Source organism: Bacillus sp. GZB, from assembly GCF_001975995.1.
In the GTDB taxonomy this organism is placed as follows: domain Bacteria; phylum Bacillota; class Bacilli; order Bacillales; family Bacillaceae; genus Bacillus; species Bacillus velezensis.
In genome coordinates this window covers 172,074-285,089 of record NZ_MTQG01000016.1, presented here as the reverse complement: position 1 = coordinate 285,089, position 113,016 = coordinate 172,074, and the positions used below count along the sequence as shown (strand labels likewise).

Genomic DNA, 113,016 nt, shown 5'->3' with positions numbered 1-113,016 from the left:
ACACGGAGGATAAAAGCAGACATTCGGCGGGGCATCACGGCATGGGGCTTACATTCGCCCATCACGTCGTACATCTTCATCACGGCGAATTAATACTTGAAAATCAGGAGTCTGGAGGAGCCCGGGCGGAGATTCGAATTCCGCTGGAAGGCGTCAGACAAAAACAAGCCCTGCACGCCTGAGGGCTTGTTTTTCTGTTTAAGAAAAAGCAAAAATAAAAACGGCTGTCCGTTTGAGAGATCAGCCGCTTATGCGGAAAAGAGTTTATCAGGAAGGATCAATCCATGTTGAAGACCACTTGGAAATTTCCTCTAAAATAGGGGCTAATGCGCAGCCTTTTTCCGTTAAAGAATACTCAATGCGGACAGGCGTTTCGGGGATAACATCCCGTTTGATGACACCTTCTGTTTCAAGTTCTTTCAGACGTTCTGACAAGACTCTTCCGCTTAAATTCGGAAGCGCCGCTTCAATTTCGCTAAATCGCTGCTGTCCGTTCAATAACTGAAAGACGATTAGAGCCACCCAGCGTTTACTTAGGATGTCGACCGCTTTTTCGAATCTGGGGCACATTTCTGATTGGTTCATGCTTTTTCACCTCGTCTTCTGCTATTATACCGCAAAATCGGAGGGAACGTACGTCTGGCGCTTGTTAAGTTGAGGAGAGGATCAAAAAGAGGATGAGGAATCCGGGGAGCGTTTTTTCGCTTCAGCCGCGATAAAATCAAAGTATTTGCTGACGCTTTCAATATCTTCTTTTGTGAAATGCTGCCACTTTTTGCTGTCAAACAGCGGCAGATGCTCCGCGCCTCTGTCAACGGCGGTCTGATAGATGGCGCAGATGGATTGATAGCTTTCGGAGGTTTCGCGGATTTCCTCCTGAAATGCCTTGATGTGTCCGGCCCGCGCCATTAACTCCTCATACGGAATTTTTAATGTGTCCGCCAATTTTCTGATGGTCGCGGGTTTAGGAATGCCGCGGTGCCCGTTTTCAATTCTGGAAATCGTCGCCGAGCTGACGCCGGAATAGACGGCAAGCTGATTGACGGTAAGCTTCCGGGCGCGGCGCAGCTCTCTTAATTGCTTTCCGAATGTGTTCAATAAGATCGCCTCACATGTGCAAAGTCATGAGTCTTCGTTTGTTCTTTTTTTGGCTTCCGCCGATAAGAACGCAAAGTATTTATCAAGCAGAACCAAGTCTTCTTTCGACAGGTGCCGCCAGTTCTCCCGCTTCAATAGGGATAAATCATGCAGCTCATACGTTTCGGCTTTTTCCAGCAAGGTGCAGCCCGTGTCGTACGGGGCTCTCGTTTCCTGGACGGTCTCTATGTATCCCGCCGTCTGCATCAGTTCCTCATACGGGATTTTTAACGCATCTGCGAGCTTTTTAATGGTTGCAGGTTTCGGCACCCCGCGTTTGCCGTTTTCAATCCGCGAGATTCCCGCGGCGCTGACGCCTGAATACGTTGCCAGCTGGTTCACTGTCAGATGCCTTTTTTCCCGCAATGTCCGCAATTGTTTCCCGAAGCTTTCCACAGTCTCTCCCCCTCCCGCGGTCTATTTATATTCTAGTATGTTTATTGACTAAAGGGAATAGCCGGGCTGGAAAAGTATTGACAAAAGTTAACAAAAGCCGTATCTTATGTATAAGAAAGAAAGTATTTGACAGAACGGAAGGTGAAGAAAGTGGTCGAAAAGATACAGATCAGAAGAGATTATGTGCTGCAGTATATGGTCAATAATGACTACTCGTTAAACCAGCTCGCCCTGGAGATCGGAATATCTCCCGCCACACTGAGCCGTGTACTGAATGGAGAGCGGAGGCCGGGCCAGCTGGTCATCGGAAAAATGCTCTATTACTTTGACATGAAATTTGAAGATCTTTTTTACTACGACTTTGTTGACAAAAGTCAATGATGATGGAAGATTCAAACGCATTTCCGTTTTTCTGACATGATGTGCACCGATACGGCGTGACATGCCTTTGTTTTTCATGTAAAATAGAAGCAATGTAGGCCAGTCAGTCTGGAGGTGTATGGGATGCACACATTATTGATTACCTTATTGGTTATCGTCAGTATTGCACTTATTATTGTCGTATTGCTTCAAACCAGCAAAAGCGCCGGTTTATCGGGTGCAATTTCAGGCGGGGCGGAGCAGCTTTTCGGAAAACAGAAAGCAAGGGGCCTTGATCTGATTCTTCACCGCACAACCGTTGTGCTGGCAGTCTTGTTTTTCGTGTTGACGATTTCGCTAGCGTATATCGTATAAGGCAATGTTTGTATAAGGTCTGATTTAATATCAGGCCTTTTTCTTGTTGAGAGACGGCGTTTGTTTCTCGCAAAACTGTGGAAAACTAAATTGAATGTGCAAAAAAGGGGTTATGAGCATGAAAATTGTGACACCAAAACCATTTACATTTAAAGGCGGAGACAAAGCGGTGCTTCTGCTGCACGGATTTACGGGAAATACGGCAGACGTCAGAATGCTCGGCCGCTACTTGAATGAGCGCGGCTACACTTGTCACGCGCCTCAATATAAAGGGCACGGCGTTCCGCCGGAAGAGCTGGTACATACGGGGCCTGAAGATTGGTGGAAAGACGTCATGGACGGTTATGAATATTTACGGTCTGAAGGCTATGAAAACATTGCGGCCTGCGGACTGTCGCTTGGCGGGGTTTTTTCATTGAAATTGGGTTACACTGTACCCATAAAGGGAATTGTTCCTATGTGTGCGCCGATGCACATTAAAAGTGAAGAGGTTATGTACGAAGGAGTTCTCTCCTACGCGCGCAATTATAAAAAATTCGAAGGAAAACAGCCGGAGCAGATTGAAAAGGAAATGAAGGAGTTTGAAAAAACACCGATGAATACGCTCAAATCGCTTCAGGAGCTGATTGCCGATGTGCGCAAAAACGTCGACATGATCTATTCCCCGACATTTGTGGTTCAGGCACGGCATGACCATATGATCAATACAGAAAGTGCGAACATCATTTACAACGAGGTGGAAACGGACGACAAACAGCTGAAATGGTATGAAGAATCAGGCCATGTCATTACGCTCGATAAAGAACGGGACCTCGTTCATCAGGATGTGTACGAATTTTTAGAGAAACTCGATTGGTAACAAACAGGAGGTCGAATAATGGAAAAAGAAGCGTTTATGGACCGTCTTCTCGCGTTTATGAAGGAAGAGGCGTACAAGCCCCTTACCGTTCAGGAACTCGAGGAGATGCTGAACATCACGGAAGCAGATGAATTTAAAGAGCTGGTAAAAGCGCTGGTGGCGCTCGAGGAGACGGGACAGATCGTCCGCACCAGAAGCAACCGCTACGGACTTCCGGAAAAAATGAATTTAGTAAAAGGAAAAATTTCCGCGCATGCGAAAGGATTCGCGTTTCTATTGCCGGAGGATACCTCTTTAAGCGATGTGTTTATTCCGCCGAATGAGCTGAATACGGCCATGAACGGCGATATCGTCATGGTGCGGCTCAATTCCCAGTCAAGCGGATCGAGACAGGAAGGCACGGTCATCCGCATCTTGGAAAGAAGCATCGACCGCGTCGTGGGCACATACACAGAAACGAAAAGCTTCGGCTTTGTCATCCCGGATGATAAGAAAATCACGAGTGATATTTTTATTCCGAAACATGCCAATAACGGCGCTGCGGAAGGCCATAAAGTCGTCGTCAAACTGACAAGCTACCCTGAAGGCAGAATGAACGCCGAAGGAGAAATCGTTGAAATACTCGGCCATAAAAATGATCCGGGCATCGATATTTTATCCATCATCCATAAGCACGGCCTGCCGGGAGATTTTCCGGCTGAAGTGATGGAGCAGGCAACAAGCACGCCCGATACCATCGATGAAAAAGACATCAAAGACCGCCGTGATCTCCGCGATCAGGTCATTGTCACCATTGACGGCGCCGATGCGAAGGATCTGGATGACGCCGTCACTGTAACAAAGCTTGATAACGGCAGCTACAAGCTCGGCGTTCATATTGCCGACGTCAGCCATTACGTCACGGAGAATTCCCCGATTGACAAAGAAGCGCTGGAAAGAGGGACAAGCGTGTACTTGGTTGACCGGGTCATTCCGATGATTCCGCACAGACTGTCTAACGGAATCTGTTCTTTAAATCCGAAGGTCGACCGGCTGACGCTTTCCTGCGAAATGACAATCAACCAGCAGGGACAGGTGACAGAGCACGAGATCTTCCAAAGCGTCATCAAAACGACGGAAAGAATGACCTATTCAGATGTCAACCGGATCCTCACAGAAGACGACGCCGAGCTGAAAGAAAGATATGAGCCGCTCGTCCCGATGTTTAAAGACATGGAACGTCTGGCGGAAATTCTCCGGGCGAAACGGATGGACCGCGGCGCCGTGGATTTTGATTTCAAAGAGGCGAAGGTGCTCGTCGATGAGGAAGGCGCCGTTAAAGACGTCGTCATCAGAGAGCGCTCAGTAGCGGAAAAGCTGATTGAAGAATTCATGCTTGTGGCAAACGAAACGGTGGCCGAGCACTTCCATTGGATGAACGTGCCGTTTATTTACCGGATTCACGAAGAGCCGAACGCCGAAAAACTGCAAAAGTTCTTGGAGTTCGTCACGACATTCGGTTATATCGTCAAAGGAAAAGCCGGAGACATTCATCCGCGCGCGCTGCAAAGCATTCTTGACGAAGTGCGGGACCGTCCGGAAGAAACGGTGATTTCAACCGTCATGCTCCGTTCCATGAAGCAGGCGAAATACGACCCGCAAAGCCTGGGCCATTTCGGGCTGGCGACTGAATTTTATACGCACTTCACATCGCCGATCCGCCGCTATCCTGACTTAATCGTTCACAGGCTGATCAGAACGTATTTGATCAACGGACAATCGGACGAAGCGACTCAAGAAAAGTGGGCCGAACGCCTTCCGGAAATCGCTGATCATACGTCAACGATGGAACGTCGCGCCGTTGATGCAGAGCGGGAAACGGACGATCTGAAAAAAGCCGAATATATGCTTGATAAAATCGGCGAGGAATTTGACGGCATGATCAGTTCCGTCACGAATTTCGGAATGTTTGTCGAGCTGCCGAATACGATTGAAGGGCTTGTGCACGTCAGCTTTATGACGGATGATTATTACCGTTTTGACGAGCAGCATTTCGCCATGATCGGTGAACGCACGGGCAACGTTTACCGCATCGGAGACGAAATCACGGTCAAAGTCGTCGACGTCAATAAAGATGAGAGAAACATCGACTTTGAAATTGTCGGCATGAAAGGCACCCGCCGTCCGAGAGAAACGACAGGCGACCGCAGAAAACGAGGCAGACCGGCGCGGAAACGCGTGTTAAACAGCAATACCCCGGCTTCACCGCCGAAATCGGAGGAAAAAGGGGAATGGTTTACAAAACCGAAGAAGAAAAAGAAAAAACGCGGTTTCCAAAACGCGCCGAAACAAAAACGCAAAAAGAAGAAGTAAATGCGAAAAGCAAATGGGGCAAAATGCTCTGTTTGCTTTCTTTCGCAAGCCGCATTTTCATTGTCGCGGAACGCTCCTTTTGCTAAAATAAAGCGTATCGCACACATGAACGGTTTTTGCGGAGAGAGGAGGATAAGGCATGCCAAAAGGATCAGGCAAAGTATTATCGCAAAACAAAAAAGCAAACCATGATTACTTTATAGAAGAAACCTATGAAACAGGCATCGTGCTGCAGGGAACAGAGATTAAGTCCATCCGCGCCGGCCGCGTAAACATGAAGGATTCCTTTGCGAAAATCGAGCGCGGCGAAGTGTTCCTCCACAACATGCACATCAGCCCGTACGAGCAGGGAAACCGCTATAACCACGACCCGCTCCGGACGAGAAAGCTTTTGATGCACCGGAAAGAAATCAATAAGCTGATCGGCCTGACGAAAGAGAAAGGCTATTCCCTCGTGCCGCTGAAGCTGTATTTGAAAAACGGCTTCGCCAAAGTGTTAATCGGCCTCGGAAAAGGGAAGAAAACATACGATAAACGCGAAGATTTAAAACGAAAAGACGCCAAAAGAGAAATCGAAAGAGCGTTCAGAGACAGACAAAAAGGCTTCTGATGCATGAGCCTTGATGTGATGACTGCCCTATGCTATACTATTCACACATCAGATTCACAGGCTGTTTATTGAAGACATTCCCAATTGAATTTGTCTGTGATCATGATATAATAACAGTACAGCCAGTTGAGCAAGAGCTTGATAGATCTCCCGTATACCCTTAACAAGGGGACGTTACGGATTCGACAGGGATGGATCGAGCTTGAGCTGCGAGCCGAGAGGCGATCTCGTTAACACGCACCTAAATATAACTGGCAAAACTAAAAGTTTTAACCAAAACTTAGCACTAGCTGCCTAATAAACGCAGCGAGCTCTTCCTGACATTGCCTATGTGTCCGTGAAGAGCACATCCAAGTAGGCTACGCTTGCGTTCCCGTCTGAGAACGTAAGAAGAGACTGACAGACTAGCTCTCGGAAGGCCCGCCCGCAGGCACGAAGACGAGTGAAACACGAAATATGCAGGCTACGCTCGTAGACGCTTAAGTAATCGATGTTTCTGGACGTGGGTTCGACTCCCACCGTCTCCATACATAACAGAGGAACCGCAGTGCCGTCACATGACGCACTGCGGTTTTTTCATGCCGAAAAAAAGGAGTGAATGTAAATGGAAATCGCCATCATAGACGGAAAAGATGTTACCAGCACAGAAGCTTTACACCGAATCTTAAAAGATCAATTAGATTTCCCGGACTTTTATGGCGAAAATCTGAATGCCTTATGGGATTGTCTGACAGGCTGGATCGAATTTCCGCTGACTTTGGTGTGGAAGAATTTTGAGGCCAGTCAAAAGGCATTGGGTTCGGATGCTGATGATGTCTTGGAGCTGTTTCAAGAGGCTCAAGAAGAGTTAGGGAATCGGTTTGTCATTCAAATCGATCAGCCGTCAGCCGGGACAACGGACAGGCACTAAAAAGTGCGTATTTTTCCTCATCCATTTTTCTATCCGATAATAGGGACGGAAGGTTTCAGGCTTTCGATTTCTGTCCATATATAAGAAGAGACTTGCGATAGGGAGGAATGGATGATGGATTTGCAGTTGAAAGGGAAGACGGCGCTTGTGACGGGATCTACGTCAGGCATCGGGAAGGTTCAACAATGGACGATAACAGAGTGGCAACACTTTTTAAAAATTTCTTTGTTCATAAGCTCAACCTTTTCCTTTGTGGCAGAGGGATAGAGGTGACTACATGATTAACGCTTTCACCACATTTTTATGTCCTAGCCTCTGAGCAATGACAAGAGGATTGCATCTTTTATGAATCAAATATGATGCGTGAGAGCGTCTAAATTCATGAATAAGGATTCTTTTGACACCAGACAGCTTTAAATATTTCTCGTATCGTCTATCTATTGTACTTGTTGCGATACTTTATAAAAAAATATTAAACTTTATATTTATGTTTTTTAACTTGTGCTATCTTTTTAGCGTTTTTTTATACCTTTTTAATAACTAAAATAAATTTCACCGCCTCAATAATAACTCAGAACCGCAGTGCCTGCATATGACAGCGCTGCGGTTTTTTTCGTGTACCTTCCCTTCTAATTAGATAAATAATCCTCATACTTCTTACCTTATAATTAGTAAATTAATTAAATGAAAGTAAAAACTTTATAATTACAAGTTTTTATAGGTTGAAAAAACTATATTTTGGTGATATAACTGTTAAGTTAAATTGTTGAAAAAAATATATATAAAGGAAAGGTGGAGTGTACTTTACTCAACTTATAAATTTAACTTTTATTTTTGATAATAGAAACTGGAGGACATTTTTGTGAAAAAAATCTTAATTGCTATTCTAATTATTTTCATGTTTTCAATGATTAATTTACCGAATTACATAAAGCCTGAAAAAGCAATTGCTGCTTCAAATGAAATGAACAAGAAGGATCTTACTGATTTAGACAAAGCATTAAATACGCTTTTAAAGCTTCAGGAAGAGTATCACAAATTAGATAAGTCTAAACAAACAAAATGGGTAGAAACAAAAAAGAAAGCAGTCAAAAAAATTATTGATAATGAAATTAAAAATGCAAAAAAATTAATAAGAACTAAGGTTATCCCTGTAGTACAAAGAGCAGTAGATGATTATAAAATTCTTGTGCGGACTTTGAAGGAAATTGGTAACGATATTGATGAAATAGTTGCTGCATTAGATCAATGTAATAAAGCTATGGATGAAATTAATGTTATTCTTGATGGCGAAGTAAAAAATGTTAACGAAATGAATAAAGCCATGGACGGATGGGTTAAAAACCTTGATGACATGAATAAAATAGTAGATGAAATGAATAGGGACTTAGATGATATGCAAGGAGCCATGGATCAGTGTAATCGTGGTTATGATCAAATGAATCATGCACTTGTCGGCCTTAATAAAGCAACAGACGAGACGAATGCTAATCTTAAAGCTATTGAATCTAATATAAGGCAAATGACCAAATCAGTTGATCAGATTAATTCTGGAGTTTCGCAAGTATCCAAAAATATGAAACATGTGAATAATTCACTTGATAAGCTGGATAAAAACTTGGATGCTGTAGGTAAGACTAAAGTGAATTATAATTATCATTATTATTCTTCAGATGGTTTAACGACTACGAAATTAAATAAACTAAATAAAAAAACAAAGGAATTGGAGAATTCTCAAAAAAATATAAAGAAAATAGAAGTTAATATAGACAATATCTCTCATTATGATGCAGGTAACCTAAAAAATGCAAAAAGTATGTTCTCTGTTACTGCTGACCTCATTCCAATTTTATCGAATATTAAAGGTGGGAGTGAAGCCATATCAGGTAAAGACCTGATTACCCAAAATGACCTATCCGCTTTTGATAGAACAGTAGCCGCATTAAGTATAGTAGGGGGAGATTTAACTAAGCTTCCAGGAAAATTGGCGGGGACCGTATCAAAGGCTAACAAAACATCAAAATATGTTGAGAATAGTGTTAAAGCTAATAAAGTACTGAATAGCTTCAGTGAAGTTGCTGATTATGTTTCCAAACATGGTAAGTTGCCGAATAACTACATTACAAAAGCAGAAGCGAAAAAATTGGGGTGGAAAAATAAAAAGGGAAATTTAGCAGAGGTAGCACCAGGGAAAAGTATTGGTGGAGATATATTTGAGAACGAGGGCAACCGTTTGCCTGCAGCAAAAAATAGAGTATGGCATGAAGCAGATATCAATTATACTAAAGGGTATAGGGGAAGTGACAGGCTGCTTTATTCGAATGATGGTTTGATTTACAAAACAACAAATCATTATAAAACATTTCATAAAATAAAATAATAATGGAGGACTTTATTGATGTTAAAAGTAGTTATTGATGGTAACGATTTTAAAAATATAGAAGCATTACACCGAATCTTAAAAGATCAATTAGATTTCCCGGACTTTTATGGTGAAAATCTGAATGCCTTATGGGATTGTCTGACAGGCTGGATAGAATATCCGCTGACTTTGGTGTGGAAGAATTTTGAGGCCAGTCAAAAGGCATTGGGTTCGGATGCTGATGATGTATTAAGGATATTAAAAAAGGCTCAGGCAGAATTAGATGGTGAATTTTTCATTCAAATCGATCAGCCGTCAGCCGGGACAACGGACAGGCACTAAAAAGTGCGTACTTCCCCTCATCCATTTTTCTATCCGATAATAGGGACGGAAGGTTTCAGGCTTTCGATTTCTGTCCATATATAAGAAGAGACTTGCGATAGGGAGGAATGGATGATGGATTTGCAGTTGAAAGGGAAGACGGCGCTTGTGACGGGATCTACGTCAGGCATCGGGAAGGCGATTGCGGCTTCGCTGATTGCAGAAGGTGCTGCCGTGATCATTAACGGACGCCGTGAAGAAAAGGTGAACGAAACGATCCGGGAACTAGAGAAACAGACGCCGGATGCCCGTCTCTATCCGGCCGCATTTGATTTAGGCACGGCGGAAGGATGCGGCGCGATTTTTCAGCAGTACCCTGATGTGGATATTCTCGTCAACAATTTAGGAATCTTTGAACCTGCGGAATACTTTGATATTCCTGACGAAGAGTGGCTCCGGTTTTTCGAGGTGAATATCATGAGCGGCGTGCGGCTGACACGCCGGTATGCAAAGCGGATGATTGAACGGAAGGAAGGGCGGGTGATTTTTATCGCGAGTGAAGCGGCCGTCATGCCTTCTCAGGAAATGGCCCATTACAGCGCCACGAAAACAACGCAGCTGTCGCTGTCACGCAGTCTGGCCGAGCTCACGGAAGGGACGAATGTGACGGTGAATACGGTCATGCCCGGCTCCACGAAAACAGAGGGCGTCGAAACAATGCTCGAGTCGCTTTACCCCGGTGAAAACTTGAGTGCGGCGGAGGCGGAGAAACGATTTATGAAGGAGAATCGTCCGACGTCCATCATTCAGCGGTTGATCCGTCCGGAAGAAATCGCTCACTTTGTCGCCTTTTTAAGCAGCCCGCTGTCGTCTGCCATTAACGGATCTGCATTGCGGATCGACGGCGGCCTGGTGCGGAGCATTATATAAGATGAACGTACAAAAACCCCCGTAAAGCGGGGTTTTTTTAATGCGGATCACGCTGAAACCGGCTGATGATCCTGCTGATTAAATCTTTTGTGGCGGAGTCAAAATGCTCTTCTTTTTGGTTTGTCAAAAGCCCGACCGGCGGAGAAATTGTTAAGTTATGGATCGGAATGACCTTCGTGCCCTCGATCGGTTCTGAGTGCGCCGTCGCCGTAAAGATTGAGACGCCGATATTTTCCCTGACATAGTATTGGTGAGCCATGCTGCTGGTCAGCTCCATTTTTCGATAGCGGCTGCCGATGGCCCGCTGCAGGTGCTGTTCAATTTGAATCCGGATCGGGCAATTGGCGGGCGTAAAAATCAGACATTCATTTTCTAAATCCTCGAGATTAATGCTTGCTTTGGCGGCAAGGGGATGTCTGTCTGACACGATGACATTGAGCGAGTCATGGAAAAACGGATCGAAATAATTTTCCAGAATCAGCTCCGGCTCGCCGCATACGGCAAAATCAATGGCACCCTCCAACAGTTTGCGGCTGCATGTATTGGCATCGTCCACGCTGACATTGACCGACATGTCAGGATAATCATGTAAGAAACCCCGCAGTACGGCAGGGAAGATCAGGCTTGCCGTCGGTTCGGATATGCCGATCTGAATAAGGCCGGCCTGGCCCTGTCTGATATCGGCCAGAGTATGGTCAAGCACCTCGTATTGCGCGAGAAGCTGCCCGGCCCGCTCATGAAACAGCCGCCCCGCCCTTGTCAGCTTCAGCTTCTTTCCCCGTTCAAACAGCTGCGCGCCTACATCCTGTTCCAGCTGTTTAATCCGCATTGAAATCGTCGGCTGTGAGTAGTTCAGAATTTCGGCGGCCTTATAAAAGCTGCCTGACTGTACGATCGTATGAAACGTTTTAATGGTGCGTAATTCCAACGAAATCCCCTCCCGGCTGTTCATTAATTTTCTTGAATCTTTCCTTTACTTTTTTTGATTAGTCAAATAAATCAGTTTGCTTTATAGTATAAACAATCAAAGCTTAGTAAACAAATTGGAATTATATATTTTGCGGGGAGAGTGACCGGAATGAGTGAAGACATATTTCGATTGGCTGAGAAAAAGGATGCGCCGGAGTTTTTAGAGCTGCTGTACAGCGCGTTTCAGCCGATCCGCAATTTGGAGATTGACTGGCCGTCGGCGCGGGCCGACATCGATATGGTAACAGAAAATATTGAAAATCATTCAGCCGTCGTGCTTGAACGGGACGGACGGCTTCTTTCAACCATTACGATCCGTTTTCCGTGGGAGAGTGACACGCCTCCGTCAAAATATCCGTTTGTCTGGTGGTTTGCGACGCTTCCTGAGCTGAAGGGGCAGGGCATCGGCAGCAAACTTTTGACTTATGTGGAGGAACACGTGCTGCGGGATACGCTGAAGGCCCCGGCCATCACGCTCGGCACTTCGGCGCGCAAGCATCCCTGGCTTGTGGATATGTACAGACGGAGGGGGTATGAAGTGTATTTTGAGCAGGAGAAAGACGGAGACATCGGAGTCATGATGAGAAAGGTGCTCATACCGGAGCGGTTTGACGCGTCGCTATTAGGCACACCGAGCTGGGCGCAATGATAAAAAAACGGATCAGAGCCGGCTGTCTGCTTCTGCTGCTCGGCGTGCTGGCCGGGTGCGGGCAAGGAGAAAGCACAAAAGCGGGGAGCGGCGTGCAGACCGTCATTGTCGGCACGGGAACTGATTTTCCGAACATTGCTTTTATGGATGAAAAAGGCGAGCTGACCGGCTATGACATTGAAGTGATGAAAGCCATTGATAAACAGCTGCCGCAATACAAATTTGTCTTTAAGACGATGGATTTTTCGAATCTGCTTACAAGTCTTGCAAACCGGAAAATTGACATGATCGCGCACAATATGGCGAAAAATAAGGAAAGGGAGAAACGCTTTTTGTATCACAAAATCCCGTATAACTACTCGCCGATGTACATCACGGTGAAGGCGGATAATGACGCGATACACACGCTCCGGGATTTAAAAGGGAAAACCGTCATCGTCGGCGCGACGTCAAACGCGGCGGATTATATGACGGCATACAACAAAACCCACGGCAGCCCAATACATTTGAAATACGCCGGGCAGGGCAGCAATGATACAGCAAACCAAATGGAGACAGGACGCGCTGACGCCACCGTATCCACGCCGTTTGCCGTCGAATTTCAAAATAAGACGCACGCGTTCAAACAAAAGACGGTCGGTGATGTGCTGCTGGATACCGAGGTGTATTTTATGTTCAATAAAAACAGCCAAACCCTGGCGGACGATACAGATCGGGCGATTCAAAAGCTGGAGAAGGACGGCACATTGAAAAGGCTGAGTGAAAAATGGCTCGGCGCGGATTATTCAAAATCAAGTTTCACGAAATAACTGAAGCAGAAAACGGGGCGATCACATGAAAATAAGACTGGCGGTCATGTCATTAACAATTGCCGCAACGGCGGCGTTATCAGCCTGCGGCGCGGGCGGAGAGGCGGCAGCAGGCAATCAGAAAAACGTGAAGAACATCACGGTCGGCACCGGCACTCAATTTCCCAATATTTGCTTTATTGATGATAAAGGCAAATTGACGGGCTACGACGTTGAGCTGGTGAAAGAGCTTGACAGGCGCCTGCCGGACTATCGTTTCACCTTTAAAACGATGGATTTCTCCAACCTGCTTGTCAGCCTCAGCCAGCATAAAGTCGATATCGTAGCCCATCAAATGGAGAAAAGCGCTGAACGGGAGAAAAAATTTCTGTTCAATCAAGTCGCGTATAACAACTTCCCGCTGAAAATCACGGTGCTTCAAGAAAACGGGAACATTCACGGCATTGAGGACTTGAAAGGAAAGCGGGTCATTACAAGCCCGACGTCAAACGGTGCGCTTGTGCTGAAGAAATGGAATGAAAAACACGGCAGTTCGTTTGAAATCGCTTATGCCGGCCAAGGCTCCAACGATGCGGCCAATCAGCTGAAATCCGGCCGCGCCGATGCGACGATTTCAACACCGTTTGCCGTCGATTTCCAAAACAAAACGAGCGCGATCAAAGAAAAAACGGTCGGCGGGGTGCTGTCAAATGCCAAAGTGTTCTTTATGTTTAACAAAAATGAACAAACGCTGAGCGATGACATTGATAAAGCCCTGCAGGAAATCATTGATGACGGCACGCTTAAAAAGCTGAGTGAAAAGTGGCTCGGCGCGGATTATTCAAAGGAGCAATATTAAGTGAAAAAGAGAGGGATCGGCAATGGAAAAAGCGTTTGATATCAGTATGATCTCATCCTTTGTGCCGACATTGCTCGGGTATTTGCCCGTCACGCTGTATATATTGGCGGTGTCTTTGCTGTTCGGCTTTCTATTGGGGCTGCTTTTGGCGCTGCCCCGGATCTATCGCATTCCCGTTTTGAATCAGTTTGCGAAGCTGTATATCTCTTTTTTCAGAGGAACGCCCATCATGGTGCAGCTGTTCATTGTATTTTACGGTATTCCGGCGCTCACGGCGCTCGCCGGAATTGATACCTCCAAAATGGACCCTTTGTATGCGGCAATCGCCACGTACGCGCTGAGCAGCGCGGCAAGAGCGGCGGAAATCATCAGGGGAGGTGTGAACAGCGTCGACCGCGGGCAGGCGGAGGCGGCGTTCAGCATCGGGCTGAACGGGGGGCAGACATTCCGGCGCATCATTCTGCCGCAGGCGCTTGTGCAGGCCTTTCCCAACATCGGGAATATGGTGATCGGTTTCTTAAAAGATACATCACTCGCTTTTTCGATCGGGGTGATGGATATGTCGGGCAGAGGACAGACCTTGATTACATCGAGCAATCATTCTTTAGAAGTGTATATCTCGCTTTCTGTTCTGTATTATGCGGCCGCCCTTTTATTTGAATGTGTCTTCAGATGGGCCGAAAAACGAATCAAGAAAGATGAGACGCGCCTTGTGACGGTTTTTGACATGAGCGCGCACGGCTGAAAAGGAGGGAGAACAGTGGAGCTGGACATTCCATTTATCGGCACTGCGATAAAACAAATGGTGAAAACCGTTCCGCTTACATTGGCGATGACGGTCATTCCGCTTATTGCCGGATTTTTCATAGCTCTCGGCAATATCACGGTGCGTATATTCCGCATCAAATGGCTGCTGGCCTGCTCAGCGTTTTATGTGTCTTTTTTCCGCAGCACCCCGGCGATTCTCCATATCATGCTGATTTATTTAGGGGTTCCGCTGATTGCCGATCAATTCAGCCGCGCGTTTCATCTCGGCTGGTCGGCCAATCAGATTCCGGTCGCCGTGTTTGTCATCATGGCACTGTCATTAACGGCAGGCGCTTATATGACGGAAATTCTCCGATCCGGGATCATGGCCGTCGATACGGGGCAGGCGGAGGCGGCATATTCAATCGGCCTGACGCGGGGACAGATGATTCGGCGCGTGGTTCTGCCGCAGGCGTTCATGATATCTCTCCCGAACTTCACCAATATAGGCATCGGCTTTTTGCATACCACTTCCATCGCGGCCATTGTTGCGGTGCCTGAAATTACAGGAACGGCGACGATTGCGGCATCCGATAACTATGCGTTTCTGGAAGCATTTATCGGGGCGGCCGTGATTTATTGGGGATTAACGCTGATTCTCGAAGCTGTAAACAGTCTGGCGGAAAAAAGGGCAGCCAGATATCAAGGAGGCGCATTATGATCGAAATCCGAAACATTCAAAAACATTTTGGCAGTCATCACGTGTTAAAGGGGATCAATTTAAGTGTCCGGAAAGGAGAAGTCGTGACCATCATCGGCCCGAGCGGTTCCGGGAAAACCACTTTTCTGCGCTGCCTTAATTTACTTGAGCGGCCGGATGAGGGCGCCATTTCGCTGCACGGTGAAGTCATTAACTGCAAAAAGCCTGCCAAAAAAGACATTCTCAGACTGAGGAAACAGACGGCGATGGTTTTTCAGCAATATCATTTGTTTTCGCATAAAACGGCGATTCAAAATGTCATGGAAGGCCTGACGGTCGCAAGGAAAATGAAAAAACCAGATGCGTACGCCATTGCCGAGCGGGAACTGGCCAAGGTGGGGCTTCAAGATAAATTGCACGCCTATCCGAATCAACTGTCGGGAGGCCAAAAGCAGCGGGTCGGGATTGCCCGGGCGCTTGCTATTCATCCTGATGTCATGCTGTTTGACGAACCGACCGCAGCCCTCGATCCGGAGCTTGTCGGCGAGGTGCTCGAGGTGATGCTTAACATTGTGCGGACCGGCGCCACCATGATCATTATCACACATGAGATGGAATTCGCCAGAAGAGTGTCCGACCGAATTGTGTTTATGGATGAAGGAGCAATCGTGGAACAAGGAACGCCTGAGGAAGTCTTTTACAAGACGAAAAAAGATAGAACGAAGAAGTTCCTCCGCCGCGTGCTGCCTGATTACGGTTATGACATAAAAGAGCGCATAAAGGAGCCTGTCGTATGATTCGTTTAAGCATTTTAGACCAAAGTGTCACCGCGGAAAACCAAACCGCAGAAGAAGCCTTGCGGCAAACGGTGAAATTGGCTCAGGAGGCCGAACAATACGGATATGACCGTTTCTGGGCGGCGGAGCATCATAACAATGAAGAGATAGCGGGATCAGCGCCGGAAATTGTCCTGGGGTATCTTGCCGCAAGTACGAAAAAAATCCGTCTCGCATCCGGCGGGGTGATGCTGCAGCATTACAGTCCCTATAAAGTGGCGGAGCAGTTCCGGGTTCTGTCCGCCCTTGCTCCCGGCCGTGTGGCGCTTGGTGTCGGCAAAGCGCCCGGCGGATTTCAGCTGTCAACCGATGCGCTGCAGCGGGAGCTTATCCAGCCCGCCCGTTTATTTGAAGAAAAGCTTGAGGAGCTGACTCATTTCATCCGAAATGATTTTCCGGACTCGCATCGCTACGCGTCATTGCGGCCGGCGCCGCATACTGAGTATGCGCCTGACCTCTTTTTGCTCGGCGGCAGCGCGGAAAGCGCGATATCCGCGGCCAAACTCGGCATTTCCTTCGTTTTCGCCTATTTCATAAACGGTGAAGAGGCTGCGTTAGAAAAAGCGCGCCATGCCTTTGACGAGCATCTGCCGAAAGGGGCGAAGGCGGAATTTCACCTTGCGCCGATGGTCTTTACCGCGCATACAAAAGCAGAAGCGGAAAAACACGTGGTATCGCGTGAATCGGTCAAAATCATTCTCGAAGACGGCAAAAAGGTGAATGTCGGTTCCCGGGAACAAGCGGAAGCGTTTCTTGAACAAGTCACGCAGCCATATACGCTGATTACACAAAAGACGGGTGTGATTGCCGGGACAAAAGAAGAGACTGCCGCCGAGCTGCGACGATTATCCGTTCAATACAGCATTACTGATTTTGTGATTCTGTCGCCTATCAAAAACGCTGAGGAAAAACGATTGTCTTACCGGCTGTTAAGCGAAGCGGTGCAGCCGGCTCCACAATTATAGGAGGGATGAACATGAGTCATGAAGTAAACGTAGTGGTCTGGAGCAAACAGGGCTGCTCCTATTGCGATGAAGTGAAAGGATATTTGCGGGAAAACGCCGTGGCATACGAAACAATTGATGTGACAGAACGGGATGAATTGCGTGACGTGCTGCAGACGAAGTACGGCATCCGTCATGTCCCCGTCGTTGAAATCGGCAGCGGTGACAGCCGTGCGTATCAGGCCGTTACTCAAGTCGGCATTGAACATGTAGAACGGGCGCTTGCCGATTACGAGGGGAAAAAGGGGGAGAGAAAATGAGCCGGACGGATCTTATTCAATTCGGAGCCATGATTCACGGTGTCGGCGGCACAACAGACGGCTGGCGTCATCCCGACGCCGATCCGACAGCAAGCACGAATGCGGCGTTTTACAGGCAAAAAGCGCAGACTGCTGAAAGAGGGCTGTTCAGCTTTGCTTTTATTGCGGACGGCTTGTTCATTTCTGAAAAGTCCATCCCGCATTTCTTAAATCGGTTTGAGCCGATCACCATTTTATCGGCGCTTGCCGCCTCTACAACCCATCTTGGTTTAATCGGCACATTTTCCACATCGTTCACTGAGCCGTTCACCATCGCAAGACAGCTGATGTCTCTTGACCATATCAGCGGCGGCCGGGCGGGCTGGAATCTCGTCACCTCTCCGCAGGCGGGAGCCGCGCGCAATCACAGCAAAGAAAGCCTTCCCGACCACAGCCGGCGCTACGCCATCGCCCAGGAACATGTGGACGTGGTGCGCGGTCTGTGGAATTCCTGGGAAGAAGATGCCTTCGTCCGCAACAAAGAAACCGGGCAGTTTTTTGACCCTGACAAACTGCATCGCCTGTATCACAAAGGCGAGTATTTTCAAGTGGAGGGCCCGCTGAATATCGGCCGGTCCAAACAGGGAGAGCCGGTCGTTTTCCAAGCGGGGTCTTCAGAAACCGGCCGGTCGTTTGCCGCGAGGAATGCAGATGCAGTCTTTACGCACTCCAATTCACTTGAGGAAACGAAGGCTTTTTATGATGATGTGAAGAAGCGGGCGGCGGATTACGGCCGGGACGCTTCCAAGCTGCGGATTTTTCCGGGAATCAGTCCGATTATAGCCGGCTCACAGGAAGAAGCGGAAGCGAAATACCAAGAATTCGCCGAGCTGATTCCCATAGAGAACGCTGTTAAATATGTGGCCAGATTTTTTGACGATTATGATCTGAGCCGTTTTCCGCTGGATGAGCCGTTTCCTGATTTGGGCGACGTCGGGAAAAACGCGTTTCAAAGCACGACAGACCGTATCAAAAGAGAGGCGAAAACCCGGAATCTTACGCTGCGTCAAGTGGCGCGCGAAGCCGCGTTTCCGCGAACCAACTTTATCGGGACACCGGAACGTGTGGCGTCATTAATTGAAACATGGTTTCAGCGGGAAGCGGCGGACGGGTTTATCATTCACTCTGACATCCCCGGCATGCTTGAAGCCTTTGTGGATCAAGTTATACCGATCCTTCAGGAAAAGGGGCTGTACCGAAAAAGCTATCCGGCCGATACACTGCGGGGGAATCTCGGATTGGATATTCCGGCCTGCAGACCCAATCCGATTTTGAGCAGAAACTAAATGTTTCTGCTTTTTCTGCTGCTTGCCATTCCCGTCATTACAACCTTTTTTAAAAAAATATACTGATTTCAAGATATTATTGTTGCTAAATGATTTTTTTGTAACTATAATTATTACAGAACTGATCAGTATAAAAAAACATTCATATTTCATAATAAATGTGTGTGTAATCTGAAAACGAAAGGGCTGTTTACAATGGCAAAAGTACTTTATATCACTGCTCATCCTCATGATGAAAAGACATCTTACAGTATGGCGACAGGAAAAGCGTTTATCGATTCTTATAAAGAATCAAACCCGAATGATGAGGTTGTACATATCGACCTTTACAAAGAGAACATTCCTCATATCGACGCGGATGTATTCAGCGGCTGGGGAAAACTTCAATCCGGCACAGGTTTTGAAGAGCTTTCTGAAAACGAAAAAGCGAAAGTCGGCCGTCTGAACGAGCTGAGCGATCAATTCGCGTCAGCTGACAAATACGTATTCGTCACACCGCTTTGGAACTTCTCATTCCCGCCTGTTATGAAAGCGTACCTTGATTCTGTGGCTGTAGCCGGAAAATCATTCAAATATACAGAGCAAGGCCCGATCGGTCTGTTGACTGACAAAAAAGCGCTCCACATTCAGGCGCGCGGAGGCTATTACTCTGAAGGGCCGGCGGCTGATATGGAAATGGGCCACCGTTACATCGGCATCATGATGAACTTCTTCGGCGTTCCTTCTTTTGACGGATTAATCGTTGAAGGCCATAATGCTGAACCGAATAAAGCACAGCAAATTAAAGAAGATGCGATTGCCCGCGCGAAAGAAGCCGGAAAATCATTCTGATCTTAAAAAAACCTCCCCGCCGTACGGCTGGGAGGTTTTTTATATTAAAGGGCAATCGTCCGTTTTTGTTCGCTGCTTCTCATCGCCGCTTCAATGACACGGATGACATCGATGCCTTCTTTTGCCGTAACGGGAAGCGATTTTCCGTTTAAGATGCTGTCTGCCAGCAGTTTGTAGTACGTAAGGTAAGAGCCGTTCTCAGAGGGGATTGTTTCTGTATGCCTTTTCTCATCCGCTGCGGTTGTCAGCTCTCCGAAGTTGTCAGGATCATCGGCGCCCCAGCTGTCGTCAACCGGCTTTTTGCCCGCTGAAAGCGCGTCTTCCTGTCCGTCCATTCCGTATTTGATAAAGCTTGCATTCCGTCCGTGAATCTGATAGCGCGGGCCGCTTGCCGCATTCATGGAGCCGGATTGAAGAATGACCTGAAGCTTGCCGTAATGGAGCGCGGCCAGAAAACAATCAACAGTTTCACTATTGTCCCGCTGCTTCATCACATGTGCGGTGACGGATTCCGGCATTCCGAAAAGCAGAAGCGTCTGGTCAATAATATGTGAACCGAGATCATACAGCGTTCCCGTGGCGGGTCCGTTTTTTTCGCGCCATCTTTCTTGTACAACCGGATTGTACAGATCGTAGTTGACTTGATATGTATGAATGTCTTGAAGCGCCCCGTCCCGAATCAGCTTTTGTATTGTTAAAAAGTCATTGTCCCACCGCCGGTTGTGATACACGCTCAGTAAGACGCCTTTATCTTCAGCCGTTCTTCTCAGTTCCTCCGCTTCTGCTGAAGTCGCCGTCATCGGTTTTTCCACGACGGTGTGTTTTCCCGCAAGGAGGCATTTCATCGCTGATTCATAATGCATTCCGCTCGGTGTCGTGACAATGACGAGATCAATGTCAGGATCACCGGTAATGTCTTCAATCGCGCGCACGGCTTCAGCCCCCGGCAGATCACGTTTGACCTCCTCCGTTCTGGAGGTCATGACTTTTTTGATCTGATAATCATCAAGGACGTCCAAAAGCGGCGCATGAAAAACTTTACCCGACAAACCATATCCCAATATGCCAACCTGTATCGTTTTCAATGAACTTCCCCCTCATGATATGTGATAACATTATATACCCCGCGGGAGTACTGGTAAAACTTGTGTGTTGAAAATTTTTTACACCGGATTTTCAAGTCTGTATAATGAAGATAACGAAGAAAAAAACCGAGGTGGAAAATGGACAAACATACCGAGCATCAATCGTTAAATCATAAAAGTGCCAAAGAAAAAGACCAGATTCTGAACCGGCTGAAACGAATTGAAGGCCAGGTCAGGGGCATTCAGAATATGGTGGAGAACGAACGATACTGTGTGGATATTCTCGTGCAGATTTCAGCCGTACAGGCGGCCATGCAGAAAGTCGCGTTTCATCTGCTGGAAGATCACGCCCATCACTGCGTAGCCGGCGCCATTGAGAGCGGAAACGGGGAGCAGGCGATTGCCGAGCTGCTTGATGTTGTGAAAAAAATCGCAAAATCGTAAAATAAAATGTTTTGAAATACCCTACAGGGGTATGGTAACATGAAGAAGAAAAAACAAGACGTGGAGGGAATCATCATGGAACAAAAAACACTGCAAGTCGAAGGCATGTCCTGTCAGCACTGTGTCAAAGCAGTAGAGACCGGAGTAGGAGAACTGAACGGAGTGACGGCGGTTCAGGTGAAATTGGAAGCCGGACAGGTGGATGTGACGTTTGATGAGAACAAAGTCTCCGTATCAGATATAAAAGACGCGATTGAAGATCAAGGTTATGACGTCGTATAGGATTTATCGCGCTGCGGAAACGGGCGCGGTTTTCTTTTATCATAATTATACCCCCGTGGGGTTTATGAAGAGAGATGAGGACATTGAGTGAACCGAAAGAAATGACCATTCAAGTGGGGGGCATGACATGCGCCGCCTGCGCTTCAAGAATTGAAAAAGGGCTGAAACGGATGGACGGCGTCAATGACGCTTCCGTCAATCTTGCGCTTGAAACCTCAAATATTTCCTATCAGCCTGACAAAATCGAAGCTGGCGCCATAAAAGAAAAAATTGAAAAACTCGGCTACCATGTTGTGACGGAAAAAGCCGATTTTCAGATTAAAGGCATGACGTGCGCCGCTTGCGCCAACCGGATTGAAAAGCGCCTGAACAAAATAGGGGGAGTTGACAGCGCACCGGTGAATTTCGCCCTGGAAACGGTCACCGTTGAATACAATCCGAAAGAGGTGACACCGAAAGAGCTGAAAGAGACCGTGGCAAAACTCGGCTACAGATTAGACGAGAAGAAAGCGGTTGATGGAGCCGGCGGATTTTCCCAAAAGGAGAAAGAGCAGCGAAAACAGCTGATCAGGCTGATATTTTCTGCCGTTCTCTCCTTTCCGCTTCTATGGTCGATGGTCAGCCATTTTTCTTTTACTTCTTTTATCTGGATGCCGGATATCCTGATGAATCCGTGGCTGCAATTCGCGCTTGCCACCCCGGTGCAGCTCGTCATCGGCTGGCCTTTTTATATGGGAGCGTACAAGGCGCTGAGAAACAAAAGCGCCAATATGGATGTTCTCGTTGCGCTCGGAACGACGGCCGCTTACGCATACAGCCTGTACATGACGATTGCGTCTCTCGGACGAGACGGACATGTTGAGGGGCTTTATTATGAAACGAGCGCCATTTTGCTGACTTTGATTTTGCTTGGAAAGCTTTTAGAGATGAAAGCGAAAGGCCGCTCATCAGAAGCGATTAAAAAGTTAATGAAGCTTCAGGCGAAGACGGCGGCGGTTGAGCGGGAAGGGAAGGTACAGGTGATTCCGATTGACGAGGTCCGGACGGGGGATATCGTATATGTGAAACCGGGAGAACGCGTCCCTGTCGATGGCGAAGTGATTGAAGGCTATTCCGCGATTGATGAATCGATGATTACGGGAGAGAGCATGCCTGTCGATAAGTCTCCCGGAAGCACTGTCACCGGGGCGACGATCAATGCAAACGGCTTTCTCAAAATCAAAGCGGTGAATGTCGGGAAAGATACCGCGCTTGCACACATTATTAAAATCGTAGAAGAAGCCCAAGGATCAAAAGCCCCCATTCAGCGGCTCGCGGATCACATTTCAGGCATTTTCGTCCCGATTGTGCTGGGGCTGGCCGTGCTGACTTTTCTCATTTGGTATGTATGGGCCGCGCCGGGACAGTTTTCTGAAGCGATCGGCAAATTCATCGCCGTGCTTGTCATTGCTTGTCCGTGCGCACTCGGGCTCGCCACTCCGACGAGCATTATGGCGGGCTCCGGCCGCGCAGCTGAATTCGGCATTCTTTTTAAAGGCGGAGAGCATTTAGAAAAGACCCAGCGTCTGACGACAATCGTACTGGATAAAACAGGAACGGTGACAAACGGCAGACCGGTTCTGACAGATGCCGTACCGGCAGAGGGAATGAACGAAGAGGAACTCCTGCGGCTGGCGGCGGCCGCCGAAACGGGATCAGAGCACCCGCTTGGAGAAGCCATCGTGTCAGGAGCCGAAAAACGGGGGATTGCCATCCCGAAAATCACCCGGTTCCAAGCCCGGATCGGTTCCGGAATCTATGCAGAGGCTGACGGCAGAACGATTCTTGCCGGATCAAGACGGCTGATGGAATCAGAACACATTGAACATGAGGCGCTGCTTCCGCACATGGACCGCTTGGAGGCGGAAGGAAAAACGGTGATGCTTATTTCGGCAGACGGCAAAGCGGCGGGGCTTATCGCAGTCGCCGATACAATCAAAGAAACATCTCCGGCCGCGGTGAAACGACTGAATGATATGGGGCTTGACGTCATCATGATGACCGGTGACAACAAAAAGACCGCGGAGGCCATTGCAAAAGCCGCGGGCATCGGCAGCGTGATCGCCGAAGTGCTTCCCGAACAAAAGGCGGCGGAAATTTCCCGGCTGCAAAAAGAAGGCAGACGTGTGGCGATGGTCGGTGACGGCATCAATGATGCTCCGGCGCTGGCTGTGGCCGATATCGGAATGGCCATCGGCACCGGCACAGATATCGCAATGGAAGCGGCGGATATTACGCTGATCCGCGGTGACCTGAACGGCATTGCCGACGCCATCGGCATGAGCAGGCTGACCATGAGAAACATCAAGCAGAATTTAGGCTGGGCATTGGGATACAACAGCATCGGCATTCCGATTGCGGCGTCCGGCTTTCTGGCCCCGTGGGTGGCAGGCGCTGCCATGGCGTTCAGCTCAGTATCGGTCGTGCTTAATGCTTTGCGTTTACAGAAGGTGAAAAAAGACAAAATGGGCTGAGGCCTGTTTTGTCTTTTTTATTGACACTTTATTCAAAGCCTGCATATAATAGAGAAAACAAATATATGAGTATATGTTCATATATATAAAATCGTTTAGCTGTATTGATGTTATGGGAATCCTATTACGGAAAGTAGGGTGAGTCGAAAATGAAAGCAGCCAAAGGTGAATTTGTATTAGACGGACTTGATTGCAGCAACTGTGCAAAAAAAATAGAAAACGGCGTAAAAGCCATTGACGGCATCGACGGCTGTGCTGTCAATTTTGCGGCAAGCACCATCACGGTCTCAGCCGGCGGCAAAAACGAGCAATGGATGAAAGACGAAGTCGCTAAAAAAGTAAAGTCCATTGATCCTCATGTGACCGTCCGTGCGAAACATGAAGACAAACCCGGCGAGGATGAGTACCGCAAAAAGCTGCAGCTGATGTTAGTGAGATTGGCAGCGGGAGCCGTTTTGGCCGTCATCGCTTACTTCGCGCACACGGGCGCCGTCCTTGAGTTTCTGCTCTTTTTTGCTTCATATTTGATCATCGGCGGCGATATCGTAGCCAGAGCGGGAAAAAACATTGTCCGCGGCCAGGTATTTGATGAGCATTTTCTGATGGCGCTTGCCACGATCGGCGCATTTGTGATTCATCAGTATCCGGAAGGTGTCGCGGTCATGCTGTTCTACCAAATCGGTGAATTGTTTCAGGGAGCGGCCGTCAGCCGATCCAGAAAATCGATCAGCGCGTTATTGGACATCCGTCCTGAGTACGCCAATGTGAAAACGGAAAACGGCATGGCTGCCGTTCCGCCGCAGGACGTCAAAGTCGGACAGGTCATCGTCGTGAATCCCGGAGAACGGATTCCGCTGGACGGAAAGGTGCTGAGCGGTTCTTCGATGGTTGATACATCCGCTTTAACGGGCGAATCCGTGCCGAGAAAAGCGGAGCCGGGGCAAGATGTGATGGCCGGATTTATGAATCAGAACGGCGTGCTGCATATTGAAACCTCTAAAGGATATGAAGACTCTGCCGTGTCAAAAATATTGGATCTGGTCGAAAATGCGGCCGGACGTAAAGCGAAAACGGAAAACTTTATTACGAAGTTTGCCAAGTACTATACACCGGCCGTTGTCATTGTTGCGGTGCTTCTCGCCTTTTTACCGCCGCTTCTCGTGCCTTCAGCCGCGCTATCCGACTGGGTGTACCGCGCACTGATTTTCCTTGTGATTTCTTGTCCGTGTGCACTCGTCGTCTCCATTCCGCTCGGGTTTTTCGGCGGTATCGGTGCTGCGTCTAAAGCAGGGGTGCTCGTGAAAGGAAGCAACTATTTAGAAGCGCTCAATCAGGTGGCATACGCCGTGTTTGATAAAACGGGAACCTTAACGAAAGGCAATTTCGCCGTTACTGATATCAAGCCGGCGGCAGGGTTTACAAAAGACAGCCTGCTTCATGCGGCTGCGCTTGCAGAAGTCCATTCCAATCATCCGATTGCTTCTTCCATCCGTGAAGCTTACAATCAACCGCTCGCGGCAGACGAGATTGAAGAATATGAAGAAATACCCGGACACGGCATTCGGGTGAAAACCGGCGGATCAACGATTTTGGCCGGAAATCAAAAACTGATGGCAAAAGAACAAATCGCTTTCGGTACAGCTGAAAATAACGGAACCGTCGTCTATGTCGCCGTTGATCAGCAGTATGCGGGGGCGATCGTGATCGCCGACGAAATCAAAGAGGACGCCAAACAGGCCATTGCCAATTTAAAAGCGCTCGGCGTGAAGCGGACAGTGATGCTGACGGGTGATTCCAAGCAGACCGGAGAAGCTGTCGGCCGAGAGCTCGGTATTGATGACGTGTACACAGAGCTTTTGCCGGGTGACAAGGTAGACCGCGTCGAAGAACTTGAAGCGGTGCTTTCACCGAATGAAAAACTGATGTTTGTCGGTGACGGGATTAATGATACGCCTGTGCTTGCCAGAGCTGACATCGGAGCTGCCATGGGGGCTCTCGGCTCTGATGCCGCCGTCGAAGCGGCCGATGTCGTCCTGATGACAGACCAGCCGTCAAAAGCAGCCGAAGCCATCCGGATTGCACGCCGCACACGCCGGATCGTCTGGCAGAACATCGGATTTGCTTTAGGTGTAAAAATCATCTTTCTCCTGCTTGGCGCATTCGGATTCGCCACCATGTGGGAAGCGGTCTTTTCAGATGTAGGCGTCACGCTGATCGCCGTTGCCAACGCGATGCGCGTCATGAGAGTGAAAGCGGAATAATTGTCAAAGATAATTCGTTTTTCAGGGTTTTCTTAAACAAGGTTGTCTTGGTAAAATAGAGAAGCGGGCCATCCGGCATCCGCTTCTTTTTTATTTTAAAAACAATGAGGTGTCTGAGTGAAAAAGAAACAATCGTCTGCGAAATTTGCGGTGATACTGACGTTAATCGTTGTCGTTTTATTTGCGGTCATCGTAATTATTAACAACCAAACGGAAAAAGCGGGCGAAACAGTCGCCGAGCAGCCTTCCATTAAAGGACAGCCCGTGCTCGGCAAAGACAGCGCGCCTGTTACGGTAGTTGAATTCGGAGATTACAAATGTCCGTCATGCAAAGTATTTAACAGCGATATCTTTCCGAAAATCAAAAAAGATTTTATCGATAAAGGCGACGTGAAATTTTCATTTGTGAACGTCATGTACCACGGAAGCGGCTCGCGTCTGGCGGCTCTTGCTTCAGAAGAAGTGTGGAAAGAAGACCCGGCATCATTCTGGGCTTTCCATGAAAAGCTGTTTGAACAGCAGCCGTCAAGCGAACAGGAATGGGTCACGCCTGCATTGCTTGAAAAAACGGTCAAAAGCACCGCGAAAAAGGTTGATCCTGACAAGCTGAAGGAAAACCTTGATAAAGAGACATTTGCAAAAGAGCTGAAAACTGACACTGACCTGAATGATAAATTAAACATTACGGCGACACCGACGATTTATGTAAATGACAAGGTGATTAATGACTTCTCTAAATATGATGAGATTTCAAAAACGATTAAGAAAGAGCTGAAAAATGAAAAATAGAATCGTATTTTTATATGCTTCTTGGGTGATAGCTCTTGCTGCCATGCTCGGCAGCCTATATTTCAGCGAGATCAGAAAATTCATACCGTGCGAGCTGTGCTGGTATCAAAGAATTCTCATGTACCCGCTTGTCCTGATTTTAGGAATCGCCACCTTCCAGGGTGACACGCGCGTGAAAAAATACGTGCTGCCGATGGCCATCATCGGCGCGTTTATATCGATCATGCATTACCTTGAGCAGAAGGTGCCCGGTTTCAGCGGCATCAAGCCGTGTGTCTACGGCGTGCCTTGCTCATCTGAATATATTAACTGGTTCGGTTTCATTACCATTCCTTTCTTGTCATTGACGGCATTTATTCTCATTATTATCTGCATGTGTTTTGTCAAAACGGAACGCACGGCAAAATAAAGAGCCTGCTCCATGGGAGCGGCTCTTTTTCTATTATTTGTACCAAGCTTTGTTTGTCGCAATCTGTCTGTTATGGGAGCTGTCCCAAATATCCACGGAATAGGCATAATCATAATTCATGACGCAGCGGATGCCGCTGCCTTGGGCGTCATGCTGAAGTCCGAAGTTATGGGAAAACTCGTGCTGTGCCGCTTTCGCCGTGTTGGCCGTTCCTTGATCAAGGTTCACGCTGAAAGCCGGGCCGCTCGGTTTGCCGTTATATACATACGCGATACCGCCGGCGTCAAAACTTGATTTTGCGGTAAAACCGACGACAAAATGATAATTTTGATTTCTGAAGCTGCCTTGGAGATTCGATAAAATCTGAGAACTGTTTGAGCCGGAAGAATTCCAAGCCTGCACGGCCTGTACGACGAAATCAATGTTGTGATCACGGTTAAAAGCGACATCCGCCTGCTCCACGATCTGGACGATTCGCGTTTGCCAGTCGCTGTATTTGGCGCGGTATTCAGCGTCCGCCACCGCCAAAACTCTGACCTTCTGAGAGCCCGTGCTGGCTTTAGTTGAGGCTTTATCCTGACTGACATTGGCATTGAATCGTTTCGTGCCGACCTGCTTGCCGTTTTCATCCAGAATTTTTGTGTCAACCGTCTGTTCAACTTGGACCGGGCCCTTCAGATCTTTAAAATGATCGGCTTTCGGAAGCGGGTCCGTATACACCGTTTTCGCCGGCTCCGCATGAGTGTGCGAATGCGTATGGCTTTCGGCTGACGGCAGGCCGGGAATTAATCCGGCGGCCAATAAAACAGGAAAAACAAGTGAACTGATTTTCATCTCATAACCCCCTTTTTGTTAGAGAAAGTATTCAATGAAACTTCCAATAAACCTCCCAAAATAGTATAAAATAGGTAAATATTCTTGCTCCCAGCCGTTGCGGGTGGGGTTGTCCCGGGTTAGGAATCAGAATCTTTCAAAAATAAGGTTGATTTTAAGAGAAAGCGATTATAAAATCTAATGGTCGTCAGAAAATTTAACAAATAAAAAGGAGCATATGGAATGGCCTGGGAGCTGCTTAGTGTAATCGGCATCATTGCGTTTGCGGTCAGCGGAGCAATTGTTGCGATGGAAGAGGAGTATGATATTTTAGGCGTATATATTTTGGGGATTGTAACGGCGTTCGGCGGTGGAGCCATCCGAAACCTGCTGATCGGTGTTCCGGTCTCCGCCTTGTGGGAGCAAGGCGCGTTTTTTCAAATCGCTCTCGCATCAGTTACGATTGTCTTTTTGTTTCCGAAGCTGCTGTTAAGACATTGGAGTAAATGGGGCAACCTATCCGATGCCATCGGGCTTTCGGCGTTTGCCATCCAAGGCGCTTTATATGCCGTGAAAATGGGCCATCCGCTCAGTGCGGTGATTGCGGCAGCGGTGCTGACCGGCAGCGGGGGCGGCATCATACGGGATTTGCTCGCGGGCAGGAAGCCGCTTGTGCTCAAGGCGGAAATTTATGCAGTCTGGGCCGCGCTCGGAGGGTTAATCGTCGGCTTGGGCTGGCTGGGAAATTCGTTTGGGTTGTACGTTCTGTTTTTCGTGCTTGTTGTTTGCCGCGTTTGTTCCTATATGTTTAAGTGGCAGCTGCCAAACCGTTCTTTTCGTTTAGATAACTAACATCAAAAAAACCGATTTCAAAGCGAAATCGGTTTTTTTGCATATAAATAACCCATATCTTGATTGATATTGGGTGAATGTGCTAAGATGAATTGTATTTGCCTATTTTATTATATATTAACTATATGTATCCAATTTTATTTTACAGTATTTCGTATGTGTTTGTCAACTATTTTCTGGAGGTGCCGTTCATGAATCAGCAGGATAAGGAATGGAAGGAAGAGCAGTCAAGAATAGATGAAGTGCTGAAGGAGCTCCGCAAAAAAGAGCGGTCTCTGGAAACATCATCGGGCGGATTAAAGCAGGATATTGTGGGCTTGAGAAAAACGTTTTGGGATGATGTCACCGTGAATATGGATGACGCCCATGAAGCGGCGGAGACATTTTCAAGCATTAAACAGCAGGCGGAAATGCTTTCAGAACGTGAACGGACGCATCGGCTTCAATACCGGCAGCTTCAAAAAATCCAAAAGCTGAAAACTTCTCCTTACTTCGGCCGTGTCGATTTTATGGAAAAAGGGGAGTCCTCTTCCGAGCGGATTTATATCGGGCTGACTTCTTTGATGGATGAAAACAACGAGCAATTTCTCATTTATGATTGGCGCGCGCCCATCTCATCTCTTTACTATCAATATTCCCCGGGAAAAGCCCGTTATGAAGTTCCGGAAGAAACGATAGAGGGAGACATCACACTGAAGCGGCAGTTTATCATTAAAAACGGGACGCTTAAAGCGATGTTTAACACGGATATGACGATTGGTGACGAAATGCTGCAAGAGGTGCTGAGCGGCCATTCCGGACAGCATATGAAAAACATCGTGTCAACCATCCAAAAAGAACAGAACGAAATCATCCGGGATGAAAAAAGCAAATATCTCATCGTTCAGGGAGCCGCCGGAAGCGGGAAAACATCCGCGGCGCTTCAGCGGGCCGCTTACTTGCTGTACCGCGGGCGCGGGGTGCTTGATGCCCGTCAGATTGTATTGTTTTCCCCGAACATTTTGTTCAACAGTTATGTGTCCGCCGTATTGCCGGAATTGGGAGAAGAGAATATGGAGCAGGCCACCTTTCAGGAATATATCATCCGCCGGCTCGGACGAAAGTTTGATTGTGAAAGCCCGTACGAGCAGCTTGAATATTGCCTGACTGAACAAAATCAGGACGCACTTTCCGTAAGGCTCGCAGCCATTGCTTACAAAGCGTCACCAGCTTTTCAGGCCATGATTGACCGCTATGCCGGCTCGCTTTCCGGCTCGGGCCTGATGTGTAAACAGATCAGCTTCCGGGGAGACATCCTGATTTCAAAAGAACGGATTGAAGCCTATTTTTATTCGCTTGATCAGCAGCTGCCGATTCCGAACAGAGCGGAGCTGACGGCGGAATGGCTTCTCGCGGAAATCAGCGCTCTCGAAAAAAAGGAGCGTAAGAAGGAATGGGTCTTACAGGAGAGCGAGCTGCTTGATAAGGAAGACTATGCCGAGGTTTATCAAACACTCAAGAAGCAGGCGGCAGATGATGAACCTGTATTTGACGACCATCAGCGCGAACAGCGGCTGCTTGGCGCCATTATTGTCGGCAAAGCCTTTAAACCGATTAAGCAGGCCGTCAGACGGCTCGGCTTTCTCGATATAAAACGGATGTATCTCCGGCTGTTTTCAGACTGGGGAGCTGATGAAAAGCCCGATTATTGGGAGGGCATCGGCGCTTTGACCAGAAACGCATTTGCAGAACGGTCACTTCCGTATGAAGATGCCGCTCCGTATCTGTATTTGCAGGATCTGTTAGAAGGAAAAAGAAAAAACACACAAATGAAGCACGTCTTCATTGATGAAGCTCAGGATTATTCCCCATTTCAGCTCACGTATATTCAAAGCATCTTCCCGGCGGCAAAGATGACGGTGCTCGGTGATGTCAGCCAGTCGATTTATGCCCACACCATTACGGGCCCTTCTTCCCTCGCCGGCTGCTTTCGCAATGGTGCAGAAAAGTATGTCAGCCTGAAACGGACTTACAGATCGACGCGGCAGATTGTTGAATTTACGAAAGCGCTGCTGGCTGACGGCGATGACATTGAGCCTTTTAACCGGAACGGGGAAAAACCGCGTGTTTTGCGGACGGATACAGAAAAAGCGCGGCAGGAACAATTGGCGGATACAATCCGGGAGCTCAGACAAAAAGGCTGGGAGACGGTCGCCGTCATCTGCAAAACGGCCGCGGAAGCCAAAAAAGTATTTCAGGCGGTCAGCGCCGGGAGCGGTGTCCGTTTGATCAATAAAGAAAACCAGCCTTTTCAAAAAGGGGTATGCGTCATTCCCGTTTATTTGGCAAAAGGCATTGAGTTTGACGCCGTCATTGCCGCTGACGCCTCTGCTGCCCAGTACAAAAGCGAACATGACCGTAAGCTGTTATATACGGCCTGTACGCGCGCGATGCATCATCTGACCGTATTGTCTCCGGGAGAACCCTCTCCTTTTATAAAAGAAGTGCCCGCCGGCTTATTCGTGTAAGCCCTTTGCCAAGTGCAAAGGGCTTTTTATCATTAGTAATCTTAATCATTGTCATCATGATTATATATTTTACTTACATACAAACTTTCGGTAAAGTTTCAATTAGAATATTATTTTGACAATTCCTATAGAAATAACGTACGTTACGTTTAATTCCTTGTGAGGTGGATATCGTTGCAACTTCAGGTCATGAACAGTCCGTTTAATCAGGAGCAGGCAGAGCTCCTTAACCGCCTTCTGCCGACATTGACAGAATCACAGAAAATCTGGCTGAGCGGTTATTTGGCTGCGGCCCGGTCCGAATCCGGTGAAACAGCCGCGCCCGCTGCTCCGGCTCCAGCAGAAAGCCCGGCAGTCTCAAGAGAAGTGACCGTATTATACGGATCGCAAACGGGAAATGCGGAAGGTCTTGCGAAACAGACGGTAAAGACGCTTGAGGAACGGGGATTCCAGGTCACCGTCGCGTCGATGAACGATTTTAAGCCGAATAATCTGAAAAAAGTAAACAATTTACTGATCGTGGTGAGCACGCACGGAGAAGGCGATCCGCCGGATAACGCGCTGGCCTTTCATGAATTTCTTCACGGCAGACGCGCGCCGAAGCTTGAAGCGCTCCGTTACTCCGTTTTGGCGCTCGGGGACAGCTCGTATGAATTTTTCTGCCAGACCGGCAAAGAGTTTGACGAGCGTCTTCAAGAGCTCGGCGGCACCCAGCTTGCGCCGCGGGTTGATTGCGATCTTGATTATGATGAGCCGTTTTCGGAATGGCTTGACGCGGTCATCGGCGGTTTGAACGAAGGAGCGGGAAATCAAACAGCCGAAGCGCCTGCCGAGACGCCGGCTCTCGGTGAATCCGTTTATTCCAGAACGAACCCGTTTCGGGCGGAGGTTCTTGAGAACATCAATCTGAACGGACGCGGTTCGAATAAAGAAACACGCCATCTCGAACTTTCGCTTGAAGGGTCGGGCCTCGCGTATCAGCCCGGGGACAGCCTCGGCATCTATCCGGAAAATGATCCGGCGCTTGTGGATGAGCTGATCAATGAGCTGAAATGGGACCCGAAACAGGAAGTGGCGGTGAATAAACAAGGAGAGCGTCTCCCTTTGAAAGACGCGCTTACTTCTCATTTTGAAATAACCGTCTTAACAAAACCGTTCCTGCAAAAGGCCGCACAGTTTACGGCTGACCAAAAGCTGAGTGAACTTCTGGCCGAAGGAAACGAAGAGCAGTTGAAAGCATACATCAACGGCCGTGATCTGCTTGATCTCGTCCGGGATTTCGGGCCGTGGGAAGCTTCCGCCGAAGACTTTCTTTCCATCCTGCGTAAAATGCCGGCCCGGCTCTATTCGATCGCAAGCAGTTTAGAAGCGAATCCGGAAGAGGTGCATCTGACAATCGGAGCGGTCAGATATGACGCGCACGGCAGAGAACGAAAAGGCGTCTGCAGCATTCTGTGTGCGGAAAGACTCCAGCCGGGAGATACGCTTCCGATTTACATTCAGCACAACCAAAACTTCAAGCTGCCGGAAAATCCGGATACACCGGTCATTATGGTCGGGCCGGGGACAGGCATCGCACCGTTCCGTTCCTTTATGCAGGAGCGTGAAGAAACCGGAGCTGAAGGGAAAACATGGCTGTTTTTCGGGGATCAGCACTTTGTCACTGATTTTCTGTACCAGACGGAATGGCAAAAATGGCTGCAAAACGGTGTTCTCACAAAAATGGACGTCGCTTTTTCCCGGGATTCGGAAGAAAAGGTATATGTGCAGCACCGCATGAAAGAACAAAGCAAAGAGCTGTATGAATGGCTGCAGCAGGGAGCCGCCGTATACATCTGCGGTGATGAACAGCATATGGCGCATGACGTGCACCAGGCGCTTCTCGATATCATTCAGGAAGAAGGCGGCATGAGCCGTGAAAAAGCGGAAAGCTTCCTGGCAGACATGCAGCAGAAAAAACGCTATCAGCGTGACGTATATTGATTTTGGTTTGAAAGGAGCTTATTCAGCATGGTGAACAACATTTTAAAAGCGCCGGAAGGCCCTCCAAGTGATGTTGAGGATATTAAAGAAAAAAGTGATTATTTGCGCGGCACATTGAAAGAAGTCATGCTCGACCGGATTTCAGCCGGCATCCCGGACGATGACAACCGGCTGATGAAGCATCACGGAAGCTACTTGCAGGATGACCGCGATCTCCGCAATGAACGTCAGAAACAAAAGCTTGAACCGGCTTATCAGTTCATGCTGCGCGTCCGGATGCCAGGCGGCGTGTCAACTCCGGAACAATGGCTTGTCATGGATGAACTGGCGCAAAAATACGGAAACAATACATTGAAGCTCACAACGCGTGAAACGTTTCAAATGCACGGAATTTTAAAATGGAACATGAAAAAAACGATTCAGAAAATCAATGAGGCGCTGCTTGATACCATTGCGGCCTGCGGAGATGTCAACCGAAACGTCATGTGCGCTTCAAATCCGCACCAGTCTGAAATTCATGCGGAAGTATACGAATGGTCGAAGAAATTGAGCGACGATCTTCTTCCGCGCACGAGAGCCTATCATGAAATCTGGCTTGATGAGGAACGTGTGGCGGGCACTCCTGACACGGAAACGGAACCGATGTACGGGCCGCTGTACCTGCCGCGGAAATTCAAAATCGGAATCGCCGTGCCTCCGTCCAATGATATCGATGTCTTTTCTCAAGATCTCGGCTTCATTGCCATCGTGGAGGAAGGCCGTTTAATCGGATTCAACGTGGCGATCGGCGGCGGTATGGGAATGACGCACGGCGATACGGCCACTTATCCGCAGATTTCAAAAGTCATCGGCTTCTGCAAACCGGAGCAGCTGTACGATGTAGCGGAAAAAACAATTACGATTCAGCGCGATTACGGAAACCGTTCCGTCAGAAAGAATGCCAGATTCAAGTACACCGTTGACCGTCTCGGGCTGGAAAACGTAAAAGCCGAGCTGGAAAACCGCCTCGGCTGGCAGCTGGATGAAGCAAGACCTTATCATTTTGACCATAACGGCGACCGTTACGGCTGGGTGAAGGGCGTAAAAGGGAAATGGCATTTTACAATGTTTATCGAAGGCGGCCGCGTCACCGACTATGAGGATTACAAGCTGATGACGGGATTGCGTGAAATCGCCAAAGTCCATACGGGAGATTTCCGTCTCACTTCTAATCAAAACCTGATTATCGGCAATGTCTCAAGCCAGAAAAAGAAACAAATCAGCGCATTAATCGAACAATACGGACTGACAGACGGCCGGCAGCATTCCGCGCTGCGCCGCAGTTCAATGGCTTGCGTCGCGCTTCCGACATGCGGGCTCGCCATGGCCGAAGCCGAGCGGTATCTGCCGAAACTGATTGATAAGATTGAAGACATCGTTGACGAAAACGGGCTGCGGGATGAAGAAATCACCATCCGTATGACCGGGTGCCCGAATGGCTGCGCCCGCCATGCGCTCGGCGAAATCGGATTTATCGGGAAGGCGCCCGGAAAATATAATATGTATTTAGGAGCGGCGTTTGACGGCAGCCGTTTGAGCAAAATGTACCGGGAAAATATCGGTGAAGAGGAAATTCTGAGTGAGCTTCGCACCATTCTCCCGCGCTACGCGAAAGAGCGCGAGGAAGGCGAACACTTCGGAGATTTCGTCATCCGCGCGGGCATCATTAAAGCCACGACAGACGGCACGAATTTTCACGAATAAGATGAGCACTTAAAACAAACGCTGCACCGCGTCATGAAACAGATGACGCAGCTTGCGAAAAAGCCTGTTTTCAGAGAAAACAGGCTTTTTCTTTTTCCGGAAAAAATGTAGCTGAAGGCAAAAAAAGTTCGCCGTGAGCACGTTATGAGAAATTTTAAATAAAAACGGGTAAAATAAAAGAAGAATGGTTGCGTGCGGAAAATATATTGAATCTGCCCGATCATCGGCTCCGGCCTTTGGCAAAGGCAGAGAACAGGCAATAATGATATGATGCAGCAGATGAAGGAGGTCATGCTTTGGACATATTTTTAGTCGTACTCGTACTTTTAACCATCATCGCGATCTCAAATATCGTAAATCGGTTTGTCCCCTTTATCCCGGTGCCTCTGATTCAGGTGGCGCTCGGTATCATTGCGGCGTCATTTCCGCAGGGGCTTCATTTTGAACTGAATACCGAATTATTTTTTGTTTTGTTTATCGCTCCGCTTCTTTTTAACGATGGAAAACGGACGCCGCGTGCGGAACTTTGGAATTTAAGAGCGCCGATTTTGCTGCTTGCGCTCGGGCTCGTGTTTGCCACGGTGATTGTCGGCGGTTACACGATTCATTGGATGATTCCGAGCATTCCGCTGGCTGCCGCGTTCGGGCTGGCGGCGATACTGTCACCGACTGACGTTGTCGCAGTCAGCGCGCTTTCAGGGCGAGTGAAGATGCCAAAAGGCATTCTGCGTCTCCTTGAAGGAGAAGGACTGATGAATGACGCATCCGGCCTGGTCGCTTTTAAATTTGCGATTGCGGCTGCCGTGACGGGCGCATTTTCGCTGGCGCAGGCCGCCTTCAGTTTCGTTCTGATTTCAGCCGGCGGTTTACTCAGCGGTGTCGTCATTTCTTTTTTGATTATCCGTTTCCGGCTGTTTTTGCGCCGCCTCGGCATGCAGGATGTCACGATGCATATGCTGATTCAAATTCTGACGCCGTTTGTCATCTATCTCGCGGCTGAAGAAATCGGCGTTTCCGGCATTTTAGCTGTTGTGGCCGGCGGCATCACGCATGCGGTGGAGCAGGACCGTCTTGAATCAACGATGGTCAAACTGCAAATCGTCTCTTCAAGTACGTGGAATATTATTTTGTTCATTCTGAATGGTCTTGTTTTCGTTATTTTAGGTGCGCAAATACCAGATGTGGTTTCTGTCATCTTTAATGATACCGCGTTTAACAATATGATGGTCATCGGGTACATTATCGTCATTACGCTGACGTTAATGATTCTCAGGTTTTTGTGGGTGCTGTTTTTTTGGAACGGCAAGTGGTTTTTTAACAAGGATCAGAGCATTTATAAACCCGGCCTGCGCTCGACCCTGCTGATTTCGGTTTCAGGCGTCAGGGGAGCGGTCACGCTTGCGGGTTCCTTTTCCATTCCTTACGTGCTCTCTGACGGCTCACCGTTTCCTGAACGGAATTTGATTCTCTTTTTAGCCGCGGGTGTTATTATGTGCACATTGGTACTGGCGACAATCGTACTGCCGATTTTGACAGATAAGCCGGAAGACAATGTGAAAGAGAAGAAAGTCAAATTGCTGACAGCGAGACGGAAGCTGATAAAGGCTGCCTTAACGGCCATTAAAGAAAATATGAATGAGACAAACAAAACGGCTTCTTTTGCGGTTATTGCCGAATACAATGAGAAAATGAAAAATCTCAGATTTCAGCAGTCCACCGTCAAAAACCGCACGAAAAAAGATGAGCGGAAAGTCCGCGCCCAAGGGATACAGGCTGAACAGGAAGAACTGCTGCGGCTGATTGAGCGGGGCGAAATACCGGAAGAAACGGCAGACAGCCTTCAGGAACGGTTTGATGAACTGGAAGTGCTGTATACGAATCCGTTTAAAGTCGGCTTATCTAAGAAAAAGCTGAAACGCCTGATGTACTGGATCTTTTTCGGTGAACAAAAAAAGCCGGAAATGTCGATTTTAAATGAAGAAGGCCTCATCCGCACCACAAGGGTTAAAACGGCAAAAGCGGCCATTGAAAGCCTGAAAAAACACATGACTGAAGAAAATAAAGATGTGACGCTTGCCGTCATTTCCTTTTACAATCACTTGATTTTCAGGCTGGGGCACTCGTATCACGAACAGAGTCCGAGCCGCCGTTTTGAAAATCAAAAACTCGAAATCAAACTGCGGGCCGTGCAGGCCATCCGCAACGAAATCCAAACATTATTCGAAGAGCGGGAAATTTCCCGCGATATGTCACATGAGCTTCGCCAATACATCAATGATGTGGAAGCGGCCATGCTTGACGGAGGTGAATAAAAAAAGTCCGGCATCTGTTCGCCGGACTTTTTTTGATTACGGACGATGGAATTCGACGTGATCGCCGTCGCGGTCAAACCAGCCTCTGAAGGCCCAGTTGATCCAGCCGCCATCACCTTTGTTGGTGAAGCTTCCGTCTTCAAACACCCAAATGCCGTACGTGATGCCGTCATAAACGGCGGAACCGTAAAACTGAACACCGTTAAAATGATCTTCATATTCCTGGCTTAAATTAAACACCATGACGTTATATTTTTGTCCGGAAGCGTAGAATGAAGATTCCATTAAGTTTTTGACGAAGCCGTCACGGTTTTGCGCCGACTTAATCGCGTCAGCAATCGAATTGCCGATACCGAGCAGGTCAACGTCAATGTTTAATCCGACATCTTTTGCTGAGACATCTGATGTTTGCTGCGCCATGTTTTGAGGGGCCGGGTTTTCTTTTGCGGATACAAAGGACAGAGGAGTCAGAGACAAAGCGGCGCCAAGGGCAACGGACATCGGGATACGCATACGTTTCATATGATTTCCTCCTTCAATTGTGTGGTGGCTACAGTAGCGATTTACCCGGACAGTTACCTGGTTAACCTGAATTTTTGAAAAATAGGAAAATAATAACGTCAGTGGTGCTTGGGCACTAAAGATGGTTTTTGTGATAACGATGAGCGTATAATTGGTTTCTTACAGCGGAAATGTGAGATAATAATAACCGTTTACATAATGACTAGAAAGGATGGTTCAACGTGGCAAAAAGCTTAAAAGATACTGTAAAGCTTCATAATGGCGTTGAAATGCCGTGGTTCGGCCTTGGCGTCTTCAAGGTGGAAAACGGAAGCGTAGCGGCGGACTCCGTCGAAGCGGCAATCAGAAACGGCTACCGCAGCATTGATACGGCGGCTATTTATAAAAATGAAGAGGGTGTCGGCGAAGGCATCAGAGCTGCGGGCGTTGCCAGAGAAGAGCTGTTCATCACGTCAAAAGTGTGGAATGAAGATCAAGGATACGAAACGACACTTGACGCGTTTGAGAAAAGCCTTGAGCGCCTCGGCCTCGATTACCTCGACCTTTACCTGATTCACTGGCCGGGCAAGGATAAATATAAAGACACATGGCGCGCTCTTGAAAAGCTGTACAAAGACGGCAAAATCCGCGCCATCGGCGTCAGCAACTTCCAAGTGCATCATTTAGAAGAACTGCTGAAAGATGCTGAAATTAAGCCGATGGTCAACCAGATTGAATTCCACCCGCGCCTGACTCAAAAAGAAGTAAGAGATTTCTGCAAAGCGCAGGGCATTCAAGTGGAAGCGTGGTCTCCATTGATGCAGGGACAGCTCCTCGATAACGAAGTGCTGGCACAAATTGCGGAAAAACATAACAAATCGGTTGCTCAAGTGATTTTGCGCTGGGATCTTCAGAACGAAGTCGTTACCATTCCGAAATCAATTAAAGAGCACCGCATCATAGAAAATGCCGATATTTTTGATTTCGAACTGTCACAGGAAGAAATGGAAAAGATCAGCGCATTGAACAAAGACGAGCGTGTCGGCCCGAATCCGGACGAGCTTCTGTTCTAAGAAAAAACAGCCCTTTACGGGGCTGTTTTTCTTTACATAAATGTCTGTGTCTGACGTTTTACGCTGAACCTGTATGCGGCTATTAATAACAGGGCGGCGGCGAAGGCTCCCAAAATGATGATGTTCAGCGTCAGGCTTTGGAGCGTGCGGCCGTGCTGCAATTGATCGACCGTATCAAGCACCCAGCGCTGAGGCAGAAATTCGGCGATTGTCTGCACTGTTTTCGGCATAATATTGCCCGGAAAAAAGCAGCCGGCGAGCAAGCATGTCGGTACAACGATCAAGTTCAAAAGCGCCGATGCCGAAGCGCTGCTGTTGGAAAAACCGACGGCAATAAAGGCGATCCCGATTGCGCTTAATGCAAACAGCATCATCAGGATGAACAGCTGCCACAGCGGGAATGACGGATGAATATGAAAAGCGGCGCCCATAAAGAGAACGGCGAATAGAATTTGGACGGCCATGATAATGATATTCACCGCCGCGTTTGCCAATACATACTGTTTTGATGTGATCGGCGTTGACAGAAGCCTGTAGTACGTCCTGTTTTCCCGCTCTTTAATCATCAGTTCCGTCAGGTTGCCGGCGGAATAGAGCATAATGATAATGAGATACCCGATGACTGAGTAGGTCATTTCTTTATGGTTCGATGTATCTTGTAAAATAGCAGACTCCGTTTGAATCGGAGAATGCTTGAAATCGGCATACATCGCCTGAAAGGCCTTTGCGTCTCCGCCGGAAGATTTGCCGATTGAGGCGGCGCTGTTCATATAATTGTACAAATAAGAGCTGACATATCCGGTGACCTGGGCGCCTTTCAGCGAAGTCATGCCGATGTGAGCCGGTTTCCCGTCTTTTACGCTTTGGGAGAAGCCTTTTTCAAACGTAATGAGCGCCTCCATTTTTCCTGAAGCGATCTTGGATGAGGCGGACGCAGCCGTTTCCTCCGAAATCTTCACATGATCCAGTCCTTTTAAAAACGTGACCGTATCCTGTGCCACTTCTCCGCCATCTTGATTGAGAATGCCGATATTGAGCGTTTCGGCTCCGCCGTTGGCATTGGTCATGAAGGAGAGGAAGACGCCGATCAGCGGAGCCCCGATATAAAGAATGAGCTGTTTTTTGCTTTTTGTAATCCCTTTGAGAGTGTGTGCAAACAGCCACCAGAAGTTTGTCATATTACAGTCCCTCCCGTCTTTGAAACGTAAATGCGGCGATCAGCAAAAAGAGTGCCGCCAATGCTGTATTTAAACCGAGTGCAGGCCATGCCGCTGATACATCATTTGCGTAAATGATGTTGTTAATCGCCTTATTGATCCAGGATAAGGGCGACAGGGCGGAAATTCCTCCGCCTTCATATTTGTAATAGGCGCCGCCGATAATGGACATCACCTGAACGATGATGACGGTGATTAATCTGGCGCTTTCGGGTTTTCTGGTCAAATAGCTCAGGCTGAGCCCGAAGCTGACGGCCAAAAGAATTTCAGAAACGAGAATCAAAAGCACAAGGCCCATGTGGTTGCCCCAATTCGCTTTTAAGATAAATTTGCTGAAGGCGACAACGGCAAGAATCGTCAGAACATTCACAGCCAAAATGCCGAGCATCTTTCCGAGAAAGATATCGCTTTTCCGGAGCGGGGCGGCGATCAGGCGATCTGCGGTGTGCCGTATTCTTTCCCCGCGGAATAAGCTGCTTGCAAAAATCGAGGCGTACAGCCCGATCATCGTCGTCATGGATATTGCGTAAAAATCTTTCGCTTTCGGTTCTTTCGCTTTGTGTAAAGACGTCTGCTTCATATAATCGCTTTTGATTTGTCCGGCGGAAGGCGCCTTATGCGCCTTGTAAGCGGCGGCGCCTGCTTTGTATTGATTGGTAAAAGCGGTCAGCATGCCTTGGACGATCGTGCCGTTTATGCCGCTCCGGTCATTTGTAAAGACTTGAAAACCGGTGTTTTTTACAGTGACGAAAGCATCCGCCTGATTTTCTCGAACCTCGTTTTTGCCTTTTGCCTCCGTGTCCGCTTTTTGAAAATAGACATGCTCTTTTTTGGCGGCTTTCATAAACTCAGTAAAATCATGAGAAAGAGGGCCGTTTGACTGGTCCGTATATACGACCTTGATGTTCCCGACCGTCACCTCTGAATCAAAGGCGTTTGATAATGCCGCAGTAAAAATCAGCATGAAGACGATCGGAAAAGCAAGCATGAAAATAAAAGTCCGTCTGTCGCGGAAACTGATTTTGATTTCTTTCCCGGCGATGTGCAGAATATTCATTTGCAATCCTCCTTTCAGTGGGGTCAGTCGCGCAGGCTTCTGCCTGTCAGCGTGAGAAATACCGTTTCTAAGTCAGGGGCCTGTTCCTGCAAGGAGCGGATTTCAATTCCTTTGTCCATGAAGTACCGGATCAGGCGGTTTAAATTGTTGACTCCTGTGTCAGAGCTGATTTTCACGCTGTTTTCTTCCAGTGCGGCGGCTCTGACGCCGGGCAGCTCCTGAATATCGCCGAGGCTGATGCCGTTTCCGGATGACAGCTCAATCACGACGTCCTTCGTGTCGGTAATGATGGAGGTCAGCTGTTCTTTTGTGCCTTCTGCGATGACTTTCCCGTGGTCAATGATGGCGATGCGCGTGCATATTTCTTCCACTTCCTCCATGTAGTGGCTCGTGTAGATGATCGTGCAGCCCATTTCATTCAGCTTTTTCACTGACTGCAGAATATAATTTCTTGATTGCGGGTCAATACCGACCGTCGGTTCATCCATGATGATCAGTTTCGGCCGGTGGGCAAGGGCGCAGGCGATATTGAGCCGGCGTTTCATTCCGCCGGAGAAATGCTTCGGCAAATATTTGTGTTTATCGCTCAAGCCGACGAATGTCAGGGCTTCCTCGACCCGTTCTTTCAGAGCCGCCCCTCTTAGGCCGTACAGCCCGGCGAAGAACTTCACATTTTCATAGGCGTTTAATTCTTCGTAAATCGCGAGGTCCTGAGGGACGATGCCGATATTCATTTTCGTTGCTTTGCTATATTTGAAAATATCTTTTCCGAGAAACAGAATGTCTCCGCCTGAAGGTTTTAAAAGACCTGAGATCATATTGATCGTCGTGCTTTTTCCGGCTCCGTTTGCGCCGAGAAACCCGAAAATCTCACCTTCTTTTACGGCAAGCGACATTTGGTCCACGGCGGTATAATCACCGAATTTCTTACTCAGCTGTTTGAGCTCCAAAATGTTCATGTTTCCACCTCTATGTCTTGTGATGTTCTTATTATAAAAAAAAGAATGAACGGCCGTTAGTGCAGCTGTTCATTCCTTTGACATGAGAATCTTCATATTTTTCACATGAAAACATTCACTTATTCAACCGGAAGCAATGTCGTGACGGAAAAACCGGCCGTGCCGTCAAAAATAACGGTTCCGTGCAGGACGGCCGCCCGTTCTTCCATACCGAGCATGCCGAGGCCTTTTTTAAAGCGGACGGCGCCGTTTCCGTTATCTTTCACTTCCGCTTTCACGGCTTTATTCAGCACATGGATATCAATGAAAATCTGCGTGGCATCGGCGTATTTCATTGCATTGGTCAAGGCTTCGGTTACGTTTTCCTGAATGACTCTCCAATGCATTTGCGTCAGCCTGTCCAAATCGCCTCGATGCGTAAACGGAACCGGCATCCCGTTTTTGGCCGAAAATTCATCAATAAACGTTCTTAATCTGTGAATGCCCATTTGTTCAGCGGGCGGTTTCATATTTTTCAGCGTAATGCGGATATCCTCTATGCCCTCTTTGGAAATGGTAATGGCGTTTTGGAGCAGTTCAGCCGCTTTGTCCGGATGGGAGCCGAGCATCCGTTTCGCCGCTTCCATCTGAATGAGCGCGCCTGTCATGGAATGGCCGATTTTGTCATGGATGGCTTGGGACAATCTGTTTCTTTCTTCGAGTTTGCCGGTATACTCCGATTGTTTGATATATTCTGTGCTGCTGTGCAGCTGTTTCGTCAGTTTTTCAATGCTTGAGCGCATGCTGTCTGACTGCTCTTCATATTTTTTCAGCCGGTCGCTGGACCGGGCGGCCAAAACGAAAATCGCCAGACAGAACAAGGTTATGACGGTATAGGCGGGAAGGTCGCCGTACGGGATAAATAAAAACGGCAAAAACACGAGCAGGCAGAACACATAGCGGTGAACCGGATATTCGGCAAGAACGGCAAAAATGGCGGGCGGTAAAAGAAACAGAAACGCCGGATGGCCTAAGGCGGAAAGCCAGGCGGTCAATGCCAGCGCCAGCAGGGTGATCCCGCGCCTCCAAGCGGGCGGCCTGATCATACAGACCGCAATGCCCAAAGATAGATAAAGCAGCAGAAACAAGACGGCGTACGGTGTGTAAAGGCGGTCTGCCGATACGAACAAAAAAGCCGTATAAAAAATGGCGATCAGTCTGCTCATCAGCATCCAAAAATCCATACCGTTCAACGCCCGTTATCCACCTTCCCGGTGATATAATAAATCGCGATCTGCGTTCTGTGCTCAAGCCCCGTTTTCCCTAAAATAGAGGAAATATAATTGGCCGTCGTCCCTTCAGAAATGAAAAGCTGTTTTGAAATTTCCCTGTTCGAGAATCCTTTCGCAATAAGCGACATGATGCTGAGCTCTCTTTCAGTAAACTGGCTTTCATCAATCTGATGTGCGGCTTCCGCCGGCCGGGAAAGGCTGTCTTTTATTTTATCCAGTACGGTGTCCTGAAGAATGCTGTGCCCGTTGAAGACGCTTTTGATCGCATCGCGGATCCGTTCCGGTTCGGTATTTTTTAATAAATATCCTTTCGCGCCGTTTTTAATCGCTTCTAAAATATACTCATCGTCGTCAAATGTCGTCAGGATCATCGGCTTCGTATCCGTTTCCTCCGCGATCCGTTTTGCGGCTTCGACGCCGTTCATCACCGGCATGCGGACGTCCAACAAGGCGATATCGACGGGATTGTGTTTACAATACTCTGCCGCCTCGAATCCGTTTTCCAACGTTGCCGATACAGTAAATTCCTCATATGTATGCAAAATGATTTTCATTCCTTCTCTGATGAAAGAATTATCATCCGCGATAATGACATTAATCTTCATGGCCGCACCCTTTGTGTGTTTTTTGTTTCATTATATACCATCCGATTTTAAATCAAAAAGCCTCCCGGCGAAAGGTGCGCGGAAGGCGGAGCGGTCAAGCGGGTTTTTTCAATTGGATGAAAAACAGCATCAGAAAAGAAATGATCACAATACAGATCACCCACACCCAGGCGAGTGTTTCATTGCCGGAGTCCATCGCGACGTAAATCGCTGTCGGCAGCGTTTGGGTGACGCCAGGAATATTTCCCGCAAACATTAAAGTCGCCCCGAATTCACCTAGCGCCCTTGCAATACTGAGAATGCTTCCGGTCAAGAGGGAGGGAAAGGCAAGCGGGACGGAAATGCGGGTGAACACCTGCCACCTGCCGGCTCCGTCTACTTTCGCCGCTCCCTCGATGTCGGCATCAACCGCGGCGAAGCCCGTTTTAGCGGACTGATACATAAGCGGGAAGGCGACAATGGCCGAAGCGATCACCGCGGCCGACCACGTGAAAATGACGGGCTGGTGAAAAATCTGCTCAATCGCCCGGCCGATAAAGCTGTGTTTTCCGAAAATGATAATGAGAATGAACCCGACAACGGTAGGCGGAAGAACGAGCGGGAGCATAAACAGCGTCTCCACAGCCGTTTTTCCGGGAAATCGCGCTTTCGCCATCCAGGCGCCGGCAAGCGTTCCGAGAATGATGACGGCGAAGCCCGACGCCAAAGCCACCTGAAACGACAGTACGACGGGAGTGAAAAACTCCGAAGCCGTAATGTTACTTGGCAGTAAATCCATATTTCTTAAACACTTTCATCGCTTCATCCGACTGCAGATACTGATAAAACGCTTCTGCTTCTTTACGGTGCTTTGTATCCTTGACGATGCCGAGCGGATACACGATCGGATCGTGCGTTTTCGCCGGCGCTTCATCGGTGATTTTCACCTTTTTCGAAATCAGCGCGTCTGTTTTATAGACAAGCCCGGCATCGACATTTCCGGTTTCAACATAAGAAAGCACCTGGCGAACGTCTTTTGCATAGACGACTTTATCTTTTACGTTGTCCCACAGGGATAATGCCGTCAATGACTGTTTGGCGTATTGTCCGGCCGGAACGGATTCAGGCGTGCCGAGCGCAATTTTTTCCGCGCTGTCTTTTTTCAGGTCATTCAGATGTGTCAGGTGTGTGCTGTTTTTCTCAGGCACGATCATGACGAGATCATTTTTCAAAAGATCCGTGCTGTCCTTTTTGTCGATATCTCCGTCATGAACGAGCTTTTCGAATTTATCTTCGGCTGCCGAGAAGAATAAATCAGCTCCCGCGCCTTGTGAAATTTGTTTTTGCAATGTGCCTGATGATCCGAAGTTGTCTTGAATGGTTACGTTTGAATGTGATTTTTCGTAGTTGGTCTGGATTTCTTCAAGTGCATCCTGAGCGCTGGCTGCTGCAGAAACGGTCAGCGTGATTTTTTCGTTTTGTCCGCCTTTGGACGATTGTCCGGAAGAGCAGCCCGCAGTTGCGAGGAAAACGGCCATAGCCGCAGTTGTGAGTAGTGTCGCTTTCTTTTTCAACATTGTGCACCCCTTATAGCTAAATATCATTAGATCAAACTAATTATAACGCAATTGTACGTGATGGTGCGGTTTTTTTTCAATATCTGAACAGTTATAATAAAAACGGAGCGTGATAATATGACAGAAGCCACTTCCTATACAATAGAAGAAGTTGCGGGCCTTTTGAAGGTCTCCAAATTGACAGTATATGATTTGATAAAAAAAGGACTCATTCCGGCGTACAGGGTCGGAAGACAGATGAGGGTCGATGAAGAGGACTTAAAACAATATAAAGCAAACATGAGAATGTCAAAAAAGCCATCCGCAGCAGAAGCGCCTGACCCGTCCCGCGGGCGGGAGCCGGAAAAAAGGCAGTCCGTTATCATCAGCGGGCAGGATGTGTCGATGGACCTCCTCAGCAAACAGCTGGAACAAACAATACAGGCGGCTCCGCTCCGCAAGTACAGCGGCAGTTTGAACAGCCTGATCGAGATGTACCGCGGGGCTTGTGACATCGTCAGTCTGCATTTGTACGATGGGGAGACGGGGCAGTATAACATCCCGTATGTGAAGCGCATCCTTTCAGGGGAGCCGTTTGCGCTTTTTCATGTCGTGCTTCGTCAGGCCGGATTATATGTGAAAAAGGGCAATCCGCTGAACATTCAGGGCTTTCAGGATTTGAGCCGAAAGGATGTCCGTATCGTCAATCGCGAAAAAGGATCAGGCGCGAGGGTCCTGCTGGATGAACAGCTCAGATCATTCGGCATTACGCTGAATGATGTCGCCGGATATCATGACATTGTCACGGATCATCTGTCAGCGGCTTCACAAGTATCAAGCGGAAAGGCGGATATCGGAGTCGGGTCGCAGCATGCGGCGCATATGGCAGGCACGGATTTTATCCCGGTGATCAGTGAACAGTACGATGTGGTCGTCTTAAAACAAAACCGGGAGCTTGTTCAAAGCGTGCAGGACATCCTCAATTCTGAGGAATTCAAGTCTCAGCTTTCTCAATTATCCGGATATGATACGAAAATGACCGGACGGCTCATATATGAAACATGAAAAATCCCTCCTATATGGAGGGATTTTTTTATTGCTTATAAAACCGCAAAAGGTCGCCGTTTAATATTTTATCGGAAAGCATCAGCTCTTGTTCCGCTTTTTCTTTCTCATCGCTGCACGCGCTTATGTCAGAAAGCGGTTCGCCCGTTTTACGGCTGTAACACGTATTTTTCGTATAAATATGATCATCCGTGATAAAGCTGCCGTTTCTCAGCACCGCAAACGGGGTCCGCTCTCCGGAAAACAGATCATTGCCGAACTGAATGCTGCCTTTCGTTTCAATGCCGAGCAGGTGAAGTAGCGTCGGCCTTACATCAACCTGTCCCGCGGCGGAAGCAATCGTTTCCGGCTCACGGTCGGTCACCCCGGGAATATGAATGATAAACGGCACGCGCTGAAGCTGAACCGTATCAAACGGAGTGATTTCCTCTTTCCCTAAGAATTCGGCAAGTCCTTGATTATGGGCTTCGGATATACCGTAATGATCTCCCATCAGGACGATCATCGCGTTGTCATACAGTCCTTCTTTTTTCAGCTTCTTGAAAAAGTGTTTCAGGGCCTCATCTTCATAGCGGACCGTCGTCACATAGCGGTTTAATAACTCGCTGCTTGTGTCCGGTTCCTCAATGAGCTGATCCTGTTTTTCAATTTCAAAAGGAAAATGGTTGGTCAAAGTCAGCAGGCTCGCGTAAAACGGCTGCGGAAGCTTCTTTAATTTTTTCGCTGACTGTTCGAGAAACTCCTTATCCTTCAGGCCCCAGCCTGTTGAATTTTCCTGTGTCACCTTAAATTCATCCGCGTCGAAAAAACGGTCGATTCCGAATGCCCCGTACATCTCATCCCGGTTCCAAAAGGCCTTATGATTGGCATGCAGAACGGCTGAATAGTATTGACGGTCTTTTAACATATGGTACATCGTATTGAACCGGTGGCCGCTTTTTGTAAAAAAAACGGCGCCGCTTGAAGACGGATACAGCGAATTCGCAGTAATGAATTCTGAATCTGAGGTTTTTCCCTGTTCAGTCTGCTGATAAAAATGAGTGAAGTCATAACTTTTTTTTCGCAGTTTATTTAAAAACGGGGTAATCTCCCGTCCGTTGACCCGCTCATCCATTACAAAACGCTGGGTTGATTCGAGCGTAACAAAAATCACATTGCGCCCCTTTGCAAGCCCGAATTTTGAATCGGACGGCCTGCTGTAGTCGGCTTGAGTGTAATTTGCGACCGCCGCAAGGCTGTCTTCATCAGCAAACGCTTTAGCTCCTGCATTCAGCGTCTGCGAAATGGTGTCATACAAATGAAAGTGGAACAGACCGATTCCTTTTACGAGCGCTTCACGATCAAAAGGGTGCTTGAACAGCTTCGGCTGCTCGGCTTCAGACAGCGCGAGGTTGCACAGCATGAGGCCGGCTGATGCCCACGCATACGCTTTAACGGTACGGGCGCCCGCTTTTCCTTTATCGGCTTTATGCCTTTTACCAAGGTAAAACAAAACCGCAATATCCAAAAATAAAGCGATATAAAGCGGGTGAAACAGCTCTTGGACGCTGCTTCCCATATCACCCATATTGCTCGCCTGAAACAAAACCGGTATGGTGATAAAATCAATATAAAACCCGTAAAACACCGTATTCGCGATTAAAATTCCCGTCAGCACCACATTCGCCGAAAGCAGAAAGATACGCTGTTTTTTTTCCGTCAGCAGCAGGGCGATGCCGAACAGCGGCACAATGAAGCTCAGCGGATTAATGAGAAGCAGACATTCCTCAAGAACCGAATTGTTCTGCAGATCAAAACCGAGCTTATAAACGGCATAGGTTTTCATCCACATGAACAGGATGGACAGGCATAAAAACCGATGATTGCTGAAAAAGGTTTTCTTCATATGTATGACTCCTCACCCTAAAAGCGAAAAGACGCTTTTTGTTTAAGAGATGCGGCCGTGAACCAGTTCGTATAAATAATAGCAGGATACAATCGTTAAGCCGGCCAGCACAAGCTGCTCCGAAAAGCTCCCCGTTCTCATATAAAGGGGAAGACGGAAGCGGATGGCGGACGGAAACAGCAGTTTAATGCCGTTGACGGTCCATGCGTCAAGCACAAGATGGCTCGCCATTCCGATCATCAGTCCGGCGGAAATGCTCGGATTCGGAATATAGGTTGCCGTAATGAAGAACATAATAAGCATAAACAGCAGGCTGTGTGTAAACGTTCTGTGTCCGAACACCGTGCTAACGATTTTGGACAGAACGGGCAGCGTCCTGCCGATTTTGCTTTTCGTATGGCATATGTCGGGAATCAGCGCCCCGAGGGCACCCGCTGAGGTCATAAGGACCGGATCATACCCGTAATAATACGCAATTGCGGAACAAGAAGCGATGCCTCCCATGATGTGTGTTTTTCCTGTCATTTTTCGCTTCTCCTTTTTATTTTTGCCAAAATCCCCTGAATTACAAATATATCAAGAGAATGCATGTTTGATCAACAAACTTTACCTGTTCCGCCAAAAGGAAGGAGACGCGGATTCCGCATATTCTGCCGCGGAAAAAGACACATTATAGGTGTACCTATATTTGATAAAGAGGTGATACAGATGGCTTTCTTTAACAAAGAAAAAGGAAAAAACAGCGATAAAAACAAAAATGTCATTCAAGGCGCGCTTGAAGACGCCGGTGCAGCTCTGAAAGACGATCCGCTTCAAGAAGCTGTTCAAAAGAAAAAAAACAACCGCTGACCATATAAGACGGGTAGGGCGAACGCTCTATCCGTTTTCCATCTAATTTTTCCCTTTGACAGATCTTTTTATCTCTGATAACCTCTGAGTAGAATTGAATGATAAAAATCCTCACTCTTTCTCGGTGAGGTAGAGGTTGCGCTTGATGATGAGTCGCACATGCCAGGCTGATAGGGGCCGCAAAACATGTGTTAAAGGCATCAGCGCCGAAGTGTAAAGAAAGCCGATCCTTCTTTATGCTGGGACTGTATCTGAATAAGTGCAGGACTGCCGCGTGCTTTTTCGCGGAGGGCTATCCGGAGATCAAGGGTGTGTGTGTTTCTTTAAGCATGGACTTTTGTTCAGGCTTTTTTTGCGTGTAAATATGATCTCGGGGTCTGGTCCGTACGAATGAACAACCAGGAGGTACAGGAATGGAACAGACGAAAAAATGGGGTTTTTGGTTATTAACGGCGTTTGTCGTAGGAAATATGGTAGGCTCGGGCATCTTTTCGCTTCCGAGTTCGCTCGCAAAAATCGCGAGCCCGTTCGGCGCCACATCGGCATGGCTTTTAACGGGCGCCGGTGTGTTAATGATCGCGCTGGTCTTCGGCCACTTATCCATCCGCAAGCCTGAGCTGACGGCGGGGCCGCAAAGCTATGCGCGTGCGCTGTTCAGCGATCGGAAAAAAGGGAATGCAGCGGGCTTCACAATGGTATGGGGCTACTGGGTGGCGAGCTGGATCAGCAACGTGGCGATCATCACGAGCCTTGCCGGATATTTAACATCATTTTTCCCGATTTTAACGGATAAGCGTGAAATGTTTTCGATCGGCGGTCAGGCGGTTACGCTCGGCCAGCTGCTGACGTTTGCCGTATGTACGGTTTTATTATGGGGCACTCACACGATTCTCGTCACCAGCATTAACGGTGCGAGTAAATTAAATTTCGTCACGACGTTTTCAAAAGTATTAGGATTTATCTTCTTTATCATTGCAGGTTTATTTGTGTTTCAAACGTCGTTTTTCGATCATTTTTATTTTCCGGTTCAAACAGGTCCTCACACAGTTGAGGGAATCGGCGGGCAGATCCACAATGCGGCGATTTCAACATTATGGGCGTTCGTCGGAATTGAATCGGCAGTCATCTTATCCGGGCGCGCCCGTTCGCAGCGCGACGTGAAACGCGCCACTATTACCGGATTATTGATCGCGCTTGGCATCTATATCATCGTAACATTGATTACGATGGGCGTGCTTCCGCATGGTAAGCTTGTCGGCTCGGAAAAACCGTTTGTTGACGTATTGTACGCGATCGTCGGCAATGCGGGAAGCGTCATCATGGCGATTCTGGCGATTTTGTGTCTGTTCGGAACGATGCTCGGCTGGATTCTTCTCGGCTCTGAAGTTCCGTATCAAGCGGCGAAATCAGGAGACTTTCCGGCTGCTTTTGCAAAAACGAATAAACAGGGAAGCCCGGTTGTGTCGTTAATCGTAACGAACGTGATGTCACAGATCTTTATCTTTTCAGTTATTTCCCGGACGATCAGTGACGCGTTTACGTTTTTAACGACGGCGGCGACGCTCGCTTATCTGATTCCGTATCTCGTATCAGCGTTTTACAGCCTGAAGCTCATTTTTACGGGTGAAACGTATGACGAGATAAAGGGTTCAAGAGTAAGAGATGGTATCATCGCCATCCTTGCCTGCATTTATTCTTTTTATGTCATTATTACCGGAACGGCCGATTTAACGACCTTTATTCTCGGTATCGGGCTGTTCTTCGTCGGTTTGCTGTTATATCCTTTCGTCTCAAAGAAATTTGCAAACAACAGACAATCGGTATGACAAAAAGACATCTCACGTCTGTGAGATGTCTTTTTTATTTGCGGCGGCGGGTTACGTTTTGACGGCGTGTATATAATGAATGGTCTCGAATGCGGTTAAATGGTCAGTGCGTCCGCTGAAAAAACGGTCAAGTGTAAAGCGTAATAAAAAGCCGCTGTGACAGCGGCTTCGGGGTTACTTCGTTAAGCTTTTTGTGATGTAGTCGAGCTGGCCTTCAAGTGAGATCGGGTCTGAGAAATAGAAGCCGATCGGATCAATGCGGTAGACATGGTTTTGTTTGACGGCATCGAGGTTCTTCCAGATTGAGCTGTCAAGCACGCCTTTGTCGTCACCGCCGGCCTGCCATGGCCCCATAAAGATGTAGTCTCCCGCGAAGTCAGGCAGTTTCTCGAGTGAAATGCTGGCGTAGCCCGGCCCTTGATTAATGGCTTTTTCCTGCGTCAGTTTTGTGGCCTTCAGCCCGAGTTTGTCATAAATGATGCTTCCGCCGCGGCCGAAGTCTTTACCGAATACATAGATGTCTTTTCCGTTTGTCTGCATGATGGAGATGGTTTTTGAGCCGACCGCTTTTTGAACCTTTGTTTTAGCGGCAGCGGTTTTCTTATCCCATTCAGCCAGCCATTTGTCTGCTTTATCTTCAGTGCCTGTCATTTTCGCAAACTCTTTGAATTGATCAATATTGCTGAGCTTGTCATATTTAATGGCGATTGTCGGCGCGATTTTTTCCAGTTTTTCAATATCGGCGCCTTGTGTCGTCCAGACAACGATTAAATCCGGCTTTAAGTCAATGATTTTTTCAACGGACGTGCCGTCGCCGATGTTTGTGACACCTTTTGTTTTCCCTTTGTAATAAGGGTTTTTAAATACGTTTTGCGGCGCGCCGACAACATTGATGCCGAGCTGTTTGAAGTCGCCGTAGTAGCCGTCAGCCATGACGACGACCCGTTTCGGGTGCTTCGGAATTTTAATATTGCCGTTTTCGGCTTTATACGTGATGGTTTCTTCTTTTTCAGAAGAACCTTTCGTGTCTGAAGAATTGCCGCATGCGGCCAAAGCGGCGATGAGCAGCATGGCAATCAGCGCTGCGCCGATTTTCTTGTATGTACGGAACATCTGACATTCCTTCTTTCATAAAAATTAGTGATAAAGAGAATCATTATCAGTGTGATTATATCACTGCTTTCATAGAGAAGCACGCTCTTTTTTAAGAAAAACTTTCTTTTTTTATATGAAATTAGGTCTATTAAAAGAGAAGATAAAAGTGCTATACTGAAACAAGTCATTGATAATCATTATCATTACCATTCTTGTTTTGAGAAAGGAAGAACGAGTGTTGGGTCTATTGAAAAAGAAACAGACAATGACGGCTCAAGGGGCATCAGGGAGTGAAATCCAGTGGACGGCGCGTTCATTCCGGGCGGCTGTGCTGCTGTGTGCCGGTATTGCGGTTTTATTGATCGGTGCGGCTCTGTCTGTTTCCATCGGAGCTGCCGATATTCATCTGCGGACGGTGTGGGATGCTCTCTTTCACTTTCAGCCGCAAAATACATCTCATCAAATCATACGCGATCTGAGGCTGCCGAGAACTGCCGCCGCCGCGCTCGTCGGGGCTTTTTTAGCTGTGTCCGGGGCGATTATGCAGGGGCTGACGAGGAACCCGCTTGCTGAGCCTTCCATTATGGGCGTGACGTCGGGGTCAGGATTTGCGATCGCATTGGCATTTGCTTTTTTTCCGGGGCTGTCTGCGGCGGGACTTGTTTTGTGGTCCTTTGCGGGAGCGGGAATCGGAGCGCTTATTGTGTTTGGCATCGGCCTGTTTTCAAAAGGCGGTCTGACACCGGTGAAGCTCGCGCTGGCCGGTACGGCAGTTGGCTATTTCTTAACGGGGCTTTCAAGCGCGATTGCGATCCGTTTTGATGTCGCCCAGGATGTGAAGTTCTGGTACGCCGGAGGAGTCGCTTCCGTGAAATGGGAAGGCGTGCAGCTGCTTTTGGCGGTCGGGGTTATCGGACTTTTGCTGGCATTTCTGATTGCGCGCTCAGTGACGGTGCTGAGCTTGGGTGAGGAGCTGGCCAAAGGGCTCGGGCAGTACACATCGCTTGTGAAAGTAATCGGAATGTTTGTCGTTGTCCTCTTGACGGGGGCTTCAGTCTCAGTCGCCGGAGCCATTTCTTTTATCGGCTTGGTGATTCCGCATATCACCCGATTTTTAGTCGGGGTAGATTACAGGTGGATCATTCCCTGTTCGGCGGTATTCGGCGCCGTTCTGTTAGTCTTCAGTGATATTGCCGCAAGACTCGTCAATGCACCGTTTGAAACACCGGTCGGCGCTTTAACCGCTCTTATCGGCGTTCCCTTTTTCTTTTATTTGGCGCGCAGGGAAAGGAGAGGGCTGTAATGAATGTAAAATCGAAAAAACCGCTGGCGGTCATGGCCGTTACGTTTTTGCTCATATGCATCGTCTTTTTTATCAGCTTAAACATGGGTGTGATCCGGATTGCGCCTCTTGATACGCTGCGTGTCTTTTTCGGACAGGGGGATGCCCGGGATCAGCTCGTTTTATTTGAATTCAGACTGCCGCGCATGGTGCTGTCATTGCTGGTCGGCGCCGGAATCGCGGTTTCAGGCGCGATTTTTCAAAGCGTGTCTCAAAATGACTTGGCGGAGCCGGGCATTCTCGGTATTAACGCCGGGGCGTCTTTGGCGGTCGTTTTGTTTATCTTCTTTTTCCAAGGATCAGCTGTTGATTTAAGCATGGCCAGTACATGGCTGCTTCCGGTGAGCGCTTTGGCGGGGGCTTTTCTGGCTGCGCTGCTCATCTATGTGCTGGCTTGGAAAAAAGGCGTTTCACCTGTCCGGCTCGTTTTGGTCGGGATCGGCGTCAATGCGGGGTTTAATGCGCTTCTCTTGATTTTTCAGCTGAAAATGGACCCGCGGGATTTCATGCAGGCGCTTGTATGGATTTCCGGTTCGATTTGGAACGCCAATTGGAAAATGGTGCTGTCCATTTTGCCGTGGCTGCTGGTTCTTTTACCGTTCAGCCTCTATAAAGCCAGGTATTTAAATGTGCTCCAGCTCGGTGATCAGCTGGCGGCGGGGCTTGGCACCCGGGTTGAAAAGGAGCGGCGCGTTCTGCTGATGTGCGCCGTTGCCCTGACCGCGTCATGTGTTGCGGCAGCCGGCGGAATCGCTTTTCTCGGACTCATTGCGCCGCATTTGGCCAGAAGGCTTACCGGCCCGCGCCACCAGACGCTTATCCCGGTTTCGGCTTTAATCGGCGCATTTTTATTTCTGCTTGCCGATACGCTGGCGAGAAATGTGCTTGCACCGTCCGAAGTTCCCGTCGGCCTGGTGATTTCCGTGCTCGGAGCGCCGTATTTTGTATATTTGCTGATGAAAACGAAATAGAGGAAGGAGACTGCCGCGATGAACTCATTATCGGCGGAACAGCTTACTGTCGGTTATGGCGACCGTTTGATAGCGAAAGAATTGGATATCGCCATACCGAAAGGAAAAATTACAACGCTGATCGGTCCGAACGGCTGCGGAAAATCGACGGTTCTCAAAACGATGTCAAGAATCATGAAACCGAAATCCGGCGCCGTCTATTTAAACGGACAGGCGATCATGCAAAAATCCACGAAAGACATCGCCAAGGAAATGGCAATTCTTCCGCAGACGCCTGAAGCGCCGAGCGGGCTGACGGTGTACGAACTTGTTTCTTACGGCAGGTTTCCGCATCAGTCCGGAATGGGCCGTTTGAGTGATAAAGACCGTGACATGATCAAATGGGCACTTGAAGAGACGGGGATGGCCGAATTTTACGACCGGCCGATCGAAGCGCTTTCCGGGGGGCAGCGGCAGCGTGTGTGGATCGCCATGGCGCTCGCTCAAGAAACGGAGCTGCTGCTTCTTGATGAACCGACCACTTATTTAGATCTTGCCCATCAGCTTGAAATTTTGCAGCTGCTGGACAAATTAAACAAGGAGCAGGGCCGCACCATCTTAATGGTCATTCATGATCTGAACCATGCCGCCCGTTTTTCCCATTACATGATCGCCCTGAAAAAAGGGCGCGTCATCAAGGAAGGGACGGCGGAGGAAGTCATGACTCCCGGCATATTGGAAGACGTTTTTCAAATTGACGCACAGATTGTAAAAGATCCGCGCACGAACAAACCGGTCTGCTTAACCTACGATTTAATCCGGCATGAAAACGCAACGGTATGATGAAAAAAAACGCAGAGCCATTCCGGCCTGCGTTTTTTATTGCGCCCGGGTCTGCTTCTGTCCGGAGACGCATTTATCCAAAACGAAAAAAACCCCCGCCACAATCAGCTCCTCCGTCGTTGACAGCCAAATCTTTTCAATCAGTTTATCCGTCGTATACGCGGTCATCCAGAGGAACAGCAGCTGAACGGTGCTGGCTAAAAGGAGAAAAGGCAGCCTGCCCGTCCCAAAAAAGGTAAAGCTATGTATCATCAGCCGCTCAAGCGGTTCAAAACATAAACCGAGAAAAATAAAAAGCACGGAAAAAAGCAGGACGTACGCCATCGATCCGTAGCTCGTCCCGGCTAATGAAAATACAGCCATCATCACGATAAAATACCCGAATAATACGGCAGCGGCTGCCAGGGCATACCGGAGCACCTGAAGAAAAAACATTTTCGGCCCGTTTTGATTGATCATCTGTTCAGCTCCTTTTCACACAGAGGAGACTTGCAGAGACGGAACTCTGCAAGTCGGTGTGTATCCTCAGCATTTCTTTTTGACGACAGGGTGTTTCTCTTTCGAAAGAATATCCGTAAAGTCTTTGCCCAGATCCAGATGCTGCTGGACGAATTTCTCAGGAAGCATGGCAAGCCATTGGTTCAGGGACACATCGGCATAGTGGTCATCCTTGAAGATTTCCAGGAAGACGAGCGGCTCATCTCCCAAATTCTCCACATAGTGGCCCATTGCGAACGGAACGTAACCGACATCCCCGGCCTGATAGTTAAATGTTCTTGCATGGCCGTCCGATGCAAAAACCGTCATCCGCCCTTTACCGGAAATATAATACTGCCATTCATGCGTGTTCGGATGCCAGTGCAGCTCTCTCATTGCGCCCGGTTCGACCACGACAAGCGCTGAAGCGATCGTTTTGGACACTTTGAAGTTTGTGGAATCCGCGATATATACTTTGCCGCCATCCGTCTCAGCAGTCGGGCCTTCATCCAGCAGGCGGTAAGTGAACGGATAAGGCACTTCACCGTTCGGGCCTTCCACAATGTCATCTTTCAGCTTCCCGGGAACCGGCTCTTCAAAGATATATTTTTCTTTCCCGGGCAGGCCGGCGAGGTCTTTTTCTGAAACCCCAAAGTTGTTGGCGATGACATCAAGCGGCGTGTGGGCAAGCCAGTCAGTCACTTGGAATGTGCTGTTTTCTGAGAAGGAACCGTCATCAAAAACCAAGAGGAATTCACAGCCTTCTTTCAGCGCCTGAATGGAGTGCGGCAGGCCTGACGGGAAGTACCACAGATCTCCTTCCTTCACGTCATCGATAAAACTGCGTCCCTGTTCATCAACAATCGTGACCCGCGCTTTGCCCGTCAGCATATATGCCCATTCCGCTTCTTTATGCCAGTGCAGCTCACGGATGGCGCCCGGTTTTAAACGCATGTTGACAGATGCCAGATTCTCAGAAATCGGCAGCTCGCGAACGGTCACCTCACGCGCGTATCCGCCCTTTTCCAGCCGGTTGTGCACATCTGAGAAAGAGAATTTCATATTATCCACTGTGCCGTGATCCGTTTCCGGCGGCGTCAGCATATCCGGATTTTGGCGGTCTCTTTCAAGGTTGCGCGGAATCGTGACGGTCGCCCCTTTGTCTCCTCTGATCGGCTGCGGGATATTGCAGTTGTTTTCTTTTGACATGTAAATCGTCTCCTCTCAAGCTTTGTTTTTTCAGAAAGAGAATGTGAAAGGCCTTTCGTTTTCCCTTCTGCTTTGTTAAGTGATGCGTTCCGATGAAAAGTCAACTTCGTGTGAAAATTAATTTTTCATTTTCTGATCTTTCAGTTCCGTCATCAGTTCGATCAGGGCGTCAAACTTCTTCTCAAACCGTGTGAGAAGATACATGGCAATCAGAGCCGGAAAGCCGAGATTGCCGATCTGTCTGACCGCTTCTTCTATAAAAACCTGATCCATTATCAGCCACCTCCTGACTTGACCTGCAGTCATGTATATAAGTGAAAGAAAGAGCGGCTCCTGTAAACCTGATATCCCGGTTGAGGGTCTTTTTTTTTGTTCCGGCAAATCCGGGACATAAGGAGTGCGGAATCTTAGTCGGAAAGGAGTAGTTTACTTTTTTTTGCTTTCTTTCATTTAATTTAAATAGGGGGCGGTTTTATGGACTATCAAGTTCTTTTACGGTCAAAATGCAAGGAAATTATGAAACATCCGATCGTTAAACATTTTTTAAGTGACCCAAAGCATTACGAGAAATTTAAAAATGTGCTGGAACATTCAGACGAGAAGGATGCAAAATCACTGGACGACCATTTTAAACAGTTTTATAAGGAAATCCGGATCATCAAATATATGAACTCTATGATCCGGATTTTCTCCATCGATTTTGACAAGCGCATCCGTAAAAATCAGAAGCGCTATCCGCTGACGGTGGATCAGCCGGAGGGAGGTGAAGCGCTTCCCTATGAAATGGGAAAAGACGCGTATGAAGAGTTTCTGCGGAAGCAGGGGGATTTGAGCCAGCATGTCCAAAACCGTGATTTATACGAAGCGCTTCAGACGTTAACCGATAAACAAAAAAGCGTGCTGACGAATATTTATCTTCACGGAGCGACGATGAAGGAGATTGCCGAGTCGCTGGGTGAATCACGGCAGAACATTTCCAATATTCATAAAAAAGGGCTCGACAATCTCAGAAAGCAGCTGGACAAGCAAAAAAAGGGGGAAAATAAGCAGTGAACGGGCCATTTGACTTCAACAAAGAGAACACAGATACCGACGAAATGGAACTTTTGATTTCGCGTTTTTCGCCAATGATAAAAAAAAAACTGAGCAATACATCATACCAGGAAAGAGAAGATCTTGAACAAGAATTGAAGATTAAAATAGTTGAAAAAGCGGACATGCTGTTATGCCAGGAAGTGCCGGGTTTTTGGGAATTTATTCTTCATCTTATAAATGAAAGCTCCTGACAAAAGCGGCGGAATGATGGATATTCCGCTCTGACAACGTGAGAAAAACGAGAAGAGATGTCCGGTCTCGTTTTTCTTTTCTGTTTCCCCGCAAGACCTCCGCACTAAAAAGGTACCAAATCTTATCCATATAATGATATGATGAAAAAAACAAAGAGAAAGGAACGTCCAAGGTGGAAAATGCGTCAATTTTAATTGTAGACGATGAGAAGGCGATCGTTGATATGGTCAAACGCGTTCTCGTCAAAGAAGGCTATCACAACATTAAGACAGCCGGAAGCGCTGAGGAAGCGATCGAGTTTGTTAAACATGAAACCGCGGATCTGCTCGTGCTGGATGTGATGATGGAAGGCATGTCCGGTTTTGAAGCATGCACCGAAATCCGGAACTATACCGACGCTCCGATCTTTTTTCTGACCGCCCGTTCTTCTGATGCGGATAAGCTGTCAGGATTTGCATTGGGAGCTGACGATTATATAACAAAGCCGTTTAATCCGCTCGAATTGGCGGCGCGGATCAGAGCGACGTTAAAGAGAACCTATAAGCGCGAAGAGAAAACGGCGGTAAAGACGTATTCATACAGTCATTTTTCCTATTCACCGCAAAACGCCGAGCTGATCGTCGGGGGCGAGCCCGTCAGCTGCTCCGCACAGCTTCTGCAATTGCTTCAATATTTCTGTGAACACCCTGATGTGGTGCTCTCAAAAGATCAGATCTATGAAAAAGTATGGGGATATCCGTCTTACGGCGACAACAACACCGTCATGGTGCATATCCGCAAGCTCAGAGAAAAAATTGAAAAAGACCCCAGCAATCCGTCTTATATTGTAACGGTGCGCGGCCTCGGTTATCGGTTTATTCCCGATCAAGGAGAAAAAGGAACCCGCTCATGAGAATGCGCGGAAAATTTCTGCTCCACTTTTTCGGACAGCTGCTGCTTGTCATCCTGCTGATGTCCGTTTTGGCCGTCGCTTCTTTCTTCTATTTGGATTGGCGTTTCAGCGAAGCGGAAGCCAATGCGGGACTGACCAAAGCGACCGCGGACTCGTTTGAAGCGTGGCTTGATAAAAACGAAGACGGCACATGGGATGTCGATGAGTTTTTAAAGATGTCGGTCCGAAAGCAGAAGGGCTGGCTGCAGATCATTAATGATAATGAAAAAACGGACTACGCGTACAGAGTGCCGAAAGACGTCCCGAGCCATTACAGCAGAAAAGATCTCTTATCCATTTACCAGTACCGGAATTTTGACAACTACAAGCTGAATTACTGGACGGTCACGATAAATGATGAGACCTATTTGATTCTGTTCGGCTGGAAATCCGCCAGTGAGCAGCTTCTCACTTACATCGAATCACAGGAGCCATCCCTCGCTTCCCTTTCTCAATATAAAAAGAGCACGGTTGATTATATTAAACGGGAAAAAGGGGCGGTCTACCTTCTCGAAGACAGCGGCAGACTGCTCGGGGATATCAACAGCACGAAAAAAGAACGGAGCACCGTCAATGAGCTTGAATTGCTGAAATACAGTTCCAAGCCGTGGAATTACAAACGGGAAATTTCTTTTAAAAGACTCGATAAAACGAAATGGATGGTCGCGTCGGTGCCGAACCCCGTGTACATCCCCGATCACGAGTTTAACAAATCATTTTTGAGAAATGTGATGAAAACCCTCTTCCTCTTGATCGGAATCCTGGTATTTATGATCTGCATCCTGACCATCTGGTACTCTTTCCGTTTCGGCTGGCCGCTGTTTCATACCATCAAATGGCTCGTCAATTTATCAAAGGGCCGGCTTGAAGAGCCGAAGAACCGCAAAGGACAGCCGGTCAGCAAAAACAAAAAAGGCAAAACAAAACAGCCGTTCCGCTTTTTCGCCGAGATTTTCGAATCGATGGATCAGCTGACCGACACGCTGAAGCGGGATAAGAAAAACAGAGAAAAAATCCAGGCGACAAGGGAAGAGTGGATCGCCGGGCTGAGCCATGACTTAAAAACCCCGCTGAGCACGATTTACGGCTACAGCATGATGCTTGAATCGAAGCAATACGACTGGACCCCGGAAGAAGTCAAAGAAATGGGGCAGATCGTCCGGGAAAAATCAGAATATATGTCGAAGCTGATTGAGGACTTAAACTTAACATACCGCCTCAAAAACGCGGCCCTCCCGATCGAACGGCGGCTGATCAACGTCGTGCCGTTTATCAGAAACGTCACGAACGATTTCACGAAAAACACGTTCTCGGAAGGCTATGACATCGCCTTTGAAACCAAAAAGGAAGACATTCTTTTCGCCATTGATGAAGCGTGGTTCCGCCGTATTCTGGAGAATCTGCTGGCAAACGCGGTTAAGCATAATAAGAAAGGGACCGCCATTCGGGTCGTGCTTGAGGAATCAGCCGAACAGCTCATTCTGAAGGTGAAAGATAACGGAAGAGGAATGGACGACGAAACGATTCACCAGCTGTTTAACCGTTATTACCGGGGAACGAATACGAAGGGACCGTCAGAAGGAACGGGACTCGGGCTCGCCATTGCCAAGGAGCTGGTTCACCTTCATAACGGAACCATCCATGTCAACAGCAGAATCAGCGCCGGAACGGTGATTACGATTCTTTTTAAAAAAGATTGAGTTTGGACGCCGCTTTGTCGGGAATAACAATAGAAGACTGACAAGCAAAAGAGGTGTTCACACATGGAAGCAGCATTACGAGCAGATACGAGAGCAGTTATCGGAGAAGGCCCTTTATGGGACAAGGACAAGCAATGCCTGTACTGGGTGGATATACTGGGCAGCCAGCTGCATATCTTCACTCCGGCTGACGGAATCAACCGTTCCGTTAAATTCAAATCATTTGTCACGGCTCTGGCCTTGTATTCAAAGGAAGAGCTGGTGATGACGATGAAAGACGGTTTTTACCTGTACAATCTTCGGGAAGACACATTGACGAAGATGAAGCAGCCGAAAGACATGCGGGAAGATATCCGTTTCAATGACGCAAAATGCGATCCGTCCGGCAGATTATGGGCGGGAACGACGAGCATGGAAGGCAAAGAAGAGGAGGCTTCGCTGTACCGTCTGAATACGGACGGCAGCCTTGCCAAAATAAAAGACCAGGTCTCCACCTCGAACGGTTTGGATTGGGATCGGGACCGAAACCTGATGTACTATATCGATACTCCGACGCAGGAAATCGTCTGTTATTCATATGATCCTGAAACCGGAGCCGTATCAGATCCGAAAACGGTCTACCGCTTTCCGGAGTCGCAAGGATCTCCCGACGGAATGACCATTGACCGTGACGGAATGCTGTGGGTGGCTCTGTTCGGAGGCGGCCGTGCCGTCCGGATTGACCCGTTTTTGCATAAGGAAATTGCATCTATCGAAGTTCCGGCGAAATACGTCACCTGCTGCGCGTTCGGAGGCAGAGACTTGAACACGTTATACATTACGACCGCGACGGAAAAATTGACGGAAGCCGAAAGACTTGAGCAGCCGCATGCGGGCGGCCTGTTTTCAGCAGAGCTTGAGACGGGCGGCTGGGAGCCGGTTCCGTTTGCAGGCATGATGTAAAAAAAAGCCCTGGCATATGGGGAAGTTCCCATTGTGCCGGGCTTTTTTGTGTTAAATGGAGCGGATGATGCCGCCTTCAACCCGCTGTGCGGTGCCATTAATGGCAGAAGCCGCTGATGAAGCGAGAAATACAATCGTATTGGCGACTTCTTCCGGGGTTGCATAGCGCTGAATCAATGATGTCGGTTCATTCACTTTAAAATAATCCCGGACGAAGCTGTCTGTGTCTTCTCCGGCAGCCTTTGCGGCTCCTTCCATGTAAGAAGCGACGCCTTCGGTCCATGTCGGTCCCGGCAGCACGGAGTTGACCGTGACATTTGTGCCTTTCGTCATTTCCGCCATTCCCCGGGACAAGCTGATTAACGCCGTTTTCGTCATTGAATACGGAATCATTTGCGCAAGCGGTTTGACACCGGCTTCACTGGAGATGTTCAGAATCCGTCCGCTGTTTCTTTCGAGCATTTGCGGCAGAAAACGCCGGCACAGGCGCACGGCGCTCATAACATTCACTTCAAAATACCGAGTCCATTCGTCATCAGACACCTCAGCGAAGTCCTTTACTTCAAAAAAACCGAGGTTATTGACGAGAATATCGACTTCCCCGATTCCGCCGGCGCGCTTGATCAAGTCATCCGCCTCATCCTGACGCGATAAATCCGCAGCGATGCCGTGAACCGTTCCGTAAGCGGAAAGCTCCTCAACCGTCCGTTCCACAGTTTCTTTTTTTCTTCCGTTTACAATCACCTCGGCGCCTTCGGCTAAAAAGCTTTTTGCCGCGGCTTTTCCGATGCCTGAAGTCGATCCTGTAATCAACACGAGCTTTCGTTCAAGCTGTAATTCCATGATAATCCTCCTTTTTACGCCATTGTGTAACAGTATACATGATGAATTTTAGTGTGTACGAACAATTTGCTTTCATGCAAAAAGGCCGGATATACAAGCCTTAAAGACTTATAGTATAATTACTGCGAAAAAAGGATACGAATGTCAAAGAGACAATCGTTTACCATAATCAGGGGGAGTTAAAAGAATGAAGAAGATCACTGCCGTCTGGGCGGCGCTCTTGGTCACCGCCTTTGTGATCGCCGGCTGTTCCGGCGCACAGGAAGAAGGAAGCGCGGCCAAACAAAAAGCCGTCTCAACCGAAGCATTCCCGGTAACCATTAAGGATGCCGCGAACGAAAAAGTAACCATAAAGCAGGCACCGGAAAAAATCGTTTCCCTCATGCCGAGCAATACGGAAATTACATACGCGCTCGGACTGGGAGATAAGGTCGCAGGCGTTACGACAAATGATACATATCCGAAAAAAGCGGTAAAAAAACCGAAAGTCGGAGATATGAATGTGAACGCTGAAAAAGTCATCGCGCTGAAGCCGGATCTCGTGCTTGCCCACGCGTCCTCTATGTCCGCTTCCGCCGATGCGATGAAGCAACTGAAAGATGCGGGCATCACCGTCTTAACGGTCAATGATGCGCAATCGTTCCAAGACGTATACAAATCTATCAGCATGATCGGAAAAGCGGCCGGCAAAGAAAAGCAGGCGGATAAGCTGATCAAATCGATGAAATCCGACCTTTCCGGCATAGAAAAGAAAGCGGCGGCCATTTCTGAAAAAGACGAAAAGAAAGTATTCGTCGAAGTGTCTCCTGACGGCTACACGACGGGGAAAGGCACGTTTATGAACGAAATGCTTAAAGATATACACGCGAAAAACGCCGCCGGCAGCCAGACCGGCTGGGTGCAATTGACGGATGAAGCGATTGTCAAAATGAATCCGGACGTCATCATTACGACAGACGGCGTAAAGGCCGCTGAAGTGGAAAAACGCGCCGGCTGGGGTGCCGTCAATGCGGTCAAACACCACAATGTCTATTCTGTTGATCCTGACCTTGTCACACGCTCAGGCCCGCGCCTTGTCAAAGGGGTCGAGAAGCTTGCAGAAAGCGTTTATCCTGAAACGTTTAAAAAGTAACCGCCCGCTGGCCTACACGGTCAGCCTGCTGTTTTTAGCCGTTTGTACGGCACTCGGCATTTCAATCGGCAGTCTGCATATTCCTTTATCCGACGTTTTTTTGATCGGGATCGGCCGGACATCCTCTGTTGATCCCATGAATGTAAATATTATGATGAATATCCGTTTGCCGAGAGTCGTTCTGGCCGCTCTTGTCGGAGCCGCGTTATCCATTGCCGGGGCGGCGTTTCAGGGACTTCTGAAAAATCCGCTCGCCGACCCTTATACACTCGGGGTATCTTCGGGAGCCTCGGCGGGAGCCGTTATCACCTTGTTTTTCGGCATTCAGATTCCCGTCATCGGCCGGTTCACACTACCGGTTGTCAGCATCGCCGCAGCGATTACGGTCATGGCGGCGGTTCTGTTTTTCAGCCGCCTCGTTCATGCGTCGATGTCGGTTTCGACGCTCATTTTGACAGGCATCATCATGAATTCTTTTCTCGGGGCTCTCATTTCGCTTGTGATCGCTTTAACGGGAAATGATCTGCTCCCGATTGTCCGCTGGCTGTTAGGAAGCGTGTCAATGAGGGGCTGGGGCTATGTCGCGCTGTTTCTGCCTTTTTTTCTGGCCGGGACGGCGCTTCTGCTTATCAATGGCAGAGAATTAAACATTATGACTTATGGAGAAGAAAAGGCAAGGCTGTTAGGCGTCAGTACGGGAAAAAGAAAACTGCTGATGATCGCCGCCGGATCTCTGCTGACGGGAGGAGCGGTTGCCGTCTCGGGGACGATCGGATTTGTCGGCCTTGTCATTCCCCACGTGACACGGCTTTTATGGGGAACGGATCATCGCCATTTACTGCCGCTGTCAGCATTGACGGGTGCCGGGTTTCTCATTTTGGCGGATTTGTTTTCCCGCACCGTCATTGAGCCTGTCGAATTGCCGATCGGCATTATGACCGCTTTGGCGGGAGCGCCTGTGTTTGCCTTGATTCTGCTTCGCCAGCATCATGGAGGGAAACGCTTATGATCAGGGTGAGCAGCCTGTCCGGCGGGTACGGAGGCCGGATGATTGTGGAAGATGTCAGCTTTACCGCCGGAAAAGGTGAATTTGTCGGCATACTCGGTCCGAACGGCTCGGGAAAAACAACGCTGATGAAATTGCTGACGGGAATGCTCTCTCCGTCAAAAGGCGAGGCGCTCGTAGCAGGCAGGCCCGTCGGCGGATACAGGCCGCGGGAACTTGCGAAAATCATGGCCGTTTTGCCGCAGCATACGGAGCAAGCCTTTACATTTTCCGTTAAGGAAACGGTGTCCTTCGGCAGATACCCGTATCAAAAAGGACTCTTCAGACAGATGGATCAACATGACGAAGACATTGTCCGGGAAGCGATGGAAATGACGGGCATCGACCGATATGCGCAGCAATCCGTCCGCAATCTGAGCGGCGGGGAGCGGCAGCGCGTCTATCTGGCGCAGGCGCTGGCTCAGCAGCCAGAGGTACTGTGTCTGGATGAGCCGACGACCTTTCTTGATCTCAAATATCAGAAAGACCTGCTTGATACGGTGAAGCGGCTGACGAGAGAAAGAGGCCTGACGGTCATCAGTATTTTTCACGACCTAAACGCCGCAGGCCAATATTGTGATCAGCTTCTGATGATGAAAGACGGGCGCGCTTTTCCGAAGCAGACGCCGGATCAGGCTTTGAAAAAAGAGACGATTGAAGACATTTACGGCATCACCGTCAGCGCTGTTGCCCAGCAATCGTCGCCGAAACCGCTGATCGCTTTCATGCCGGAAGCGCGGGAGGAAAGAGAGCCCGTCAGCGTTCCGTTCGCCTCTCTGATAAACAAAAGCGGAAATACCGTAACGCTTCATACAGAACGGCCGTTCAGAATGTTGTCAACCGCATCTGACGGCCCGGGCTTTTCGTGGAGCCGCCGGCTTTCCGGCTCAGCGGCCGCTGGTTTGATCTGCCGTACGTTTGATTCGGTCACAATTGCAGTGACTGCGCAGCATGCCGTTTGGGTGCTGATCAGCGGACGTTTATCGGAACAGGGATTTGTAAGGCTGTTAACGGCAGCGGCTGAAGCGAGAATGCAGGCTCTTTCCGGCAGACAGGCAAAAGGCGACATTGTCATTTGTGCCTTGCAGACAGGAGAGGCGATGGACGTCCCTCACGCGGAAAGAGCCGTCAGAAGAGGAACCGCGGCATGTGTAAAAGCGGCGGAAGAAGGAGGAATACAACGATGAAGCTGTATACGAAAACCGGCGATAAAGGACAAACAAGCCTGATCGGCGGCAGAACGGATAAAGACAGTCTGCGGGTTGAAAGCTACGGGACGATCGATGAGCTGAACAGCTTTATCGGGCTTGCGCTTGCGGAGCTTGATGATTGTGAGAATTGCGGTGATGTGAAAGCCGAACTCCGAAACATTCAGCATGAGCTGTTTGACTGCGGCGGCGACTTGGCGACGGTCACTGAACATAGAAGCTATACATTAAGAGAGACATCGATTTCCGCATTGGAAGACTGCATAGACCGTTACACGGCTGAAGCGCCCCCGCTTGAGAAATTTATTCTTCCGGGCGGGCATAAGGCGGCTGCTCAGCTTCACATCGCGCGGACCGTCACGAGACGGGCTGAGCGTCTCGTCGTGAAACTGGGCAAAACAGAAGAGATAAATGATACGGTGATGCGTTACTTGAACCGCCTGTCTGATTATTTTTTCGCGGCGGCAAGAGCGGTTAACGCAAGACAGGGCGTTCAGGATATAGAGTATGATAGAAGCGCCGCGGTATTCCGTGATGATGAATAACGTTTTGTTCAGCCGGCAGCTGCAAGCCGGCTGTTTTTTTATAGAGATATCCATCAATTGAACCTTTATTGACAGAAGGAAAATGTATCTTATGCATTATTGACTGAAAAATTAAAAAATGAGATATTATAAGAAACATTGTAAAATAATGGGGGATTTGATAGATGGATACATATAATAAGAGCGAGAGCATCTGGAATAAAAATTTCACCCTTCTGTTTATCTCAAGGCTAGTTAAATTGTCAGGCGACGGTTTTGCCTTTAATTCCATTCTGTGGTTTTTGATTTTTGACGGGGAAGGCGCGATCGGCACGTCCCTGTTAATTGCGGTCACGTTCCTTCCGGAGGCGATGCTGGCGCCGATTACCGGGCCTTTTATGAAGCAGCATACGCTGAAATTCTGGATGTATTTCTCCGATCTCACGCGCGCGGCGGTCGTGTTGATCATTCCGATCTGTTATTTTAACGGTTTTTCTCCTTTATGGTTTGTCATGCTTCTCATGATTGTGCATTCAGCCACGGGAGCCGCTTATAATCCCGCATCTATCTCATTAATCCCCAATATTGTCGGAGAAAACAGCCTGCAGAAAGCGAATGCGGTCATCCAGTCATCAGGCCAGATCGTCAGGCTTGCCGCCATTACGCTGAGCGGGGTGTTCTTAACATTTATCAGTCCCGCTTATTCTTTGTTTATCGCTCTTATATTCTATCTTCTATCAGGTTTTCTCGTACTTTTTATGTCATACCAAGTCCAGCATGCCAAACAGGATACCGTCGCTGTCAGACAGCGCGGGACGTATTTCGGAAGGCTCAAACGGGGTTTCGTTCTTGTCAGGAAACACCAGATTTTATACCCGCTCGCCATCTATTGTATCTTCATGAATTTTGCGGCCGCTCCGTGGGAGGCGCTCTCTGCCGTTTATGTCGCCGAAGATTTAAACATGCCGCCGATCATCTACTCGCTTTTGAAAGCGACAGGCACGGGCGGAGCCTTTTTAATGGGTTTTATTTTGGCTAAGGTGAAGGTGAACAAATACGGTCTCCTGTTTGTGTCAGCGGGAATCATAGAAGGAGCGGCATTTTTCATCACCGGCCTCAACACTTTTCTGCCGCTCGTCTTCCTCGCCGCGTTTGCGTTCGGATCTGCCGTCAGCGCGATTAATGTGCCGGAATATACGATTATTCAGACGTCTGTGGACCATGATGACCAGCCGCAAGTCTATGCCGTCATCCATATGATCTCAAACATATCCATTCCGCTCGGCGCGGTTCTTTGCGGATACGCGGCTAACGCCTTCGGTCCCGGAAAAGTCATTGCCGCCGGCGGTCTCGTTGAAGTCCTGTCCGGTCTCGGAATATTGTTCTTTACGAAGCTGGCCAAAGCCGAACGCTCAGATCTCATCAGAGAAAAAGAAGCGAGCATCAGAATATAGATTTTTCGTGAAACGCCCTGCGCCGTCCGGTGCAGCGGCGTTTTTTTATGCGAAGGTCCGGGGGCTTATACGACTCCGGTCTGATATGAAAATCAATCTCTGACTCGTTTTGCCGGCCGCGGGATTTGTTTATAGTAAAGACAAGGAAAACGAAAGGAGGATCTGCATGAATATAAATGGTAAAACGGCAGGCGGCTTTCTGCTGATTGTGTTCGGACTTTCTGTCTTTTTCGGAGGAGGCCATTTCGCATTTATCATCCCGCTGGCGATCGGAGGCCTGATGCTTTACTGGGGAATCAAACGTTTTTCAAAAGGCCGGGCGGTATCGGGTATCATCGCGGGCGTCATCGGAGCTATGATTCTCGTCGGTTCTCTTCCATTTATCGTTGCGATCGGACTGGCCGGCGCCATGGTGTATTTCGGGTGGAAGATGATGAAGCAGGGCGGCTCAGATACCGCTTCCCGCCAGTATGAACCGGAAGCGGCATCACCGGGCTATCAATCCGGATTTGACTCTGAATGGGAAGAATTTCTGAAGAAAAAATAAGGAGGAAGACAAAATGGTCTTAAAAAGAATAAGAAATATGTTCGTCGCATCTGTTAACGAAGGGCTTGATAAATTAGAAAATCCGAAAGTCATGCTGAATCAATATGTGCGTGATATGGAAAGTGACATCGCTAAGGCGAAACAAACGATTGTCAAACAGCATACGATCGTCCATCAGTTTAAGAAAAAACAGGAAGACGCCTCCGAAACGGCGGCAAAACGGAAAAACCAGGCTCAGCTTGCTTTTGATGCCGGGGAAGAGGAGCTGGCGAAAAAGGCGCTGACTGAAATGAAATACCTTGAGGGAAAAGCGGCCGAACATGAAAAAGCGTATGAGCAGGCGAAAACACAGCTGGCAGAGCTGAAAGAGCAGCTGGAAACTTTAGAAACGCGCCTCCGCGACGTAAAGGATAAAAAACAGGCGCTCATCGCCCGCGCAAACGCGGCAAATGCGAAGGAACATATGAACGCTTCTTTCGACAAAATTGACAGCGAAAGCGCCTACAGAGAGTTCCTTCGAATGGAAAGCCGCATTGAAGAAATGGAAGTCCGCGTCAAATACGGCACTTCAGCTGAGGCGAACACAGAATACAGCCGCTCCCAATATTCAGACGAGGTGGAAGCTGAGATTGAAAAAATGCGCTCGCTTTCTCTGGAAAAAACAGAGCGTCAAAAAGCGGCTCATGAATAATGTGCACAAGGGAAGATCGGCGCGTTTACGCCTCTTCCCTATACGCACGTATCAATTATCCGGCTTTTCCTTTATAATAAAATGAATGAAAAAGGATGGAACGTAATGAAGCGTAAGATTGCCAAAGGACTGATGGCGGCGTCCGTTCTGATCTGCTGTCTGTTTTTGGTGAAAGAAGTGTTTGCCGGGCGTTTTTTTCCGCTGTGCGAAACAGAAGCGGAATCGGCAAGCATACCGCCGCGTGCCGTCAACAGCCTGTCGGTTTCATCGGAACAGACGGATGTAAAAATCATCGCGGAAGCGCGGAATGATATCGCGGCAAACATGACGGGACCGGCGGGGAAAATGTTTGTCCAAAGCAGGGGAAAGACCCTCAATCTCAAAGCGAAGGAGAAAGGGTTCCAATTTCTGAATCTCTTTCAGCGCCCTCTGCTGATTGTCCGCATTCCGTATGATTATCATCGGGACATCACCGTCCATACATCAAGCGGCAGCATTGCCGTCGACGGAAACAAGGGGCTGTCTCTTGCGCACCTCGGCGTCCGTTCTGTAAGCGGGAACATGTCGCTGAAGCACGTGAAGACGGATGTGTTTGAAGCGAAGGGGCTGTCGGGCAATCTCACAGCAGCAGGCCTTGCGGCAAAAACGGGGGCTGTCCGTTTATCCTCGGGACATGTCGGGCTTCAACATGTGGCGGGCGCCCTTGACGTGCGGGTCGCTTCTGGCAGTGTCGATGCCTCGCTTGAGACGGCGGATGCTCCCGTATCCGTCAGGCTTGCGAGCGGCAGCGCAGCGATCAGCCTGCCGAAAGACGGAAGTTTTACGGTGAACGCCGAGACGGCAAGCGGAAGGATTCGGCCGTCTTATTCCTTTGAGAAAACGAGTAAGGAAGGCGGGGCATTTACCGGCATGAAAGGCAGCGGCGCCAGGCCGATTGATATAAAAGTGACGAGCGGCAATATTGCACTGCAATAGTCAAGGAAAGGAGGGGCAAGCAGCTGATGGCAAAAAAACAGATTCTCGGACTTATCATCGCCTTATTAGGCGTCAGCATGTTTTTGCGTATTATCGGCATCGGCGACTTCTTGTTTTGGCCGCTCTTTTTTCTGATCACAGGTTATATTTTTAATAAATATTCCCGCGGCTGGCTCGGCTCCGTCCTGTATATCTTCGCCGCTTTTTTATTTTTGAGGAACCTGTTCAGCGCCACCTTTAACCTGTTCGGCTATGCCTTCGCCGCCTTTCTCATATACGCGGGCTACAGGCTCCTGAAAGGAAAGCGCGTGCATGAACATAAAGAGAAGAAAATCAATCTTGAAAAAGAAGAGCAGCCAAAGCCTTCCGCCCAGACGGAAAGCAGACAGCCGGACCTCCGCAGCTTTTTTATCGGCGAGCTCCGGATGATGAAGGACCCGTTTGAGCTGAATGATTTAAATGTTTCCGGATTCATCGGCGATGTGAAAATTGATTTGTCAAAAGCGATGATTCCCGAAGGAGAAAGCACGATGACCATCAGCGGTGTCATCGGCAATGTCGATGTGTACGTCCCGCCGGATATCGAAGTGTCCGTCAGTTCATCGGCTTTTATCGGCGAAATGAACCTGCTCGGCTCTAAGAAAAGCGGCATGAGCCCGAATCTGTATAAAGTATCGTCTGAGTACGGCGACTCGCCGCGGCGGATTAAAATTTCAATTTCGTTATTCATCGGCGATGTGGATGTGAAGTATTTATGAGGAAAAAATTACTCGCCAATATTCAGTGGCGCGCCATGCGGATGACCGCGGGACTCAGTCTGCTCCTTTGCGCGGTGTTTATTACGCTGATGCTGCTGTATTACGGGCTTGACCCAATGCTGTTGTTTTCTTCCGGCTGGTTCGGTATTCCGTTTGTGGTGATCCTGCTTCTGGCGTCTCTTTCGGCGGGATTGATTTCCGGTTATGTATACGGCGGCCGCCTGAAAACAAGGATGGATACACTGATTGAAGCGGTTTTGAAATTTGAAAACGGCAATTTTGCTTATCGGGTGCCGCCGCTCGGCGATGATGAAATCGGTCTGGCGGCAGATCAGCTCAACGAAATGGCCAAGCGGGTCGAGCTTCAGGTCACATCGCTGCAAAAGCTCTCCAACGAACGTGCGGAATGGCAGGATCAAATGAAAAAATCGGTCATCACTGAAGAACGCCAGCGGCTGGCGCGCGATCTGCACGATGCCGTCAGCCAGCAGCTCTTTGCCATTTCTATGATGACATCCGCCGTCTTAGAGCAGGTGAAAGATGCGGATGACAAAATCGTCAAACGGATTCGCATGGTTGAACATATGGCGGGGGAAGCGCAAAACGAGATGAGAGCGCTGCTATTGCATTTGCGGCCCGTCACTTTAGAAGGAAAAGGCTTAAAAGAAGGGCTGATTGAGCTGTTAAAAGAGTTCAAAGCGAAGCAGCCGCTGGATATTGAGTGGGACATCAGCGATACGGGTGTGTCAAAAGGCGTTGAAGACCATCTGTTCCGCATCGTGCAGGAGGCGCTTTCCAACGTTTTCAGACATTCAAAGGCGACCAAGGTCACCGTCAGGCTCGGCGCGAAACATCAAAAACTTCAGCTTAAAGTCATTGATAACGGGGCGGGTTTTACGATGGATCAAGTCAAAGCATCCTCATACGGCCTGCATTCCATCAAGGAAAGAGCGAGTGAAATCGGCGGCATAGCGGAAATTATCTCCGTAAAGGGAAAAGGCACGCAGATCGACGTGAAAGTCCCGATTTATCAGAAAACAAAAGGAGAGAACGACAGTGATTCGAGTGTTACTGATTGATGATCATGAAATGGTCAGGATGGGTCTGGCCGCATTTTTAGAAGCACAGCCGGACATTGAAGTCGCCGGTGAAGCATCAGACGGGCAGCAGGGCGTCGATCTGGCCGCAAAGCTTTTGCCGGATGTGATTTTAATGGACCTCGTCATGGACGGCATGGACGGTATCGAAGCGACAAAACAGATCTGCGCGACACTCAATGACCCGAAAATCATCGTGCTGACGAGCTTTATTGATGACGACAAAGTGTATCCGGTGATCGAAGCGGGAGCGCTCAGCTATTTGCTGAAAACGTCCAAGGCGGCAGAAATAGCCGAAGCCATCAGAGCGGCTGCCAAGGGCGAACCGAAGCTTGAATCGAAGGTGGCGGGAAAAGTGCTGTCAAGGCTGCGCCATTCAGAGAATCAGCTTCCGCATGAAACGCTGACAAAAAGAGAACTGGAAATCCTCTGTCTCGTCGCGGAAGGCAAGACGAATAAAGAGATTGGTGAAGAGCTGTTCATTACGATTAAAACGGTGAAAACCCACATTACGAATATATTGTCAAAGCTTGATGTCAGTGACCGCACGCAGGCAGCCGTATATGCCCACCGCAATCATCTCGTGACATAAGAAAAGGAGAGCGGTGCCAGCACACTCTCCCGAGGAACGGGGTCATTGGGACATTCCCTTTGTTCCGAAATCCCTGATGGCGACTTTGACTTTGTATTCAATATCCGATTCACTGAAGTGATGATCCCAGTCAGAGGATATCTTTTTCCATTTATCGGGATAATGAATCCGGACTTGATCGCCTAACCCGGTAATATCCACTTTCAACTCATGCTGCATGTAATCAATGAATGCCATGACATCTGAATGAATGCTGCGTTTTACCGCGTTTTTGATTTCATTTATATAGGACTCCTTGAAGGAATCTTCTTTCGGGTTCCAATCCTCAGATAGACGGCCTTCAACAAACCGGGTAACGATAAACTTGAATTTTCCGTTTTTATATTGTGTTTTTACATCATATTTGCTGGAAAATACCTCGAAAGACAAATAATAATTGTCATGCTTTGCAAACGTAACGCCTCCCTTTACCGTGCCTGTGAACAGGTTCATATTCTGGACTTGTAAAGGAGTTAGATTCGCATACCAGAATTTATTTTTAATAATGGTAGCGCCCCAGATTTCCAGTCTGCTGCCCACTTGGCGAACTTGAGGAAGGGCAAAGGTCTCGCCCTTGGCGATTCTCTCGGATATTTCCCCCAATGTCACGGGCTCCATCATCCGGATGGTGACCGCATTATTCTCCGTTAAGTCATAGATCGTATTTGACGCAGGCTCTCCCTGGTCACTGATTTTGAAAATATCTTTCGTTTTATCCGGCACCGTCATCACATTGCAGCTTCTTCTCGTACCGTTGTCCCTGATAAATTGGTTCATCAATGCGTCAAGCGGGATGTCGTCCTTTAACAGCGCCTCGGAAAACAGCATGATACGCAAGTGCTGGGAGAAAGCGGGGTGATTTTTTAATGATGCCGTTCGTAAGGCTTGATGGACGGTTTCTCCGGAAGTGGAAGTCACCTTTGTTGTGTCGCTCCCTGACGACGACTGCTGGGAACTTGCTTTTTGCGGAACCAGAATCTGCTGCGTCACTTCCACGTTTTCTTCCTCAGGTTTATCGAGCCCGACGCCGATAACGAGACTCAAATCTTCTATATTGCGGCTGTCCCAGCATCCGGCTAAAAGCAATGTGCAAAGAATGATTACGATATATTTCTTCATTGCGCTTTTTTCACCTTCCTTTTCACAGCGACGACTGCAAACATCAGTAAAGGCAGCAAAAAGAAAACCAAGAAGATATAGCCTAGAATATCACTGAACAGCATCAGCTTGTTAGCGTCTTTGGGCATCAATGATCCGAAGAATGTCGCAATGCCTACGAAAATGATGCCCTTTTTGTGCTTCAGCCCGAAAATTTTATTAAGACCCGATGTCGCGAAATATCCGTACGATACATAGGTGGCGAAAAATTGGATAATCCAGACGGCAAGCAAAAAAGACTCGAATCTTTCGATAAAAAGCCCTTTGATTTCAAATGATTGAAAAAGCGCAATCGTAGGCCAGATCATTGTTTTGACATCCTGGGTGGTTAAGGCGCCGACGACGAGCACGTAGGTAATGATGTATAAAATAATCGGGATGCCAAAGCCCATGGCCGACATACGGAACGTGTGCTTTTTATTTTTGATGTGCTCAGGGAGAAACAGCATAATCTCAATTCCTAAGAATGAAACAGAAACGACGGTCAAGGAAGCCATAACGGGAGAAAACCCCTGTCCGAGCACCGGCCGCAGGTTGTCCAGATCAAATATTTTAAAGCTGAAAGAAAACACCACCAGCAAAATAATGATCGTAATCGTTAAATAGAAAGGAAAGAGCCTGCCGAGATCGCTCATGCCGCCGATAATTAAATAAACGGAACAGGCGATAAAGATAAACAGCGTGACCGGCACGGGCGTTCTTTCCAATAAAAAGAACTTGACCATTTCCGCCATCGCCCGGGCTTCGAAGCTGGCGACTCCTATAAAATAGAGACAGATCATAAGATTGATGATATTTCCCGCCCATTTGCCGAGTCCTTCATTCATATAATCAAATAATGATCCGTACTGATGCTTTTTCATAATGAGCGTATTGAGATAAATCAAAAAGATAAAGATGACGCCTTCCAGACATAACGCGATCCAGCCGTCCGGCGAATTTGCCCTTGCTGACAGCGCACGCGGCATGGTGAGGAGTCCCGCGCCGAGCATCGTGTTTGAAATCAATGCTGTCCCTTGATAGCTTGTAAGCTTATTGTGAGTTGTTTTCTGGCTCATTTATGTTTTTCGCCTCTTTTGGTTGATTTTTAATAGGGAGACGGAGAATAGAGTCGTTTGCGTTTTTTAAGCTGAAAAATCCATTCGGCGAGAAATACGGAGAACCGAAGCTTCGCTGTCTCGATAAATGAGTGTAGATCGCCAGCATAAATAAAATCATACCGTACAGCCCGAAAGCTGCCGCGGTAAACATCGAAATGAAACGGAGCACACGGAACGACAGACCCATCCCGTACTGCGGCACTGTAAATGAAGCGAGCGCGACAATGCTGACCACGATGACCATGATGGAGCTGACAATATTAGCTTCAACGGCCGCCTGGCCGATGACGACTCCGCCCACCAATCCGATTGTCTGGCCGAGCGGGCTGGGAAGCCTCAAGCCCGCTTCTCTCAGCAGCTCTATCGTAATTTCCATTACCATCGCTTCAATGATAGGCGGGAAGGGAACGTTTTCTCTGTTCGCCGCGATGGTGACTGCGAGCGTCGTCGGCAGCAGCCCTTGGTGAAACGAAACGAGGGCGATATAAATGGACGAAAAAAACAGCGTGATAAAAATAGACGTAAACCGCAGCGCCCGGATAAGCGAGGCGGAAATCCACCGTTCATAATAATCATCGGGAGACTGCATTAAAATTCCTAAAGAAGCCGGAACCACCAGCGCAAACGGCGAGTTGTCGACAAGGATGGCGACGCGGCCGTTGAACAAGGCGGAAGAGACTTTATCAGGCCGTTCCGTATTTTGTATTTGCGGAAAGGGCGAATACTTATTATCCTCAATAAGTTCCTCAAGCGTTCCGGAATCCTGGATGTCGTCCATCTTCACTTCGCTGAGTCGCTTTACAACATCGCTGACGACAGACGGGTCCGCCTTATCATCTATGTACATGACCGTGGCGTATTTTAACTTGTTTTCTCCGATCGGAACCTTTTTCGTTTTCAGCTTCGGATGGTTTGTGCGCTGCCTGATCATGGCGACGTTTGTATCAGAATCTTCTATGAAGGCGGTTTTCGGACCTCTTACGACCTTTTCGGATGTGGGTTCATTCACGCTTCTTTTTTCTCTTTTTCCCGTGGACAAAATGTATACGCTGTCAAGTCCGTTAATAAACACGGCGCATTTTCCCCGCAGAATGGAGATGACGGCTTCCTTCGACGTAAAGACGGGACGGGCGTCGATTTTATCAAGACGTTTCGCCACCGTATCCAGCGTCAGAGTGTCTTCCTCCCGAAGCAGCGTTTCAATCGCTTCTTTTATTTTGTCTTCGTCGTTCATTTCACTCAGATACATATAATAAAAAACAAGCCCGTTCGGAAGCATCTTTTTATTTTGAACCAGGTCATCATTCTGCTCTACGTGGGGAAGCACCAGTGCCAGATTAACGTGTATGTATTCCTTGAATTCCGATTGCGCCATCGACAGTCACCCGCCTTCCAATCCTTAATTGAGGTTATCTTTTCCTGTTAAAAAAATGATATACTATGATAAAGTATTTAATGGTACAAGTTTTTTTATGAAAGCGGAGGAGAGATGTGGCACAAGTCAGACTGGCAGGAAATGCCGAAGAAATTGAACAGCTCATCAAATCATTTGAAGCGCATTACGAAGTGGCTTACACGTCGAAAGAATACCGTAAAACAAATCCGAAGTATAAATACTCAAAGGATTCGCGCGTCTATCTTGAGCTGAAATTAAAAACGGCCAAGGCCGAAAAATAAAAAGGGTTTCATCTGTTACTGGCGAATAATACTCAGGGTGAAGCAACTGTTATGGAGGGATACATAAATGGACTACAGAATTGAAAAAGACACCATGGGAGAAGTTAAAGTTCCGGCAGATAAATTTTGGGGCGCTCAGACACAGCGCAGCAAAGAGAACTTCAAAATCGGTTCAGAAAAAATGCCTCAGCGTGTTGTGAAGGCGTTTGCAATATTGAAAAGAAGCACAGCGATCGCGAACGAACGCCTCGGCAACTTAGAGTCTGAAAAAGCACAGGCGATTGCCGCTGTATGTGACGATGTTTTAAACGGCAAATACGACGATAACTTTCCGCTCGTTGTCTGGCAGACGGGAAGCGGCACGCAAAGCAACATGAACATGAATGAAGTGGTGGCCAACCGCGCGACTGCTTTATTGAAAGAAAAAAATTCCGAGCTGAAGATTCATCCGAATGATGACGTTAACCGCAGCCAAAGTTCAAACGATACATTCCCGACGGCGATGCACGTTGCGGCGGTTCTTGCCGTATATGAGCAGCTCGTTCCGGCGCTTGATCAGCTGCGCGCGACGCTTGATGAAAAAGCGAAAGCTTATCAGGATATTGTGAAAATCGGACGCACGCATTTGCAGGACGCCACTCCGCTGACGCTCGGACAGGAAATCAGCGGCTGGGTATACATGCTTGACCGTTCGAAAGAAATGATTCTTGAGTCAACGGAAAAAATCCGCGCGCTTGCCATCGGAGGCACGGCAGTCGGCACGGGAATCAACGCCCATCCGCAGTTCGGTGAATTCGTCGCGGAAGAAATCACAAAAGTAACGGGGCAGACATTCAAGAGTTCGCCTAACAAATTCCATGCGCTGACAAGCCATGATGAAATCACTTACGTTCACGGCGCGTTAAAAGCATTGGCTGCCGACCTGATGAAGATTGCCAACGATGTCAGATGGCTGGCCAGCGGCCCGCGCTGCGGAATCGGCGAAATCGTCATTCCTGAAAATGAGCCGGGAAGCTCTATCATGCCGGGCAAAGTCAACCCGACGCAAAGTGAGGCGCTGACAATGATCGCCGCGCAAGTGATGGGAAATGACGCGACAATCGGATTTGCGGCCAGCCAAGGAAACTTCGAGCTGAATGTCTTCAAACCGGTTATTATTTATAACTTCCTCCAGACCGTGCAGCTGCTCAGTGACGGAATGAATTCCTTCCATGACAAATGCGCTGTCGGTATTGAGCCGAACCAAGAGACGATTCAGGAAAATCTCTCTAACTCATTAATGCTTGTTACGGCGCTTAACCCGCACATCGGTTATGAAAACGCCGCGAAAATCGCCAAGCTTGCCCACAAAGAAGGCCTGACACTGAAAGAAGCGGCATTACAGCTGAACCTTCTGACAGAAGAACAATTTAATGAAATGGTGCGTCCGGAAGATATGGTGCACCCGAAAGCATAAAAAGAAAGAACGGCTGCAGTCATTGCGGCCGTTCTTCTAAATAAACTGCTGTTTCAGTAAAAATCTGAGCTGTTCTGCATCTTCAGCCAGCAGGTCGGATTCCTTCAAATTCAAAATCATTCCTTTGATGATTGCCGGTTTCGGCGACTTTTTCTTCATTTCCGCTTCCAGAATATCCAAGCTCTCGGTGAATTCAGATGCTTGCGCCTTGTCCATCGTGCCGATGCGCGTGCGGAGGGTCTGCAAGATCGATTGACTTAAAGGATCGGGCTGCCCGTTATAAAGGGGCCCAAACAGTGAGCTTGCCTCATCAAGAGAAATAAACGCTTCATCATGTCTGTCCGCCATTCCGTTTACGATGTCATCAATTCTGTGAATCACGGTATTTGCCAGAAGCGAAGGCTGTACGGACCGGCCGGTCAGAATGAGATATTCAAGATACATCTGACTGATTCCTTCTATTAAAAAACAAAGCTCGGCTGTGTATGGTTCAGCTTTTTCTCCGTAAATAGCAAGAAGACTGTCGATATGAAACTGCAGGATCGACCGGCGGATTCTCTTTCCGCACTGCGCCGCTTCTTCGGTATAAGGAAGTGAACCGTCTTTCATCTGCACGGTAATAAAATCCTGATGGGCGAGAATCGATTCGTAAAACACCGCAAGCTGTTTTTGGTAAGCGGCTCTCGGACTGTCACCCTCCGTTTGGATCGTCGTGATTCGGGTAAACGTTTTATCATAGTAGTAATTCAGCATGGATAGAAGCAGTGCTTCTTTGGAAGGAAAGTAAAGATAAAAAGCGCCTTTTGAGATTTTGCATTCATCGGCGATTTCCTGAACCGATGTAGATTTGTACCCTTTTCGGGCAAACAGTTTTATTGCTGCTTCAATGATCAGCTTTTCTTTTTCCTTCAATGGTTCCACCCTTTCGGAGCCAGGAGGCTGGCTTGTGCTTCTCATGTATGACTATATGGTCATATTGATATTCCGTAAATTTAACCTGATTGTAACTTGTTTTTTTGTTTTGTTTTATTTATATTATAAAGTGAGCTGACCGAATGGTCAAAGTTCTGGCGAAAGGGTGAATCTGAAAATGAAAGAATTAGATGAAATGATCAGCCGCTTGCGAAACAGAGGAATTAAAGTCGAAAAGGTGAAATATCCGAAAAAGACAATTTGTGAAAAGAAATGGGTTCATCAATGCCAAAAACCGCTGAAAACAAACTACAGAGATTTTAACGGCTACTCCTTCACATAAAAAAAAGACTGCAATGAAACACTACAGTCTACTTTGGTATGATAATTCGGTAGATTACACCTGATTGGCCATTTTCAATTGAAATTGATGCTTTATGCAGGGTTAAAATCCGTTTTACGATGCTGAGTCCTATGCCGAACTCGCCTTTCTTCCCTTTATTAAAAGGCTCGTACAAGCTGGATAGCATCTCATCCTCAATCGGAGGCCCGTCATTTTCAACCGTCATGACAATCTGCTGCTGATTTTGGCTGATCCGAATGTGAATCGCCGTTTCTGCATAGCGGATTTGATTTTCGAGAATGTTTTCAAGAAGTTTGCTCCATTGTTCCGGATCACCGGGCATCATTAATGCATCTTCTGTTTCAACGGTCCACGATAATTCCTTCCGGGCCCATTTGAGCCGTTCAATGACTTCTTCCGTGACCTTCACAATGTCAAATGTCTCATGGTGCACCCGCTGCTTCATTAAATAATCAAGCTTCGTTAAATATAATAAATCCTTAATTTTCTTCTCAAGTTTTTCTGCTTCGCCTTCAATGACATCAATTGTGGTTTCCAGATCCCCCTTAGGAAAAATCCCGTCCTTTATTGATTGAGTATAGCCCCTTATCACCATGACAGGCGTTTTTAAATCATGAGAGATATTTTGCAGGAGCGTTCTTTCCGTTTCGTCTTTTTGCACCAGCTTGCTCCGCATGTCTTCAATGGTATGGCCTAATTTTCCGATTTCGTCTTTTCTGTCGACGATGACCGGATCATCCCAATCCTGTTTTGAAATCCGTTTGACATGCTTCTCTAAGGAAACGAGCGGGCGCGAGAGATATTTGGCAAGCCAAATCGCCGGAATCCAGCTTAACAAAATCACGCCGGCAATGATAAAGAGCAGCTGCTTGAACAGGGTGAATGCCAGATCATCACGATAAGAATCAAGGGCGTAAGACAGCATCATCGCATCCTGGCCGTTAATGGTGAGGCCTTTTTTAATGACGAAAAACACTTTTTCCCCGCTGATGTCCGCGCTGTATCGTTTCGTGACGCTGTGCTGACGGCCCGCGAGCTTGTACACCTTATGGATAAAGGAAGAAGAAAAATAGTTCAAGTCTTTGTCACTGGCCGATTCCTCCCGTTCAGGCAGAAGAACGTGCTGAACGGATCGGAAAGTCGTCGGAGCGGTCGCATCCTCGCTGTAATATCCCCGCTCGATCGATCCGGGCAGCCGGTACTCCGTCAGTACATGCTGTTCATTTTCAATGGTCGTATACGTTTCATCCGTGAAAAAATTACGCAGCGTACTTGAGAACAGCACGAGCAGCAGAATCGAAATGGCTAAGAGGATGCCTGAGATGACCACCCATATTTGAAAAGCAAGCGGCTTATTTTTCATGACGTCATCATCCTGTAGCCGAATCCGTAAATGGTCTCAACCTTTAATCCGGGCATTTTTTTCCGCAGCCTCCGCACAAGATCATCGACCACCCGGTCAGTGCCGAAATAATCATGGCCCCATATTTTCAGCAGAATGTCTTCCCTGGAAAAGGGGTGTCCTTTATGGTGAAGAAATAAAAGCAGCAGATCAAATTCCTTAGACGTCAAATTGACCAGGCTGCCGGTTTCATCATAAACCTCTCGGGCATCTTCGATCACATTGTAGGAAGAAACGGTGATGCCGGTTTTTTTTGGAGCGGGCTGTTCTTTATACACGAGCTCGAGCAGCTTCTGGACCCGTATAATAAGCTCTCTCGGCAAAAAAGGCTTGGCGATATAATCATTGCTTCCAAGCTCTAACCCGAGGACTCTGTCAATATCGGCATCCCGCGCGGAAATGAAAATGACCGGCACATCGGGATCTTTTTCTTTTATTTCTTTTATCAATGTATAGCCGTCCGTATCCGGAAGCATGATGTCAAGAATCCACAAGTGGGGAGACGGCTGCATCTGCTTTCTGGCATCTTCGCCTTTTGTGAAAGATGTAATGTTCCAGCCTTCATTCTCTAAATATTTTGTGAGCAGTTCATTCAGGTTATCCTCATCTTCAACTAGATAAATGGTGTATGACAAGGCATTTCACATCCTTTCAACGTCATTATACTAGTTTTAACACACTCAAGCCGCATTTTCATAATTTCACATATTCTTTTCATTTTTATCCCACAATGTTTGTTTATGATGTGTATAAGGGAAGAAAGGAAGAAAAAAAGCGGGGAAGATAACATGTTCAAACACATTTTGTTTTGGAGCTTTGCTTTTCTCCTTATTATTGGGACAATAGAACTTGTACATGCGATGAATATGTAATCGATAGAATGAAAACATGCTGAAGGAGTGTGCGTGAATATGAATGATCATCGAGATGACGGCAGAAGCCGTGATCAGTCAGATCTTTCACATACGGAACAAAACAGAAATGAACAGCAGCAGATCAGCCATCAGGAGCCCGAGCTGCTTGAAGAGCCCGTCTCGAAAGAAGCGGAAAACGAGACGGCGGCCGGTACGGAATTTGAAAAAACGGCTGCCGTGAAAAAAGAAAAAAAACGGAGAGCCGCTTGGCTGAGCCCGGTTTTAGGCGGCATTATCGGCGGCGGCCTCGTGCTTGGCATTGTGCCGAACCTGCCGAGTGAGCAGCATAAGACAGAAGCCGTTTCTGATACGAAACAAGTTCAGTCTTCGAATTTTACGTCAACGCCTTTGAAAAATACCTCAAGCGTAGCGGATATGGTAGAAGATTTGGAGCCCGCGATTGTGGGAGTGTCCAACTACCAAGCTTCGCAAAGCAGCCAGTTCGGACTTGACGGCGGTTCAAGCTCTGAAACGGAAAGCGGCACGGGGTCAGGCGTCATCTTCAAAAAAGACGGCGAAAAAGCGTACATCATTACAAACAACCATGTCGTAGAAGGGGCGAACAAACTGTCGGTCACTCTTTACAATGGGAAATCCGAAACGGCAAAGCTTGTCGGAAAGGATGCCATCAGTGACTTGGCTGTGTTGGAAATCAGCTCGTCCAATGTCAAAAAAGCGGCCAGCTTCGGGGATTCCTCCAAGCTCCGCATTGCCGATAAAGTGATTGCCATCGGCAACCCGCTCGGCCAGCAGTTTTCCGGCACCGTCACACAAGGTGTCATCAGCGGGCTGAACAGAACGGTAGATGCCGATACATCCCAAGGCACGGTGGAAATGAACGTGATTCAGACGGATGCGGCGATTAACCCCGGAAACAGCGGCGGCCCGTTAATCAACTCAAGCGGCCAGGTTATCGGGATCAACAGCATGAAAGTCAGTGAAAACGGCGTGGAGTCACTCGGTTTTGCCATTCCAAGCAATGATGTAGAACCGATAGTCGACCAGCTCCTTGCAAAAGGAAAAGTCGAGCGCCCATTTTTAGGTGTGCAGATGATTGACATGTCGCAAGTGCCGGAAACCTATCAGGAAAACACGCTCGGACTGTTCGGCGACCAGCTGTCTAAGGGTGTTTACGTAAAAGAAGTGCAATCCGGCTCACCGGCTGCGAAAGCGGGCATTAAATCCAATGACGTCATTGTACAATTGAACGGCAAAGATGTCGGCAGCAGCGCCGATATCAGACAGATCCTATATAACCAGCTGAAAATCGGCGATAAAACGACTGTTCAAGTTCTCAGAAACGGAAGCAAAAAGACGCTGAACGTCACATTAACGAAACAAACCGAAAGCGCAAGCTGAACGCATAAAAAAAGCTGAACCTTCAACTGAGGTTCAGCTTTTTTCGTCATTCTCCCAAGTAGGCTGACAGCATCCACACATGCTTGTCCGCTTCTTCAACTAATCCGACAAACAGGTCGGCAGTTGACGGGTCATTTTGTTCCTCGGCGATGCCGATGACAAATTTTGATTCGCGGCTGATTTGTTTATAGTCTTGAACCAGTGATTCCACCATTTCAGCAGCCGTTTTTTCCTGGCCTTCATCCGTAATGGAAGCTTGTTCAAGGTAAGTGTGTAAAGTCGCCGCAGGCTGTCCGCCGATGGCCAGAAGACGCTCTGCGATGGCATCCGCCGTTTCCGCCGCTTCGTTATACAGTTCTTCAAATTTTTCATGAAGCGTAAAGAAATGAGGGCCTTTTACGTACCAATGGAAGCGGTGCAGTTTAGAGTAAAGGATAAACCAGTTTGATAATTGTGTGTTCATTGATTTCTCAACAAGAGTTTCAGTTTTTTTCGCGTTTTGTGTATTCATATTCATCGTCCTCCCTGTGATCTGTTAATTTAATTATATCACGTATCAAATAAAAATCAATACTAAATTATAATTATTATAATTTAGGTTCAGGTGAACAGCTTTTTCTTTATAATCGATTCCCAGGCGGACCACGGAAAGAGTGAGCGGAAAGCCAATGTCAGCTTAACGCCCCTGCCGATGGGATACCGCAGTTTCTTCAGCCGTTTCCTTTGTGCCAATTGATAAATCAGCTCCGCTACGTCATCAGGATCGCCGCTTTTGGATGCGTTGGCTTTGAAGTAAACTTCGATTTGCTGATAATAGCGGTAATAGGGCGAATCTTTGCCGGGTGCCGTAAGATGATTGGAGAGAGACGTTTCCCATATAGACGTTTTATAGGAGCCCGGTTCTATTAAAGCGGCATCAATTCCTAAAGGCAGCAGTTCGAGGCGCAGGCTCTCTGTAAACCCTTCAACCGCGAATTTGGAAGAGACATACGGAGATAGAGCCGGGAAACTGGTCAGTCCGCTGATACTGCTGATATTGAAGATTTTCGCCCCGCCATGTTTTCGCATATAAGGCAGCACGGTTTTTGTGACGTGAATCAGACCGAATACATTCGTTTCATACTGCTGTCTGTAATGTTCCATCAGCACATCTTCAATAAATCCCCCGTACGCAGTGCCGGCGTTATTGACGAGCAGGTCAATCGATCCGAAACCGCTGATGATGTTCCCGAAGTCAGACACCGACTGCTCATTTGTCACATCTAAAGAAACGACCGTAATATGTTCGGATGCACCCGCTTGAGCGGCGGCTTCTTTCAGTATTTCAGCTTTCTCCGGCTGTCTGGCTGTTGCGATGACGTGATAAGACCGGGCGAGCTTCAGCGCTGTCAGCAGCCCGAATCCGCTCGTCGCGCCGGTTACAATGGCAATTTTTCTGTTCATCTTATAATCCTCCCCGTTTGTTCTTATCTCATAGTGTATATCATCTCGCGGAAAGAAGGAGAAATCGTTCGGAAATATGTCAGAATTGTTTTATAATGGAGTCAGCTTCGGATAGAAAGGGGTAAAGAAAAGATGGCATTAGAGGGATTGAAGGAAACATGGGATTTAAACTCCATTTTTGAGGGCGGGAGCCGGTCGGAAGAGTTTCAGAAATACATACAAGAGCTCAAAAAGCATCTAAGCGCTTTTCAACATGCGGTTGAAACATTTACAGTTCCGACGCATGCGGATGAAAGCCGGGAGCTGATCAATCTGATTGATAGGTTTGAACGGTCAGCGATCATGATCAGGCAGGCGGGAGCGTTCGTCGGCTGTCTTCAGGCTCAGAACACTCATGATCAGAAAGCGAATGAATGGAGGGCGCGGATCAATCAGCTGAGCAGTGATTTTAAATCCGCTCTGGTCACCCTTGACGATACACTTGCCCGGATTGACGAGCGGGTCTGGGAGGAGCTGCTGCAAAAACCGGAACTTCAGGATCTCACATATGTTTTAAATGAAAGAAGAGACCGGGTCAAAGAGAAGCTCAGCGCTTCAGAAGAAAGGCTGATTGAAGGTCTGGCCGTTGACGGCTATCACGCATGGGGCGACTTGTATAATGCGGCTGTCGGCAGAATGAAGATTCCATTTGAGGATAAAGAGCTGTCGGTCGGTCAAGCGGAAAATATGATGGCGCACCCGGATCGCCGCATCAGACATCAAGTGTTCAAAGAGCTTAATGAAGCGTGGAAAGGAGAAGAGGAGCTTTTCGGCAGCACGCTGAATCATCTGGCCGGCTTCCGCACGGAAATCTATAAAGCGCGGGGCTGGAAAAGCGCTTTGGAAGAGCCGCTTGCGATCAACCGGATGAAAAAAGAAACGCTGGATGTCATGTGGCAGGTCATTACCGATCATAAAAAGCCTTTTGCTGAATACCTGAATCGAAAGGCATCTCTTTTAGGGCTTGAGCGGCTGAACTGGTATGATGTGGACGCACCGATCGGCGAGGCTCCGAAAGAATACACATATGATGAAGCGGCTAATCTGATCGTCAGCCAATTTTCGACGTTTGGCAAAAAGCTGTCCGCATTTACGGAAAAAGCGTTCCGTGATCGGTGGATAGAAGCGGAAGACCGCAGCGGAAAACGGGTCGGCGGTTTCTGCACCAGTTTTCCCGACAGCGGAGAATCCCGGATTTTTATGACGTTTTCCGGAAGCGCTTCGAATGTATCGACGCTGGCGCATGAGCTCGGTCACGCGTTCCATCAGGAGGCCATGCTTCAAGTGCGGCAGCTGAACAGAGCCTACGCCATGAATGTGGCTGAAACAGCCTCGACCTTTGCGGAAATGATCGTCGCCGACGCCGCTTTGAAACAAGCGGCGACAAAGGATGAAAAGCTGTTCTTGCTTGAAGATAAAATTCAAAGAAGCGTAGCCATGTTTATGAATATTCATGCGAGATTTTTATTTGAAACGCGTTTTTATGAAGAGCGGAAGCAGGGCGTCGTTCCGGCTGAGAAACTGAATGAACTGATGGAAGCGGCGCAGAAAGAAGCATTTTGCGATTCATTAGGGGAATACCACCCTCATTTCTGGGCGTCAAAACTGCATTTTCATATTACGGGAGTGCCGTTTTACAACTTTCCGTATACGTTCGGTTATTTATTTTCGCTTGGAATATATGCAAGAGCTCTTCGGGAAAAAGCGGATTTTGAAGAAAAATATATCGCGCTTTTGTGTGACACGGCTTCGATGACCGTTGAGGATTTGGCGATGAAGCACCTTGGAGCGGATCTGACGGAACGGTCGTTTTGGGAAGACGCGGTCCGCCTTGCCGTACAGGATGTGCAGGAATTTTTAGAGCTGACTGAATGATAATCTTGAGATGAACCGGCCGGAGTGTTACCGCTCCGGTTCTTTTTTGTTTAATGAATGACAGCCGCCTCCCTTGGAAATACCTAAAAACGATCGGAATGGAATGGGAGTGAATCGCATGAAATGGTTCAGGACGGCGGGCGTTTTATGTCTTACGCTGATGCTGATTGCCGGCTGCCGATTGAATGAAGAAAAACGGGAAGCGGAACAAGACAGCACACCCGTGTCATCCGCGAAGCCGGTTCCTTACAGCAGCTTTGCCCTTCGCGTCAGCTACGGAGCCGGGGAGCATAACCGCTATGAAGGTTTGTATGAGAGAAAAGGCGGTCATGAAAAGGCGGACATTCGGGACAAGCTCTCAGGGGTTCACAGAGAGGGCGAGGAAGCGCTTGATGAAATGAAGATGATCCTCGGAGAACTTGCCGTAAACAGCCGGATGCAGGAAAGCGAGGTCGTCCGGCAGGTGCTCTCGGCTTTTAATTTGGACAGCCGCTATGACCATTTTTATCTGAAACTGAAAAAGAACGATGGAGAAATGACGGAAATAAAAAAATAACCGCCGTCCACTGCTTTTTTGCCCAAAACTAATTGATAATGATATTCAGAGTCATTAATTTCTGTTACAATATAATCATGATCTCACGTTGAATGTTTAGGCAATTTGTTTATATACATAGTGTTGGGAAACTCAAAAAAGGAGCGGTTAGCGGTATGAGTGCAATTTCTACAGAGACGCTGAGCTTAGGGTACGGAGAAACTGTTATCATTGACGAATTGGATGTCGCGATTCCAAAAGGCGAAATAACTGTATTGATCGGAAGCAACGGCTGCGGAAAATCGACGCTTTTACGTTCATTGGCCCGGCTGATGAAACCGAGGGGCGGTTCTGTGCTTTTAGAAGGAAAAGCCATCGCTAAGCTTCCGACGAAGGAAGTGGCAAGAGAGCTCGCTATTTTGCCGCAGAGTCCGTCAGCTCCCGAAGGCCTGACGGTGCATCAGCTTGTGAAGCAGGGAAGATACCCTTATCAAAGCTGGCTGAAGCAATGGTCCAAAGAGGACGAAGACGCAGTGGCAAACGCGCTTAAAGCGACGAAGCTTGAGGAAATGGCCGACCGTCCGGTGGATTCCTTGTCAGGCGGACAGCGCCAGCGCGCATGGATTGCGATGACACTCGCTCAGGATACGGATATCATTCTGCTTGACGAGCCGACAACTTATCTCGACATGACGCATCAAATTGAAATTCTTGATTTGCTGTTTGAATTAAATGAAAAAGAAAAACGCACAATCGTCATGGTGCTGCACGACCTCAATCTGGCATGCCGTTATGCCCATTATCTGGTCGCCATTAAGGATAAACAGATTTACGCAGAGGGCCGCCCCGAAGAAGTCATCACTTGCGAGCTTGTACAGCAGGTTTTTGCGATGAACTGCCAGGTAACGCAAGACCCGCTGTTCGGCACGCCGCTTTGCATTCCGCACGGACGCGGCAGATGTATCGTGCAGGAAGCGGCCCTCACCGCCCGATTGTCATAATCATGAAAAAGGGAAGGGAACGGTATGGAAGAGAAACTGCAGCAGCAGCTGGACGGCCTGCTTGAGAAATACACGGAACTATTGCTTGGCGAAACAAACCCGGATGTAAAGGAAGAAGTCAGGCAGTGGATTTTGTATACACATATCGCAAAAAGCATGCCTCCGCTCGTCAAACATTGGAATCAATCCTACCCGGACGCCAAAGAGGGCATCAAAGCTGCGATACAGCATATTAAACAGCTCAATGAAGCACACAGAAAAAAACAATAAAAAAGCTTTCGGCATCAAAGAGAGGTGCCGGAAGCTTTTTTTGCTGAAAAGGAATCAATAAAGGCTTCGTTCAATTCATAGGCTAAGAACTTTAATGTAACTAATGCACCCGTTTGTTTACGTATATGTCTTCCGCTTGCTGAACCAAGAAAAAAGGACCGCCGCAGAAATCCCTTCCTCTCTTTCCTATATATCACATTTCCTTTCGGCTATGTAATAACTCTTCAAATGCTTTTATATTTGTATCAAAATTGGGCACTGTTTGAGATTCCTCGGCACATTTGACTTGTGCTACAACCAAATCATGAAAAGGTGTTGAAATGCCAGTACCTTCTGCCATTTTGGGAATAACTCCATTAATATAATCAATTTCAGTTTTGCGTTTTTTCTCAAGATCCTGGAGCATACTTGCTCTCAGCAGCCTAGATGGTTCCATGGTTGACCTAAATGTTTGGATCCGTGCAGGAATATCATTTTCACTTCTTAATCCCAAAGATTCTAAATCAAGGCCGCCCATTTTCGCAAATTTGACACCATTGGCGTGTCCAACCTTAATCGTCTCATCTGCGATATGGACTGCGCTAACAATGCCGATTTCATGGTCAAGAATGTCTCCGTATTCTCCGTTTAATGCTGCCGATAAACCACTGAATGCATTATTGATAAGTAATTTTGACCACTTCGTTCCAACTAAATTATCGGAAATATGTGTTCCGCCGATAAGGTCTAAAACCGATTTAATACGCAGGATTCTTTCTGTTGTTTCACCATGTAATTCTCCAATTTGAAAAGCGTACTCTTTAAATTGAGTATACTCAGTTGTAAGTCTGGATACGCCCGGCTCAATAAACGTAGCACCAAATTCAACAGAACCTGCAATAACACGTTCATCACCAACGATCGAAGCAACTTTCTGTTCAGGTATACCGTTTTGCAAGGAACATACTACACTGTCATCCTTTAAAAAAGGCAGCAACTCTTTAAGAATGGAGTCATTATATAATTGTTTCGTCAGAAGTAATATTAAATCATACTTGCCTGACTTGTCTTCAGGGGTAATGGCTTTCACTTTTGCTTGAAATTCCGTTGTACCAACTACTTTAGCACCTATTTGATTTAGAGTATCTACATGTTCTTTGTACGAATCAATCAATTCGACATCCATTCCGCCAGCAGACAGATATGCTCCAACTATGGTTCCTAAAGAACCTGCTCCTAAAACTGCAATTCTCATTGTCAACGCTCCTTATTTTTCCTCTAAGTAGTTATAAACCGGCTGTGCTGCATTTAAGGTTAAATCTGTAAGGATATGAGATGCTGAAACGACTTCTAATACAGGCAAATCTGCAAGAGGTGCCAGAGCATGTTCAAATAATTGAAGCCGCGCCGGTCCAGTCCAGGCACCTTTAACTTCTATATTCGTTATTTGCGTTCGCACCAAATCACAAACCCTTAAATCACCATTGTAATCAGTAGCAATCTTAACCATAAAATTAGGTCGGCAAATTTCCCTTTTCGCTTTTTCCTTGTCCATTTCGAAATGTTTATATCCCATAGTCGCAGTTGCCACACGAAGACTGCCATAATCCAATGTGCCGACAAGAGTATCAGAGTCTATATACAGCTTAGGGGCACCCAATTTCTTTGGATATGCAGTAAGTTCCCGTCCGCTTGCAATAGCCGGGAAATTGTCAACATACATAGAATGTACATAATCTCCTTCTTCACCATTAAAGCTGACAGGGATGACTTGTCCTGCCTCTGTATAGGCGCCAAGTCCGGAAACATCGGGCATCCACATCACTTCGAATTTCACTAAAGGTTCAGTAATTTCAAGAGGTTCTGGCACTGCCGCACGTAAAGCTTTTTCATTCGTTCGGTAAATAATATTAAGATATTCCCGGTTAACAAATTTATAGGTTGGCACGGGGTAAGCAGGTGATGTTAAAGGTGTGTTTAAATTTTTCACAATGTTATTCACATCAATTTTCATAGTATGAGACCCCTTTCTTTTTCTTTTTTATGTTTTTTCAATTTAACTATGCTATTATCTTACATTCGCATTTACATTTAATCCAATACATAATAAGGTATATATATATTTATTGAAATAAATGAGGGGGTGCAGACAGATGGAATTGCTGCAGCTAAAATACTTTCAGACAGTTGCCTATACTGAACATATTTCTAAAGCGGCAGAACAATTAAAGATTGCCCAGCCTTCTTTAAGTCTCACTATAAAAAGACTTGAGAATGAACTGGGAACAACCTTGTTTGAGAGAAATGGCAGAAATATTAAGCTGAGTTCAGCAGGGAAAATTCTTTTAAAACATGTAAACAGGATTTTTACTGAGATTGAAAATGCACAAACGGAAATTCAATTGGAGGAACATCAAATGTCTGACACCATCAGAATATCTATTTCCAATCCAAGATTCCTTGCAGGACTGATGAGTGAATATATCAACCGCTCCCCTCAATCAAAAATTCTTCAAGCAATCGGAGTTAAAAGCGAGATCATAACAAGTTTAAAAAAAGGGGACATTGATTTAGGAATAACAGGTCATCCGATTCAGGATGAAGAGATAGAGAGTTGTGTGCTGGTAAATGAAGATATTGTTCTGGCTTTGCCCTCAAACCACCGATTTACGGGTAAAACAGAAATTTCTTTACGCCTTGTCGCCAATGAACCATTTATTACCCTTGCTAATAATGAAGAGTATAGCGGTTTTACAGCCTCGCTTTGTGAGAAAGCTGGTTTCACCCCAAATATTGCGTTTGAGGCAGATTCTCATTTACTGGTCGAGATTTTAAAGCTGGATCAAGGTGTGGCGTTGCTTCCCATTTCAGTTTGCAGAACATTGGGGCTGAATTTTATAAAAGTGACTGATCACTCTGCTTCATATCCAGTCGGCTTATCTTGGATGAGACATAAGCTGTTATCTTCTTCGGTAAGAAATTTTCGTGACTTTATTATGTCGTACTATAAAGATAACTATGAAATGTTTAAAGTTTATTAAAGGATTTCATCATTACTTTTTTGAATTTTTCCCCACATTTCCCGTTTCACTTGTTGCGGGATGGGTACTTGCGATTGTTGTTTTCTTAATTTTAAAGTTTTCGAACGGAAGCCCTTGGTGTTATACAACGTTGCTTTTTGCAATGCCGGCTTCCTTTGACACGCTGTTAAAAATTAATGTTTTTTAGTTGGTTTTAAAAGCCTACTATTATCGTTTTGCTATACGGATCTCGTGAATTTTTTCAATTGTTCTTTTCGATCATAATTAGATATTTACTGAGCGTAAAACATTGGAACGAATCCTGTCCGGGCACCAAAGAGGGCATCAAAGTTGCGATGCGATACAGCACATTAAACAGCTCAATGAAGCTCACAGAAAAAAACAATAAAAAGCTTCCGGCATCAAAGAGAGGTGCCGGAAGCTTTTTTTACTGAAAAGGAATCAATAAAGGCCCGTAATGCACTGCTCATATATGAATCCTTCCGCGTGACGAATTCCGTTTTCATCATGCTGAAAGATTCGGGAATGGTCCATATCTGAACCGCGCCCAGTGCGGCGTGCTGTGCGATCACGCTTCTCGGAAGCAGTGTAATGCCGAGTCCCGCCGTCACTCCGCCGATAATCGCTTCAAGTGTGCCGAATTCCATCATGACCGGATGCGCCGTGCCTATGGAATGAAGCCACCGCTCTAATGTGTCACGGTATGTGCAGCCCGTGCTGTACACAAGAAGCGGCTTTTTCACCGCTTCTTCTATAGCAGTGACGGCAGCGGGAGTCACGACAACGGCTTCTTCTTCAAAGGCCGGGATGGAGTGCAAATCCGGATGATTAAAGTGACAGCCGATAAATGCACCGTCCAATTCATAGCGAAGAACTTTATCAGTTACATATTGTGTATGTCCTGTCGTAAGGGACAGCTCCACATCAGGATACCGCTCATAATAAGATGCCAAAAGCTTCGGCAGCCTGACGGCGGCTGTTGTCTGGGTCGAGCCGATCATGAGCGGTCCGCTCGGCTTGTCCGTTGAAGCGAGCGCCATTTTGGCTTCTTCAATCAGACCGACAACCTGATCCGCATATTGGAGGAGCACCGTGCCGCTTGAGGATAGGGTCATCCCGCGGTTATGGCGGAAAAACAACTCGGTTTTCAGATCTTCTTCCAGCTGGCGGATTCTGGCCGTCACATTTGACTGCACATAGCCGAGACGCGCAGCCGCCTTTGTAATCGAACCTTCACGGGCCACCATCTGAAAAATCCGCAAATCTCCGCTCTCCATTGTCATCTCTCCCTCTTTGCTATCACTTTTTGTGATGTGAAACATCTCTAACAATCATTATACGGAAATTCAGATCTCCATTACAATAAACATATCAGCTGATGAACATAGATCGTAAGAGGAGAGGGAGCAATGAATTTACAACATAAAACGGCACTGGTCACAGGTGGCGGTACAGGAATCGGAAGAGCAGCGTGCCTTGCCTTGGCAAAACGGGGAGCGGCTGTCGTCATTAACTATTCACATTCAAAAACGGAAGCGGAACAAACGGCTGAATTCATAACAAAGGCAGGCGGACGCGCGATGACCATTCAAGCGGACGTTTCTATAGACAAACAGGCGAGAGACATGGTGAACGAAGCGGCCGGCTGCTTCGGAAGTCTTGATTTACTCGTAAATAATGCGAGCATCACCAGACATATTCCGCTTCATGATTTGGAATCTGCAACGAAAGAAGTATGGGATGAATTATTTGCTGTCAACGTAAGCGGGATGTTTCATTGCGCAAGAGCGGCAGCGCCTCATATGAAAAAACAAAAGTCAGGCGCTATTGTGAATGTCGGGAGCATCGCCGGTCTGACGGGAGCGGGTTCTTCCCTTCCGTATGCCGTTTCCAAAGCGGCGGTGCATGGCCTGACAAAATCATTGGCCCATGCGCTGGCGCCGGACATCCGTGTAAGCTGTGTCGCGCCCGGAGCCGTTGCGACAAGATGGTGGATGGGTCGGGAAGAGACGATGTACCGGCTTGCCGGAAGCCTTCCGCTGGAACGGATCGCCGCTCCGGAGGATATCGGAGAACTGATTTGCTCTGTGCTGGAGCAGGAATCACTGACGGGACAAATCATAACAGCCGATTGCGGCCAGACGATGTGACGAAAGGAGAGAGAAATGATGCCGTTTGTACAGATCCATTTACAGAAAGGAAAAAACGGTCCTTGGCTCAAAAAAATGAGCACCGTTATTCACACCGCGATGACGGAGATGATTGATGTTCCGCATGATGACTATTTTCAAGTGGTACATCAGCACGAAAAAGGAGAGTTTTTCTATGATCCGTCATATCTACAAGTCGAGCGGAGCGATGAACTGATGTTTATCCGCTTCACTCTGAAAAACTCCAGAACAACTCATCAGAAACAAGCATTCTATCAGCATTTGGCTGACCGGCTGCACGAAAAACTGGGCGTCAGAAAAGAAGATGTGTTTATCGTCCTTTCAGGCAACGCAGCGGAAGACTGGTCATTCGGAAACGGAGAGGCCCAGATGATATAAAAAAATCCCGCGGCATCCGCGGGATTTTTCTTTGTTAAACGGCTTTCGCCTTTTCTTCTTGTTTGCCTGTCTTTTTGTTTGTCAGTTTAATTGATTTAACAAACAGCGTGAGGATCAATCCGGCAGCGATAAAGGCCAGGCCTGTGAAAAACACGCTGTGAAGCGAGTCCATCAGTGACGTTTTCAAAACCGGCACGATATGGGAAGAAAATGCGACCGGAATCTGCTTAATCGATTCCTGACTGAACAAGGATTGAAGCAGCCCTTCAGGATTCTTGTCAATCATACCTTTAAACTGGGCGGCAAAGGCATTTGCCTGTTTCGGCAGTGAGTCTAAGTAAGGCACCAGTCTGTCGGTTAAAAGGCTTCCTGATCTGGCATTCATGACAGCGCCGAGCACCGTAATGCCGAACGTTCCCCCGATCATCCGGAAAAATTGGCTTGAAGAGGTCACAACACCCAGCTCTTCTTTTGAAAACGTTTCTTGCAGAGCGAGTGTGAGAAGCGGCATGACGAGCCCCATTCCCAGACCGATCACGGCCATATAGCATGTAGCCGCGAGCTTGCTTGTATCCAGCTGCAAAGTCGTTAATAAGAAGAAGCCGACGGCCATGATCAGCATGCCGATCATGATTTGCGGTTTAATACCGATCTTATAAACCAGCTGGCCTCCGATAATACTTGTGATAATCATAGATACCATCATCGGCGTCATAATCGTGCCGGACGCGGTGGCGCTGACTCCGATAATTCCCTGCATAAAGAAAGGAACAAACGTGACGGCGCCGAACATGCCGATACTCATGAAAAAGCCGATCAGATTCAGTACGGTAAACGTTCTGTTTTTAAACAGGTACATCGGCAGAATCGGTTCTTTTGCTTTGATTTCAGCGAAAATGAATCCGACAATCCCGGCAAGTGCAAGCGCAAAGAGACCGAGAATCTGCCAAGAGCCCCATGCGTAATCCTTTCCTCCGAAGCTGAGCGCGAGGAGGAGGCTGACGATTCCGACGATCATTGTGAAAATGCCGGCGATGTCAAAGTTAATCGGCCCGGTCTGTTTTCTGCCTTGAAGTCCTCTTGCGATAAAGATGACGGCTAAAATTCCGACAGGCAGGTTGATATAGAAAACCCATTTCCAATTTAATGAGTCAACAATCCAGCCCCCGATTTGCGGGCCGATCACGGAAGCAAGCCCGTAAATCGCCCCGAAAAGCCCTTGGAACTTGGCACGCTGTTTCCCTGTGAACAAATCCCCAATGACGATCATAGCCATCGGCATCATGACACCGCCGCCGATTCCCTGAAGTCCGCGGAAAATAATCAGTTCCGTCATGTTGCTGGCCATTCCGCACAGTGCGGAAGCTCCCATAAAAATCAATAAACCTGACACATAGACGACGCGGCGCCCCAATAAATCTGCAAGTTTCCCCGCAATCGGAACGATCGTCGTCGAAGTTAAAAGATATGCCGTGGTCAGCCACGTCATCATGCTTAATCCCCCGAGGTCACCCACGATTTTAGGAATCGCCGTTCCTACGATGGTGCCGTCAAGGGCTGAGAAAAACATGGCGATGATTAAGCCGGTTATTAATAATGTGCGTTTTGGATCTTTCTTTTCAATGCTCATGTTTCGGCAGCTCCTCTTTTCTATTCGTTTTCTTTTTGATCAGCCGCGTATTTCTCGGCTGCTTCAGCTACTTTACGGATGATGTTCACGGACTGAATCAGTTCATCGTCAGTCAGAACGGACAGGTTTCGCGCCAGTATCGCTTTCCGTCCTTCCACAACTTCTTCGAATTTTGTTTCGCCTTTTTTGGTGAGGCTGATGTCGATGACGCGTCTGTCCTGCTGGTTATGTTTGCGAACGATAAGTCCTTTTTGTTCGAGTCGGTCGGCCATCAGCGTCACTGCGCTCGGTTTTACCTCCATGCGTTCCGCAATTTCGGAAACTTTGCAGCTCCCGTATTTTTTCAGGCTGGCTAAAACAAATAATTGGGCAGGCGTCACCTCGTGTTTTGCCATGCTTTCCACCATTTCAGGCTGTATGTTTTGCAGCAGCGTCTGAAGAGATTTCTGGATGTCAGACACATATTGATCCGCGTTTTTCATAACTCCTCCTCATCTTGTTCCTTGAGAAAATAATTAACATTAGTTAAATATAAATAAGGATTAATGATAAGTCAATCTTTTTGTGCAAAAATAAAAAAAGGATTGATGCTTGTCGAAAACATCAAATCCTTCTTCGTTTTATTGCTGGTAGGGAGACTGCTGCTGAATAGTCTGCTGGAACTTCTGATACGATTGCTGAAGCTTTTGGGTATCGGCTGCTTCGATGGAATACCAGCCATTTTGAAACATCACATCGTATAATCTTCTTTGCGCTTTTTGTGACTCATCGAAAATCGCCTGAATATCTTGATAAAGAGACTCGTGGCTGAACTCGTGCAGGGCTGTGCAATATGAAGCCGTGATGTATTTTTCCGTCGTCAGCAGCTCATTCACCAAGTCTCTGTCATTCATTTGTGCCGTATTGGGCACGGGCGTCTGCGGATTCGTGATTTTTTGATTTTGCTGTTCCATGTATTGTCCTCCTATTGCATATAGCCTGTTGTTGTCTGTCCGCCTTGATCGGGGTTCAAGCGGTCCAATATGTGCTGATAATGTTTCTGATGCATCCGGCCGATTTGATCAAGCTCTTGTTTTAACGTCTGATTCTGGCAGTGTTCCGCCATAAAATGCGCTTTTTTCATGGCAAGCAGATTCCAGTTCAGCATGTCCTCAAGATACAAATGGTCTTTCGTTGAGATGACGGCAGGCGGCAAGTTTCCGTTCTGCTCTTGGTTGTTCATATAAACGCCTCCTTCAATTCTGTTCTTTTTAGCTTTCTCTGCGATCGGAAATTCATACACCATAAAAGAAAAAGGAGGGAGTTCATCTTTGCTGCGGAGCATATGTTTATTTTTGTCGAAAAATAAAATGCTTACAAAATTCGCCCAGGCTTACGGAATCCGCTTCGGCGCGGGAAGGTTCGTTGCAGGGGAAACACTCGCGGAAGCTGTGAAAACGGTAAAGCGGCTGAACCAAAAAGGGCTGTCGGCTTCGATTGATTATCTAGGTGAATATGCCGGTTCAGAGAAGGATGCGAAAAGGACGACGGTAGAATGTAAAAAAGCAATCAGGGCGATTGCCAAGAATCAACTGGATTGTGAGCTGTCTCTGAAATTAACATCCATCGGTCTGGATATTTCCGAGAAACTCGCGGAACAGCATGTCAGAGACATATTGACGGAGGCAAAAGAACGCTGCGTGCCTGTAACGATTGATATGGAGGACTATTCAAGATGCGGCCGTACGCTTAAGCTGTATAAGCGGTGCAAGCCGGATTTTCCGATGCTCGGCACCGTCATTCAGGCTTATTTGTACCGGGCAGCTGAAGACATCAGCGGTCTGATGCCATACAAGCCGCGGCTCAGGCTTGTAAAAGGCGCTTATAAAGAATCGGCGGCCGTTGCGTTCCCTGATAAAAAAGCAACCGATCTTCATTTTCAGCAGCTGATTAAGCTGCAGCTTTTGAGCGGCCATGAAACGGCGGTGGCGACACATGATGATGACATCATTTCTTATACGAAAACACTCATCAGCGAACATCAGATTCCCCGGGAGCAGTTTGAATTCCAAATGCTGTACGGCATCAGAACGGAGCGCCAGAAGGAGCTTGCTGAAGAAGGATACAGGATGAGGGTGTATGTCCCGTATGGAACCGATTGGTACGGGTACCTGATGAGAAGAATTGCCGAGCGCCCGGCAAACGCGGCATTTGTGCTGAAAGGGATCTTTAAAAAATAACGGCTGCTCCAAAAAGCAGCCGCAGCATGTTATTCCATGTTGTCTTTTTTATATTGCTGATTTTGGCTCGTCCGTTTGCCGCCGCCGTATTTTTGCTTCGGTCCCGCATTTCCTTTCATGCTGGCCGCGCTCACTGCGGCAGAAGACGGATCTTTTCTCCCTCGCACCATTCCCTTCACCTCCGGGTTTAAGTTTCCCGCCCGCGCCATGGAACATGCGGAAGCCGAAAAATTTAAAAAAATTCCATATTTGCTATTGAAGTCATCCTGAAAATCTTTTAAGATGAAAGAAGAAAAGGGTTTCATTTTTTTTGCCGAAAAAATGAATGACTATTCATTCAAAGTTCAAGGGGGATGACTCATGCACAAGTTTATAAAGAAAGCAGCCGTTCTCGGATCAGGCGTTATGGGGTCCGGAATTGCCGCGCACTTGGCTAACATCGGAATTCCCGTCCTGCTGCTTGATATTGTGCCAAACGAGCTGACAAAGGATGAGATGAAAAAAGGGCTGACATTAGAAAGCCCGGAGGTCCGCAGCAGGCTGAGCCGATCGGCCATGCAAAAGCTGCTGAAGCAAAAACCGGCGCCGCTGACTTCGGCTGCCAATCTCGACTATATAACGGCGGGGAATTTGGAAGATGACGCAGCTCAATTGAAGGATGCTGATTGGATTATTGAAGTCGTCGTCGAAAATCTTGACGTAAAAAAACAGATTTTCTCACTCGTTGATGAATACCGGAAACCGGGAAGCATCGTGTCGAGCAATACGTCCGGTATCTCCGTCACAAAAATGGCGGAAGGCCGATCTGCCGATTTTAAAGCTCATTTCTTAGGAACCCATTTCTTTAATCCGGCCCGCTACTTAAAGCTTCTGGAAATCATTCCGATTCAGGAAACAGATCCTGACGTGCTGGAGTTTATGACTTCATTTGCAGAAAACACGCTTGGGAAAGGTGTCGTCATCGCAAAAGACACGCCTAACTTTATCGCCAACCGCATCGGTACGTACGGCCTGCTGGTCACGGTAAGAGAAATGCTTTCTTCCGGCTGCCGCATCGGCGAGGTGGACACGGTGACCGGGCCTTTGATCGGCAGACCGAAAAGCGCGACCTTCAGAACCCTTGACGTTGTGGGGCTTGATACGTTCGCCCATGTGGCAAAAAATGTGTATGATAAAGCCGACGGCGCTGAAAAAGACATGTTTAAGCTTCCTGAATTTATGAATGACATGCTGAAAAACAATTGGCTGGGCAGCAAATCAGGCCAAGGTTTTTACAAAAAAGAAGGTAAAACAATATATGAACTCGATCCGCTGACCATGACATACGGTGAGCGTTCGAAAATGAAGACGCCCGCGTTAGAAGCCGCCAAACAGGCAAAGGGTGCCAAAGGCAAAATGAAAGCGCTTGTATATTCCGATGACCGCGCAGGACGCCTGCTTTGGAATATCACATCGCAAACACTTTTATACTCAGCCCGGCTTTTAGGTGAGATCGCTGATGATATCAAAGCAATTGATGACGCCATGAAATGGGGCTTCGGATGGGAGCTCGGACCGTTTGAGATGTGGGATGCCATCGGCGTCAGAAAATCAGCGGAGCGGATCGAAGAAGAAGGCGCAGCACTCCCCGGCTGGGTGAAAGAAATGCTTGATCAGGGCCATGAAACATTTTATATGAAGGAAAACGGAACACCATTTTACTATTCAGACGGCCAATACAGGGCTGTGAAAGAAAATCCGAAACGGATCAGCCTGCAAACGTTAAAAGAAACAAAAGGCGTGATCAGTAAAAACAGCGGCGCAAGTCTGATTGATCTCGGCGATGATGTCGCGCTGCTGGAATTTCATACGAAAAGCAACGCGATCGGCTTAGACATTATTCAGATGATTGACAATGCGCTTGAGGAAACGGAGCGGAATTATAAAGGACTTGTCATCGGAAACCAAGGCAGACATTTCTGCGCGGGAGCAAACCTTGCGATGATTTTGATGGAAGCTCAGGATGATAACTTCATGGAAGTCGATTTTGTCATCCGCCGTTTTCAGCAGACGATGCTGAACATCAAATACAGCGCTAAACCCGTTGTCGCGGCGCCATTCGGGATGACTCTCGGCGGCGGCACGGAAGTCTGTCTCCCGGCGGCACGCGTTCAGGCGGCGAGCGAATCGTATATGGGTCTCGTTGAAACCGGCGTCGGTCTTATTCCGGGCGGCGGAGGAAACAAAGAGCTGTACATGAATTATTTGGACGGCGGAAGTGAACTGATGGACGCAGCGATTAAAACCTTCGAAACAATCGCGCTTGCCAAAGTGTCCGGTTCGGCACACGAAGCCCGTGATATGCAGATTTTGTCCGCGGCTGACCGTGTCAGCATGAATCAGGATCACCTGCTGCACGATGCGAAACAGCTGGCTGCTTCCTTATATGACAGCGGATACCGCCCGCCTGCCCGCAAAAAAGTGAAAGTCACCGGGGAAACCGGATGTGCGGCATTACTGCTCGGAGCAGACCAAATGAGACGGTCGGGTTATTTATCCGATCACGATATGAAGATTGCGAAGAAGCTGGCCCATGTCATTGCCGGCGGAAGAGTCCCGTTCGGCACGGAGGTTTCAGAAGAATATTTACTCGAGATTGAAAGAGAAGCCTTTTTAAGCCTCGCTGGCGAGGCGAAATCTCAAGCGAGAATGCAGCATATGCTCGTCAAAGGCAAACCTTTACGGAACTAGGAGGGTGTTTATGAGAGAAGCAGTCATTGTGGCCGGTGCGAGAACCCCGGTCGGTAAAGCGAAAAAGGGATCGCTTGCAGCCGTTCGTCCTGATGATTTAGGCGCGCTTTGTGTAAAAGAAACGCTGAAACGGGCAGGCGGATATGAAGGAAATATCGATGACTTAATTATCGGATGTGCAACACCTGAAGCCGAACAAGGATTAAATATGGCGCGGAATATCGGTGCGCTGGCGGGGCTTCCTCATACGGTGCCGGCCATTACGGTGAACCGCTACTGCTCTTCCGGGCTCCAATCCATCGCTTACGGTGCTGAAAAAATCATGATCGGCGCGGGTGACACCGTCATTGCGGGCGGTGCGGAATCCATGTCGCAAGTTCCGATGATGGGGCATGTGACCCGCCCGAATATCGCTTTGGCGGAGCATGCGCCTGAGTATTACATGAGCATGGGGCACACAGCGGAGCAGGTAGCCGAAACGTACGGCGTATCCAGAGAAGACCAGGATGCATTTGCCGTCCGCAGCCATCAGAATGCCGCAAAAGCTCTTAAAGAAGGGAAATTCAATGACGAAATCGTGCCGGTTGAAGTATCGCTGACAGAAGTCGGTGATGACCATAAGCCGCGGAAAAAACAATTTACCTTTTCTCAAGATGAAGGCGTTCGTCCCGGCACATCGGCTGACGTCTTGGCGAAGCTCCGTCCGGCTTTTTCTAAAACGGGAACCGTGACGGCCGGGAACTCTTCACAAACAAGTGACGGCGCGGCGGCTGTCATGCTGATGGATCGCGAAAAAGCTTCGTCGCTCGGATTGGCGCCGCTTGTCAAATTCCGTTCCTTTGCCGTAGGCGGCGTTCCGCCTGAGGTAATGGGGATCGGTCCGATTGAAGCCATCCCGCGGGCGCTCAAGCTTGCCGGACTCGAATTGCAGGATATCGGGCTTTTTGAATTGAATGAGGCCTTTGCTTCACAGGCCATTCAAGTCATCAGATCGCTTGGGATAGATGAAGAAAAGGTGAACGTCAACGGAGGCGCCATCGCGCTCGGACATCCGCTCGGATGCACGGGAACGAAGCTGACCCTGTCACTCATTCATGAAATGAAACGGAGAAACGAGCAATTCGGCGTGGTGACGATGTGCATCGGAGGCGGCATGGGAGCTGCCGGCGTATTTGAACTCATTTAAAAAAAGGGGGAAACGAACATGAAACAGGAAACGGTCAACGTCAAAAAAGGCGGCAGCTTTCTGATTGAAGAGACGGGATATGATCAAATATTCACTCCGGAGGACTTTACAGACGAACACAAAATGATCGGCAAAACGACAGAAGACTATGTCGTAAACGATGTGCTTCCTTATATCGATGAAATTGAAAACCATCAGTTCGAGCATTCGGTCAGACTGCTGAAAAAAGCCGGAGATCTCGGCCTCCTCGGAGCAGACGTGCCTGAAGAGTACGGCGGAATCGGCCTGGATAAAATCAGTTCAGCCTTCATTACGGAAAAGTTTTCACGTGCCGGCAGCTTTTCGCTGTCTTACGGCGCCCACGTCGGGATCGGCTCATTGCCGATCGTGTTCTTCGGAACGGAAGAACAGAAAAAAACCTATTTGCCGGACTTGGCTTCAGGACAAAGAATCGCGGCATACGCCTTAACTGAGCCCGGTTCAGGTTCAGATGCCCTCGGCGCGAAAACCACGGCTGTTTTGAATGAAGCGGGCACACACTATATTCTTAACGGAGAAAAGCAATGGATTACAAACTCCGCCTTTGCAGATGTCTTTGTCGTCTACGCTAAAGTGGACGGAGATAAGTTTTCTGCATTTATCGTAGAAAAGAACTATCCGGGCGTGTCAACGGGACCGGAAGAGAAAAAAATGGGGATTAAGGGTTCATCGACAAGAACGCTGATTTTAGATCAGGCGGAAGTCCCAAAAGAAAACCTTCTCGGCGAAATCGGAAAAGGCCATGTCATCGCTTTTAATATCCTGAATATCGGGCGCTACAAGCTTGCCGTCGGCACAATCGGCGCTTCAAAACGGGTGATTGAGCTGTCTGCCGCTTATGCAAACCAGCGCCGGCAATTTAAAACGCCGATCTCAAGCTTCACGCTCACTCAGGAAAAGCTTGCGACGATGTCAGCTCGGCTTTACGCGATGGAGAGCTCTGTATACAGAACAGTGGGCTTATTCGAAGATAATATGAGCAGACTGACGGAAGCGGAGCAAAAAGACGGACGCGAAGTCGCGAAGTCAATCGCCGAGTACGCGATTGAATGCTCGCTCAACAAAATGTGCGGTTCTGAAACGCTTGATTATATTGCCGACGAAGGCGTTCAAATTCACGGCGGTTACGGATTTATGCAGGAATATGAAGTGGAGCGCGCCTATCGCGACTCAAGAATCAACAGAATTTTTGAAGGCACAAATGAAATCAACCGCCTGATCGTAACGAGCACGTTCCTGAAAAAAGCCGTAAAAGGTCAGCTGCCGCTCTTTGAAAAAGCAAAAGCGCTCCAAGAAGAACTCATGATGCTGATGCCTGAAGAGCCGGGCTCGGAGCCTCTTGGACAGGAAAAATACATTGTCAGACAGGCGAAAAAGATCGCCCTCTTGACAGCGGGTCTCGCGGCGCAGAAATACGGAAAAGAGATCGAAGGCGAGCAGGAAATCATGGTGAACATTGCCGATATCGTCAGCGCGCTGTACGCTTTGGAATCAGCCGTCCTCAGAACGGAAAAAGCGATTGCGGCGGACGGTGCCGAAAAAGCCGCGCAGAAGCTGTTATATACGGAAATCTTTGCCCAGGAAGCCCTTCAGAACATTGAAGCGCACGCTAAAGAATCACTGATCGCCATGGAGGAAGGAGATTCCCTCCGCATGATGCTTTCCGTGCTGCGCAAACTGACGCGCCTGACGCCGAAAAACCTCATTCAGAAAAAACGTGAAGCGGCAGCCGCCGTCTTCCGTGAAGAAAAATATACAGTCTGATCACATGCTGAAAGCGCTCCTTCATCAGGGGCGCTTTTTCATGAAGCAACGTTATAGGTTTTTACAAGTGATTGTGTTAAAATAACGACGATCATTTACAAGGGGTGAAGAAGATGTCGTTAAATTTTTACTGGTACCCTAAATGCGGAACGTGCCGTAATGCGAAAAAATGGCTGGAAGACCGCGGTAAGGAAATAAACGAAATACATATCGCGGAGGAAACTCCGTCGAAAGAAGAAATTAAAGACCTCTATGAAAAGAGCGGTCTTGAGCTCAAAAAGTTTTTCAACACGAGCGGAATGAAATACCGCGAACTGAACTTAAAGGAAAAACTGTACCACATGTCAGAGGATGAACAGCTTGAACTCCTGGCATCAGACGGTATGCTCCTGAAACGCCCGATTACGACAGACGGCGAAAAAGTCACTGTCGGCTTTAAAGAAGACCAATTCGAAAAATATTGGATGTAATGCCAGGTTCAAAGAATTATGGTATCTTCTTATTATAAGAAAAAAATGGAGGGATTTAGATGAGCACACCGAAAGATATGCGTTATTCCAAAGAGCACGAATGGGTCAAAGTTGAGGACGGAAAAGCCCGCATCGGGATTACACATTTCGCGCAAGCCGAACTTGGCGACATCGTCTTTGTCGAGCTTCCGGAAGTCGGCGCCGAAATTAAAGCGGACGAGCCATTCGGCAGCGTGGAATCCGTCAAAACCGTTTCCGAACTGTACGCACCGATTAACGGAACGGTGACGGAAGTGAACGAAGACCTTGATGACAGTCCTGAATTCGTAAACGAGTCTCCGTATGAAAAAGCGTGGATGATCGTCGTGGAACCGGCTGATGCTGAAGAAATCGAAAACCTCATGACTTCCGAGCAATATGACGAAATGACACAAGAAGACTGATCGGATAGCAAAGGGGCCATTTGGACATTCTATCTGTAACGGGAGGTGTCTAAAATGGCTTTTGATAAACAAAAGGTCGATGTGACGGAGAACGTTACGGGCCGCTTTCAAAACGGCCGGTTTTCCTTGTTTCATGAAAATGAAGCCATCGGCGAGATGACAGGCATGGACCAGTACGAGCTCAAACAGGGCTTTTCATTTGAAAATCAAAAATTTTATAAAACAGCCGATGTCATAAACGGCAGCGATCCGAAATATGTCGATTGCGATTATGAGAATGGCTGGTGTTAACAGTTGGCGGTGAATTTCACTGCCTTCTTTTTCAATCTGACGCTAAAACAATCGGCAGGTGACGCGCTTATGTACAACGGAGATGAAAAGGTCATTATCGTAGAAGGAAAATCTGATAAAATCAAAGTCAGGGAAGTGCTCATCGAACCCGCGGAAATCGTCTGTACAAACGGGACGATCGGCCAAACCGAACTGGAAGATTTGGCGGACCGCCTGTTTGACAGAGACGTCTATATTTTAACGGACGCAGATGACTCCGGAGAAAAATTAAGAAAACAGCTGAAACGGGAGCTTCCCGACGCGCGCCATATTTATATAGACAGAACATACAGGCAAGTCGAGTCGTGCCCGGGCCATCATCTCGCATCTGTGCTGATCAGAGCCGGCTTTGATGCTGACACTGTATTTTTGAAAAAGAACGACCTGAGGTGGTAAACATGAAAGAACTCCAAGAAAATGAACTCGAATCGATTCAGGATGACGTTTATCTCCTGTATTTGTACACCCCGTTTTGCGGCACATGCCAGCTGGCGTCCAAAATGCTAACTGTCGTCGAAGAAATGCTGCCCGGCGCCGCCTTCTATAAAAACAACGTGAATTATTCCCCCGCATTCGCCAAAGCCTATCAGATTGAAAGCGTTCCGTGCTTTTTGCTGTTTAAAGGCGGAGAGCTTGTTGAGAAAGGATACGCCTTCCGCTCCGTTTCCTATTTATATGAGCTGATTAAACAAAAAACATCGCAAACGTTCCCGATGTGACAATATTTACAGGAAAATGTCGTGCGGTTTATAAAGGGTTCTGTCCGTTAAAAAGAGAAAGTGTATGTATGGCCATTAAAACGGGAGGTTATACGAGTGGAGAAAATAGAAGTTTCAGAGAATGACGGACAGCATCTGTTTTTGAAACCGCTATTAAACGCCTCAACGCTGCTGATTACATTCCAAGGAGAAACAGAAGCCTTAACGGTCTCAATTAACGGACAGGGAGAAATGAGAAAAACGTCGGTTTCAAAGGAAAAATCTAATTTGACCTTTTACGGAAACCAGACGGAAATCATTCATCTCCTGCATGGTGATGTCTCTTTGCAAAAGCTTATCCAAAGCGGAAAACTCAAAGTGAAAGGATCATTCAGAGCTCTGCTGAAGCTGGAGGCCATCCTCTGGCTGACAAACGGATTTTTTCAGGCGATCAGTAAACGGCCGTAACTCAATCTACTATGTGACAATAGCTTCCAATATTTATTTTATTGACTTTTTATCATTCGCCGTGCTATTCTACAGTAAGAATTTCCGGACGAAAATACGATATGTTTTCTCTTATCAAGAGAGGTGGAGGGAAGTGCCCTATGAAGCCCGGCAACCATCAACAATGTTGAAATGGTGCCAATTCACTCGAAGCGGTCTGCTTTGAAAGATGAGAGAAAGGCCTTTTTCAATAAGCCTTTCTGCTCATTTTTGCAGAAAGGCTTTTCTTTTGCGGAGAAACCCGGAAGATTTCTTAGAATAGTGTAAGGCGGGTGATTGCTTTGATCCATCTTCAAAATGTTTCAAAAATTTACAAAGCGAAGCATGGGGATGTCAATGCTGTCCAAGATGTCACTCTTGATATCAAAAAGGGCGAAATATTTGGAATTATAGGATATAGCGGAGCTGGTAAAAGTTCCTTAATCCGTCTCCTGAACGGCCTTGAAAAGCCGACGTCGGGAACCGTGGAAGTCGCGGGGACGGAATTAAATAAAGTAAGCAGCCGCGGGCTGAGAAAAGCGCGCCAGGAAATCAGCATGATCTTCCAGCATTTTAACCTTCTGTGGTCGCGCACCGTCCGGGAGAACATTATGTTTCCGCTGGAAATCGCCGGCGTGAAAAAAAGCGAACGGGTCCGCCGCGCTGATGAATTGATTAAACTGGTCGGATTAGAGGGGAAAGAAAAATCTTATCCGTCGCAGCTGAGCGGCGGTCAAAAGCAGCGTGTCGGCATCGCCCGGGCGCTCGCCAATAATCCGAAAGTCCTTCTGTGCGATGAAGCGACATCAGCGCTCGATCCGCAGACGACCGATTCAATTTTGGATCTTTTATCCGATATAAATGACAGACTCGGCCTGACGATCGTGCTCATTACCCATGAAATGCACGTCATCCGAAAAATCTGCAACAGAGTCGCAGTCATGGAAAACGGGAAAGTCGTTGAAGAAGGCGAAGTACTCCAAGTTTTCAGAAACCCGCGCGAACCGATGACCAAGCGTTTCGTTCAGCAGGTGACAGAACCAGAGGAGACGAAAGAAACCATCCAGCATTTTCTGCAGGAAACAGCGACAGGAAAAACGATTCAGCTTTCATTTGTCGGGCAGGCAGCCGAGCAGCCCCTCATTACGGAAATGATCCGAAACTTTGATGTGGACGTCAATATTCTGCAGGGGAAAATTTCACAGACGAAGGACGGAGCCTACGGTTCTTTATTCATTCATATTGACGGTCAGGAAAAAGAAGTAGAAAACGTGATCCGGTTCATCAAAGACAAACAGGTAGAAGCAGAGGTGATCACAAATGTTTGAAAAATGGTTCCCGAACGTTGATATAACCGAGCTGTGGACGGCCACATACGAGACCCTTTATATGACGGTCATCGCTTTAGTTTTTTCATTTATCATCGGAGCGGTTCTCGGTCTTCTGCTCTTTTTAACGGGCAAGGGAAGCTTATGGGAAAATAAAATCATTAACACCGTGATTGCGGCGGTCGTTAATATTTTCAGGTCTATTCCGTTTCTTATTTTAATTATTCTGCTTCTCGGCTTTACTAAGATTTTGGTCGGATCGATTTTAGGACCGAACGCCGCATTGCCGGCGCTGATTATCGGCTCCGCGCCGTTTTACGCCCGTCTTGCGGAAATTGCGCTCCGGGAAGTCGATAAAGGAGTCATCGAAGCTGCCAGATCAATGGGAGCAAAGACATCGACGATTATCTTCAAAGTGCTGATTCCTGAATCAATGCCTGCGTTAATTTCAGGCATCACCGTTACGGCCATCGCCCTGATCGGATCTACCGCCATTGCCGGCGCCATCGGTTCAGGCGGACTCGGAAACCTTGCATATGTAGAAGGCTACCAGTCCAATAATACGGATGTAACGTTTGTAGCGACAGTATTTATACTCATCATCGTCTTTATCATTCAGATTATCGGTGATGTAATTACAAATATAATAGACAAAAGATAAGGGAGGATTTACATTGAAAAAGATTGTATTAAGTGCGCTGCTGCTTGTGTTCGCGGGAGTTTTGGCCGCCTGCGGATCAAACGGCTCGAATAAAAAGGAAATCGTCGTCGCCGCGACAAAAACACCGCATGCTGAAATCTTAAAAGAAGCGGAACCGCTCTTGAAGGAAAAAGGCTACACATTAAAAGTAAAAGTGCTGAACGATTACAAAATGTACAACAAAGCGTTAGCTGATAATGAAGTGGATGCGAACTACTTCCAGCACGTTCCTTACCTTGAACAGGAAATGAAGGAAAATAAAGATTACAAACTCGTGAATGCCGGAGCCGTTCACCTTGAGCCATTCGGAATTTACACGAAAAAATACAAATCACTGAAAGACCTGCCTAAAGGCGCGACCATCATCATGACGAACAATGTCGCTGAACAAGGCCGTATGCTGGCGATGCTTGAAAAAGCCGGACTGATCACACTTGATCCGAAGGTAAAAACGATTGAAGCCACTACGAAAAACATTACGAAAAACCCGAAAAACCTGACATTCAAAAAAATCGCCCCTGAATTAACGGCGAAAGCATATAATGAAGAAGAAGGCGATGCAGTCTTCATTAACGTCAACTATGCGATTCAAAACAAACTGAATCCGTTAAAAGATGCGATTCAAGTGGAATCAACGAAAAACAACCCGTACGCAAACATCATCGCCGTACGCAAAGGTGACGAAAAATCAGAGAAAATCAAAGCGCTTATGGAAGTGCTTCACTCTAAGAAAATCAAAGACTTTATTGAGAAAAAATACGACGGAGCCGTGCTTCCCGTATCTGAATAAAGCGAAAACCCCGGATGAATCATCCGGGGTTTTTTTCGGGTATTAATCGGAGAACTGTCCATAATAAAAAGGAAGGTTAACGATTGGAGGGAATGGCAGTGGCTCAATACCAGGAAAACGGAAAAAGCGTGCATGACGCATTGAAACAATATAAAGAAGGTTTAGGCATATTCGAGCAAAAAATGCCGATGATGGGGCGGAAGTTTAATGAATTTACTGAGCAGTGTTTCTCAGCGGATTCATTAACTGAAAAAGAGAAACAATTAATCGCTCTGGGCATCAGCATCAGCGCTCAAGATGAATTTTGCATGATTTATCATACGAAGGGCTGCCTTGACCAAGGGGCGACAGAAGAAAACATCCTTGAGGTCATCGGCGTCGCAGCGGCATTCGGGGGCGGCGCGGCTCTCAGTCAGGGAGTGACCCTCGTACAGCAGTGCATTCAGGAATTCGGACATACGACGCATTAGAAAGAGCAATCGTATGAATACCGTTTTTCAGATAAAGCGAGCGCCGGATTCCGGCACATTCGGAAGGATTCAGGGGCACACTCCCTTTGGCCGGAGCAGCGGATCATTGTTACAATAGAAACAAATAGATGAAGGGATTGATTCATTATCTGCACCAGCCACGAGAGACTGGACCTTGACTATACGCCTGAAATGGAAAAAGCGATGCAGAAGTCACACGGCATCGGCTACGAGGAATACGGACGGCGTCTTTCAAAAAGGATGGAAGTCGAACGGCAGAGGGAGCTTGAATATCAAAAAAGCAAGTTCCTCGCAGCGCAGCTTAATGAGAAAATCGGTCAGTAAAAAAGGGTGGATTTCCGCCCTTTTTCTGTTTCAAACAGCTTTAATTACGCCTTGATCTTTGATAAACTTTAGGAATGTTCCGGGTAATATAAAAAGTTGTATTTACTTTTCATTTGTTATAAAATTAGAATGAGAATAAATTGAGAATAATGATTATATATTTTGGAGGTATAGATATGGCTGCTTCAACATTAACGATCAAGGATCTTCACGTTGAAATCGAAGGAAAAGAGATCTTAAAAGGTGTAAACCTTGAAATAAAAGGCGGCGAATTCCACGCTGTTATGGGGCCGAACGGTACCGGTAAATCCACGCTCTCAGCAGCGATTATGGGACACCCGAAATACGAAGTTACAAAAGGCAGCATCACGCTTGACGGCAAAGATGTACTGGAAATGGAAGTGGACGAGCGCGCTCAGGCGGGTCTTTTCCTTGCGATGCAGTACCCAAGCGAAATCAGCGGTGTGACAAATGCCGATTTCCTTCGCTCTGCGATTAACGCACGCCGTGAAGAAGGCGATGAAATTTCTCTTATGAAATTCATCCGCAAAATGGACGAAAACATGGAGTTCCTTGAAATGGACCCTGAAATGGCGCAGCGTTACCTGAACGAAGGTTTCTCAGGCGGGGAGAAAAAACGCAACGAAATCCTTCAGCTTATGATGATCGAGCCGAAAATCGCCATTCTTGACGAGATCGATTCAGGTCTTGATATCGATGCGCTTAAAGTCGTTTCTAAAGGAATCAACAGAATGCGCAGCGAAAACTTCGGCTGCTTAATGATCACTCACTACCAGCGCCTTCTGAACTACATCACGCCTGATGTCGTTCACGTTATGATGCAGGGACGCGTAGTGAAATCCGGCGGCGCGGAGCTTGCACAGCGCCTTGAAGCGGAAGGTTATGACTGGATTAAACAAGAACTGGGCATTGAAGACGAAACTGTAGGCCAAGAAGCGTAAGCGTTAGGGGGATAATCATGACATTGGAAACGAAACTATCCGTAGATCAGGAATATGTCAAAGGCTTTTCCGAAAAGCATCAAGAACCTGCCTGGCTGAAAAACCTGCGCTTACAGGCTCTTGAAAAAGCTGAAGATCTGCCGCTGCCTAAGCCTGATAAAACAAAAATCACAAATTGGAACTTTACAAAGTTCAACAAGCATACAGTAGAAAATGCGCCGCTTGCTTCTTTAGAAGATTTAGCTGATGAAGCAAAAGCGCTGATCGATATCGAAAACGAAGACAAAACGTTATATGTGCAGCGTGACCAAACGCCCGCTTTCCTTTCTCTTTCTAAAGAACTGAAAGACAAAGGCGTCATCTTTACGGACATCTTAACGGCTGCCCGTGAGCACAGCGACCTCGTTGAGAAGTATTTCATGAAAGACGGCGTTAAGGTCGACGAACATAAACTGACTGCGCTTCATGCAGCATTAATGAACGGCGGGGCATTCCTTTATGTTCCTAAAAACGTTCAGGTGGAGACGCCTGTTCAGGCCGTTTACGTTCATGAAAGCAATGACACGGCATTGTTCAACCACGTGCTGATCGTCACTGAAGACCACAGCTCCGTCACTTACGTTGAGAACTACATCAGCACGGTGAATCCGAAAGAAGCTGTATTCAACATTATCAGTGAAGTGGTCACAGGTGATAATGCCAGCGTGACGTACGGCGCCGTTGATAACCTGTCAGCAGGCGTCACAACATACGTCAACCGCCGCGGAGCCGCGCGCGGACGCGACAGCAGAATCGAGTGGGCGCTCGGACTGATGAACGACGGCGACACGATTTCTGAAAATACGACAAACCTCTACGGAGACGGCACATACGGCGATACGAAAACCGTAGTTGTCGGAAGAGGAGAACAGACGGAAAACTTTACGACGCAGATCATCCACTTCGGTAAGGCTTCTGAAGGCTATATCCTGAAGCACGGAGTCATGAAAGATGCCGCATCTTCCATTTTTAACGGAATCGGCAAAATCGAGCACGGCGCGTCTAAAGCAAACGCTGAACAGGAATCCCGCGTCCTGATGCTGAGTGAAAAAGCACGCGGAGATGCAAACCCGATTCTTTTAATTGATGAAGACGATGTAACTGCAGGACATGCGGCATCTGTCGGCCGTGTGGACCCGATCCAGCTTTACTACTTAATGAGCCGCGGAATTCCGAAAGAAGAAGCGGAGCGCTTAGTCATTTACGGATTCCTTGCTCCGGTGGTAAAAGAGCTTCCGATTGAAGGAGTTAAGAAACAGCTCGTCTCCGTCATCGAAAGGAAAGTAAAATAATGAATATCACCGATATTCGTGAACAGTTCCCGATCCTTCATCAGCAAGTGAACGGACATGACCTCGTGTACCTTGACAGCGCGGCGACTTCCCAGAAGCCGCGTGCTGTCATTGAAGCAGTGGATCAGTATTACAGCAAATACAATTCCAATGTCCACAGAGGCGTTCATACTCTTGGCACGAGAGCGACAGACGGCTATGAAGGTGCGCGTGAAAAAGTCCGTAAGTTTATCAATGCGAAATCAATGGCTGAGGTCATTTTCACAAAAGGCACGACAACTTCACTGAATATGGTGGCGCTGAGCTATGCCCGCGCCAGCTTAAAACCCGGTGATGAAGTGGTCATCACCCAAATGGAGCATCATGCGAATATCATTCCGTGGCAGCAGGCTGTCAAAGCAACCGGCGCGACTTTAAAATATATCCCGATGCAGGAAGACGGCACGCTTTCGTTGGACGACGTCCGGCAGACTGTCACAAGCCATACGAAGATCGTGGCAGTCGCTCATGTGTCAAACGTGCTCGGCACGATCAACCCGATTAAAGAGATCGCCAAAATCGCTCATGACAATGGCGCGGTCATCGTGGTGGACGGGGCGCAAAGCACACCGCACATGAAAATCGACGTTCAGGACTTGGATTGCGACTTCTTCGCGCTTTCTTCCCATAAAATGTGCGGCCCGACGGGAATCGGCGTGCTGTACGGCAAGAAAGAACTGCTTGAGAATATGGAGCCGGCCGAATTTGGCGGCGAGATGATCGACTTTGTAGGGCTTTATGAATCAACTTGGAAAGAGCTTCCGTGGAAATTTGAAGCAGGCACGCCGATTATCGCAGGCGCGATCGGATTGGGAGCCGCGATTGATTTTCTTGAAGAGATCGGACTCGACGAGATTTCCCGGCATGAGCATAAGCTTGCGGCCT

122 protein-coding genes, 1 other RNA gene, 1 pseudogene and 2 riboswitches (2 of these 126 running past the window's edge) are annotated in these 113,016 nt (G+C 47.8%); of the genes and pseudogenes, 85 read left to right on the top strand and 39 right to left on the bottom strand.

Annotation, left to right across the window (positions count from 1 at the left end):
* Window positions 1–182: the 3' portion of a sensor histidine kinase gene (locus BXO87_RS07240; RefSeq protein ID WP_076851280.1), read on the top strand. The gene continues 1,222 nt to the left of window position 1, outside the view; the window shows 182 of its 1,404 coding nt (coding positions 1,223–1,404); its start codon lies beyond the left edge, outside the window; it ends in the stop codon at window positions 180–182.
* Between the two features lie 85 nt (window positions 183–267).
* On the opposite strand, the gene BXO87_RS07235 is transcribed toward BXO87_RS07240, so the two are convergent.
* The 3 genes from BXO87_RS07235 to rghR form a co-directional block, all read right to left on the bottom strand.
* Window positions 268–585 carry a winged helix-turn-helix transcriptional regulator gene (locus BXO87_RS07235; RefSeq protein ID WP_003151672.1) on the bottom strand — a complete coding sequence of 106 codons (318 nt, stop codon included), beginning with the start codon at window positions 583–585 and terminating at the stop codon, window positions 268–270.
* 81 nt (window positions 586–666) lie between these two features.
* Window positions 667–1,098: a helix-turn-helix domain-containing protein gene (locus BXO87_RS07230; protein ID WP_003151674.1), complete on the bottom strand. Its 432-nt coding sequence runs from the start codon at window positions 1,096–1,098 to the stop codon at window positions 667–669.
* Window positions 1,099–1,122: 24 nt separating this feature from the next.
* Window positions 1,123–1,533, bottom strand: coding sequence for a transcriptional repressor RghR (rghR, locus tag BXO87_RS07225; protein WP_038459858.1), 411 nt, complete (start codon window positions 1,531–1,533; stop codon window positions 1,123–1,125).
* A 195-nt stretch (window positions 1,534–1,728) separates the two neighbouring features.
* On the opposite strand from rghR, the gene BXO87_RS07220 reads away from it, so the two are divergent.
* From BXO87_RS07220 to BXO87_RS20995, 8 genes are all read left to right on the top strand, one after another.
* Complete coding sequence (locus tag BXO87_RS07220; protein WP_087920807.1) at window positions 1,729–1,914, top strand: helix-turn-helix domain-containing protein; 186 nt, start codon at window positions 1,729–1,731, stop codon at window positions 1,912–1,914.
* A 123-nt stretch (window positions 1,915–2,037) separates the two neighbouring features.
* The gene (gene secG, locus BXO87_RS07215) at window positions 2,038–2,268 is read left to right on the top strand and encodes a preprotein translocase subunit SecG (protein ID WP_003151681.1); all 231 of its coding nucleotides are present in this window, start codon (window positions 2,038–2,040) and stop codon (window positions 2,266–2,268) included.
* Window positions 2,269–2,386: 118 nt separating this feature from the next.
* Window positions 2,387–3,127: an alpha/beta hydrolase gene (locus tag BXO87_RS07210; protein WP_007409986.1), complete on the top strand. Its 741-nt coding sequence runs from the start codon at window positions 2,387–2,389 to the stop codon at window positions 3,125–3,127.
* Between the two features lie 18 nt (window positions 3,128–3,145).
* Entirely contained in the window at window positions 3,146–5,479 is a 2,334-nt protein-coding gene (gene rnr, locus BXO87_RS07205; RefSeq protein ID WP_021494134.1) for a ribonuclease R, read from the top strand.
* Between the two features lie 139 nt (window positions 5,480–5,618).
* The gene (gene smpB / locus BXO87_RS07200) at window positions 5,619–6,089 is read left to right on the top strand and encodes an SsrA-binding protein (RefSeq protein ID WP_003151688.1); all 471 of its coding nucleotides are present in this window, start codon (window positions 5,619–5,621) and stop codon (window positions 6,087–6,089) included.
* Between the two features lie 167 nt (window positions 6,090–6,256).
* Window positions 6,257–6,619: a transfer-messenger RNA gene (ssrA, locus tag BXO87_RS07195) on the top strand.
* A gap of 74 nt (window positions 6,620–6,693) precedes the next feature.
* The gene (locus BXO87_RS07190) at window positions 6,694–6,999 is read left to right on the top strand and encodes a barstar family protein (protein ID WP_038459857.1); all 306 of its coding nucleotides are present in this window, start codon (window positions 6,694–6,696) and stop codon (window positions 6,997–6,999) included.
* Between the two features lie 114 nt (window positions 7,000–7,113).
* Entirely contained in the window at window positions 7,114–7,266 is a 153-nt protein-coding gene (locus tag BXO87_RS20995) for a hypothetical protein (protein ID WP_236824406.1), read from the top strand.
* Window positions 7,267–7,272: 6 nt separating this feature from the next.
* Here BXO87_RS20995 and BXO87_RS20990 read toward each other — a convergent pair whose 3' ends face one another.
* The gene (locus tag BXO87_RS20990; protein WP_228842217.1) at window positions 7,273–7,392 is read right to left on the bottom strand and encodes a site-specific integrase; all 120 of its coding nucleotides are present in this window, start codon (window positions 7,390–7,392) and stop codon (window positions 7,273–7,275) included.
* A gap of 469 nt (window positions 7,393–7,861) precedes the next feature.
* On the opposite strand from BXO87_RS20990, the gene BXO87_RS20705 reads away from it, so the two are divergent.
* From BXO87_RS20705 to BXO87_RS07170, 3 genes are all read left to right on the top strand, one after another.
* The gene (locus tag BXO87_RS20705; RefSeq protein ID WP_108654971.1) at window positions 7,862–9,379 is read left to right on the top strand and encodes a ribonuclease domain-containing protein; all 1,518 of its coding nucleotides are present in this window, start codon (window positions 7,862–7,864) and stop codon (window positions 9,377–9,379) included.
* An 18-nt stretch (window positions 9,380–9,397) separates the two neighbouring features.
* On the top strand, window positions 9,398–9,703 hold the full coding sequence (locus tag BXO87_RS07175; RefSeq protein ID WP_038459855.1) for a barstar family protein: 306 nt from the start codon (window positions 9,398–9,400) through the stop codon (window positions 9,701–9,703).
* A gap of 114 nt (window positions 9,704–9,817) precedes the next feature.
* Complete coding sequence (locus BXO87_RS07170) at window positions 9,818–10,612, top strand: SDR family NAD(P)-dependent oxidoreductase (protein WP_038459853.1); 795 nt, start codon at window positions 9,818–9,820, stop codon at window positions 10,610–10,612.
* A 37-nt stretch (window positions 10,613–10,649) separates the two neighbouring features.
* On the opposite strand, the gene BXO87_RS07165 is transcribed toward BXO87_RS07170, so the two are convergent.
* Entirely contained in the window at window positions 10,650–11,540 is an 891-nt protein-coding gene (locus BXO87_RS07165; RefSeq protein WP_038459851.1) for a LysR family transcriptional regulator, read from the bottom strand.
* 150 nt (window positions 11,541–11,690) lie between these two features.
* On the opposite strand from BXO87_RS07165, the gene BXO87_RS07160 reads away from it, so the two are divergent.
* From BXO87_RS07160 to azoRB, 10 genes are all read left to right on the top strand, one after another.
* A complete protein-coding gene (locus BXO87_RS07160; protein WP_003151702.1) occupies window positions 11,691–12,230 on the top strand; it encodes a GNAT family N-acetyltransferase in 540 nt (179 codons plus the stop codon).
* Window positions 12,227–13,039, top strand: coding sequence for an amino acid ABC transporter substrate-binding protein (locus BXO87_RS07155; RefSeq protein ID WP_038459849.1), 813 nt, complete (start codon window positions 12,227–12,229; stop codon window positions 13,037–13,039). Before BXO87_RS07160 ends, BXO87_RS07155 begins: the two co-directional genes overlap by 4 nt.
* Before the next feature lie 25 nt (window positions 13,040–13,064).
* Window positions 13,065–13,877, top strand: coding sequence for an amino acid ABC transporter substrate-binding protein (locus BXO87_RS07150; RefSeq protein WP_038459847.1), 813 nt, complete (start codon window positions 13,065–13,067; stop codon window positions 13,875–13,877).
* A gap of 22 nt (window positions 13,878–13,899) precedes the next feature.
* On the top strand, window positions 13,900–14,622 hold the full coding sequence (locus BXO87_RS07145) for an amino acid ABC transporter permease (RefSeq protein ID WP_007613792.1): 723 nt from the start codon (window positions 13,900–13,902) through the stop codon (window positions 14,620–14,622).
* Window positions 14,623–14,637: 15 nt separating this feature from the next.
* Window positions 14,638–15,345, top strand: a complete 708-nt coding sequence (locus BXO87_RS07140) for an amino acid ABC transporter permease (protein WP_038459845.1) — start codon at window positions 14,638–14,640, stop codon at window positions 15,343–15,345.
* Window positions 15,342–16,121: an amino acid ABC transporter ATP-binding protein gene (locus BXO87_RS07135; protein ID WP_038459843.1), complete on the top strand. Its 780-nt coding sequence runs from the start codon at window positions 15,342–15,344 to the stop codon at window positions 16,119–16,121. The genes BXO87_RS07140 and BXO87_RS07135 overlap by 4 nt, the downstream gene beginning before the upstream one ends.
* Window positions 16,118–17,125: an LLM class flavin-dependent oxidoreductase gene (locus BXO87_RS07130; protein WP_038459841.1), complete on the top strand. Its 1,008-nt coding sequence runs from the start codon at window positions 16,118–16,120 to the stop codon at window positions 17,123–17,125. The genes BXO87_RS07135 and BXO87_RS07130 overlap by 4 nt, the downstream gene beginning before the upstream one ends.
* 11 nt (window positions 17,126–17,136) lie before the next feature.
* Window positions 17,137–17,424, top strand: a complete 288-nt coding sequence (locus tag BXO87_RS07125; RefSeq protein ID WP_032876487.1) for a glutaredoxin family protein — start codon at window positions 17,137–17,139, stop codon at window positions 17,422–17,424.
* Window positions 17,421–18,749, top strand: coding sequence for an LLM class flavin-dependent oxidoreductase (locus BXO87_RS07120; protein ID WP_038459840.1), 1,329 nt, complete (start codon window positions 17,421–17,423; stop codon window positions 18,747–18,749). The genes BXO87_RS07125 and BXO87_RS07120 overlap by 4 nt, the downstream gene beginning before the upstream one ends.
* A gap of 195 nt (window positions 18,750–18,944) precedes the next feature.
* Window positions 18,945–19,580 carry an FMN-dependent NADH-azoreductase AzoRB gene (gene azoRB / locus BXO87_RS07115; protein WP_003151719.1) on the top strand — a complete coding sequence of 212 codons (636 nt, stop codon included), beginning with the start codon at window positions 18,945–18,947 and terminating at the stop codon, window positions 19,578–19,580.
* Between the two features lie 44 nt (window positions 19,581–19,624).
* Here azoRB and BXO87_RS07110 read toward each other — a convergent pair whose 3' ends face one another.
* The gene (locus BXO87_RS07110) at window positions 19,625–20,665 is read right to left on the bottom strand and encodes an oxidoreductase (RefSeq protein WP_038459838.1); all 1,041 of its coding nucleotides are present in this window, start codon (window positions 20,663–20,665) and stop codon (window positions 19,625–19,627) included.
* Between the two features lie 138 nt (window positions 20,666–20,803).
* Between BXO87_RS07110 and csoR the strand changes: the two genes are divergently transcribed.
* The 6 genes from csoR to BXO87_RS07080 all read left to right on the top strand — a co-directional run bounded on the left by csoR (window position 20,804) and on the right by BXO87_RS07080 (window position 27,363).
* A complete protein-coding gene (gene csoR, locus BXO87_RS07105) occupies window positions 20,804–21,109 on the top strand; it encodes a copper-sensing transcriptional repressor CsoR (RefSeq protein WP_013353610.1) in 306 nt (101 codons plus the stop codon).
* Window positions 21,110–21,184: 75 nt separating this feature from the next.
* Window positions 21,185–21,391, top strand: coding sequence for a copper chaperone CopZ (gene copZ / locus BXO87_RS07100; protein WP_015240581.1), 207 nt, complete (start codon window positions 21,185–21,187; stop codon window positions 21,389–21,391).
* 83 nt (window positions 21,392–21,474) lie between these two features.
* Window positions 21,475–23,904, top strand: a complete 2,430-nt coding sequence (locus tag BXO87_RS07095) for a heavy metal translocating P-type ATPase (protein WP_038459835.1) — start codon at window positions 21,475–21,477, stop codon at window positions 23,902–23,904.
* 149 nt (window positions 23,905–24,053) lie between these two features.
* Entirely contained in the window at window positions 24,054–26,165 is a 2,112-nt protein-coding gene (locus BXO87_RS07090; protein ID WP_038459833.1) for a heavy metal translocating P-type ATPase, read from the top strand.
* A gap of 117 nt (window positions 26,166–26,282) precedes the next feature.
* On the top strand, window positions 26,283–26,954 hold the full coding sequence (locus BXO87_RS07085; RefSeq protein WP_038459832.1) for a DsbA family protein: 672 nt from the start codon (window positions 26,283–26,285) through the stop codon (window positions 26,952–26,954).
* Window positions 26,944–27,363, top strand: a complete 420-nt coding sequence (locus tag BXO87_RS07080) for a disulfide oxidoreductase (protein WP_038459830.1) — start codon at window positions 26,944–26,946, stop codon at window positions 27,361–27,363. Before BXO87_RS07085 ends, BXO87_RS07080 begins: the two co-directional genes overlap by 11 nt.
* A 33-nt stretch (window positions 27,364–27,396) precedes the next feature.
* Here the strand turns inward: BXO87_RS07080 and BXO87_RS07075 are convergent, their stop codons facing one another.
* The gene (locus BXO87_RS07075; RefSeq protein ID WP_007410016.1) at window positions 27,397–28,197 is read right to left on the bottom strand and encodes a zinc-dependent metalloprotease; all 801 of its coding nucleotides are present in this window, start codon (window positions 28,195–28,197) and stop codon (window positions 27,397–27,399) included.
* Between the two features lie 222 nt (window positions 28,198–28,419).
* Between BXO87_RS07075 and BXO87_RS07070 the strand changes: the two genes are divergently transcribed.
* From BXO87_RS07070 to BXO87_RS07045, 5 genes are all read left to right on the top strand, one after another.
* Entirely contained in the window at window positions 28,420–29,028 is a 609-nt protein-coding gene (locus BXO87_RS07070; protein WP_032876509.1) for a trimeric intracellular cation channel family protein, read from the top strand.
* 191 nt (window positions 29,029–29,219) lie between these two features.
* The gene (helD, locus tag BXO87_RS07065) at window positions 29,220–31,535 is read left to right on the top strand and encodes an RNA polymerase recycling motor HelD (RefSeq protein ID WP_038459827.1); all 2,316 of its coding nucleotides are present in this window, start codon (window positions 29,220–29,222) and stop codon (window positions 31,533–31,535) included.
* 174 nt (window positions 31,536–31,709) lie between these two features.
* Window positions 31,710–33,518 (top strand): assimilatory sulfite reductase (NADPH) flavoprotein subunit, encoded by a 1,809-nt coding sequence (locus BXO87_RS07060; RefSeq protein WP_038459825.1) that lies wholly within the window; start codon window positions 31,710–31,712, stop codon window positions 33,516–33,518.
* A 27-nt stretch (window positions 33,519–33,545) separates the two neighbouring features.
* Window positions 33,546–35,261, top strand: a complete 1,716-nt coding sequence (gene cysI / locus BXO87_RS07055) for an assimilatory sulfite reductase (NADPH) hemoprotein subunit (protein WP_038459823.1) — start codon at window positions 33,546–33,548, stop codon at window positions 35,259–35,261.
* 296 nt (window positions 35,262–35,557) lie between these two features.
* Entirely contained in the window at window positions 35,558–37,573 is a 2,016-nt protein-coding gene (locus BXO87_RS07045; protein ID WP_032876522.1) for a Na+/H+ antiporter, read from the top strand.
* 36 nt (window positions 37,574–37,609) lie between these two features.
* Here the strand turns inward: BXO87_RS07045 and BXO87_RS07040 are convergent, their stop codons facing one another.
* Window positions 37,610–38,095, bottom strand: coding sequence for a hypothetical protein (locus BXO87_RS07040; protein ID WP_003151740.1), 486 nt, complete (start codon window positions 38,093–38,095; stop codon window positions 37,610–37,612).
* Between the two features lie 221 nt (window positions 38,096–38,316).
* Here BXO87_RS07040 and BXO87_RS07035 point away from each other — a divergent pair, with 221 nt between their 5' ends.
* A complete protein-coding gene (locus tag BXO87_RS07035) occupies window positions 38,317–39,147 on the top strand; it encodes an aldo/keto reductase (RefSeq protein ID WP_003151745.1) in 831 nt (276 codons plus the stop codon).
* 32 nt (window positions 39,148–39,179) lie between these two features.
* On the opposite strand, the gene BXO87_RS07030 is transcribed toward BXO87_RS07035, so the two are convergent.
* The 7 genes from BXO87_RS07030 to modA all read right to left on the bottom strand — a co-directional run bounded on the left by BXO87_RS07030 (window position 39,180) and on the right by modA (window position 45,812).
* The gene (locus tag BXO87_RS07030) at window positions 39,180–40,325 is read right to left on the bottom strand and encodes an ABC transporter permease (protein ID WP_038459818.1); all 1,146 of its coding nucleotides are present in this window, start codon (window positions 40,323–40,325) and stop codon (window positions 39,180–39,182) included.
* 1 nt (window position 40,326) lies between these two features.
* Window positions 40,327–41,421 carry an ABC transporter permease gene (locus BXO87_RS07025; RefSeq protein WP_038459816.1) on the bottom strand — a complete coding sequence of 365 codons (1,095 nt, stop codon included), beginning with the start codon at window positions 41,419–41,421 and terminating at the stop codon, window positions 40,327–40,329.
* A 23-nt stretch (window positions 41,422–41,444) separates the two neighbouring features.
* Window positions 41,445–42,380, bottom strand: a complete 936-nt coding sequence (locus tag BXO87_RS07020) for an ABC transporter ATP-binding protein (protein WP_007613736.1) — start codon at window positions 42,378–42,380, stop codon at window positions 41,445–41,447.
* Between the two features lie 119 nt (window positions 42,381–42,499).
* Window positions 42,500–43,603 carry a sensor histidine kinase gene (locus BXO87_RS07015; protein ID WP_038460887.1) on the bottom strand — a complete coding sequence of 368 codons (1,104 nt, stop codon included), beginning with the start codon at window positions 43,601–43,603 and terminating at the stop codon, window positions 42,500–42,502.
* 5 nt (window positions 43,604–43,608) lie between these two features.
* A complete protein-coding gene (locus BXO87_RS07010; protein ID WP_038459814.1) occupies window positions 43,609–44,256 on the bottom strand; it encodes a response regulator transcription factor in 648 nt (215 codons plus the stop codon).
* A 94-nt stretch (window positions 44,257–44,350) separates the two neighbouring features.
* A complete protein-coding gene (modB, locus tag BXO87_RS07005; RefSeq protein WP_038459812.1) occupies window positions 44,351–45,034 on the bottom strand; it encodes a molybdate ABC transporter permease subunit in 684 nt (227 codons plus the stop codon).
* Window positions 45,015–45,812 (bottom strand): molybdate ABC transporter substrate-binding protein, encoded by a 798-nt coding sequence (gene modA, locus BXO87_RS07000; RefSeq protein WP_076851279.1) that lies wholly within the window; start codon window positions 45,810–45,812, stop codon window positions 45,015–45,017. Before modA ends, modB begins: the two co-directional genes overlap by 20 nt.
* Before the next feature lie 117 nt (window positions 45,813–45,929).
* On the opposite strand from modA, the gene BXO87_RS06995 reads away from it, so the two are divergent.
* Window positions 45,930–46,856: a substrate-binding domain-containing protein gene (locus tag BXO87_RS06995; protein ID WP_038459807.1), complete on the top strand. Its 927-nt coding sequence runs from the start codon at window positions 45,930–45,932 to the stop codon at window positions 46,854–46,856.
* 28 nt (window positions 46,857–46,884) lie between these two features.
* On the opposite strand, the gene BXO87_RS06990 is transcribed toward BXO87_RS06995, so the two are convergent.
* Entirely contained in the window at window positions 46,885–48,741 is a 1,857-nt protein-coding gene (locus BXO87_RS06990; protein WP_038459806.1) for an LTA synthase family protein, read from the bottom strand.
* 42 nt (window positions 48,742–48,783) lie between these two features.
* The gene (locus BXO87_RS06985) at window positions 48,784–49,266 is read right to left on the bottom strand and encodes a metal-dependent hydrolase (RefSeq protein ID WP_003151759.1); all 483 of its coding nucleotides are present in this window, start codon (window positions 49,264–49,266) and stop codon (window positions 48,784–48,786) included.
* Window positions 49,267–49,449: 183 nt separating this feature from the next.
* On the opposite strand from BXO87_RS06985, the gene sspJ reads away from it, so the two are divergent.
* Window positions 49,450–49,590: a small acid-soluble spore protein SspJ gene (gene sspJ / locus BXO87_RS06980; RefSeq protein ID WP_007410034.1), complete on the top strand. Its 141-nt coding sequence runs from the start codon at window positions 49,450–49,452 to the stop codon at window positions 49,588–49,590.
* A gap of 122 nt (window positions 49,591–49,712) precedes the next feature.
* Window positions 49,713–49,893, top strand: a riboswitch (Lysine riboswitch).
* A gap of 110 nt (window positions 49,894–50,003) precedes the next feature.
* Complete coding sequence (locus BXO87_RS06970; protein ID WP_007613722.1) at window positions 50,004–51,416, top strand: amino acid permease; 1,413 nt, start codon at window positions 50,004–50,006, stop codon at window positions 51,414–51,416.
* Between the two features lie 174 nt (window positions 51,417–51,590).
* Here the strand turns inward: BXO87_RS06970 and BXO87_RS06965 are convergent, their stop codons facing one another.
* Window positions 51,591–52,529: an iron-hydroxamate ABC transporter substrate-binding protein gene (locus BXO87_RS06965; protein ID WP_038459803.1), complete on the bottom strand. Its 939-nt coding sequence runs from the start codon at window positions 52,527–52,529 to the stop codon at window positions 51,591–51,593.
* Between the two features lie 247 nt (window positions 52,530–52,776).
* Here BXO87_RS06965 and BXO87_RS06960 point away from each other — a divergent pair, with 247 nt between their 5' ends.
* From BXO87_RS06960 to BXO87_RS06950, 3 genes are read left to right on the top strand one after another with little or no spacing between them, the layout of a single operon-like run.
* Window positions 52,777–53,814: a FecCD family ABC transporter permease gene (locus BXO87_RS06960; protein ID WP_029973587.1), complete on the top strand. Its 1,038-nt coding sequence runs from the start codon at window positions 52,777–52,779 to the stop codon at window positions 53,812–53,814.
* Complete coding sequence (locus BXO87_RS06955) at window positions 53,814–54,824, top strand: FecCD family ABC transporter permease (RefSeq protein ID WP_032876546.1); 1,011 nt, start codon at window positions 53,814–53,816, stop codon at window positions 54,822–54,824. The genes BXO87_RS06960 and BXO87_RS06955 overlap by 1 nt, the downstream gene beginning before the upstream one ends.
* Window positions 54,825–54,842: 18 nt before the next feature.
* On the top strand, window positions 54,843–55,646 hold the full coding sequence (locus BXO87_RS06950; RefSeq protein WP_007613715.1) for an ABC transporter ATP-binding protein: 804 nt from the start codon (window positions 54,843–54,845) through the stop codon (window positions 55,644–55,646).
* Window positions 55,647–55,682: 36 nt separating this feature from the next.
* Here BXO87_RS06950 and BXO87_RS06945 read toward each other — a convergent pair whose 3' ends face one another.
* From BXO87_RS06945 to BXO87_RS06935, 3 genes are all read right to left on the bottom strand, one after another.
* Window positions 55,683–56,105 (bottom strand): YrvL family regulatory protein, encoded by a 423-nt coding sequence (locus BXO87_RS06945; RefSeq protein ID WP_038459801.1) that lies wholly within the window; start codon window positions 56,103–56,105, stop codon window positions 55,683–55,685.
* A 66-nt stretch (window positions 56,106–56,171) separates the two neighbouring features.
* Entirely contained in the window at window positions 56,172–57,332 is a 1,161-nt protein-coding gene (locus BXO87_RS06940; protein WP_007410043.1) for an oxalate decarboxylase family bicupin, read from the bottom strand.
* A 117-nt stretch (window positions 57,333–57,449) separates the two neighbouring features.
* On the bottom strand, window positions 57,450–57,605 hold the full coding sequence (locus BXO87_RS06935; protein WP_012118419.1) for a YvrJ family protein: 156 nt from the start codon (window positions 57,603–57,605) through the stop codon (window positions 57,450–57,452).
* Window positions 57,606–57,848: 243 nt separating this feature from the next.
* Here BXO87_RS06935 and BXO87_RS06930 point away from each other — a divergent pair, with 243 nt between their 5' ends.
* From BXO87_RS06930 to BXO87_RS06910, 5 genes are all read left to right on the top strand, one after another.
* On the top strand, window positions 57,849–58,385 hold the full coding sequence (locus tag BXO87_RS06930; protein ID WP_087920805.1) for a sigma-70 family RNA polymerase sigma factor: 537 nt from the start codon (window positions 57,849–57,851) through the stop codon (window positions 58,383–58,385).
* Window positions 58,382–58,618, top strand: a complete 237-nt coding sequence (gene rsoA / locus BXO87_RS06925) for a sigma-O factor regulator RsoA (RefSeq protein WP_003151778.1) — start codon at window positions 58,382–58,384, stop codon at window positions 58,616–58,618. The genes BXO87_RS06930 and rsoA overlap by 4 nt, the downstream gene beginning before the upstream one ends.
* A gap of 173 nt (window positions 58,619–58,791) precedes the next feature.
* On the top strand, window positions 58,792–59,511 hold the full coding sequence (locus BXO87_RS06920) for a response regulator transcription factor (protein ID WP_003151779.1): 720 nt from the start codon (window positions 58,792–58,794) through the stop codon (window positions 59,509–59,511).
* Window positions 59,508–61,250, top strand: a complete 1,743-nt coding sequence (locus BXO87_RS06915; protein ID WP_020956326.1) for a HAMP domain-containing sensor histidine kinase — start codon at window positions 59,508–59,510, stop codon at window positions 61,248–61,250. The genes BXO87_RS06920 and BXO87_RS06915 overlap by 4 nt, the downstream gene beginning before the upstream one ends.
* A gap of 63 nt (window positions 61,251–61,313) precedes the next feature.
* The gene (locus BXO87_RS06910) at window positions 61,314–62,192 is read left to right on the top strand and encodes an SMP-30/gluconolactonase/LRE family protein (RefSeq protein ID WP_015418192.1); all 879 of its coding nucleotides are present in this window, start codon (window positions 61,314–61,316) and stop codon (window positions 62,190–62,192) included.
* A 51-nt stretch (window positions 62,193–62,243) separates the two neighbouring features.
* Here BXO87_RS06910 and BXO87_RS06905 read toward each other — a convergent pair whose 3' ends face one another.
* Entirely contained in the window at window positions 62,244–63,035 is a 792-nt protein-coding gene (locus BXO87_RS06905; RefSeq protein ID WP_003151783.1) for an SDR family NAD(P)-dependent oxidoreductase, read from the bottom strand.
* 187 nt (window positions 63,036–63,222) lie between these two features.
* On the opposite strand from BXO87_RS06905, the gene BXO87_RS06900 reads away from it, so the two are divergent.
* The 11 genes from BXO87_RS06900 (at window position 63,223) to liaR (ending at window position 73,058) form a co-directional block, all read left to right on the top strand.
* Window positions 63,223–64,167, top strand: coding sequence for an ABC transporter substrate-binding protein (locus BXO87_RS06900; protein WP_038459795.1), 945 nt, complete (start codon window positions 63,223–63,225; stop codon window positions 64,165–64,167).
* Complete coding sequence (locus tag BXO87_RS06895) at window positions 64,130–65,176, top strand: FecCD family ABC transporter permease (protein WP_038459793.1); 1,047 nt, start codon at window positions 64,130–64,132, stop codon at window positions 65,174–65,176. The genes BXO87_RS06900 and BXO87_RS06895 overlap by 38 nt, the downstream gene beginning before the upstream one ends.
* Window positions 65,173–66,399 carry an ABC transporter ATP-binding protein gene (locus BXO87_RS06890; protein WP_038459791.1) on the top strand — a complete coding sequence of 409 codons (1,227 nt, stop codon included), beginning with the start codon at window positions 65,173–65,175 and terminating at the stop codon, window positions 66,397–66,399. The genes BXO87_RS06895 and BXO87_RS06890 overlap by 4 nt, the downstream gene beginning before the upstream one ends.
* Window positions 66,396–66,965, top strand: coding sequence for a cob(I)yrinic acid a,c-diamide adenosyltransferase (locus tag BXO87_RS06885; protein ID WP_038459789.1), 570 nt, complete (start codon window positions 66,396–66,398; stop codon window positions 66,963–66,965). The genes BXO87_RS06890 and BXO87_RS06885 overlap by 4 nt, the downstream gene beginning before the upstream one ends.
* Before the next feature lie 164 nt (window positions 66,966–67,129).
* Window positions 67,130–68,398: an MFS transporter gene (locus BXO87_RS06880; protein ID WP_038459787.1), complete on the top strand. Its 1,269-nt coding sequence runs from the start codon at window positions 67,130–67,132 to the stop codon at window positions 68,396–68,398.
* A gap of 166 nt (window positions 68,399–68,564) precedes the next feature.
* Window positions 68,565–68,945, top strand: a complete 381-nt coding sequence (locus BXO87_RS06875; RefSeq protein ID WP_007410056.1) for a protein liaI — start codon at window positions 68,565–68,567, stop codon at window positions 68,943–68,945.
* 13 nt (window positions 68,946–68,958) lie between these two features.
* On the top strand, window positions 68,959–69,636 hold the full coding sequence (liaH, locus tag BXO87_RS06870) for a stress responsive protein LiaH (protein WP_007410057.1): 678 nt from the start codon (window positions 68,959–68,961) through the stop codon (window positions 69,634–69,636).
* Window positions 69,637–69,741: 105 nt separating this feature from the next.
* Window positions 69,742–70,611, top strand: coding sequence for a LiaG family protein (liaG, locus tag BXO87_RS06865; RefSeq protein WP_007410058.1), 870 nt, complete (start codon window positions 69,742–69,744; stop codon window positions 70,609–70,611).
* A gap of 26 nt (window positions 70,612–70,637) precedes the next feature.
* Window positions 70,638–71,369 (top strand): cell wall-active antibiotics response protein LiaF, encoded by a 732-nt coding sequence (gene liaF / locus BXO87_RS06860; protein WP_033574865.1) that lies wholly within the window; start codon window positions 70,638–70,640, stop codon window positions 71,367–71,369.
* Window positions 71,366–72,448 carry a two-component system sensor histidine kinase LiaS gene (liaS, locus tag BXO87_RS06855; RefSeq protein ID WP_003151796.1) on the top strand — a complete coding sequence of 361 codons (1,083 nt, stop codon included), beginning with the start codon at window positions 71,366–71,368 and terminating at the stop codon, window positions 72,446–72,448. The genes liaF and liaS overlap by 4 nt, the downstream gene beginning before the upstream one ends.
* On the top strand, window positions 72,426–73,058 hold the full coding sequence (gene liaR / locus BXO87_RS06850; protein WP_007410060.1) for a two-component system response regulator LiaR: 633 nt from the start codon (window positions 72,426–72,428) through the stop codon (window positions 73,056–73,058). Before liaS ends, liaR begins: the two co-directional genes overlap by 23 nt.
* A 42-nt stretch (window positions 73,059–73,100) precedes the next feature.
* Here the strand turns inward: liaR and BXO87_RS06845 are convergent, their stop codons facing one another.
* From BXO87_RS06845 to gerAA, 3 genes are read right to left on the bottom strand one after another with little or no spacing between them, the layout of a single operon-like run.
* Window positions 73,101–74,216, bottom strand: a complete 1,116-nt coding sequence (locus BXO87_RS06845; protein ID WP_020956323.1) for a Ger(x)C family spore germination protein — start codon at window positions 74,214–74,216, stop codon at window positions 73,101–73,103.
* Window positions 74,213–75,313 (bottom strand): spore germination protein, encoded by a 1,101-nt coding sequence (locus BXO87_RS06840; protein ID WP_076851278.1) that lies wholly within the window; start codon window positions 75,311–75,313, stop codon window positions 74,213–74,215. Before BXO87_RS06840 ends, BXO87_RS06845 begins: the two co-directional genes overlap by 4 nt.
* Window positions 75,288–76,730: a spore germination receptor protein GerAA gene (gerAA, locus tag BXO87_RS06835; protein ID WP_007613662.1), complete on the bottom strand. Its 1,443-nt coding sequence runs from the start codon at window positions 76,728–76,730 to the stop codon at window positions 75,288–75,290. Before gerAA ends, BXO87_RS06840 begins: the two co-directional genes overlap by 26 nt.
* A 116-nt stretch (window positions 76,731–76,846) precedes the next feature.
* Here gerAA and BXO87_RS06830 point away from each other — a divergent pair, with 116 nt between their 5' ends.
* Both BXO87_RS06830 and fumC read left to right on the top strand, forming a co-directional pair.
* Window positions 76,847–77,032, top strand: a complete 186-nt coding sequence (locus tag BXO87_RS06830) for a YvzF family protein (RefSeq protein ID WP_003151806.1) — start codon at window positions 76,847–76,849, stop codon at window positions 77,030–77,032.
* 67 nt (window positions 77,033–77,099) lie between these two features.
* Window positions 77,100–78,488 (top strand): class II fumarate hydratase, encoded by a 1,389-nt coding sequence (gene fumC / locus BXO87_RS06825; protein ID WP_014418844.1) that lies wholly within the window; start codon window positions 77,100–77,102, stop codon window positions 78,486–78,488.
* A 36-nt stretch (window positions 78,489–78,524) separates the two neighbouring features.
* Here fumC and BXO87_RS06820 read toward each other — a convergent pair whose 3' ends face one another.
* On the bottom strand, window positions 78,525–79,400 hold the full coding sequence (locus tag BXO87_RS06820) for a TetR/AcrR family transcriptional regulator (protein WP_038459779.1): 876 nt from the start codon (window positions 79,398–79,400) through the stop codon (window positions 78,525–78,527).
* Between the two features lie 178 nt (window positions 79,401–79,578).
* Here BXO87_RS06820 and spxO point away from each other — a divergent pair, with 178 nt between their 5' ends.
* Window positions 79,579–79,743, top strand: a complete 165-nt coding sequence (gene spxO, locus BXO87_RS20495) for an anti-adapter protein SpxO (protein ID WP_007410067.1) — start codon at window positions 79,579–79,581, stop codon at window positions 79,741–79,743.
* Window positions 79,744–79,771: 28 nt separating this feature from the next.
* Here spxO and cssS read toward each other — a convergent pair whose 3' ends face one another.
* Together cssS and cssR are read right to left on the bottom strand one after the other, a co-directional pair.
* Entirely contained in the window at window positions 79,772–81,127 is a 1,356-nt protein-coding gene (gene cssS, locus BXO87_RS06815) for a two-component system sensor histidine kinase CssS (protein ID WP_038459777.1), read from the bottom strand.
* Window positions 81,124–81,801 carry a two-component system response regulator CssR gene (gene cssR, locus BXO87_RS06810; RefSeq protein ID WP_007613651.1) on the bottom strand — a complete coding sequence of 226 codons (678 nt, stop codon included), beginning with the start codon at window positions 81,799–81,801 and terminating at the stop codon, window positions 81,124–81,126. Before cssR ends, cssS begins: the two co-directional genes overlap by 4 nt.
* A 276-nt stretch (window positions 81,802–82,077) precedes the next feature.
* On the opposite strand from cssR, the gene BXO87_RS06805 reads away from it, so the two are divergent.
* A complete protein-coding gene (locus BXO87_RS06805) occupies window positions 82,078–83,439 on the top strand; it encodes a S1C family serine protease (protein WP_038459775.1) in 1,362 nt (453 codons plus the stop codon).
* A 46-nt stretch (window positions 83,440–83,485) separates the two neighbouring features.
* Here BXO87_RS06805 and BXO87_RS06800 read toward each other — a convergent pair whose 3' ends face one another.
* Both BXO87_RS06800 and BXO87_RS06795 read right to left on the bottom strand, forming a co-directional pair.
* Window positions 83,486–83,950: a Dps family protein gene (locus BXO87_RS06800; protein ID WP_038459773.1), complete on the bottom strand. Its 465-nt coding sequence runs from the start codon at window positions 83,948–83,950 to the stop codon at window positions 83,486–83,488.
* An 89-nt stretch (window positions 83,951–84,039) separates the two neighbouring features.
* Complete coding sequence (locus tag BXO87_RS06795; RefSeq protein WP_076851277.1) at window positions 84,040–84,882, bottom strand: oxidoreductase; 843 nt, start codon at window positions 84,880–84,882, stop codon at window positions 84,040–84,042.
* 132 nt (window positions 84,883–85,014) lie between these two features.
* On the opposite strand from BXO87_RS06795, the gene BXO87_RS06790 reads away from it, so the two are divergent.
* The 4 genes and pseudogenes from BXO87_RS06790 to BXO87_RS06775 all read left to right on the top strand — a co-directional run bounded on the left by BXO87_RS06790 (window position 85,015) and on the right by BXO87_RS06775 (window position 88,602).
* Window positions 85,015–86,796 carry a M3 family oligoendopeptidase gene (locus BXO87_RS06790; protein WP_076851276.1) on the top strand — a complete coding sequence of 594 codons (1,782 nt, stop codon included), beginning with the start codon at window positions 85,015–85,017 and terminating at the stop codon, window positions 86,794–86,796.
* Window positions 86,797–86,914: 118 nt separating this feature from the next.
* Window positions 86,915–87,352, top strand: coding sequence for a YusW family protein (locus tag BXO87_RS06785; RefSeq protein WP_076851275.1), 438 nt, complete (start codon window positions 86,915–86,917; stop codon window positions 87,350–87,352).
* A gap of 155 nt (window positions 87,353–87,507) precedes the next feature.
* Window positions 87,508–88,332, top strand: coding sequence for an ABC transporter ATP-binding protein (locus BXO87_RS06780; protein WP_014418835.1), 825 nt, complete (start codon window positions 87,508–87,510; stop codon window positions 88,330–88,332).
* A gap of 2 nt (window positions 88,333–88,334) precedes the next feature.
* A pseudogene (locus BXO87_RS06775) lies at window positions 88,335–88,602 on the top strand (YusU family protein).
* A gap of 193 nt (window positions 88,603–88,795) precedes the next feature.
* On the opposite strand, the gene BXO87_RS06770 reads toward BXO87_RS06775, so the two are convergent.
* Both BXO87_RS06770 and BXO87_RS06765 read right to left on the bottom strand, forming a co-directional pair.
* Window positions 88,796–89,836, bottom strand: coding sequence for a ketopantoate reductase family protein (locus tag BXO87_RS06770; protein WP_076851274.1), 1,041 nt, complete (start codon window positions 89,834–89,836; stop codon window positions 88,796–88,798).
* 12 nt (window positions 89,837–89,848) lie between these two features.
* On the bottom strand, window positions 89,849–90,595 hold the full coding sequence (locus BXO87_RS06765) for an acetoacetate decarboxylase (RefSeq protein WP_046702222.1): 747 nt from the start codon (window positions 90,593–90,595) through the stop codon (window positions 89,849–89,851).
* 139 nt (window positions 90,596–90,734) lie between these two features.
* Between BXO87_RS06765 and BXO87_RS06760 the strand changes: the two genes are divergently transcribed.
* Window positions 90,735–91,622, top strand: coding sequence for a LysR family transcriptional regulator (locus BXO87_RS06760; protein ID WP_046702223.1), 888 nt, complete (start codon window positions 90,735–90,737; stop codon window positions 91,620–91,622).
* Here BXO87_RS06760 and BXO87_RS20700 read toward each other — a convergent pair.
* Both BXO87_RS20700 and BXO87_RS06755 read right to left on the bottom strand, forming a co-directional pair.
* Window positions 91,619–91,765 (bottom strand): hypothetical protein, encoded by a 147-nt coding sequence (locus BXO87_RS20700; protein ID WP_154019631.1) that lies wholly within the window; start codon window positions 91,763–91,765, stop codon window positions 91,619–91,621. The two genes, BXO87_RS06760 and BXO87_RS20700, sit on opposite strands and share 4 nt — an antisense overlap.
* Window positions 91,766–92,023: 258 nt before the next feature.
* Window positions 92,024–92,899: a LysR family transcriptional regulator gene (locus BXO87_RS06755; protein WP_046702224.1), complete on the bottom strand. Its 876-nt coding sequence runs from the start codon at window positions 92,897–92,899 to the stop codon at window positions 92,024–92,026.
* A 132-nt stretch (window positions 92,900–93,031) separates the two neighbouring features.
* Between BXO87_RS06755 and BXO87_RS06750 the strand changes: the two genes are divergently transcribed.
* Both BXO87_RS06750 and BXO87_RS06745 read left to right on the top strand, forming a co-directional pair.
* Window positions 93,032–93,772, top strand: a complete 741-nt coding sequence (locus BXO87_RS06750) for an SDR family NAD(P)-dependent oxidoreductase (RefSeq protein WP_046702225.1) — start codon at window positions 93,032–93,034, stop codon at window positions 93,770–93,772.
* 18 nt (window positions 93,773–93,790) lie between these two features.
* Window positions 93,791–94,171, top strand: coding sequence for a tautomerase family protein (locus tag BXO87_RS06745; protein ID WP_046702226.1), 381 nt, complete (start codon window positions 93,791–93,793; stop codon window positions 94,169–94,171).
* A gap of 34 nt (window positions 94,172–94,205) precedes the next feature.
* Here the strand turns inward: BXO87_RS06745 and BXO87_RS06740 are convergent, their stop codons facing one another.
* The 4 genes from BXO87_RS06740 to BXO87_RS06725 form a co-directional block, all read right to left on the bottom strand.
* Window positions 94,206–95,801, bottom strand: coding sequence for an MDR family MFS transporter (locus tag BXO87_RS06740; RefSeq protein WP_046702227.1), 1,596 nt, complete (start codon window positions 95,799–95,801; stop codon window positions 94,206–94,208).
* A 20-nt stretch (window positions 95,802–95,821) separates the two neighbouring features.
* Window positions 95,822–96,283, bottom strand: a complete 462-nt coding sequence (locus tag BXO87_RS06735; RefSeq protein ID WP_032876626.1) for a MarR family winged helix-turn-helix transcriptional regulator — start codon at window positions 96,281–96,283, stop codon at window positions 95,822–95,824.
* Window positions 96,284–96,421: 138 nt separating this feature from the next.
* Complete coding sequence (locus BXO87_RS06730; protein WP_007613617.1) at window positions 96,422–96,754, bottom strand: spore coat protein; 333 nt, start codon at window positions 96,752–96,754, stop codon at window positions 96,422–96,424.
* Window positions 96,755–96,765: 11 nt separating this feature from the next.
* Complete coding sequence (locus BXO87_RS06725; protein ID WP_045209186.1) at window positions 96,766–97,023, bottom strand: hypothetical protein; 258 nt, start codon at window positions 97,021–97,023, stop codon at window positions 96,766–96,768.
* An 88-nt stretch (window positions 97,024–97,111) separates the two neighbouring features.
* On the opposite strand from BXO87_RS06725, the gene BXO87_RS06720 reads away from it, so the two are divergent.
* Window positions 97,112–98,020 carry a proline dehydrogenase family protein gene (locus BXO87_RS06720; protein ID WP_045208832.1) on the top strand — a complete coding sequence of 303 codons (909 nt, stop codon included), beginning with the start codon at window positions 97,112–97,114 and terminating at the stop codon, window positions 98,018–98,020.
* 29 nt (window positions 98,021–98,049) lie between these two features.
* Here the strand turns inward: BXO87_RS06720 and BXO87_RS06715 are convergent, their stop codons facing one another.
* Window positions 98,050–98,190, bottom strand: coding sequence for a YuzL family protein (locus BXO87_RS06715; protein ID WP_003151836.1), 141 nt, complete (start codon window positions 98,188–98,190; stop codon window positions 98,050–98,052).
* Window positions 98,191–98,380: 190 nt separating this feature from the next.
* Here BXO87_RS06715 and BXO87_RS06710 point away from each other — a divergent pair, with 190 nt between their 5' ends.
* From BXO87_RS06710 to sufS, 17 genes are all read left to right on the top strand, one after another.
* Window positions 98,381–100,750 carry a 3-hydroxyacyl-CoA dehydrogenase/enoyl-CoA hydratase family protein gene (locus BXO87_RS06710; RefSeq protein ID WP_076851273.1) on the top strand — a complete coding sequence of 790 codons (2,370 nt, stop codon included), beginning with the start codon at window positions 98,381–98,383 and terminating at the stop codon, window positions 100,748–100,750.
* Between the two features lie 10 nt (window positions 100,751–100,760).
* Complete coding sequence (locus tag BXO87_RS06705; protein ID WP_003151841.1) at window positions 100,761–101,936, top strand: acetyl-CoA C-acetyltransferase; 1,176 nt, start codon at window positions 100,761–100,763, stop codon at window positions 101,934–101,936.
* Window positions 101,937–101,954: 18 nt separating this feature from the next.
* On the top strand, window positions 101,955–103,739 hold the full coding sequence (locus BXO87_RS06700; protein WP_020956311.1) for an acyl-CoA dehydrogenase family protein: 1,785 nt from the start codon (window positions 101,955–101,957) through the stop codon (window positions 103,737–103,739).
* A gap of 113 nt (window positions 103,740–103,852) precedes the next feature.
* Window positions 103,853–104,209: an arsenate reductase family protein gene (locus BXO87_RS06695; protein ID WP_003151843.1), complete on the top strand. Its 357-nt coding sequence runs from the start codon at window positions 103,853–103,855 to the stop codon at window positions 104,207–104,209.
* 59 nt (window positions 104,210–104,268) lie between these two features.
* A complete protein-coding gene (gene gcvH, locus BXO87_RS06690) occupies window positions 104,269–104,652 on the top strand; it encodes a glycine cleavage system protein GcvH (RefSeq protein ID WP_003151844.1) in 384 nt (127 codons plus the stop codon).
* Window positions 104,653–104,706: 54 nt separating this feature from the next.
* Window positions 104,707–104,943, top strand: a complete 237-nt coding sequence (locus tag BXO87_RS06685) for a YusG family protein (protein WP_003151845.1) — start codon at window positions 104,707–104,709, stop codon at window positions 104,941–104,943.
* A gap of 69 nt (window positions 104,944–105,012) precedes the next feature.
* A complete protein-coding gene (locus BXO87_RS06680) occupies window positions 105,013–105,378 on the top strand; it encodes a toprim domain-containing protein (protein ID WP_032868013.1) in 366 nt (121 codons plus the stop codon).
* A gap of 2 nt (window positions 105,379–105,380) precedes the next feature.
* The gene (locus BXO87_RS06675) at window positions 105,381–105,701 is read left to right on the top strand and encodes a thioredoxin family protein (protein ID WP_003151847.1); all 321 of its coding nucleotides are present in this window, start codon (window positions 105,381–105,383) and stop codon (window positions 105,699–105,701) included.
* A 96-nt stretch (window positions 105,702–105,797) separates the two neighbouring features.
* On the top strand, window positions 105,798–106,148 hold the full coding sequence (locus tag BXO87_RS06670) for an SCP2 sterol-binding domain-containing protein (protein WP_007410085.1): 351 nt from the start codon (window positions 105,798–105,800) through the stop codon (window positions 106,146–106,148).
* A gap of 108 nt (window positions 106,149–106,256) precedes the next feature.
* A riboswitch (SAM riboswitch) is annotated at window positions 106,257–106,363 on the top strand.
* Window positions 106,364–106,468: 105 nt separating this feature from the next.
* Window positions 106,469–107,494 (top strand): methionine ABC transporter ATP-binding protein MetN, encoded by a 1,026-nt coding sequence (gene metN, locus BXO87_RS06665; RefSeq protein WP_003151850.1) that lies wholly within the window; start codon window positions 106,469–106,471, stop codon window positions 107,492–107,494.
* Window positions 107,487–108,155 carry a methionine ABC transporter permease gene (locus BXO87_RS06660; protein WP_007410086.1) on the top strand — a complete coding sequence of 223 codons (669 nt, stop codon included), beginning with the start codon at window positions 107,487–107,489 and terminating at the stop codon, window positions 108,153–108,155. Before metN ends, BXO87_RS06660 begins: the two co-directional genes overlap by 8 nt.
* Before the next feature lie 13 nt (window positions 108,156–108,168).
* Window positions 108,169–108,984, top strand: a complete 816-nt coding sequence (gene metQ / locus BXO87_RS06655; RefSeq protein ID WP_012118382.1) for a methionine ABC transporter substrate-binding lipoprotein MetQ — start codon at window positions 108,169–108,171, stop codon at window positions 108,982–108,984.
* A gap of 92 nt (window positions 108,985–109,076) precedes the next feature.
* On the top strand, window positions 109,077–109,454 hold the full coding sequence (locus BXO87_RS06650; RefSeq protein WP_007613607.1) for a carboxymuconolactone decarboxylase family protein: 378 nt from the start codon (window positions 109,077–109,079) through the stop codon (window positions 109,452–109,454).
* A gap of 192 nt (window positions 109,455–109,646) precedes the next feature.
* Complete coding sequence (locus BXO87_RS20480) at window positions 109,647–109,799, top strand: YuzK family famiily protein (RefSeq protein ID WP_003151857.1); 153 nt, start codon at window positions 109,647–109,649, stop codon at window positions 109,797–109,799.
* A 176-nt stretch (window positions 109,800–109,975) separates the two neighbouring features.
* On the top strand, window positions 109,976–110,761 hold the full coding sequence (sufC, locus tag BXO87_RS06645; protein ID WP_003327022.1) for a Fe-S cluster assembly ATPase SufC: 786 nt from the start codon (window positions 109,976–109,978) through the stop codon (window positions 110,759–110,761).
* A 17-nt stretch (window positions 110,762–110,778) separates the two neighbouring features.
* A complete protein-coding gene (gene sufD / locus BXO87_RS06640; RefSeq protein WP_038459758.1) occupies window positions 110,779–112,092 on the top strand; it encodes a Fe-S cluster assembly protein SufD in 1,314 nt (437 codons plus the stop codon).
* On the top strand, window positions 112,092–113,016 hold the 5' portion of the coding sequence (gene sufS, locus BXO87_RS06635; protein ID WP_007410089.1) for a cysteine desulfurase SufS. 296 nt of this gene lie beyond the right edge of the window; 925 of the gene's 1,221 nt are visible here — the first part of the coding sequence; its start codon is at window positions 112,092–112,094; its stop codon lies off the right edge, out of view. Before sufD ends, sufS begins: the two co-directional genes overlap by 1 nt.

Excerpts from the sequence above, each read along its gene's own strand:
- BXO87_RS07235 (WP_003151672.1), bottom strand. The coding sequence starts at position 585 with ATGAACCAATCAGAAATGTGCCCCAGATTCGAAAAAGCGGTCGACATC.
- BXO87_RS07220 (WP_087920807.1), top strand. The coding sequence starts at position 1,729 with ATGGTCAATAATGACTACTCGTTAAACCAGCTCGCCCTGGAGATCGGA.
- secG (WP_003151681.1), top strand. The coding sequence starts at position 2,038 with ATGCACACATTATTGATTACCTTATTGGTTATCGTCAGTATTGCACTT.
- BXO87_RS07210 (WP_007409986.1), top strand. The coding sequence starts at position 2,387 with ATGAAAATTGTGACACCAAAACCATTTACATTTAAAGGCGGAGACAAA.
- rnr (WP_021494134.1), top strand. The coding sequence starts at position 3,146 with ATGGAAAAAGAAGCGTTTATGGACCGTCTTCTCGCGTTTATGAAGGAA.
- smpB (WP_003151688.1), top strand. The coding sequence starts at position 5,619 with ATGCCAAAAGGATCAGGCAAAGTATTATCGCAAAACAAAAAAGCAAAC.
- BXO87_RS07190 (WP_038459857.1), top strand. The coding sequence starts at position 6,694 with ATGGAAATCGCCATCATAGACGGAAAAGATGTTACCAGCACAGAAGCT.
- BXO87_RS20995 (WP_236824406.1), top strand. The coding sequence starts at position 7,114 with ATGGATTTGCAGTTGAAAGGGAAGACGGCGCTTGTGACGGGATCTACG.
- BXO87_RS07175 (WP_038459855.1), top strand. The coding sequence starts at position 9,398 with ATGTTAAAAGTAGTTATTGATGGTAACGATTTTAAAAATATAGAAGCA.
- BXO87_RS07170 (WP_038459853.1), top strand. The coding sequence starts at position 9,818 with ATGGATTTGCAGTTGAAAGGGAAGACGGCGCTTGTGACGGGATCTACG.
- BXO87_RS07160 (WP_003151702.1), top strand. The coding sequence starts at position 11,691 with ATGAGTGAAGACATATTTCGATTGGCTGAGAAAAAGGATGCGCCGGAG.
- BXO87_RS07155 (WP_038459849.1), top strand. The coding sequence starts at position 12,227 with ATGATAAAAAAACGGATCAGAGCCGGCTGTCTGCTTCTGCTGCTCGGC.
- BXO87_RS07150 (WP_038459847.1), top strand. The coding sequence starts at position 13,065 with ATGAAAATAAGACTGGCGGTCATGTCATTAACAATTGCCGCAACGGCG.
- BXO87_RS07145 (WP_007613792.1), top strand. The coding sequence starts at position 13,900 with ATGGAAAAAGCGTTTGATATCAGTATGATCTCATCCTTTGTGCCGACA.
- BXO87_RS07135 (WP_038459843.1), top strand. The coding sequence starts at position 15,342 with ATGATCGAAATCCGAAACATTCAAAAACATTTTGGCAGTCATCACGTG.
- BXO87_RS07130 (WP_038459841.1), top strand. The coding sequence starts at position 16,118 with ATGATTCGTTTAAGCATTTTAGACCAAAGTGTCACCGCGGAAAACCAA.
- BXO87_RS07125 (WP_032876487.1), top strand. The coding sequence starts at position 17,137 with ATGAGTCATGAAGTAAACGTAGTGGTCTGGAGCAAACAGGGCTGCTCC.
- BXO87_RS07120 (WP_038459840.1), top strand. The coding sequence starts at position 17,421 with ATGAGCCGGACGGATCTTATTCAATTCGGAGCCATGATTCACGGTGTC.
- azoRB (WP_003151719.1), top strand. The coding sequence starts at position 18,945 with ATGGCAAAAGTACTTTATATCACTGCTCATCCTCATGATGAAAAGACA.
- csoR (WP_013353610.1), top strand. The coding sequence starts at position 20,804 with ATGGACAAACATACCGAGCATCAATCGTTAAATCATAAAAGTGCCAAA.
- copZ (WP_015240581.1), top strand. The coding sequence starts at position 21,185 with ATGGAACAAAAAACACTGCAAGTCGAAGGCATGTCCTGTCAGCACTGT.
- BXO87_RS07090 (WP_038459833.1), top strand. The coding sequence starts at position 24,054 with ATGAAAGCAGCCAAAGGTGAATTTGTATTAGACGGACTTGATTGCAGC.
- BXO87_RS07080 (WP_038459830.1), top strand. The coding sequence starts at position 26,944 with ATGAAAAATAGAATCGTATTTTTATATGCTTCTTGGGTGATAGCTCTT.
- BXO87_RS07075 (WP_007410016.1), bottom strand. The coding sequence starts at position 28,197 with ATGAAAATCAGTTCACTTGTTTTTCCTGTTTTATTGGCCGCCGGATTA.
- BXO87_RS07070 (WP_032876509.1), top strand. The coding sequence starts at position 28,420 with ATGGCCTGGGAGCTGCTTAGTGTAATCGGCATCATTGCGTTTGCGGTC.
- helD (WP_038459827.1), top strand. The coding sequence starts at position 29,220 with ATGAATCAGCAGGATAAGGAATGGAAGGAAGAGCAGTCAAGAATAGAT.
- cysI (WP_038459823.1), top strand. The coding sequence starts at position 33,546 with ATGGTGAACAACATTTTAAAAGCGCCGGAAGGCCCTCCAAGTGATGTT.
- BXO87_RS07040 (WP_003151740.1), bottom strand. The coding sequence starts at position 38,095 with ATGAAACGTATGCGTATCCCGATGTCCGTTGCCCTTGGCGCCGCTTTG.
- BXO87_RS07030 (WP_038459818.1), bottom strand. The coding sequence starts at position 40,325 with ATGACAAACTTCTGGTGGCTGTTTGCACACACTCTCAAAGGGATTACA.
- BXO87_RS07025 (WP_038459816.1), bottom strand. The coding sequence starts at position 41,421 with ATGAATATTCTGCACATCGCCGGGAAAGAAATCAAAATCAGTTTCCGC.
- BXO87_RS07020 (WP_007613736.1), bottom strand. The coding sequence starts at position 42,380 with ATGAACATTTTGGAGCTCAAACAGCTGAGTAAGAAATTCGGTGATTAT.
- BXO87_RS07015 (WP_038460887.1), bottom strand. The coding sequence starts at position 43,603 with ATGGATTTTTGGATGCTGATGAGCAGACTGATCGCCATTTTTTATACG.
- BXO87_RS07010 (WP_038459814.1), bottom strand. The coding sequence starts at position 44,256 with ATGAAGATTAATGTCATTATCGCGGATGATAATTCTTTCATCAGAGAA.
- modB (WP_038459812.1), bottom strand. The coding sequence starts at position 45,034 with ATGGATTTACTGCCAAGTAACATTACGGCTTCGGAGTTTTTCACTCCC.
- modA (WP_076851279.1), bottom strand. The coding sequence starts at position 45,812 with ATGTTGAAAAAGAAAGCGACACTACTCACAACTGCGGCTATGGCCGTT.
- BXO87_RS06995 (WP_038459807.1), top strand. The coding sequence starts at position 45,930 with ATGACAGAAGCCACTTCCTATACAATAGAAGAAGTTGCGGGCCTTTTG.
- BXO87_RS06990 (WP_038459806.1), bottom strand. The coding sequence starts at position 48,741 with ATGAAGAAAACCTTTTTCAGCAATCATCGGTTTTTATGCCTGTCCATC.
- BXO87_RS06985 (WP_003151759.1), bottom strand. The coding sequence starts at position 49,266 with ATGACAGGAAAAACACACATCATGGGAGGCATCGCTTCTTGTTCCGCA.
- sspJ (WP_007410034.1), top strand. The coding sequence starts at position 49,450 with ATGGCTTTCTTTAACAAAGAAAAAGGAAAAAACAGCGATAAAAACAAA.
- BXO87_RS06970 (WP_007613722.1), top strand. The coding sequence starts at position 50,004 with ATGGAACAGACGAAAAAATGGGGTTTTTGGTTATTAACGGCGTTTGTC.
- BXO87_RS06965 (WP_038459803.1), bottom strand. The coding sequence starts at position 52,529 with ATGTTCCGTACATACAAGAAAATCGGCGCAGCGCTGATTGCCATGCTG.
- BXO87_RS06960 (WP_029973587.1), top strand. The coding sequence starts at position 52,777 with ATGACGGCTCAAGGGGCATCAGGGAGTGAAATCCAGTGGACGGCGCGT.
- BXO87_RS06955 (WP_032876546.1), top strand. The coding sequence starts at position 53,814 with ATGAATGTAAAATCGAAAAAACCGCTGGCGGTCATGGCCGTTACGTTT.
- BXO87_RS06950 (WP_007613715.1), top strand. The coding sequence starts at position 54,843 with ATGAACTCATTATCGGCGGAACAGCTTACTGTCGGTTATGGCGACCGT.
- BXO87_RS06945 (WP_038459801.1), bottom strand. The coding sequence starts at position 56,105 with ATGATCAATCAAAACGGGCCGAAAATGTTTTTTCTTCAGGTGCTCCGG.
- BXO87_RS06940 (WP_007410043.1), bottom strand. The coding sequence starts at position 57,332 with ATGTCAAAAGAAAACAACTGCAATATCCCGCAGCCGATCAGAGGAGAC.
- BXO87_RS06935 (WP_012118419.1), bottom strand. The coding sequence starts at position 57,605 with ATGGATCAGGTTTTTATAGAAGAAGCGGTCAGACAGATCGGCAATCTC.
- BXO87_RS06930 (WP_087920805.1), top strand. The coding sequence starts at position 57,849 with ATGAAACATCCGATCGTTAAACATTTTTTAAGTGACCCAAAGCATTAC.
- BXO87_RS06915 (WP_020956326.1), top strand. The coding sequence starts at position 59,508 with ATGAGAATGCGCGGAAAATTTCTGCTCCACTTTTTCGGACAGCTGCTG.
- BXO87_RS06910 (WP_015418192.1), top strand. The coding sequence starts at position 61,314 with ATGGAAGCAGCATTACGAGCAGATACGAGAGCAGTTATCGGAGAAGGC.
- BXO87_RS06905 (WP_003151783.1), bottom strand. The coding sequence starts at position 63,035 with ATGGAATTACAGCTTGAACGAAAGCTCGTGTTGATTACAGGATCGACT.
- BXO87_RS06900 (WP_038459795.1), top strand. The coding sequence starts at position 63,223 with ATGAAGAAGATCACTGCCGTCTGGGCGGCGCTCTTGGTCACCGCCTTT.
- BXO87_RS06890 (WP_038459791.1), top strand. The coding sequence starts at position 65,173 with ATGATCAGGGTGAGCAGCCTGTCCGGCGGGTACGGAGGCCGGATGATT.
- BXO87_RS06885 (WP_038459789.1), top strand. The coding sequence starts at position 66,396 with ATGAAGCTGTATACGAAAACCGGCGATAAAGGACAAACAAGCCTGATC.
- BXO87_RS06880 (WP_038459787.1), top strand. The coding sequence starts at position 67,130 with ATGGATACATATAATAAGAGCGAGAGCATCTGGAATAAAAATTTCACC.
- BXO87_RS06875 (WP_007410056.1), top strand. The coding sequence starts at position 68,565 with ATGAATATAAATGGTAAAACGGCAGGCGGCTTTCTGCTGATTGTGTTC.
- liaH (WP_007410057.1), top strand. The coding sequence starts at position 68,959 with ATGGTCTTAAAAAGAATAAGAAATATGTTCGTCGCATCTGTTAACGAA.
- liaG (WP_007410058.1), top strand. The coding sequence starts at position 69,742 with ATGAAGCGTAAGATTGCCAAAGGACTGATGGCGGCGTCCGTTCTGATC.
- liaF (WP_033574865.1), top strand. The coding sequence starts at position 70,638 with ATGGCAAAAAAACAGATTCTCGGACTTATCATCGCCTTATTAGGCGTC.
- liaS (WP_003151796.1), top strand. The coding sequence starts at position 71,366 with ATGAGGAAAAAATTACTCGCCAATATTCAGTGGCGCGCCATGCGGATG.
- BXO87_RS06845 (WP_020956323.1), bottom strand. The coding sequence starts at position 74,216 with ATGAAGAAATATATCGTAATCATTCTTTGCACATTGCTTTTAGCCGGA.
- BXO87_RS06840 (WP_076851278.1), bottom strand. The coding sequence starts at position 75,313 with ATGAGCCAGAAAACAACTCACAATAAGCTTACAAGCTATCAAGGGACA.
- gerAA (WP_007613662.1), bottom strand. The coding sequence starts at position 76,730 with ATGGCGCAATCGGAATTCAAGGAATACATACACGTTAATCTGGCACTG.
- fumC (WP_014418844.1), top strand. The coding sequence starts at position 77,100 with ATGGACTACAGAATTGAAAAAGACACCATGGGAGAAGTTAAAGTTCCG.
- spxO (WP_007410067.1), top strand. The coding sequence starts at position 79,579 with ATGAAAGAATTAGATGAAATGATCAGCCGCTTGCGAAACAGAGGAATT.
- cssS (WP_038459777.1), bottom strand. The coding sequence starts at position 81,127 with ATGAAAAATAAGCCGCTTGCTTTTCAAATATGGGTGGTCATCTCAGGC.
- BXO87_RS06805 (WP_038459775.1), top strand. The coding sequence starts at position 82,078 with ATGAATGATCATCGAGATGACGGCAGAAGCCGTGATCAGTCAGATCTT.
- BXO87_RS06800 (WP_038459773.1), bottom strand. The coding sequence starts at position 83,950 with ATGAATACACAAAACGCGAAAAAAACTGAAACTCTTGTTGAGAAATCA.
- BXO87_RS06795 (WP_076851277.1), bottom strand. The coding sequence starts at position 84,882 with ATGAACAGAAAAATTGCCATTGTAACCGGCGCGACGAGCGGATTCGGG.
- BXO87_RS06790 (WP_076851276.1), top strand. The coding sequence starts at position 85,015 with ATGGCATTAGAGGGATTGAAGGAAACATGGGATTTAAACTCCATTTTT.
- BXO87_RS06785 (WP_076851275.1), top strand. The coding sequence starts at position 86,915 with ATGAAATGGTTCAGGACGGCGGGCGTTTTATGTCTTACGCTGATGCTG.
- BXO87_RS06780 (WP_014418835.1), top strand. The coding sequence starts at position 87,508 with ATGAGTGCAATTTCTACAGAGACGCTGAGCTTAGGGTACGGAGAAACT.
- BXO87_RS06770 (WP_076851274.1), bottom strand. The coding sequence starts at position 89,836 with ATGAGAATTGCAGTTTTAGGAGCAGGTTCTTTAGGAACCATAGTTGGA.
- BXO87_RS06765 (WP_046702222.1), bottom strand. The coding sequence starts at position 90,595 with ATGAAAATTGATGTGAATAACATTGTGAAAAATTTAAACACACCTTTA.
- BXO87_RS06760 (WP_046702223.1), top strand. The coding sequence starts at position 90,735 with ATGGAATTGCTGCAGCTAAAATACTTTCAGACAGTTGCCTATACTGAA.
- BXO87_RS06755 (WP_046702224.1), bottom strand. The coding sequence starts at position 92,899 with ATGGAGAGCGGAGATTTGCGGATTTTTCAGATGGTGGCCCGTGAAGGT.
- BXO87_RS06750 (WP_046702225.1), top strand. The coding sequence starts at position 93,032 with ATGAATTTACAACATAAAACGGCACTGGTCACAGGTGGCGGTACAGGA.
- BXO87_RS06745 (WP_046702226.1), top strand. The coding sequence starts at position 93,791 with ATGCCGTTTGTACAGATCCATTTACAGAAAGGAAAAAACGGTCCTTGG.
- BXO87_RS06740 (WP_046702227.1), bottom strand. The coding sequence starts at position 95,801 with ATGAGCATTGAAAAGAAAGATCCAAAACGCACATTATTAATAACCGGC.
- BXO87_RS06735 (WP_032876626.1), bottom strand. The coding sequence starts at position 96,283 with ATGAAAAACGCGGATCAATATGTGTCTGACATCCAGAAATCTCTTCAG.
- BXO87_RS06730 (WP_007613617.1), bottom strand. The coding sequence starts at position 96,754 with ATGGAACAGCAAAATCAAAAAATCACGAATCCGCAGACGCCCGTGCCC.
- BXO87_RS06725 (WP_045209186.1), bottom strand. The coding sequence starts at position 97,023 with ATGAACAACCAAGAGCAGAACGGAAACTTGCCGCCTGCCGTCATCTCA.
- BXO87_RS06715 (WP_003151836.1), bottom strand. The coding sequence starts at position 98,190 with ATGGTGCGAGGGAGAAAAGATCCGTCTTCTGCCGCAGTGAGCGCGGCC.
- BXO87_RS06710 (WP_076851273.1), top strand. The coding sequence starts at position 98,381 with ATGCACAAGTTTATAAAGAAAGCAGCCGTTCTCGGATCAGGCGTTATG.
- BXO87_RS06705 (WP_003151841.1), top strand. The coding sequence starts at position 100,761 with ATGAGAGAAGCAGTCATTGTGGCCGGTGCGAGAACCCCGGTCGGTAAA.
- BXO87_RS06700 (WP_020956311.1), top strand. The coding sequence starts at position 101,955 with ATGAAACAGGAAACGGTCAACGTCAAAAAAGGCGGCAGCTTTCTGATT.
- BXO87_RS06695 (WP_003151843.1), top strand. The coding sequence starts at position 103,853 with ATGTCGTTAAATTTTTACTGGTACCCTAAATGCGGAACGTGCCGTAAT.
- gcvH (WP_003151844.1), top strand. The coding sequence starts at position 104,269 with ATGAGCACACCGAAAGATATGCGTTATTCCAAAGAGCACGAATGGGTC.
- BXO87_RS06685 (WP_003151845.1), top strand. The coding sequence starts at position 104,707 with ATGGCTTTTGATAAACAAAAGGTCGATGTGACGGAGAACGTTACGGGC.
- BXO87_RS06680 (WP_032868013.1), top strand. The coding sequence starts at position 105,013 with ATGTACAACGGAGATGAAAAGGTCATTATCGTAGAAGGAAAATCTGAT.
- BXO87_RS06675 (WP_003151847.1), top strand. The coding sequence starts at position 105,381 with ATGAAAGAACTCCAAGAAAATGAACTCGAATCGATTCAGGATGACGTT.
- BXO87_RS06660 (WP_007410086.1), top strand. The coding sequence starts at position 107,487 with ATGTTTGAAAAATGGTTCCCGAACGTTGATATAACCGAGCTGTGGACG.
- BXO87_RS06650 (WP_007613607.1), top strand. The coding sequence starts at position 109,077 with ATGGCAGTGGCTCAATACCAGGAAAACGGAAAAAGCGTGCATGACGCA.
- BXO87_RS20480 (WP_003151857.1), top strand. The coding sequence starts at position 109,647 with ATGGAAAAAGCGATGCAGAAGTCACACGGCATCGGCTACGAGGAATAC.
- sufC (WP_003327022.1), top strand. The coding sequence starts at position 109,976 with ATGGCTGCTTCAACATTAACGATCAAGGATCTTCACGTTGAAATCGAA.
- sufD (WP_038459758.1), top strand. The coding sequence starts at position 110,779 with ATGACATTGGAAACGAAACTATCCGTAGATCAGGAATATGTCAAAGGC.